At 35.3% G+C, this 115,343-nt stretch carries 117 protein-coding genes (1 of these 117 running past the window's edge); 62 read left to right on the plus strand and 55 right to left on the minus strand.

The window, feature by feature from the left end; all coding sequences use genetic code 11:
* The first annotated feature begins 101 nt into the window (after window positions 1–101).
* Window positions 102–224 carry a hypothetical protein gene (locus BUE24_RS24340; protein ID WP_280174014.1) on the plus strand — a complete coding sequence of 41 codons (123 nt, stop codon included), beginning with the start codon at window positions 102–104 and terminating at the stop codon, window positions 222–224.
* 11 nt (window positions 225–235) lie between these two features.
* Complete coding sequence (locus BUE24_RS23810; protein WP_170864535.1) at window positions 236–391, plus strand: hypothetical protein; 156 nt, start codon at window positions 236–238, stop codon at window positions 389–391.
* Between the two features lie 42 nt (window positions 392–433).
* Here BUE24_RS23810 and BUE24_RS02860 read toward each other — a convergent pair whose 3' ends face one another.
* Window positions 434–1,351 (minus strand): LysR substrate-binding domain-containing protein, encoded by a 918-nt coding sequence (locus BUE24_RS02860; protein WP_073313677.1) that lies wholly within the window; start codon window positions 1,349–1,351, stop codon window positions 434–436.
* 102 nt (window positions 1,352–1,453) lie between these two features.
* Between BUE24_RS02860 and BUE24_RS02865 the strand changes: the two genes are divergently transcribed.
* The 6 genes from BUE24_RS02865 (at window position 1,454) to BUE24_RS02885 (ending at window position 4,905) form a co-directional block, all read left to right on the plus strand.
* Window positions 1,454–1,726: a hypothetical protein gene (locus tag BUE24_RS02865; protein ID WP_073313679.1), complete on the plus strand. Its 273-nt coding sequence runs from the start codon at window positions 1,454–1,456 to the stop codon at window positions 1,724–1,726.
* Window positions 1,727–1,728: 2 nt separating this feature from the next.
* On the plus strand, window positions 1,729–2,019 hold the full coding sequence (locus BUE24_RS02870) for a hypothetical protein (protein ID WP_073313682.1): 291 nt from the start codon (window positions 1,729–1,731) through the stop codon (window positions 2,017–2,019).
* Window positions 2,020–2,042: 23 nt separating this feature from the next.
* A complete protein-coding gene (locus tag BUE24_RS02875) occupies window positions 2,043–3,005 on the plus strand; it encodes a sodium-dependent bicarbonate transport family permease (protein ID WP_073313685.1) in 963 nt (320 codons plus the stop codon).
* Window positions 3,006–3,032: 27 nt separating this feature from the next.
* Window positions 3,033–3,260 (plus strand): hypothetical protein, encoded by a 228-nt coding sequence (locus BUE24_RS23670; protein WP_139241898.1) that lies wholly within the window; start codon window positions 3,033–3,035, stop codon window positions 3,258–3,260.
* Window positions 3,261–3,375: 115 nt separating this feature from the next.
* Complete coding sequence (locus BUE24_RS02880; protein WP_073313687.1) at window positions 3,376–3,615, plus strand: hypothetical protein; 240 nt, start codon at window positions 3,376–3,378, stop codon at window positions 3,613–3,615.
* A 21-nt stretch (window positions 3,616–3,636) separates the two neighbouring features.
* A complete protein-coding gene (locus BUE24_RS02885) occupies window positions 3,637–4,905 on the plus strand; it encodes an NAD(P)/FAD-dependent oxidoreductase (protein ID WP_342039413.1) in 1,269 nt (422 codons plus the stop codon).
* Here the strand turns inward: BUE24_RS02885 and BUE24_RS02890 are convergent.
* Window positions 4,898–5,764, minus strand: coding sequence for a YitT family protein (locus tag BUE24_RS02890; protein WP_073313693.1), 867 nt, complete (start codon window positions 5,762–5,764; stop codon window positions 4,898–4,900). The two genes, BUE24_RS02885 and BUE24_RS02890, sit on opposite strands and share 8 nt — an antisense overlap.
* Window positions 5,765–5,845: 81 nt before the next feature.
* Complete coding sequence (locus BUE24_RS02895; RefSeq protein WP_170864536.1) at window positions 5,846–6,673, minus strand: DUF3298 and DUF4163 domain-containing protein; 828 nt, start codon at window positions 6,671–6,673, stop codon at window positions 5,846–5,848.
* Window positions 6,674–7,085: 412 nt separating this feature from the next.
* On the opposite strand from BUE24_RS02895, the gene BUE24_RS02900 reads away from it, so the two are divergent.
* Together BUE24_RS02900 and BUE24_RS02905 are read left to right on the plus strand one after the other, a co-directional pair.
* Window positions 7,086–7,865, plus strand: coding sequence for a prohibitin family protein (locus tag BUE24_RS02900; protein ID WP_170864537.1), 780 nt, complete (start codon window positions 7,086–7,088; stop codon window positions 7,863–7,865).
* Between the two features lie 20 nt (window positions 7,866–7,885).
* Entirely contained in the window at window positions 7,886–8,113 is a 228-nt protein-coding gene (locus tag BUE24_RS02905) for a hypothetical protein (protein WP_073313713.1), read from the plus strand.
* Between the two features lie 496 nt (window positions 8,114–8,609).
* On the opposite strand, the gene BUE24_RS02910 is transcribed toward BUE24_RS02905, so the two are convergent.
* Window positions 8,610–9,704 (minus strand): AraC family transcriptional regulator, encoded by a 1,095-nt coding sequence (locus tag BUE24_RS02910; protein ID WP_170864538.1) that lies wholly within the window; start codon window positions 9,702–9,704, stop codon window positions 8,610–8,612.
* Between the two features lie 253 nt (window positions 9,705–9,957).
* Between BUE24_RS02910 and BUE24_RS24345 the strand changes: the two genes are divergently transcribed.
* From BUE24_RS24345 to BUE24_RS02960, 10 genes are all read left to right on the plus strand, one after another.
* Entirely contained in the window at window positions 9,958–10,467 is a 510-nt protein-coding gene (locus tag BUE24_RS24345; protein ID WP_073313717.1) for a DUF5694 domain-containing protein, read from the plus strand.
* A 14-nt stretch (window positions 10,468–10,481) separates the two neighbouring features.
* Window positions 10,482–10,760, plus strand: a complete 279-nt coding sequence (locus BUE24_RS24350; protein WP_280174019.1) for a DUF5694 domain-containing protein — start codon at window positions 10,482–10,484, stop codon at window positions 10,758–10,760.
* Between the two features lie 219 nt (window positions 10,761–10,979).
* On the plus strand, window positions 10,980–11,411 hold the full coding sequence (locus BUE24_RS02925) for an ABA4-like family protein (protein ID WP_073313721.1): 432 nt from the start codon (window positions 10,980–10,982) through the stop codon (window positions 11,409–11,411).
* The gene (locus BUE24_RS02930) at window positions 11,398–12,198 is read left to right on the plus strand and encodes a hypothetical protein (RefSeq protein WP_073313723.1); all 801 of its coding nucleotides are present in this window, start codon (window positions 11,398–11,400) and stop codon (window positions 12,196–12,198) included. Before BUE24_RS02925 ends, BUE24_RS02930 begins: the two co-directional genes overlap by 14 nt.
* 9 nt (window positions 12,199–12,207) lie before the next feature.
* The gene (locus BUE24_RS02935; protein ID WP_073313725.1) at window positions 12,208–13,269 is read left to right on the plus strand and encodes a sensor histidine kinase; all 1,062 of its coding nucleotides are present in this window, start codon (window positions 12,208–12,210) and stop codon (window positions 13,267–13,269) included.
* 2 nt (window positions 13,270–13,271) lie between these two features.
* A complete protein-coding gene (locus BUE24_RS02940; RefSeq protein WP_073313727.1) occupies window positions 13,272–14,024 on the plus strand; it encodes a LytR/AlgR family response regulator transcription factor in 753 nt (250 codons plus the stop codon).
* 87 nt (window positions 14,025–14,111) lie between these two features.
* On the plus strand, window positions 14,112–14,711 hold the full coding sequence (locus BUE24_RS02945) for a TetR/AcrR family transcriptional regulator (RefSeq protein WP_073313729.1): 600 nt from the start codon (window positions 14,112–14,114) through the stop codon (window positions 14,709–14,711).
* Window positions 14,712–14,801: 90 nt separating this feature from the next.
* Window positions 14,802–15,377 carry a carboxymuconolactone decarboxylase family protein gene (locus tag BUE24_RS02950; RefSeq protein ID WP_073313731.1) on the plus strand — a complete coding sequence of 192 codons (576 nt, stop codon included), beginning with the start codon at window positions 14,802–14,804 and terminating at the stop codon, window positions 15,375–15,377.
* Window positions 15,378–15,458: 81 nt separating this feature from the next.
* Window positions 15,459–16,010 (plus strand): thioredoxin family protein, encoded by a 552-nt coding sequence (locus BUE24_RS02955; protein WP_073313733.1) that lies wholly within the window; start codon window positions 15,459–15,461, stop codon window positions 16,008–16,010.
* 38 nt (window positions 16,011–16,048) lie between these two features.
* Complete coding sequence (locus BUE24_RS02960) at window positions 16,049–16,819, plus strand: DUF6503 family protein (protein WP_073313735.1); 771 nt, start codon at window positions 16,049–16,051, stop codon at window positions 16,817–16,819.
* A 98-nt stretch (window positions 16,820–16,917) separates the two neighbouring features.
* Here BUE24_RS02960 and BUE24_RS02965 read toward each other — a convergent pair whose 3' ends face one another.
* The 4 genes from BUE24_RS02965 to BUE24_RS02980 form a co-directional block, all read right to left on the minus strand.
* Window positions 16,918–18,231: a M23/M56 family metallopeptidase gene (locus BUE24_RS02965; RefSeq protein ID WP_073313737.1), complete on the minus strand. Its 1,314-nt coding sequence runs from the start codon at window positions 18,229–18,231 to the stop codon at window positions 16,918–16,920.
* A complete protein-coding gene (locus tag BUE24_RS02970) occupies window positions 18,224–18,607 on the minus strand; it encodes a BlaI/MecI/CopY family transcriptional regulator (protein WP_073313739.1) in 384 nt (127 codons plus the stop codon). The genes BUE24_RS02965 and BUE24_RS02970 overlap by 8 nt, the downstream gene beginning before the upstream one ends.
* Before the next feature lie 146 nt (window positions 18,608–18,753).
* A complete protein-coding gene (locus BUE24_RS02975; RefSeq protein WP_073313740.1) occupies window positions 18,754–20,925 on the minus strand; it encodes an NAD(P)-binding protein in 2,172 nt (723 codons plus the stop codon).
* Between the two features lie 30 nt (window positions 20,926–20,955).
* Window positions 20,956–21,744: a hypothetical protein gene (locus BUE24_RS02980; RefSeq protein WP_139241899.1), complete on the minus strand. Its 789-nt coding sequence runs from the start codon at window positions 21,742–21,744 to the stop codon at window positions 20,956–20,958.
* Window positions 21,745–22,006: 262 nt separating this feature from the next.
* Between BUE24_RS02980 and BUE24_RS02985 the strand changes: the two genes are divergently transcribed.
* The 9 genes from BUE24_RS02985 (at window position 22,007) to BUE24_RS03025 (ending at window position 31,153) form a co-directional block, all read left to right on the plus strand.
* Window positions 22,007–23,041, plus strand: a complete 1,035-nt coding sequence (locus BUE24_RS02985; protein WP_073313744.1) for a bestrophin family protein — start codon at window positions 22,007–22,009, stop codon at window positions 23,039–23,041.
* A gap of 50 nt (window positions 23,042–23,091) precedes the next feature.
* The gene (locus tag BUE24_RS02990; protein WP_073313746.1) at window positions 23,092–24,006 is read left to right on the plus strand and encodes a helix-turn-helix domain-containing protein; all 915 of its coding nucleotides are present in this window, start codon (window positions 23,092–23,094) and stop codon (window positions 24,004–24,006) included.
* A 79-nt stretch (window positions 24,007–24,085) separates the two neighbouring features.
* Entirely contained in the window at window positions 24,086–24,613 is a 528-nt protein-coding gene (locus BUE24_RS02995; RefSeq protein WP_084549373.1) for a nuclear transport factor 2 family protein, read from the plus strand.
* The gene (locus tag BUE24_RS03000; protein WP_211483302.1) at window positions 24,597–25,139 is read left to right on the plus strand and encodes a nuclear transport factor 2 family protein; all 543 of its coding nucleotides are present in this window, start codon (window positions 24,597–24,599) and stop codon (window positions 25,137–25,139) included. The genes BUE24_RS02995 and BUE24_RS03000 overlap by 17 nt, the downstream gene beginning before the upstream one ends.
* A gap of 1 nt (window position 25,140) precedes the next feature.
* Complete coding sequence (locus BUE24_RS03005; RefSeq protein WP_211483303.1) at window positions 25,141–26,166, plus strand: alpha/beta hydrolase; 1,026 nt, start codon at window positions 25,141–25,143, stop codon at window positions 26,164–26,166.
* A 233-nt stretch (window positions 26,167–26,399) separates the two neighbouring features.
* On the plus strand, window positions 26,400–28,718 hold the full coding sequence (locus BUE24_RS03010; protein WP_073313748.1) for a TonB-dependent receptor: 2,319 nt from the start codon (window positions 26,400–26,402) through the stop codon (window positions 28,716–28,718).
* 21 nt (window positions 28,719–28,739) lie between these two features.
* Window positions 28,740–29,435 (plus strand): hypothetical protein, encoded by a 696-nt coding sequence (locus tag BUE24_RS03015; RefSeq protein ID WP_073313750.1) that lies wholly within the window; start codon window positions 28,740–28,742, stop codon window positions 29,433–29,435.
* A gap of 18 nt (window positions 29,436–29,453) precedes the next feature.
* A complete protein-coding gene (locus BUE24_RS03020; protein ID WP_139241900.1) occupies window positions 29,454–30,473 on the plus strand; it encodes a sensor histidine kinase in 1,020 nt (339 codons plus the stop codon).
* Window positions 30,470–31,153, plus strand: coding sequence for a LytR/AlgR family response regulator transcription factor (locus BUE24_RS03025; RefSeq protein WP_073313754.1), 684 nt, complete (start codon window positions 30,470–30,472; stop codon window positions 31,151–31,153). The genes BUE24_RS03020 and BUE24_RS03025 overlap by 4 nt, the downstream gene beginning before the upstream one ends.
* 22 nt (window positions 31,154–31,175) lie before the next feature.
* Here the strand turns inward: BUE24_RS03025 and BUE24_RS03030 are convergent, their stop codons facing one another.
* From BUE24_RS03030 to BUE24_RS03045, 4 genes are read right to left on the minus strand one after another with little or no spacing between them, the layout of a single operon-like run.
* Window positions 31,176–31,937 carry a LytR/AlgR family response regulator transcription factor gene (locus BUE24_RS03030; RefSeq protein ID WP_073313756.1) on the minus strand — a complete coding sequence of 254 codons (762 nt, stop codon included), beginning with the start codon at window positions 31,935–31,937 and terminating at the stop codon, window positions 31,176–31,178.
* Window positions 31,934–32,986, minus strand: coding sequence for a sensor histidine kinase (locus BUE24_RS03035; RefSeq protein ID WP_073313758.1), 1,053 nt, complete (start codon window positions 32,984–32,986; stop codon window positions 31,934–31,936). The genes BUE24_RS03030 and BUE24_RS03035 overlap by 4 nt, the downstream gene beginning before the upstream one ends.
* A 21-nt stretch (window positions 32,987–33,007) precedes the next feature.
* Window positions 33,008–33,862 carry a DUF4249 domain-containing protein gene (locus BUE24_RS03040; protein ID WP_073313760.1) on the minus strand — a complete coding sequence of 285 codons (855 nt, stop codon included), beginning with the start codon at window positions 33,860–33,862 and terminating at the stop codon, window positions 33,008–33,010.
* A gap of 23 nt (window positions 33,863–33,885) precedes the next feature.
* Window positions 33,886–36,270: a TonB-dependent receptor gene (locus BUE24_RS03045; protein WP_073313762.1), complete on the minus strand. Its 2,385-nt coding sequence runs from the start codon at window positions 36,268–36,270 to the stop codon at window positions 33,886–33,888.
* A gap of 248 nt (window positions 36,271–36,518) precedes the next feature.
* On the opposite strand from BUE24_RS03045, the gene BUE24_RS03050 reads away from it, so the two are divergent.
* Window positions 36,519–38,204, plus strand: coding sequence for a serine hydrolase domain-containing protein (locus BUE24_RS03050; RefSeq protein WP_073313764.1), 1,686 nt, complete (start codon window positions 36,519–36,521; stop codon window positions 38,202–38,204).
* A 24-nt stretch (window positions 38,205–38,228) separates the two neighbouring features.
* Here BUE24_RS03050 and BUE24_RS03055 read toward each other — a convergent pair whose 3' ends face one another.
* The 3 genes from BUE24_RS03055 to BUE24_RS03065 all read right to left on the minus strand — a co-directional run bounded on the left by BUE24_RS03055 (window position 38,229) and on the right by BUE24_RS03065 (window position 40,317).
* Complete coding sequence (locus BUE24_RS03055) at window positions 38,229–39,110, minus strand: sterol desaturase family protein (RefSeq protein ID WP_073313769.1); 882 nt, start codon at window positions 39,108–39,110, stop codon at window positions 38,229–38,231.
* 3 nt (window positions 39,111–39,113) lie between these two features.
* The gene (locus BUE24_RS03060) at window positions 39,114–39,644 is read right to left on the minus strand and encodes a hypothetical protein (RefSeq protein ID WP_073313770.1); all 531 of its coding nucleotides are present in this window, start codon (window positions 39,642–39,644) and stop codon (window positions 39,114–39,116) included.
* 118 nt (window positions 39,645–39,762) lie between these two features.
* Window positions 39,763–40,317 (minus strand): Crp/Fnr family transcriptional regulator, encoded by a 555-nt coding sequence (locus BUE24_RS03065; protein WP_073313772.1) that lies wholly within the window; start codon window positions 40,315–40,317, stop codon window positions 39,763–39,765.
* Window positions 40,318–40,471: 154 nt separating this feature from the next.
* Between BUE24_RS03065 and ggt the strand changes: the two genes are divergently transcribed.
* Window positions 40,472–42,169 (plus strand): gamma-glutamyltransferase, encoded by a 1,698-nt coding sequence (ggt, locus tag BUE24_RS03070; protein WP_073313774.1) that lies wholly within the window; start codon window positions 40,472–40,474, stop codon window positions 42,167–42,169.
* Window positions 42,170–42,254: 85 nt separating this feature from the next.
* Here ggt and BUE24_RS03075 read toward each other — a convergent pair whose 3' ends face one another.
* Window positions 42,255–43,586 (minus strand): alkaline phosphatase D family protein, encoded by a 1,332-nt coding sequence (locus tag BUE24_RS03075; protein WP_073313776.1) that lies wholly within the window; start codon window positions 43,584–43,586, stop codon window positions 42,255–42,257.
* A 146-nt stretch (window positions 43,587–43,732) separates the two neighbouring features.
* Window positions 43,733–44,848: a helix-turn-helix domain-containing protein gene (locus tag BUE24_RS03080; protein ID WP_073313778.1), complete on the minus strand. Its 1,116-nt coding sequence runs from the start codon at window positions 44,846–44,848 to the stop codon at window positions 43,733–43,735.
* Between the two features lie 173 nt (window positions 44,849–45,021).
* Between BUE24_RS03080 and BUE24_RS03085 the strand changes: the two genes are divergently transcribed.
* A complete protein-coding gene (locus BUE24_RS03085; RefSeq protein WP_073313780.1) occupies window positions 45,022–45,903 on the plus strand; it encodes a sterol desaturase family protein in 882 nt (293 codons plus the stop codon).
* 96 nt (window positions 45,904–45,999) lie between these two features.
* Entirely contained in the window at window positions 46,000–46,341 is a 342-nt protein-coding gene (locus tag BUE24_RS03090; RefSeq protein ID WP_073313782.1) for a hypothetical protein, read from the plus strand.
* Between the two features lie 24 nt (window positions 46,342–46,365).
* Here the strand turns inward: BUE24_RS03090 and BUE24_RS03095 are convergent, their stop codons facing one another.
* From BUE24_RS03095 to BUE24_RS03105, 3 genes are all read right to left on the minus strand, one after another.
* Entirely contained in the window at window positions 46,366–46,956 is a 591-nt protein-coding gene (locus BUE24_RS03095) for a DUF6134 family protein (RefSeq protein ID WP_139241901.1), read from the minus strand.
* Between the two features lie 14 nt (window positions 46,957–46,970).
* Window positions 46,971–47,369 (minus strand): hypothetical protein, encoded by a 399-nt coding sequence (locus BUE24_RS03100; protein ID WP_073313786.1) that lies wholly within the window; start codon window positions 47,367–47,369, stop codon window positions 46,971–46,973.
* Window positions 47,370–47,436: 67 nt separating this feature from the next.
* On the minus strand, window positions 47,437–47,811 hold the full coding sequence (locus BUE24_RS03105; protein WP_073313788.1) for a DUF2237 family protein: 375 nt from the start codon (window positions 47,809–47,811) through the stop codon (window positions 47,437–47,439).
* A 118-nt stretch (window positions 47,812–47,929) separates the two neighbouring features.
* Between BUE24_RS03105 and BUE24_RS03110 the strand changes: the two genes are divergently transcribed.
* Window positions 47,930–48,481 (plus strand): DUF427 domain-containing protein, encoded by a 552-nt coding sequence (locus BUE24_RS03110; RefSeq protein ID WP_170864539.1) that lies wholly within the window; start codon window positions 47,930–47,932, stop codon window positions 48,479–48,481.
* 30 nt (window positions 48,482–48,511) lie between these two features.
* Here the strand turns inward: BUE24_RS03110 and BUE24_RS03115 are convergent, their stop codons facing one another.
* From BUE24_RS03115 to BUE24_RS03125, 3 genes are all read right to left on the minus strand, one after another.
* Entirely contained in the window at window positions 48,512–49,627 is a 1,116-nt protein-coding gene (locus tag BUE24_RS03115; RefSeq protein WP_073313790.1) for an ABC transporter permease, read from the minus strand.
* A gap of 33 nt (window positions 49,628–49,660) precedes the next feature.
* The gene (locus BUE24_RS03120; RefSeq protein ID WP_073313792.1) at window positions 49,661–50,581 is read right to left on the minus strand and encodes an ABC transporter ATP-binding protein; all 921 of its coding nucleotides are present in this window, start codon (window positions 50,579–50,581) and stop codon (window positions 49,661–49,663) included.
* 121 nt (window positions 50,582–50,702) lie between these two features.
* Entirely contained in the window at window positions 50,703–51,593 is an 891-nt protein-coding gene (locus BUE24_RS03125) for a LysR family transcriptional regulator (protein WP_073313794.1), read from the minus strand.
* Window positions 51,594–51,749: 156 nt separating this feature from the next.
* Here BUE24_RS03125 and BUE24_RS03130 point away from each other — a divergent pair, with 156 nt between their 5' ends.
* Window positions 51,750–52,448, plus strand: coding sequence for an aspartate/glutamate racemase family protein (locus BUE24_RS03130; RefSeq protein ID WP_073313796.1), 699 nt, complete (start codon window positions 51,750–51,752; stop codon window positions 52,446–52,448).
* A 305-nt stretch (window positions 52,449–52,753) separates the two neighbouring features.
* Window positions 52,754–53,608, plus strand: a complete 855-nt coding sequence (locus tag BUE24_RS03135) for a LamG-like jellyroll fold domain-containing protein (protein ID WP_073313798.1) — start codon at window positions 52,754–52,756, stop codon at window positions 53,606–53,608.
* Between the two features lie 35 nt (window positions 53,609–53,643).
* Here BUE24_RS03135 and BUE24_RS03140 read toward each other — a convergent pair whose 3' ends face one another.
* Together BUE24_RS03140 and BUE24_RS03145 are read right to left on the minus strand one after the other, a co-directional pair.
* Window positions 53,644–54,342 (minus strand): LytR/AlgR family response regulator transcription factor, encoded by a 699-nt coding sequence (locus BUE24_RS03140; protein ID WP_073313800.1) that lies wholly within the window; start codon window positions 54,340–54,342, stop codon window positions 53,644–53,646.
* A 1-nt stretch (window position 54,343) separates the two neighbouring features.
* Window positions 54,344–55,420 carry a sensor histidine kinase gene (locus BUE24_RS03145; protein ID WP_084549374.1) on the minus strand — a complete coding sequence of 359 codons (1,077 nt, stop codon included), beginning with the start codon at window positions 55,418–55,420 and terminating at the stop codon, window positions 54,344–54,346.
* A gap of 221 nt (window positions 55,421–55,641) precedes the next feature.
* Here BUE24_RS03145 and BUE24_RS03150 point away from each other — a divergent pair, with 221 nt between their 5' ends.
* Both BUE24_RS03150 and BUE24_RS24130 read left to right on the plus strand, forming a co-directional pair.
* Window positions 55,642–56,613: a TolB-like translocation protein gene (locus BUE24_RS03150; protein ID WP_073313802.1), complete on the plus strand. Its 972-nt coding sequence runs from the start codon at window positions 55,642–55,644 to the stop codon at window positions 56,611–56,613.
* A 2-nt stretch (window positions 56,614–56,615) separates the two neighbouring features.
* Window positions 56,616–58,352 (plus strand): TolB-like translocation protein, encoded by a 1,737-nt coding sequence (locus BUE24_RS24130; RefSeq protein ID WP_211483304.1) that lies wholly within the window; start codon window positions 56,616–56,618, stop codon window positions 58,350–58,352.
* A 106-nt stretch (window positions 58,353–58,458) separates the two neighbouring features.
* On the opposite strand, the gene BUE24_RS03160 is transcribed toward BUE24_RS24130, so the two are convergent.
* Both BUE24_RS03160 and BUE24_RS03165 read right to left on the minus strand, forming a co-directional pair.
* Complete coding sequence (locus tag BUE24_RS03160; RefSeq protein WP_073313804.1) at window positions 58,459–59,160, minus strand: M23 family metallopeptidase; 702 nt, start codon at window positions 59,158–59,160, stop codon at window positions 58,459–58,461.
* Between the two features lie 6 nt (window positions 59,161–59,166).
* Window positions 59,167–59,880, minus strand: a complete 714-nt coding sequence (locus BUE24_RS03165; RefSeq protein ID WP_073313806.1) for a hypothetical protein — start codon at window positions 59,878–59,880, stop codon at window positions 59,167–59,169.
* Window positions 59,881–60,088: 208 nt separating this feature from the next.
* On the opposite strand from BUE24_RS03165, the gene BUE24_RS03170 reads away from it, so the two are divergent.
* Window positions 60,089–61,111, plus strand: a complete 1,023-nt coding sequence (locus BUE24_RS03170) for a sensor histidine kinase (protein ID WP_073313808.1) — start codon at window positions 60,089–60,091, stop codon at window positions 61,109–61,111.
* 8 nt (window positions 61,112–61,119) lie between these two features.
* Window positions 61,120–61,794 (plus strand): LytR/AlgR family response regulator transcription factor, encoded by a 675-nt coding sequence (locus tag BUE24_RS03175; protein WP_073313810.1) that lies wholly within the window; start codon window positions 61,120–61,122, stop codon window positions 61,792–61,794.
* On the opposite strand, the gene BUE24_RS03180 is transcribed toward BUE24_RS03175, so the two are convergent.
* Window positions 61,766–63,157, minus strand: coding sequence for a 2OG-Fe(II) oxygenase (locus tag BUE24_RS03180; RefSeq protein ID WP_073313812.1), 1,392 nt, complete (start codon window positions 63,155–63,157; stop codon window positions 61,766–61,768). The genes BUE24_RS03175 and BUE24_RS03180 overlap by 29 nt on opposite strands.
* Window positions 63,158–63,231: 74 nt before the next feature.
* A complete protein-coding gene (locus BUE24_RS03185; RefSeq protein ID WP_170864540.1) occupies window positions 63,232–63,828 on the minus strand; it encodes a Crp/Fnr family transcriptional regulator in 597 nt (198 codons plus the stop codon).
* 337 nt (window positions 63,829–64,165) lie between these two features.
* Here BUE24_RS03185 and BUE24_RS03190 point away from each other — a divergent pair, with 337 nt between their 5' ends.
* Window positions 64,166–67,195, plus strand: coding sequence for a WD40/YVTN/BNR-like repeat-containing protein (locus BUE24_RS03190; RefSeq protein ID WP_084549375.1), 3,030 nt, complete (start codon window positions 64,166–64,168; stop codon window positions 67,193–67,195).
* Here BUE24_RS03190 and BUE24_RS03195 read toward each other — a convergent pair whose 3' ends face one another.
* Together BUE24_RS03195 and BUE24_RS03200 are read right to left on the minus strand one after the other, a co-directional pair.
* The gene (locus tag BUE24_RS03195; RefSeq protein WP_073313816.1) at window positions 67,196–67,891 is read right to left on the minus strand and encodes a LytR/AlgR family response regulator transcription factor; all 696 of its coding nucleotides are present in this window, start codon (window positions 67,889–67,891) and stop codon (window positions 67,196–67,198) included.
* 14 nt (window positions 67,892–67,905) lie between these two features.
* On the minus strand, window positions 67,906–68,895 hold the full coding sequence (locus BUE24_RS03200) for a sensor histidine kinase (protein ID WP_073313818.1): 990 nt from the start codon (window positions 68,893–68,895) through the stop codon (window positions 67,906–67,908).
* 223 nt (window positions 68,896–69,118) lie between these two features.
* On the opposite strand from BUE24_RS03200, the gene BUE24_RS03205 reads away from it, so the two are divergent.
* From BUE24_RS03205 to BUE24_RS03225, 5 genes are all read left to right on the plus strand, one after another.
* The gene (locus tag BUE24_RS03205; RefSeq protein ID WP_073313820.1) at window positions 69,119–70,939 is read left to right on the plus strand and encodes a serine hydrolase domain-containing protein; all 1,821 of its coding nucleotides are present in this window, start codon (window positions 69,119–69,121) and stop codon (window positions 70,937–70,939) included.
* Window positions 70,940–71,144: 205 nt separating this feature from the next.
* The gene (locus BUE24_RS03210) at window positions 71,145–72,980 is read left to right on the plus strand and encodes a serine hydrolase domain-containing protein (protein WP_073313822.1); all 1,836 of its coding nucleotides are present in this window, start codon (window positions 71,145–71,147) and stop codon (window positions 72,978–72,980) included.
* Window positions 72,981–73,042: 62 nt separating this feature from the next.
* Complete coding sequence (locus BUE24_RS03215) at window positions 73,043–74,236, plus strand: serine hydrolase domain-containing protein (protein WP_073313824.1); 1,194 nt, start codon at window positions 73,043–73,045, stop codon at window positions 74,234–74,236.
* A gap of 8 nt (window positions 74,237–74,244) precedes the next feature.
* Window positions 74,245–75,171: a PD40 domain-containing protein gene (locus tag BUE24_RS03220; RefSeq protein WP_073313826.1), complete on the plus strand. Its 927-nt coding sequence runs from the start codon at window positions 74,245–74,247 to the stop codon at window positions 75,169–75,171.
* Window positions 75,172–75,490: 319 nt separating this feature from the next.
* Window positions 75,491–77,209: a pentapeptide repeat-containing protein gene (locus BUE24_RS03225; RefSeq protein ID WP_073313828.1), complete on the plus strand. Its 1,719-nt coding sequence runs from the start codon at window positions 75,491–75,493 to the stop codon at window positions 77,207–77,209.
* A gap of 59 nt (window positions 77,210–77,268) precedes the next feature.
* Here the strand turns inward: BUE24_RS03225 and BUE24_RS03230 are convergent, their stop codons facing one another.
* Window positions 77,269–78,462 carry an FG-GAP repeat domain-containing protein gene (locus BUE24_RS03230; RefSeq protein ID WP_084549376.1) on the minus strand — a complete coding sequence of 398 codons (1,194 nt, stop codon included), beginning with the start codon at window positions 78,460–78,462 and terminating at the stop codon, window positions 77,269–77,271.
* A gap of 141 nt (window positions 78,463–78,603) precedes the next feature.
* Here BUE24_RS03230 and BUE24_RS03235 point away from each other — a divergent pair, with 141 nt between their 5' ends.
* Together BUE24_RS03235 and argE are read left to right on the plus strand one after the other, a co-directional pair.
* Window positions 78,604–80,007 (plus strand): YfcC family protein, encoded by a 1,404-nt coding sequence (locus BUE24_RS03235; protein WP_073313832.1) that lies wholly within the window; start codon window positions 78,604–78,606, stop codon window positions 80,005–80,007.
* A gap of 2 nt (window positions 80,008–80,009) precedes the next feature.
* Window positions 80,010–81,176 (plus strand): acetylornithine deacetylase, encoded by a 1,167-nt coding sequence (argE, locus tag BUE24_RS03240; RefSeq protein ID WP_073313834.1) that lies wholly within the window; start codon window positions 80,010–80,012, stop codon window positions 81,174–81,176.
* On the opposite strand, the gene BUE24_RS23675 is transcribed toward argE, so the two are convergent.
* A complete protein-coding gene (locus BUE24_RS23675) occupies window positions 81,164–81,664 on the minus strand; it encodes a hypothetical protein (protein ID WP_139241903.1) in 501 nt (166 codons plus the stop codon). The genes argE and BUE24_RS23675 overlap by 13 nt on opposite strands.
* A gap of 295 nt (window positions 81,665–81,959) precedes the next feature.
* On the opposite strand from BUE24_RS23675, the gene BUE24_RS03255 reads away from it, so the two are divergent.
* The 8 genes from BUE24_RS03255 to BUE24_RS03290 all read left to right on the plus strand — a co-directional run bounded on the left by BUE24_RS03255 (window position 81,960) and on the right by BUE24_RS03290 (window position 88,930).
* A complete protein-coding gene (locus BUE24_RS03255; protein ID WP_073313840.1) occupies window positions 81,960–83,663 on the plus strand; it encodes a leucine-rich repeat domain-containing protein in 1,704 nt (567 codons plus the stop codon).
* A 512-nt stretch (window positions 83,664–84,175) separates the two neighbouring features.
* The gene (locus BUE24_RS03260) at window positions 84,176–84,607 is read left to right on the plus strand and encodes a DUF5675 family protein (RefSeq protein WP_073313842.1); all 432 of its coding nucleotides are present in this window, start codon (window positions 84,176–84,178) and stop codon (window positions 84,605–84,607) included.
* Window positions 84,608–84,620: 13 nt separating this feature from the next.
* Window positions 84,621–84,878, plus strand: coding sequence for a hypothetical protein (locus tag BUE24_RS03265; protein WP_073313844.1), 258 nt, complete (start codon window positions 84,621–84,623; stop codon window positions 84,876–84,878).
* Between the two features lie 15 nt (window positions 84,879–84,893).
* The gene (locus BUE24_RS03270) at window positions 84,894–85,229 is read left to right on the plus strand and encodes a hypothetical protein (protein WP_073313847.1); all 336 of its coding nucleotides are present in this window, start codon (window positions 84,894–84,896) and stop codon (window positions 85,227–85,229) included.
* Complete coding sequence (locus tag BUE24_RS03275; RefSeq protein ID WP_073313849.1) at window positions 85,230–85,478, plus strand: hypothetical protein; 249 nt, start codon at window positions 85,230–85,232, stop codon at window positions 85,476–85,478.
* Entirely contained in the window at window positions 85,471–87,219 is a 1,749-nt protein-coding gene (locus BUE24_RS03280) for a hypothetical protein (RefSeq protein WP_073313851.1), read from the plus strand. Before BUE24_RS03275 ends, BUE24_RS03280 begins: the two co-directional genes overlap by 8 nt.
* A gap of 17 nt (window positions 87,220–87,236) precedes the next feature.
* A complete protein-coding gene (locus BUE24_RS03285; RefSeq protein ID WP_073313853.1) occupies window positions 87,237–87,956 on the plus strand; it encodes a hypothetical protein in 720 nt (239 codons plus the stop codon).
* Window positions 87,957–87,976: 20 nt separating this feature from the next.
* Complete coding sequence (locus BUE24_RS03290; protein ID WP_073313855.1) at window positions 87,977–88,930, plus strand: DNA/RNA non-specific endonuclease; 954 nt, start codon at window positions 87,977–87,979, stop codon at window positions 88,928–88,930.
* Between the two features lie 6 nt (window positions 88,931–88,936).
* On the opposite strand, the gene BUE24_RS03295 is transcribed toward BUE24_RS03290, so the two are convergent.
* The 3 genes from BUE24_RS03295 to BUE24_RS03305 all read right to left on the minus strand — a co-directional run bounded on the left by BUE24_RS03295 (window position 88,937) and on the right by BUE24_RS03305 (window position 91,794).
* Window positions 88,937–90,472, minus strand: a complete 1,536-nt coding sequence (locus BUE24_RS03295; RefSeq protein WP_073313857.1) for a CRTAC1 family protein — start codon at window positions 90,470–90,472, stop codon at window positions 88,937–88,939.
* A gap of 11 nt (window positions 90,473–90,483) precedes the next feature.
* Window positions 90,484–91,368 carry a phosphatase PAP2 family protein gene (locus tag BUE24_RS03300; RefSeq protein WP_073313859.1) on the minus strand — a complete coding sequence of 295 codons (885 nt, stop codon included), beginning with the start codon at window positions 91,366–91,368 and terminating at the stop codon, window positions 90,484–90,486.
* A 108-nt stretch (window positions 91,369–91,476) separates the two neighbouring features.
* A complete protein-coding gene (locus tag BUE24_RS03305) occupies window positions 91,477–91,794 on the minus strand; it encodes an ArsR/SmtB family transcription factor (RefSeq protein WP_073313861.1) in 318 nt (105 codons plus the stop codon).
* A gap of 336 nt (window positions 91,795–92,130) precedes the next feature.
* Between BUE24_RS03305 and BUE24_RS03310 the strand changes: the two genes are divergently transcribed.
* From BUE24_RS03310 to BUE24_RS03330, 5 genes are all read left to right on the plus strand, one after another.
* The gene (locus tag BUE24_RS03310) at window positions 92,131–93,051 is read left to right on the plus strand and encodes a hypothetical protein (protein WP_073313863.1); all 921 of its coding nucleotides are present in this window, start codon (window positions 92,131–92,133) and stop codon (window positions 93,049–93,051) included.
* Window positions 93,052–93,080: 29 nt separating this feature from the next.
* Window positions 93,081–93,272: a hypothetical protein gene (locus tag BUE24_RS03315; RefSeq protein ID WP_073313865.1), complete on the plus strand. Its 192-nt coding sequence runs from the start codon at window positions 93,081–93,083 to the stop codon at window positions 93,270–93,272.
* Window positions 93,273–93,306: 34 nt separating this feature from the next.
* A complete protein-coding gene (locus BUE24_RS03320; RefSeq protein ID WP_073313867.1) occupies window positions 93,307–94,389 on the plus strand; it encodes an HNH endonuclease in 1,083 nt (360 codons plus the stop codon).
* Between the two features lie 64 nt (window positions 94,390–94,453).
* Complete coding sequence (locus BUE24_RS03325) at window positions 94,454–95,257, plus strand: competence protein CoiA (RefSeq protein WP_073313868.1); 804 nt, start codon at window positions 94,454–94,456, stop codon at window positions 95,255–95,257.
* A 62-nt stretch (window positions 95,258–95,319) separates the two neighbouring features.
* Window positions 95,320–97,923 carry a KAP family P-loop NTPase fold protein gene (locus BUE24_RS03330; RefSeq protein ID WP_073313870.1) on the plus strand — a complete coding sequence of 868 codons (2,604 nt, stop codon included), beginning with the start codon at window positions 95,320–95,322 and terminating at the stop codon, window positions 97,921–97,923.
* Between the two features lie 1,062 nt (window positions 97,924–98,985).
* Here BUE24_RS03330 and BUE24_RS03335 read toward each other — a convergent pair.
* The 5 genes from BUE24_RS03335 to BUE24_RS23815 form a co-directional block, all read right to left on the minus strand.
* Window positions 98,986–99,189: a YgaP family membrane protein gene (locus tag BUE24_RS03335; protein ID WP_073313872.1), complete on the minus strand. Its 204-nt coding sequence runs from the start codon at window positions 99,187–99,189 to the stop codon at window positions 98,986–98,988.
* Window positions 99,190–99,396: 207 nt separating this feature from the next.
* A complete protein-coding gene (locus tag BUE24_RS03340; RefSeq protein ID WP_073313874.1) occupies window positions 99,397–100,032 on the minus strand; it encodes a Crp/Fnr family transcriptional regulator in 636 nt (211 codons plus the stop codon).
* A gap of 45 nt (window positions 100,033–100,077) precedes the next feature.
* On the minus strand, window positions 100,078–100,590 hold the full coding sequence (locus tag BUE24_RS03345; RefSeq protein WP_073313876.1) for a hypothetical protein: 513 nt from the start codon (window positions 100,588–100,590) through the stop codon (window positions 100,078–100,080).
* 60 nt (window positions 100,591–100,650) lie between these two features.
* Entirely contained in the window at window positions 100,651–101,217 is a 567-nt protein-coding gene (locus BUE24_RS03350; protein WP_073313878.1) for a DUF4251 domain-containing protein, read from the minus strand.
* Between the two features lie 115 nt (window positions 101,218–101,332).
* On the minus strand, window positions 101,333–101,503 hold the full coding sequence (locus tag BUE24_RS23815; protein ID WP_170864541.1) for a hypothetical protein: 171 nt from the start codon (window positions 101,501–101,503) through the stop codon (window positions 101,333–101,335).
* 327 nt (window positions 101,504–101,830) lie between these two features.
* Here BUE24_RS23815 and BUE24_RS03355 point away from each other — a divergent pair, with 327 nt between their 5' ends.
* Window positions 101,831–102,415: a YceI family protein gene (locus BUE24_RS03355; RefSeq protein WP_084549378.1), complete on the plus strand. Its 585-nt coding sequence runs from the start codon at window positions 101,831–101,833 to the stop codon at window positions 102,413–102,415.
* A 65-nt stretch (window positions 102,416–102,480) separates the two neighbouring features.
* Here the strand turns inward: BUE24_RS03355 and BUE24_RS03360 are convergent, their stop codons facing one another.
* From BUE24_RS03360 to BUE24_RS03425, 14 genes are all read right to left on the minus strand, one after another.
* The gene (locus BUE24_RS03360) at window positions 102,481–105,279 is read right to left on the minus strand and encodes a M16 family metallopeptidase (RefSeq protein ID WP_244548108.1); all 2,799 of its coding nucleotides are present in this window, start codon (window positions 105,277–105,279) and stop codon (window positions 102,481–102,483) included.
* A gap of 110 nt (window positions 105,280–105,389) precedes the next feature.
* On the minus strand, window positions 105,390–105,935 hold the full coding sequence (locus BUE24_RS03365) for a 4'-phosphopantetheinyl transferase family protein (RefSeq protein ID WP_073313884.1): 546 nt from the start codon (window positions 105,933–105,935) through the stop codon (window positions 105,390–105,392).
* On the minus strand, window positions 105,932–106,186 hold the full coding sequence (locus BUE24_RS03370; protein WP_073314444.1) for an acyl carrier protein: 255 nt from the start codon (window positions 106,184–106,186) through the stop codon (window positions 105,932–105,934). The genes BUE24_RS03365 and BUE24_RS03370 overlap by 4 nt, the downstream gene beginning before the upstream one ends.
* 27 nt (window positions 106,187–106,213) lie before the next feature.
* On the minus strand, window positions 106,214–107,497 hold the full coding sequence (locus BUE24_RS03375; RefSeq protein ID WP_073313887.1) for a beta-ketoacyl-[acyl-carrier-protein] synthase family protein: 1,284 nt from the start codon (window positions 107,495–107,497) through the stop codon (window positions 106,214–106,216).
* Window positions 107,487–108,383, minus strand: coding sequence for an alpha/beta hydrolase fold domain-containing protein (locus BUE24_RS03380; protein WP_073313889.1), 897 nt, complete (start codon window positions 108,381–108,383; stop codon window positions 107,487–107,489). Before BUE24_RS03380 ends, BUE24_RS03375 begins: the two co-directional genes overlap by 11 nt.
* Window positions 108,380–108,826: a 3-hydroxyacyl-ACP dehydratase FabZ family protein gene (locus tag BUE24_RS03385; RefSeq protein WP_073313891.1), complete on the minus strand. Its 447-nt coding sequence runs from the start codon at window positions 108,824–108,826 to the stop codon at window positions 108,380–108,382. The genes BUE24_RS03380 and BUE24_RS03385 overlap by 4 nt, the downstream gene beginning before the upstream one ends.
* A gap of 10 nt (window positions 108,827–108,836) precedes the next feature.
* Window positions 108,837–109,322, minus strand: a complete 486-nt coding sequence (locus BUE24_RS03390; protein WP_073313893.1) for a hypothetical protein — start codon at window positions 109,320–109,322, stop codon at window positions 108,837–108,839.
* A 104-nt stretch (window positions 109,323–109,426) separates the two neighbouring features.
* Window positions 109,427–110,218 (minus strand): SDR family oxidoreductase, encoded by a 792-nt coding sequence (locus BUE24_RS03395; RefSeq protein WP_073313894.1) that lies wholly within the window; start codon window positions 110,216–110,218, stop codon window positions 109,427–109,429.
* Between the two features lie 30 nt (window positions 110,219–110,248).
* The gene (locus BUE24_RS03400; RefSeq protein ID WP_073313896.1) at window positions 110,249–111,301 is read right to left on the minus strand and encodes a type III polyketide synthase; all 1,053 of its coding nucleotides are present in this window, start codon (window positions 111,299–111,301) and stop codon (window positions 110,249–110,251) included.
* Between the two features lie 12 nt (window positions 111,302–111,313).
* On the minus strand, window positions 111,314–112,036 hold the full coding sequence (locus tag BUE24_RS03405) for a methyltransferase domain-containing protein (protein ID WP_073313898.1): 723 nt from the start codon (window positions 112,034–112,036) through the stop codon (window positions 111,314–111,316).
* Window positions 112,030–113,160 (minus strand): NAD(P)/FAD-dependent oxidoreductase, encoded by a 1,131-nt coding sequence (locus BUE24_RS03410; RefSeq protein WP_073314445.1) that lies wholly within the window; start codon window positions 113,158–113,160, stop codon window positions 112,030–112,032. Before BUE24_RS03410 ends, BUE24_RS03405 begins: the two co-directional genes overlap by 7 nt.
* 81 nt (window positions 113,161–113,241) lie before the next feature.
* Window positions 113,242–113,934, minus strand: coding sequence for a YiaD family glycine zipper/OmpA-like lipoprotein (locus tag BUE24_RS03415; protein WP_073313900.1), 693 nt, complete (start codon window positions 113,932–113,934; stop codon window positions 113,242–113,244).
* 16 nt (window positions 113,935–113,950) lie between these two features.
* The gene (locus tag BUE24_RS03420) at window positions 113,951–114,430 is read right to left on the minus strand and encodes a lipocalin family protein (RefSeq protein WP_073313902.1); all 480 of its coding nucleotides are present in this window, start codon (window positions 114,428–114,430) and stop codon (window positions 113,951–113,953) included.
* A 178-nt stretch (window positions 114,431–114,608) separates the two neighbouring features.
* A protein-coding gene (locus BUE24_RS03425; RefSeq protein ID WP_073313904.1) for an MFS transporter crosses the window boundary here: on the minus strand, window positions 114,609–115,343 show its 3' portion. The gene runs 588 nt beyond the window's last position; only the last 735 of its 1,323 coding nucleotides appear in the window; the start codon falls outside the window, past its right edge; it ends in the stop codon at window positions 114,609–114,611.

The raw sequence follows: 115,343 nt of genomic DNA on the forward strand, positions 1-115,343 counted from the left end.
AAAAACAGATTGTTTGAATCTGTAGGTATTATGATAGCGGCTTCAATGATTCTGTATGTTATCACCGTAGTCTTATTTTTAACCCTTTAAACAATTATCCAATGAAAAAGAACAATAAAATACAAAGGCCAGGATTGCAGAAGAAGTATTTCGGAAGCAAGAGCTTTTTAAGAAAACTAAAACGAAGAACAGTACAAAATCAAATAATAGATCGTCAAAAATAATAAGCAACATCATGTCTTACAAAAACGGAATAGCGCTAGAAACCAAAACCTCCAAAAAACTAAGAAACGAAATAGATCGTTGGAAAAATCAACAGAAGGCCAGAAAATGCACCGATTTTTCTGATATGTCGTATTGGGAAATTAAAACCACCAATACCGCTTTATAATGTGTCAAATCATTAGTCAAAAATAATGGACTAATGATTTTTTTATTTGATCCAATCAAAGTACTTCGAAGTAATATTTTCTTTTTCCAATTCCAAAAAATCTATAAATGCTTGTGCTACAGGGGATAGTTTTTTTCTTTTTAACCATACCAAATTCCATTGTGTACGTATGGGCAATCCTTTAAAAGGAATAATGGTTATATCTCCATTGTTTAAAGAATTTTTGATACCAATCATTGGCATGATAGAGTAACCAAGACCAGCAATTACAGATTGTTTTAAAGCTTCGTTGGATGTGAGTTCTATTTTCTTTTTCACAGGTAAATTTTTCCCTTCTATAAAAGCCTCCATAGCCTTACGTGTTGCAGATCCTCGTTCTCTATATAATAAGGGTTGTTCGGTAAAAATGAGTTCCTTTTTTCCAGTCCTTAATTTTTCTCGTTCTGCACCACCAACCAAATATAAACTGTTGATTACCAATGGAAGTTTTACCAAATCGAGATGTTCTGGTAAAACGGATACCAAAGCAAAATCAACCTTATTCTCTTCCAAATCTTCAACTACTTTTAATTTGTTGGTAACATCCATTTTAAAATCAATTCCTGGATGCGCATTTACAAAATCGGATAGATAATAAGGCATCACGTATTTTCCTGTCGAAACTACCGATATCGATAGTTTACCGGCTAACTTTCCCTGGAACTGATTAATCTTATGATCAATTGTAGATACTTCTTCCAGTATTTTTTGAGCAGCTTCGGCAATTTCTTTTCCAAAATCAGTGACATATAGCTTACGACCAATAATTTCTGTGAGCGGTAATGGGAATTGATCTTGAAACTTTTTTAGCTGAATAGACACCGCAGGTTGTGTTAGAAACAAGGACTCTGAAGCCTTAGTAACACTACCTTTTTCAACGATTTCCAGGAAAATTTGGAGTTGGTGCAAAGTATAATTCATAAATAAACCTTATGATTTTTATTACAAATATAAATAAAAATATATGGTTTATACTCCATAATTTTACACCGAAAAATAAAATCAATTATCAAAACAAACATTATGGAAACCGATATCAAATTAGCTTCAAAAGCGATACAGGTGCAAAATGAAAAATCCATATTCACCTTAAAAGTTAATAAGGTAAGGCTATACGAACGGGTAAAGAATTTGAGTTTGATCGCATTCTCCTTGATTTACGCTACAGCAATTTTTGCAAGTTATACGTCCCAAAGTGAGCTCACTGGTGAACTTTTGATAGTAGGAGTTATCCTTTGTCTTATTGCTTTTATAGCTTTTCATCCTAAAAATCAATTTAAATCAAAAACTAAATAATTATGGTAAAAACAGAAGTTTTACACAAGGTACAATTAGTAGATGGAGTATTTACTCCTTCAGAAGCTGCAGATGTGATCAATAGTTTGATCAGAGAAAAAATCAATTTCCACAAGTTACACAGACTTTCTTTGTGCGAGGGTAATATCAATAGTGACACTCAGTACGATGACAGTAGGGTACAAGAATTGCTTCAGGAAAAAGAAGATTTTAAAACGATTCATAAAGAAGCCTTAATCGCTGGCAAAAGAGTAAAAATTAGCGGTGTACTAGAAATAGAAGTTATCGATTAATAAACACAAAGCATTGAATTTCAATGAATTTACATCTTTTGGTCGATAATTTAACGAATCCGGCCTTATTATTTTTCGTGTTAGGAATTATGGCATCTCAAGTTAAGAGTGACCTCAAAATTCCACAAAATTCCTCTAAATTTATTTCATTATATCTCTTGCTCTCCATTGGTTTTAAAGGGGGGCAAGAGTTAGCCCATAGTGAGTACAGCGCGGATATTACGTATGCTATCATCGCTGGAATGTTGATGGCATTACTAGTGCCCCTGTATACATTCTTTATTTTAAGACTGAAATTTACTGCCGATAATGCAGGAGCTATTGCAGCAGCGTACGGATCTGTAAGTGCAGTGACTTTTGTAACTGCAGTTAGTTTTTTGGAAATGGAGCAAATTGATTTTGGAGGGCACATGGTTGCGGTAATGGCATTAATGGAAGCTCCTTCGATCATTATTGGAGTATTTCTTCTGCGTATATACTCAAATGGTAAAAAATCTACCAAGGAACTATTAGACTTGGTAAAACATGCGGTTACTAATGGTAGTGTACTATTAATACTGGGTAGTTTGGTCATTGGATTTATTGCTAGCGACGCCCAGGCCGAAGGAATTAAACCTTTTACTACAGATATTTTTAAAGGATTCCTGGCTGTTTTCCTATTAGATATGGGGATAACCAGCGGACGGCAAATAGGAGCATTGCTTAAAAAAGGGTGGTTTGCGTTCCTGTTTTCTATCGTAATTCCGTTAATCAACGGGGTATTGGTAGCCAAAGTATCTGGATTGTTTTTAGAAAATGTAGGAGATCGTTTCTTGTTAGCGATTCTAGCAGCAAGTGCATCTTACATAGCAGTACCAGCAGCCATGCGTATTGCGGCGCCAAAAGCCAACCCAAGTTTATATTTACCTATGGCATTGGCGATTACATTTCCGTTCAATATTACATTGGGAATGCCCATTTATATGTATCTGATTCAGAGCTTTTGACACAGCATACAATACTACTTAAAATCAATGAAAGGACTGGTAAAAAAATATACGCTACGTGGTCTGGATCCTTTGTATCGGGATATTATCCTGCATCAAAGTTTATCAGAACGACTAGAATATTGCCAGTCCTTATTGTATCGCACTCAAGAAGATATTTGTCTGCTCAATTTCTTGGGGAATCATAGAAAACAAAAGCGTTTACTGAAAGCAATTAAGGCAGAAATACACCTAATTTACAAGCTCTTAGAATAAGATAATTAACAAAATATTATCGATTTATTTTTAATCTTCTCTTTTAATTAAAGCTTTAATATTGTAAATTTGTTTAACAATATTCTATAATAGTTAAACAAAAAAGTAAAGGATTATGAATGAACTTTGTACCATTAGTGTGGGTAGAGATCGTCTTGAAGACAAGTACACTTTTTTTAAAAATGGTAGGATACAACACAGTTATGATGAGAGTATCCTTAATTATGGGTTGATGGAATGGGTAAAACCCGGAGAAATTGACAATATCATTAAGCGTAGAATATTAAAAAATTGTCCAAAACCACATAAAAAGGAAGTCAGACAAATACTTGCATTTAACCTTAGACTAAATTGATTCCCCACGCTTTAATATGCTATGATGGACAAAGAGAATTACAAAATACATATTGTTGGTGCTGGCATTAGCGGTCTTATTGCTGCAAAAGTTTTAGAAAATCATGGGTATCACCCTGTCATTATTGAAGCTTCAGACAGGGCAGGAGGTAGGGTAAAAACGGATCAAGTCGGGCAACATCGATTAGATCATGGTTTCCAGGTGTTGCTTACTGCATACCCCGCAGTTCAAAAATATTTAAATATTGATAGTTTAAGCTTGGAATCCTTTCTACCAGGTGCACAAATTTTTAATAACGGAAAAACTACGATTATCGGAGATCCTGGAAGGGATATCTCGCTACTTTTACCCACGATAACTTCTACTGTGGGTACCTTTTCAGATAAACTGAAGGTATTACGACTAAATCGGATATTAAAGAGAACGGCTATCAGTGATTTGTTTGAAGAAGAAGAACAATCCACCTATAATTTTTTAGTAGAATTTGGATTCTCTAAGACAATGATTGAGCAATTTTTTAGACCTTTTTTTAGTGGAATCTTTTTAGAGCCGAATTTACAAACATCGTCCAGAATGTTTAAGTTCATCTATAAGATGTTTGGAGAAGGAAATGCTGCAATTCCTAAAAATGGAATAGAGGATATCGCAAAGCAGCTTGTAGTACAATTAAGAGCAACTTCTTTTATGTACAATACTTTTGTAAAACAAGTAGAAGAAGGTAAAATTTATTTGACGGATGGTGATGACTTAGAAAGTCATTTTACCATTATCGCTACGGATCCTAGCCCTATTGTAAAAAATCTCAGAAACCAAAATACAGTATGGAAGAGTTGTGATACCTTATATTTTGAAACTGATAACAAAGCAATCCATAAACCGTTAATTGGATTAATTGCAGATACAGAGAGTTTAATTAATAATATTCATTATCAAAGTAATACCGATAGCAAATCAGTACTGTCGGTAACCGTAGTAAAAGATCATCATCTCCAGAAAGAAGAATTGATTACCCAGGTAAAAACGGAATTGAAGAAGTTTTGTAATATAGAAACAACCCGTTTCTTGAAAAGGTATCAAATTAAACAGGCACTGCCTGACTTAAGTAATGTACAATACGAGATGCTACCTTCTGAAACCAAACTAAACTCAAGAGTCTTTTTGGCAGGAGATCAGCAACTCAATGGATCTCTGAATGCAGCAATGATTGCAGGCGAAAGAGCAGCTATGGGAATCATCGATACTCTAGAAAAAGGTTTGATCGTAGAAGAGTTTACTTCAGAATTTAATTAGTATCTGTTTTGGGGCCCAGGTATCGTTTTAAAATACCGCCTTTGATTCGATTTACATCATATTCCATAATAAATGCATTGGGGTCAATATGATTAATGAGCCGATTGATTTTACTGATTTCCATACGGTTGATTACTGTGTGGATGACTTCAAAATCCTCAATTTTTCCACTATTTCCAAATCCATTGACTCCTTTATAGATGGTCATACCAGCTCCTATTTGCTCTACAATTTCTTGTTTGATCATAGTACTCTTACTAGATACGATCATTACACCTATAAAATCCTCAAAACCTTCTATGGTAAGGTCCGTAATCTTTGCAGTTACCAGAAAGGTCAAAATCGAATACATGGCCACTTCTTTTGAAGCTATAATTGCAGTAATAGAAAACAGCACAAAATTGAAGAGTAGAATCACTCTTCCGATACTGATCCCAAACCTATTGTTAATGTAAATGGCTAAAATTTCGGTTCCATCTAGAACTGCTCCATTTTTTACCGTTATTCCTATACCCAATCCAAGAAATAACCCTCCAAATATGGAGATCAGAAGTTTATCATCAGTAATGGTTTCAAAGGTTTCAAATTCTATCATAATAGCCAGAGTAACAATAGCTATGATGGATTTTATCACCATAGTTTTTGATATAGAGAAAAATGCCAAAACCAAAAAGGGAACACTTAAGGCAATCAATACCCAGGAAATGTTGATATCAAAATTAGAGTTAATGAGAATCGCGATACCAGTAACTCCACCATCTAAAAAGCCATTGGGGAGAAGAAACGCTTTTAATCCAATACTAGCGAGTAAGATCCCTATAAAAATTTGTATATACTCAGATATTAATGATTTAAACATAAGTGATGGTTTAAAGATGAAAAAAACAGGTTCAAACTTTTATGCTTGAACCTGTCTTCAGGGTGTAGACTAGAATTCAAACTAAAAATCTGTATTGAGAATATCCAAAGTGGAGGATCGAGAAATTTCGACAAAATAATTTCCCGAATATACCGGACAAATTACACAATCATCGAAGTAAAACTTAATGGTATTCTTATCAATAACGAAATTATCTTTATACGTTAAAAAAGTATCATACTTCAATTCTTGACATTGTTGGTAATTATCATCATTTTCTATCTTTTCTTTCAGGGCTTTACTAACCAGTTTAAAAACCTCTTTTTCTGCACCAGGGCGAAACATGGATTCAAAAGATATAAAAGCTCCCTTTATAGGATCAAAATTGAGTGTTTTGAATAAGTAAGAATATTGATTCTCTTTGGTATAGTGATTTGCTTTATACAAAAGTACGCTTAGTACTTTGGGATTGTTGGCATATACTTTATAATCAACCAAGCGTTTAAATCGTTCTGTGTTATCGTATCCAATCTGGCAAGAAAGTTTTTGTTTATTAATGATATCTTTTACCGAAAGCTTGTAATCCAAGTATTGATCAGTAATAAAATCATTAAAAACTTTATAGGATGGGTTTTGTTTCGTATCCAAAACTGGATATCGGTAATCGATAACATAATTATCTTCGTTTTTGTAAAAGGACTTTGTGGTTACCTTGTTTTCTAAAACTTTGTTATCAGAGTTAACGGTACTGTTGACAAGTGTAGTCGTTGCTTTGGCTTCTAATTGCTTCTTTTCTTTGATTTCCAAAAGATGATCCGCCAGGAGTGCAGATTTCTCTTTTTTACAAGATCCAAGGGTAAAAACGACTGAAATTAATAAAGTAACGAGTAAGTTGGATTTATTTCTCATATGTATAGGTTTTAGGCTTATCTTTTTGATCATTTCCTCATGCAAATGACCCATTTTTCTGGTGCAAAATTCTACATTCTTTACCATATATTTTTATTTATATTTTTAATTTAAAACATAAACATATTTTATATATAAGCCAAGACTTTGTTAAATCCGTAGGCCATTCATATTCTTAAAATGGACATTTTTACTTCGTTATTTTCGCTCACGCCAGTGGGGAAGAAGGTTTCGATAGTAATACTTTTAAAAAACATCTTACACCATTGTTTTTCAACATGTTAAATCAATCATAAAATTCATTATTCATAAATAAAGATTATATTAATCATAATAAATATAAATGAAAACTTATGCGTTTTGTTTCCTAACTTTAGAGTATAATTCTAAAACTCACATAGAAATCATGAAGATGAATAGATGTTTTTTGTTGTTATCAATATCCTTATTAATATGTACTAATTGTGCAGTGATTCGCCCGGGTGAAGCAGGAGTAAAGCAAACTCTTGGGAAGTTTTCTGATAAAGTAGCTACCCAGGGTACAGTATTTTATAATCCTTTTACTAGCAAAGTAATCAAAGAATCTACACAGACGAACAACATTAAGTTGATTTTGAGTCTCCCCAGTAAAGAAGGATTGAGCGTCAATTCAGAGATTTCTATTCTATATCGATTAGAGCAGCACAAAATTCCGAGTGTATTAGAAAATTTGGGACAAGATTACGAATCTATCATTACTAGTGTCTTTAGATCAGCATCCTCGGATGTTTGCGCAAAGTTTTATGCCAAAGATATGCACTCAGGAATGAGAGCTACTATAGAGGAAGAAATCAAAGCTAAAATGAAAGGAAATCTGGAAAAACAAGCAGATGGAATTGAGCTCATTGCCGTATTGATGAAGAGTATTCAATTGCCTTCGGGATTAGCGAGATCTATAGAACGCAAACTGCAGGCAGAACAGGATGCCATGCGTATGAAATTTGTAATCGAACAAGCCAAGTTAGAAGCGGATAGAAAGATTATAAATGCAAAGGGAGAAAGAGATGCCCAGAAAATATTATCTGAAGGACTAACTCAGGAAATCATCAAAATACGAAGTATAGAAGCTTTTAATAAGCTTTCCGAATCCCCAAACAGTAAAATTATACTTACCGATGGGAAAACACCATTTCTTATTGATACAGAAGATTAATATACATAAAAACTACGATCATGATATTATTACAAAAAGCAATAGAATTTGAAAAAAGAAGTATGGCTAGGATGACAACCAGTGATAGAGTTTTAGCTTCACGAGAAGCAAAATCATTGGTACTCAAAATCAATGAGATTTACAAAAAAACAAAGGACCCCAAATTAATGGATATCATGAAACTAGTGACTATAAAGAAGAAAAAAATAGATAAAAGATTAAAAGGTCTCGCCCCTGGGATTATTTGAAATTACAATGACAAAGTATAAGTCAAAGCTTACAAAGAAAACCCTATACAAGCGTAAATATAATTAGAGAGTGATTTGTTTATTGATTTAGATGCAATGAAAAGACTATTTATCCCCCCGGTAAATAGTCTTTTCTCTTTGTTGACCAAAGTAAAGTTTGTATGCCAAAAATGTACTGATAGCATCGTTAAAAGCTGTTAAAACCATAGGGAAAAAGGAGGATTATTGCTATATTTAAGTACATGCTCCTAATCTAAAATAAACAAATCAAAGGTGTTTAAAATTGATGGTTTAACAGTTAAAAAATTAGGATATGAGAAAGCTATTTTTTGGAATTCTGATTGTAGATATTCAGAAGTTGAGAGATCTTATAATTAATTTACCTTCAGCATGTAGATATGTGATGAGTAAATAAAATGATAAATTACTGCTAAGAATAAAAGGCCTGGATGTAAAACAAACATCTGGGCTTTTTATACTATGCTACGCTTTTTAGTCAAAGCTGTTTCTTAAACTCATTGGGAGTTATCCCTTCTTGTTTTTTAAAAACCCTAAAAAAGGTAGACTTGGAAGTAAACCCACATTCTAAGGCCAATCCCACCAGATCATAATTTTTATGTTTTTCATCTTTTAACAACCTTTTAAATTCTTCTATTCTTAACCGATTGATATACTCAATAAAAGAACCTTTTTTTGTTACTCTTAAATAATCTACAATATCTTTTTTCTGAAGGTTAAAACGTTTAGCAAAAGAAACCGCATTAATAGTAGGGTCTTGATATAGTTTTTGAGCGATCAGCTTGTGATTAAGTAAGTTGCTTATTTCTTCTGTGTTCATTAATAAGTTTTCACTTAACAAAGGGTCATTAGGAAACAATAACCTGCGAATAAAGTTCAGTTCGGTAAGTGCATACAAAGAAAAAACGTAGGTAATAAAAAAGAAATGTAAATACACGATATCTTCTGCGTACTCCAGAATCAATGCATATAAGGTTGTTGTTGAATCATTGGTAGTATAGAGTGCATCCCAGAAAGATTTCAACATGTCAAATGCTGGTGTAAGCAACATAAAAGAGTATAACGAATAGAATAAAAACAGAAAACGCCTATAGACCTTTGGTTGAAGATATGATTTGAGGTTAAGTTTTAATGCTTTCCGGGTTAAAAAGAAGTAATACCAGAAAATAGCAATCCCAGCAATGAAAAATATGGGGACTTGTTGTTTGTCGAATGACGGCCAGTATTCTGGAAAAAAATGTCGTATCACCAATGAAGCTAGATAGACAATTGAAGGGATAGTCAAGTGCTTGACGATGTAATTTGTCTTCAAATCTTCAGTTATGCTTTTAAAATAAAACAATAGAAGAGCCGGAATAAAAAGCATCTTATCTGGTCCTAACAAAATTCCCAGTAAGAAATGTTGCCTCCATGTTTGATGAAATACGAAGTAGCAATACCAAAGGCCAAAAATTGCACAAATACTTGCCAGATAAATGGTGTTCTGATTTGATCTCTCGTAAAAGTGTAACATAGAAACACCTATCAATTGAATGCCTAAAAAGCACAACATTCCATCAAAAAATAACTCCATATAGCTGTGATATTTATTACTAGAACCGTTCTTAAATATATAAAATACAATAGTAAGATCCATGCAGCCATAACTCACCATTAATCGCATTCAAAAGTTGTCCCATTATTAGTTTTGGGACCTTTTTGAACAGATGCCCAATAAAAAATGGGCTACTTTGGTGCCAATCAAAAATTAACGTATGACCAATATGATGAGATCCTTTATCAAGATGATGAATACCCTGTATTGCTTTATAATCGTATTATGTCTCATGAGTTGCACAAAAACTGAAACCATTGAAAAAGAAAACTCTGTGTACAAAGCATTACATTTTAAAGATCAAATAGAGGTATTGATCATTGGCACTTTTCATTTTGATCAGGAAACGAATTATGATGAATTGTCTGAAAAAAATCAACTTGAAATAGATCAGTTACTAACTGGCTTAGAAAAGTTTGGTGCCACAAAGGTATTCATAGAAAAGTCTCCTCTTTATGATTCTGTTTATAATGCAAGATATCAGGAATACTTAACATCAGAAGAGTCTATTGACTCTCTGAGAAATGAGATTTATCAATTAGGATTCAAAATGGCAAAAAGATTACAGCACAATGCTATTTATCTTTTTGATAACAAACCTGATTTTATAGGGTCCCTAGAAGATTTTAGTTTTAGTTCTTTCGCCAAATATGCAGATTCTGTAGATACCCAATTCAATAAAAAGCATCATCAGCAAATCTCGGAAGTATACACCTATATGATAGTGTACGAAATTCTCTAGGGCTATACAATGATATTAAATCACTAAATAGTGCAGAAGCCGCTCAGTATGATATTGCAAGAATGCATGCCATAGAAATTAGAGTAGGAGTGGATCACAATTGGATTGGTGCAGATTGGTTAGGACGATGGTATCAAAGAAATATTCGAATGATGATGCACGTGCTTCGACAATCAGATCCAGGAGACAAAGTAATCCTTTTTGTGGGCTCTAATCACAAATGGGTGTTGGAGCAATTAATGAAAAACACACCAGAGCTTCAAATTGTAGATCCTTTACTCTTCATTAAATAAAAGATAAAGACAGTACGAATAGGTGTTGTCCTTTTTGAAATTGTAGAAAGAGATACTGACTTAAGTGTTGGTTGCTTTCTGAATTTTATACCGTTAATTATTATTCTGATGGTTCAAAGTCGTTTTACGACGATTGAACAGAATTTCATTTCTTTTTTCTCATACCCTATCTAGATTTGAAACTATAAAATAACCTAAGTGTAATCAAATCAGAATAGTATGAGTCCAGAACAAATGTTTTCAATCGCCAATATGATGGCTATGCCCATGTGGATCATAATGATCATTTTACCTAACTGGAGGGCAACCCGATTTTTAGTTGACTACAAAGTAATTCCTTTGCTGCTCTCAGTAGTTTATGTTATCTACATCTTTCTTTCTATCCAAGGTGGGGGTGGGTTAGATTTTGGGAGTCTAGGATCAGTAATGCAGCTTTTTACCGTAAAAAACGCAGTGATTGCTGGTTGGGTCCACTATTTAGCTTTTGATCTATTAATCGGAATGTGGATGATCAATCAAAATCGTAAACTGAAAATTCATCCTGTACTTATGGCACCATGTCTATTTGCCACATTTATGTTAGGCCCTGTAGGCTTCTTACTTTTTACTATCATCAAATCAATCAAAAATCAAAAAAATGAACAGGTTTAAGAATATATTACGAGAAGTAATGGCAAGCAGCCCTATTTTGTACGGTATTGTCATGTTACATCTAATTCTGGCTATGGGATGTGTTATAGGACTTATTGTTGATGATCGTACCCTTATTGGAGTCAACATATGGATCAAACCCTTGAAGTTCTGTCTCTCTGGAGGGATCTATATATTCACCGTTGGTTATCTGAATACACTGTACCCATATTCAACCAGAAGAAAAAATATCATTAATAATATCGTTTCCTGGACATTGGCCATAGAAATCGGTATTATCGTGATGCAAGCCGCTAGAGGAGTGCAATCTCATTACAACCAAAGCTCTTTACTTGATGGATTATTATTTGCTGCCATGGGAATACTAATTGCCATAAACGTACTGATTATGTTTATGTATGTCATCGATACGTTACGTTTAAAAATGAAGGTAGAAAGACCCGTACAATGGGCTATCTTGATGGGATGGATTGTGGTGATTGCTGGTAGTTGGGTAGGAGGGCAGATGATTGGGCAATTGTCTCATAATGTGGGAGTGCCTGATGGAGGAGCAGGCTTACCACTAGTAAATTGGAGTACAGTGGGAGGTGATCTTCGTGTAGCACATTTCTTCGGATTGCATGGTATACAAATAATTCCGTTATTCGCAGTATGGGTGGCTTCCAAAAAGAAATTACGTCTCAATAAACAATTTCTGGCGGTACTTGTTTTTGGAGTATTGTATGCCAGTTGGATAGGGTTTACTTTTTATCAGGCATCACAGGCTATTCCATTACTTAAATTATAGATATCAATAATGCCCAATACCAAAAAAGAGCGCATAGAAATTCTAGGTTTTGATGATCGTTGGTTTATGATTATCGGTATTTTCGTACTTAGCTTTATTACGGATTATTTGTTTAGTAATTCGTTTAGTAGATACCCATTACCGCAGGCGATCATTAACTGGGGAGTATCCTTGTTTTTCTCTACTTTTGACTGGATTATCATGCGTAAGCTGTTGATCTTTTTAAGAAAAACATATCCTTCGTTAAAAGATAATTTGAAACGCATTCTTATCTTTTTCTTAGGTATTGTAACTACAGTAATTGTATTGGACACTCTGGGAGGAATTCTACTCTCTTGGATATTTGGAGTGCATTATAACCCAATGGGGAGATCAAAAATTATCTTACCGGTAATTTTGATTAGTACTATGACCATGGCTATCTACGAGGCAGTTTATTTTTTGATTCGACTTAAAAAATCGATTCGTGAAGAAGAGCAAGCCAAACAGATTGCAGTGCAAGCACAACTGGATACACTAAGAAATCAAGCACAGCCACATTTCTTATTTAATAGTTTGAATACGCTACGCGATATCATCGACCAAAATTCTAAAGAAGAAGCAAAAGACTTTGTGGATAAACTGGCGGATATCTATCGCTTTATTTTAGAATCGGGATCGGTTAATCTGGTTACACTACATGATGAGTTAAAATTTGCAGAGGCGTATATTCATATTCAAAAAGAACGTTTTGGCACTAATTTGCAAGTGCATTGGGATGTGCCCCATACTGTAAAAAATACTATGATTATACCGATGAGTTTGCAATTATTATTAGAAAATGCTATCAAACACAATGTAATATCCAAAGCAAAACCCCTAGAAATTATTGTTGCAGCTGATCATAATCATTTAGTGGTGTCCAATACTATCCAAACAAGATCTACAAAGATAGCATCTACCAAATTAGGGCTAAAAAACATCGAAAAAAGATATGGGCTTATTTCTGAACAATCCCTGACTGTAGATCAATCAAATGGAAAATTTAAAGTAAGTTTACCATTACTATCTTCTGCAGAACAAAAAAAGTAATCATGCAAATACTAATCATTGAAGATGAACCTAGAGCGGCAAGGCAATTGCAGTCATTATTGCAAGCATGCAATTTTCAATATCAGTTGCTAGAGGTTATTGATAGTGTAGAAGAAGCTGTGTTGTGGTTTCAAAAACAAATCATCCCAGATTTAGTATTTATGGATATACAATTGGCAGATGGCTTGAGTTTTGAAATATTTCAACAGGTAAGGGTAGAAGCACCGATTATTTTTACCACCGCTTTTGATCAGTATGCGATTCAAGCTTTTAAGGTTAACAGTATCGATTATTTACTTAAACCAATTCAGAAAAATGACCTCACTCAGGCATTAGATAAGTTCACGAGTTCAAATACTTCAAACACTATCGATCCATCTATAGTACACCAATTGTTGCAAAATATGCAACAAGGTAGTGGTAGGGAAGGAATATTGGTTAAAGACGGTAAAAGTTTTGTACAACTCAAAATAAAAGATGTATTGTTTTTTTATTCTGAAAACAGCATCACCTTTGGAGTAACTGCTACGAAACAATACATTGTAGACGAAACCATTGACCAATTGTATGAAACCTTGGATCCAGAAATGTTTTTTAAGATTAATCGAGGGCAATTAGTGGTCAAAAATGCTATAGAGCGGATAGATCCTTATTTTAATCATCGTGTAAAACTTACCGTTACCAAAGCTGAGGAACAGGAGTTTGTGGTAAGCAGACAACGTACTCAGCATTTTAAGGACTGGATGAATCGATAAAATCACTTTAATAAAAGTTTAACGAAATTCACTTTGAAACGATCGGTCTATTATTATACATTTGCAAAGTAAACGAACGGTCTAATCATGGCAAAACACGATATCAATAATATTTTAGAGAAGGGGATAGAGCTATTTCGCCTCAATGGGTATCACAATACGGGAATACGAGATATTCTTAAAGCATGTGATATGCCAAAGGGTTCGTTCTATCATTCTTTTGAAAGTAAAGAGGATTTTGTGGTAAAGGCCATTTTGCATTTTGAAGAGATCATAGGTAAAGACTTTGAAAAAAACTTATCAGACGAATCCTTATCCTATTATGATCGAATCAGAAATCACTTCAATATTCATATTGACTGGTATACAGAAAAGGACTTTAAAGTAGGTTGTTTATTAGGAAATTTAAGTACAGAAGTAGCCGGAACCATAGATCCAGTTTCCGATACAATATCTGCGGTGTATGAGAGATGGAGCAGGGGATTAGCAGGTTTTATTGCAAAAGGACAGGAGGAAGGAGAGATTATTAAACATATAGAAGCTTTGGATTTGGCCAATTATCTTTTCGATAGCTTTAACGGTGCTTTAGGTAGAATGAAGGTAGAACGAAGTAGGGAACCGCTAAATCACTTTTTGAATATTAATATGACATTAATAAAGAATAAGGATAAAATTACGGCAAATTAGGTTTGCTATTTTTTTTATCTCAAAAATAAACGAACGGTCTATTATTTTTTGATCTTCGAAATTAAATAACATAAATAAAAACGTATACAAATGACAACAATTGAAAATTTAAACTACGATGTAAAGACTATTGAAAACGCACCTGAAACTTCTAAAGAGGTGCTAGAGCAAGCAAAGAAAGCCTACGGTTTTGTTCCCAACTTATTAGGAACCATGGCTAATCATCCGGCTTTGTTAAAAAACTATTGGGAGGGAAGCGCCAATCTTGGAGCAAACAGTACTCTTAGTGCCAAAGAACAACAAGTAGCATATTTGGCGGCCAGTTATGAGAACAACTGTCACTATTGTATGGCAGCCCATACTTCTATTGGTCAGATGCATAAGATTGATCAATCCATTTTGGATGCCTTGCGTACTGGAACTCCAATTCCAGATGCACGGCTAGAAGCTCTTAGTCAATATGTAAAAGCTACTACGATCAGTAGAGGTCGTGTTTCTCAAGAAGATATCAATGCGTTTCTTGAAGCTGGCTTTACGCAAGAAAATGTATTAGAAGTAATTACCATTGTGAGCTTAAAAGTAATGACCAATTACATCAATTACGTAGCACAAACCAAGGTAGATTCAGCATTTGAACCAAATGCCTGGGAAAAATTAATGGTATAGTAACAACAAAGGGTGTAAGAATAACTTGTGGGATGTCTAATTTCATACAAGTTATTCTTACCCTCATAATATCCAAAAAAAATGGCATTAGTACAATCAAATATGATGGAGTTGGGCACAAAAGCCCCATCATTTACATTACCAGACACCGTATCAGGGAAAACAATTTCCTTGTCAGACATAAAATCAGATATCGCTACAGTGGTAGTATTTATATGCAATCATTGTCCCTTTGTACATCATATCAATGACAAATTGGTAGAAATAGCTAACGAATTTCAAGCCAAAGGAGTGCAGTTTATAGCAATTAGCAGTAATGATGTACAATATTATCCACAAGACGGCCCAGAAATTATGAAACAGGTGGCAGTAAAAGAGGGGTATTCATTTCCTTATTTATATGATGAAACGCAAGATGTAGCAAAAGCGTATCAGGCAGAATGCACACCCGATTTCTTCGTGTTTGATGGAGATTTATACCTTGCATATAGAGGGCGATTTGACGAAACCCGCCCAGGAATGGGAAAAGCCACAGGTAACGAATTAGCGAGTGCACTAACCTCACTAGTAAACCATACCGAAATCGTATTGGACCAGAAACCCAGTATGGGATGTAGCATTAAATGGAAATAAAATAACGGATAACAATCATAATCAAAACTATTAAAACGATGAAAAGAATAATTGTAACACTAGTATTTGTAGTAGCTTCAACATTAGCTACTGCACAAAGCGCAAAAGAAATTATTGCGCAATCTGTAGAGGCTATTGGCGGAGCCCAAAACTTCTACAACAAAGGAACTGTATCCTACGACTACGAATATCGTGCTCCAAAAGGAGAAAATGCAATTACCTTGGTAGGAAAAGAAACGTATATGTTTGATGGCGAACGTTCTTACGCCACCTATACAACACACAGTCTTACAGGAGCAAACGGTAAAGTAGTAGAAGGATATAATGGAACAGACGCATGGGTAACTTTTGATGGAAAAGTATCTGATGATCAACAAGCTAATGGTGTAGCCCGATTTTTAAGAAAAACGAATTACTATTGGTTCGCCATGTTCTTTAAATTGGCGGATAATGGAGTAAATCATGAGTTATTAAGTGATCAAAAGGTAAACGGTAAAGACTACAAGCGAATTAAAATTACTTTTGGTGATCAGGTGGGAGATGCTCAAGACACCTACATCATATATGTAAATAAAGAAACAAAGTTAATTGATCAGTTCTTATTTACTGTGGTTGGGTTTGGTATCTCAGATCCGTATTTGATGACTTTTGATTACGAAACCATCGATGGAATCAAAATACCGACAAAAAGAAAATATATTGAAGCAGATTGGGATGGTAACGTAAAAGGAAAAGCGCACTATATTACAAATTGGACCAATATTCAATTTGGTGTTGATGTGGAGAAATCCCTTTTTGAAAAACCCTAATTTTTTAAAACCAACTAAAGACAAAACCAAAAAAAAATCAAAAGTCTAAACAAGGCTTTTGATTTTTTTATTTGTAGTCATTTCAAAGATAACGACTGCTATTTCAAGTAATCTATTGGATCCAGGTATTTTCCTTCATGTCGTACTTCATAATGCAAATGGGGGCCAGTGGATTTTCCGGTATTTCCTAAATACCCAATCACATCACCTTTTTTAACGGTTTGTTTTTCTTCGGTATTAAAGCCGTCAAGATGTGCATACCAGGTTTCATACCCATTTGCGTGTTGGATGACAATTAAATTTCCCCAATTACCCTCTAATGATGCTTTGGCGACCACTCCATCTGCAGTAGCCAAAACAGGTGTTCCAATACTACCTCTTATGTCTATCCCTCTATGAATGATGCCTTCACCAATTTTGAGATTATTTCGTTTATGACCATAGTGGGAGGTAATGTCCTTTTCAGTCCCATTTTGTACTGGAAATAGGGAAGGAGGAGTGTTATCATTTAATTCTACAGCTATTGTTTTGGTAATAGGCACTTCGTTTACAATAGGTTTCGAAAATGCGGAAACTAAAAATACACATACCAGTACTAAGAAAACATATTTTAGTTTAGTAAAAGGGCTTGATTTGGTTTTTGTAATCATATCTATTCGTTGTTTTAAGATTGGATGTTTGAAATAATTATAAGTGTGATTTGGATTCGAAATGTCAATTGTACGCAACAATAGCTCCAGATACTCAGATGGTTTCCCTTGTTGATGAATTACCTTTTCGTCGGCCTGATATTCATGAATGGCTTTTAAAGACTTTCTAAACAAATAGGATAAAGGATTAAACCAAAATATCGCAATAAACAATTCAAGAAAGATCAAGTCAACAGAATGTCTAAAATGGATATGAGCTTTTTCATGAGCAATAATCAAGGGGTCACAACTATTTTTGGGTAGGTAAATTGTATTAAAAAAAGAAAATACCTGGGATACATTTCCCACTACTAGTTCATATCCAGTTTTTTGCTGCTTCATGGATGTCCTTTTTAGTACCACTAACTTTCGTATACTTATATATACTCTTAGCAAACACGCTAGAAGTCCTAAACCGTATAAGAAACCTACGATCAACATATAATTGACGGATTGTGTTGTTGGAGAAGGTTCGATAACGGTAACATCCTGAGGCATGTAGTGATGTACCTCTTCAAAGACAGGAATTTCAATTAATGAATTTGTAAAAGAAGGAACTGCATCGTTGATCAACGGTAACAGAAAGGAGATAGGAATCATCCCTAATAGTATAGCCCGATTCAATGCATAAAAAGTCAGTTTTCTTAAGGTAAGAAGATAGCATATGTACAGTACAGAAAAGACTGCGGTTACTTGTAATATATATAAAATCAAACTATTCATTCTTATCCTTTAGTTGTTCTATTTTTTCCTCTATCATTTTTTTCATCTTTTCTAATTCAGTAAGGTTAAGATCCTCATCCGAAGCAAAAAAAGAGGTAAACTTACTAGCAGATCCACTAAAAAAATTACCAACCAATCCTTTCATATGCTTTCTGAAATACACCTCCTTGGAAATAGCGGGGTAGTACTGTCTTATCTTACCATAAGTGTCAAATTTTAGGAATCCTTTTTTTACTAAAACTCTTACTACAGTGGATATAGTCGTATATGCGGGTTTTGGTTCAGGAAACTGATCTACAATATCTTTTAGGAATACTTTTTCAAGTTTCCATACGTATTTCATCACCTGTTCTTCGGCTTTTGTTAATTCATTCATGGGACAAATATAGAATTATTTTTCAATATAACTATATTTATAGTCGTAAAACTATAATTATAGTAATTAAACTATTTTTATAGTAACGATTATATCTTCAAATAGAGTATGCCAAAAGAGTAGAGGTATATAAAAAATGATTACTACTATAAGATATTTCTGGGTGTGAACATATCCCGATAGTATCGTTTTTTGATACTGTTGGCACATAAAATCCCGGATTGTACGGTTCCTTCCATGTATCCAACATTTAATCCGAAGTCTGTCCAATCTCCAGCAAAGAAGAGATTATCATATTCGGTTTCATCAGTCTTGATTCGATATTTATTAGTACCTGGACGCCCTAATACATATTGTTTATCGGGATCAACATTAACCTGAAAAAACTGATCTTCAAACTTTTGTTGTGGTGTTTTGGCATCAGAACAAAGCAGATCAAAATTAAAAGAACCCTCTTGTACAGCATTAGGCCAGAACCATTCCATATGTTTGTCCATCCATTCATTAGCATGGGTTTTTAATTCTTCCAGAGTTTCTGTTTTTGATGATTTTGAAAAGTTTTCTGGCCATACACCACACCAATATGAAATTTGTTTAGGTGCGTGATCTTTCCAATTTTCCATCTTGTCGAGATAGGACATCGATGTCCAACTATATAAATAATCTTCGTAGATCACGGTATTCGCATATTGTCCTTTTTCCATTCCCCATTGTCCGTGATCAAACCCTAATTCTGTATCGTTTTGATTCAACCAAAACTGAACATTAAGCGTAGGAGTAGTGGCAATGTTTGTAACCATTTTATTCCATCGCTCTTTTTTGGCAACAATATCTTTTGCTATGTACTTGATGGGTTGTATAGAAGTCGCCAAGATAGCAATATCAAAATCTACACCTAGGGATAAGGTTTTGGTCACTACGGGTTTCCAGTTATGGGTGCTGGATTCTAAATTGATATGCTGTTTCTTTATTTGTTCCGCTTGTATAGGATCGATCTGTTCAAAATCTGGAGTAGCTGTCCATTGGTGTACTCCTTTTTGAATCACAAAAGGATTGTATTGACCAATGCCCTCCTTTAAATCTACCTGTACATCGATTTTTATTTTTTGAATGTTTTCGTTTTCAGAATAAGCAATATCTCTTACCTGATGGAAATATTCAAATCGCACTCCCCGGTGTTGTAATACTAGTGCCAATGGAGCCAAAAATGTACCACCAGTTCCAGCGGCAAGATACCACACAAAACATCCTTTGTAGCTTTGAATTCTAGTAATCATTTTAATACCGATATCGGCACCTATTTTCCCTTGATCTACCGTTCCATTACCGCCATAAACATTACCAAAGGTTCCATAATAAATAAAACGTACCATAGAGAACTCCAGCAAATCTTTTGATGCTCCGTGTCTTGTCAACCATTCTCTAAAATCATATTCATTGATTGCATCCCAGGTATACAATTTTGTTTTGGGATCATATACATCACCATATATTCCTTCAATACAAACCATACTCAATTCTATCATCATCAAAACCCGTCGTAAACGCTTTCTTTTACCTTCACAACGTTTTGATGCTCGTTGCACATATTTCTTTATTGAACGAAACATGCCCACTAATAAACTAACAGATACCGAGGAAGGTTTTCGTTTCTTGTAACTTACCATTTTGGTGATGATACCTTCCAGAATTTGAATGACTTTCCCAAAAAAACGATGCATGAACCGATTACTCTTTTTATTGTCATCTGTAGTATCTTCTTTTGATATGGAAGTACTAAAGAACAGTTTCTGTAATAGTTGGTACCGTAGTTTTTTCTTTCCATTCTTTTTTTCCTGAAATGGAGAACCCAATAAGGTCTGTAGTAAAATCCCAAGTCCTTCAACCAGTAAGGTTAAGAAATCAGTTTCGGTCGTTGTGCCTGGAGTATACTCATTATTAGGGAAAACCATGGTCCAATTATCCCAGGACTCATTTTGAGGATTATATTCGGTATTGAAGGTATAGGGATTAGGAATAAAAGCATCTTTCCAGGAAGTGTAAGGGCTATCTGGCGCTAAATTGTATTCCTGAATCTCTTCATAAACTTCTTTAACCATCCGAAAAGCATTGTGATACCAACCCTGAAAGATATGGACTCCTACTTCTTCAATACGTCCATGTTTGCCAACACCGGTTGCTGCCTTTCCGCCACATCGCCAACCCATTTGATAAATGGTAATATCATATTTGTCTTTCCAGTTTTCTTCCCGTGTCAATTCGAAAGCAGTGGTTAATCCTGCAATACCTCCTCCTAAAATCCTTATTTTCTTTTTCATAATACGTTGAAATAAAACGTTTATTGACGATTAATTAATGTGATTGATTAGCTGGTAAATTTTTTCTATCTCTTCATGACCAATGGCCTCTGAGGCAAATTGAAAGAGTTCTTTCTCGTTTTTATCCAATACATATTTATGCACCATGTTTTTTAAATAACTCTCAATAAAAAAACCGTTTGCTTTTGCCTGAGTTTCCTGTTCCAAAGGATAGTTTTTGGGATACAATTTTGGTCTACCTGTAATAATTTTGACCGCAGGAAAAATTGGATTTGCTAATAATTTACCCATTTTACCAAAAGCGAACTCCTTACCTTCAACCATTGCCTGTGCAAAGAGTACACGTATCAATACATCTTTGATGAATTTCTTTTCATAAACAGATTCGATTGCTACTTCTTTACTGAATTTTATACAGGCAGCTATTACGCTTCCATTATGGGCTTGATACCAGGTTTGCGGGCTAGGGTGTTGTATGTAATTGAGCCATTTTTTTACAGAATTACAACAAGGAGATCGGTAAGCCTTTGATTCTGTGAGGACACGGGCAAACTCACTATCATAGATAAGTTGCATATTCATATTACGCCACCAGATGCTACCTTGCCTATTAGCATCATCTATCGTATTGAGGACACCTCGTTTGATTTCCCACTCGATAAAATTAATTTCAGATTGACCATATCCATACTTAGCGAGTTTGGAAAATCCATATTTTTCATAAAAAGCTTTTCGTAAGCTCAGTCTCCCTTCGGGACAATTTTCTACTTTTTGACAACGTTCATCTACTTGTTTTTTGAGTAGTGATAAAGAATTCATACGATGATTTATAATTATCATTAAAGATCTATACGTTGTATTCCAATCGACCCTTTTTTCTTGAATTCTTCTTTAAAGTTACACGCTTTACTAATGAATAAGCATGTTTTTTGGATTATTTTTTTACTAATTCGCGTATCCGTAAAAGTAATACGCTGTGATTGAGGATATAGTATTTTTGCACTTGAAATATTTAGAAAATCAAAGAAGTGCAAATTAGCTTATATTAGAGCTGAAAATATAACCACAACTGTACAAAAATATGATCGTTACCAAAGGAATTAGTGTATTTAAATTATTGAAGTGGACAGCACACCACATTATTTGGTTAACCCTATTTATGGGCTCGATTGCTGCCTTATATTATTATGAGATTATTACATTTAGCATTCCCTGGCTACCGGTATCTGTAATAGGTACTGCAGTTGCCTTTTATGTAGGTTTTAAAAACAATCAGGCCTATGATCGTATGTGGGAAGCAAGAAAGATATGGGGAGGTATTGTAAATGATAGTCGTACCTGGGGGATGATGGTTGACGGTTTTATATCCAATTTTTTTACAGATAACCAACTTACAAAAGAAGAGATTCATAAGATCAAACAACGTCTTATATATCGACATATCGGGTGGTTATATGCGCATAGAAGCCAACTATTGGTAGCTACTCCCTGGGAGCATATTAGTCAGGGAGGTTTTACAGCTAGGACAGCTAGAAAATACCAAAAGAAATTTGGGATTGGACTGGTCGATGATGAAGTTACTCGTAGTGAATTGAAGCAATTTTTGCCAGAAGAGGAACACGATCGGTTAGTGGATTACAATAATACAGCCACGCAAATCATCAATGAACAATCCAGAGATTTACAAACATTACGAGAACAAGGGTATATTGAGGATTTCAGACATATGGAAATGGCCAATATTTTGAAAAGCTTTTATACTTTACAGGGTAAAAATGAACGTATCAAAAAGTTTCCTTTACCTCGTCAGTATGCAAATATGAGCTGGTATTTTGTGGCTATTTTTGTGATTCTACTTCCGTTTAGCATGATGCCTGAGTTAGATAAAATAGGAGAGTGGGGAATCGGTTTATCTATTCCGATCACTGTACTTTTGGGATGGGTATATGTAATGATGGAGGTAACCGGAGATTACTCCGAAAATCCTTTTCAAGGGATGGCTAATGACATTCCTATGCTATCCTTATGCCGTACCATCGAAATTGATTTAAGAGAAATGCTGGGCGAGACCGATTTACCCCCTGGTATTGAGGCCAAGAATGGAATTTTGATGTAAAAATATCTCAAAGATTATGTCACTTGAGCAAGGAACGGTACTTTTGAATCATGCAGCACTTCAAAACGATCTCTTCTTATTGTAAGGCGATACAAATTTCGCCGCCAAAGCAATCGTATTTTGATATTAGAAGTTTTGAAGAAAACATGCCTACTGTTATCGCCAAAATAGAGCCTTTTAAACATGAGTTCTATGCTATTGCTATAAAAGTAGAAGGTTCTGGCAAGGCAATATCAGGACATCATATCAATTTTCCTGAAGGAGCAACGGTATTTTTTAATTCTCCATTTCAAATCATCTCCTGGGACATTGTACCGGACTGGAAAGGGTATTATCTCATGTTTTCTAAAGAGTTTATTACCAAATCCAAGCACTTACAGGAACTACTAGCAGATTTTCCTTTTTTAAAAATAGATAAATCAATACCCTTTGAAGTTCAACCCGACGAAGTTTCAAAGTTATTAGCTATTTACGAAGCTATTTACGAAGAGCAACAGCATTTACAACAGGATTCTTCACAAATCATAGAAACACAGGTGCTGGTTCTGCTCAGTTTTGTAAAACGTTTCTTTACGCAACAGGTAACCAAAGAAGATGCTGCCAGGGCATTTAGAAAGGCAGATGTTCATTTGCTATCCAGATTTCAGACCTTAATCGAAACCAGTTTTTACGAAACTAGTTTAGGAACCAAAAAAACGCATTCTACCAGTTTTTATGCAGATTTGTTGGCTATCCACCCCAATCACCTAAATGCTACCGTAAAAAGTATCACGGGTCATACAGCCAAACAACATATCAATCAGCACATCCTACAATTGGCCAAATCACGTTTATTGCAAACACAAATGAGTGTCAAAGAAATTGCCTATTCCCTTTACTTTGATTCTCCTAATAACTTCAGTAGTTTTTTTAAGAAACTGACGGATCAAACTCCAAATACATTCAGAAAAAGTCAAGCTCTTTGATTTTTATACTTCTTGATTTGATTCTATAAATCTTTCCAAGGGAATCTCCAGCACCTTTGTATCATCAAAACAAAATGATATGAAAAAGGTATTAATTATGATATTGACTTGTTATGCTTTTGCTGGTCAATCTCAAGAAAAATCAAGTATAGTTATGAACGATCAACAAAACATTACAACTACCATTACCAAAGTATTTGTACGTACAGATCAGAAAGATTGGAGCGGAGTAGAAGCACAATTTAATAACCAGGTTCTTTTGGATTATTCATCTATGACAGGAGCGGACGCTGTAACGATGTCTCCTAATGAAATCACTACAGGTTGGAAAACAGTTTTACCCGGTTTTACACATATTCATCATCAAATTGGAAACTTTATCATTACAATTAATGATAATACAGCCCATGCCTTTTGTTATGGAACCGCCACTCATTATCTGGAAGATGAAGATGGAAACATCTGGACTGTAGTAGGAAGTTATGATTTTGATTTGGAAAAGATCCAGGATACCTGGAAAATTACCACTATGAAGTTTAATTACAAGTACCAAAACGGGAACACCAAACTTATCCAAAAAGCTATTGAAAATGCAAAGAACAAGTAAATCAATAATCCCTTTGTTACTATTGGCAATACTCTGGTCTTGTAACAATCAGGAAAGTCAAAATGAAGTTAAATCCATTACAAAACATCTAGCTATGACCAAAGAAATTGCAATCCTAAACAAGGCTTCAGTAAAAGCATTCTTTACTGCTTTGGAAAACGAAAATGTAGAAGCATTGGTAGCCCTTTTTGCAGATCAAGGGAAACAAATCAATCCATATCACTCTGGTTTATTCCCAACGGGGGCTAATGGTAAAGAAGAAATTAGAGCGTATTGGACTCCCGTTTTTCCAAATTTTGCAGGTATGACTTTCCCTATCGATGAAATCTATGCGATGGAAAATCCAAAAATGGTATTTGTAAAATACACAGGTAACATCCAATTGAAGAATGATGCAGGTGTATACAGTAATCAATATTATTCAACCTTCAAGTTTAATGATGAAGGTAAAATAGAGGAGTATGTAGAGATTTTTAACCCTATCGTGGCTGCCCGAGGTTTTGGGTTGCTAGATAAAATCAAGTAGTATGATGAAAAAAAGAATAATCCTTTTAACGGTAATCTCGGTGGTGATACTGGGATGTAAACAAGAAACAAAAGTTATACAAAAAGAAGAGACCAAAACAACCATAAAACAAAAAGATATGAAAAAGATACAATTCAAAAGTGAAGGTTTAGCTATAGTTGGGAACTTATTTTACCCACCTAATTATGAAGAAGGAAAACAATACCCAACCATTGTATGTTCAGGAAGTTGGACAACCGTAAAAGAACAAATGGCAGGTTTGTATGCAAAACGTTTTGCTGAGGCTGGTTTTATCACTTTAGCATTCGATTTTAGAAATTATGGAGAGAGCGAAGGAGTGCCAAGATCCTGGGAAAATCCCGAGATGAAGATTCAGGATATTCATAATGCCATTACATATTTGAAAACCTTACCAGAAGTAGATGCCAACAAAATTGGTGCTTTTGGAGTATGTGCCGGCTCTATGTATACCCTTATGGCGGCAGCAGAAGATGAGAACATAAAGGCTGTGGCTACTACAGCGTCCTGGTTACACGATGCCGAAGCCGTAAAACTGTTTTATGGAGGAGAAGAAGGAGTACAGGCTAAAATTCAATTGGCACAAGATGCAAAAAAGAAATATGCAGAAACAGGAGAGTTTACCTATATCAAAGCCATTTCTACAACAGATCCAGGTGCTGCTATGTATGGAGAGTTTGATTACTACCTTAATCCGGAACGCGGAGCAATTCCTGAGTGGAGTGCAGATCAATTTGCAGTAGCTACCTGGGAAGATTGGTTAACTTTGGATCCATTTCCTTCAGCAGCAAAACTAGATAAACCGCTATTTATGGTGCATAGTGATGGTTGTGTATTGCCCGATTATACCAAAAAGTATTTTGAAGCTGTGCCTTCTAAAAACAAGGAGTTAGTATGGGTAGATACAGATTTAGCGTCCCCAATGCATCAGTTTGCGTTTTATGATCAAGAAAAAGAGGTACATCTCGCTGTAAATAAAACCAGTGATTTTTTTCATAAGAATCTCTAGAATAACTAGGGTACTTGTATATAAAAGCGGAAACATATGGATATGTTTCCGCTTTTTCTTTTAATAAAGATGAATTGACAATAACTGCTTTTGTTTTGATCTAATAATTATCAAGAAAATATCCGTTTACAGAATAATGTGATAGGTTGACAGAACAAAATTAGTTTTCGTAATGCAAAAGCTCATATTTGAGTCGTACTGCCTTTTATATAGAAGGCTAAAAACTTAAATTAATGCGATTCATTCTGCTTTTATTGTTTCTTATTCCTTTTTCTAACTATACTTTCTGTCAAAAAAGAGTAACTACTTATACTGGAACAATAACAGATGCTACAACAGCAGAATTTATACCATTTGCGACCATTGCTTTATACAATGATACGTTATTAGTAGATGGTACATCCTCTGATAATCAAGGAAAATTCCGAGTAACAACAACTAAAGAATGGACACATTTGGAAGTTAGTTTTATAGGCTATGAAACGATCAAAGTCGAGTTAAGCACAATTGAATTATCCAATGAAATACAGGTCATCCTACATCCTGTGTATAACACTCTAGATGAAGTTATCATTCAATCTGAAAAGACAACAACAGAACTAAAAATAGATCGAAAGATCATCAACCTCGGAGCAGATCTACAGCAATCAGGAAATTCTGCATTAGAGGCTTTTGATCAAATACCAGAAATAGAAACAGATCTAGGCACGGGTGTCATTTCATTACGGGGGGCTGGTAATGTTCGTATATTGGTGAATGGGAAACCATCTCCTCTGAATGCTTCTGAACTCCTGGAGCAAATACCAGCTTCTAGTATTGACAAAATAGAAATCATTACATCCCCTTCTGCGCAGCATCAAGCCAATGGACTATCTGGGATTATCAATATTAGTTTAAAAAAAAATATAAACTTCGGATTTAACCTCAACCTAAATTCTTCGGTAGGTACCAAACGTTATCGATATGGCATTGACGGCAACTACAATTTCTCCAGAATGAATATTAGGCTGAGTGCTTCTGATGGTAGGAGAAACATGGATAGTGAACAATGGGTTTTTCAGCGGTATACCAATGGGAACACTAGAGATCTTTATGCTCCTCACGATTTTAACGGGAAAGTCTCAAGAATTTCCTCAGGAATAGATTTCTTTTTAAGCGAAAATATGGTATTATCATTTCAGGTCGATCACACAAATGATTTTCATAGTTTCTATAACGATACATTTTATACAAATATCACTAATTCGCCAGATTTTGTATATACCAGAAACTCTTCACACACACATAAGACTACCGATTATAACTTGAATTATAGAGCAAGTTTTGATAATGAAAGTCACTTCTTGGAAATAGACTACAATGTAACCAACAATAAAAATATTCTACCTGCTGTAGACATTCAAGAAAATGTGTTTTTATCTAGAGAAAAACAAACAAACATAAATAGGTTACATGCATTTGCCTTTGATTACGAATTACCCTTAAACTCATTTTCTATAGCTTCAGGATTTTCCTGGAATTATAGAGAATTAGATAGCTCAAGAGAGCTGGAACTTACAGAGGCCAGTGCTACCAATGATAGTTTTGACTATAACGAGTATGAACTAGGAGGATATATACAAACAAAATTCAGTACCCCAAAATGGAACTGGCAAGCCGGACTTCGTTATGAATGCTTTAGTTCTAAGAGTAATAATACCGATACCAATCAAGAAATCAATTTAAATTTTTCGAATGTATTTCCATCTGTTCATTTATCCTATAACCTAAATGATCAAAATACATTTGCAGCAGGGTATAGTAAACGAATTTCCCGGCCTAACTTCAGAAATATAAACCCTTTTCAGATCGGAAATCAATACTTTCAATGGAATGCAAATCCAAACTTAACTCCCGAATTCTCTGATAATTTGGAAATAAACTATCAATTTAACAGAAATACCATAAAAGCTTTTTTATCAGCTTTTTACAGATATCGAAAAGATGTTATTCAATGGATTGATCGCATCGATGCAAATGGTGTAAGAATTGTTAGTTTCGAAAATTTGGGAAGTCGAAACTCTTACGGGATCGAAAGCACATTTCAATATGACATTGCGAACTTCTGGAATACCCAACTCTCAATAAATTACTATTACACCAAAGCAAATCAACCAAATGTAACCTGGGATGATTTATATAGTTCTAATCTAATGTTTAAAAACACTTTTAAACTTTCCAAAACGATTAGTACAGATTTCACCTATCGATACAATCCAAAAAACCAAAGCATTTTCAATTTTACCGAACCCAGAAATCGTTTGGATGCAGCTATACGAGCAAAATTTTTGGAAAATAGACTTATCGCTAACCTTAGAATTGTAGATGTTTTTGATCAAAACTTACGATTTAGAACACTAGTATTACCCAATATAGTGCAAAGAGAAACCTGGCGGTTTCAATCCCAAACTTTTGGCTGGTTATTTGGCCTTACCTACAAACTCTTTCAGAACACAGAAAAAACAAGAAACAGAAAAAAAAGAAATTACTCGCATGACGGATCCGTCGATTAATCAAAAAACAAAAAAACAGTTATGAAATCACCTTTTTTACTTAGAATTATAGGTTTGAGTCTACTGATTGGACTAAATAGTTGTAACAATAACAAACTCATACAAAGAGCAATAACACCACAGGAGCTAAGCACCTGGAAAACCCTTGATAAGGGCAAGACCACAGTAATCGGAGACGAATTAATTATGGAAGAAATAGAAGGATCTGATGGCTTTTTCTTGATTAGCCCAGAAAGCTATATAGGAGATTTACAATTAAATTATAAGATAAAAGCCCTATCGGATTCTTCTGTTCTTATTGTTCTTTTTTCTGCTTCAGACAATGGTGCTTCAGAAAAACTAACCTTACCGCCGCCAGAGACAAAAGGAAGTGAATTCTGGACCTGGAGAACACACCTAGAGCATTACAATCTTACTTTCAACAATCGATCACATGGAAATAAACCTTTCTTCTTCAAGAACGAATCTCCAAACAAAAGAGGCTTTTATCAAAATACAAAAGAAAACATTGTAGAAGTAGGGAAATGGTATACCATAGAAATAGGTAAGGTTGGAAATAGATTGTGGTTTAAATTGGATGGTAATATCATTTTTGAACAAGAAGACTGCAAACCATTTCCTAATGGACATTTAATGTTTCGTATTAGTGGAACTACAGGAGAGCAAGTAATTTTTGCGAAGGCGGCGATAAAGGATTTAGTAATTTCACATGAATAAAATTGTACCTTGTCATCAGTGAGAACAACTAAAAACACATATCAACAATTTATAACTATAGAGCCCTTGTTGCACGTTTTTATCTGGAGTATGGTCTTTTTATATCCATATATAAAATATGCTGGAAGAGAAGGAGGTTATATGATGTCTTTTCTTCATGAGATAAATGCATTGGTTTTTAAAATGACTATCTCATATTTGCTGTATTTCTGGTATTTCCCGATTAAAAACAAACTAAAAAACGCACCCATTTTGTTGTTCTTTTTAGTATCGAATATCATGTTGTATGAATTCTTTGATAATTTTTTTCATCCACAGCACACTGATTTTTGGGTTCATTTTTTCACTAATTTGCTTACTTATATCAGTTTTGGTGTTGTTTTTTATGCCATATATTCGGTAAAAAATAATTATAAAAAACAAGTGACTTTTGAGGTATTATCCAAAGAGAAGCAACAAGCAGAACTCATGGCTCTAAAAGCGCAAATAAATCCTCATTTTCTATTCAATACACTAAACACTATATATGCCAATGCATTACGAAAGGATGATAATACTCCTGAATTACTTTTGAAACTGTCAGATAGTTTTCGTTATGTGCTGCATAAAAGTCAACATGATCTAGTAACTTTACGAGAAGAAATACAGCATATTCGAGATTATATCCATTTACAAGAAGAACGTTTATCTAACAAAGTTGTCGTTCAATTTTCTTCAGACCTGGATCAGGAAGAGATAGAAATAGCACCTCTGTTGCTAATTGGTTTTATTGAAAATGCTTTTAAATATGCTAGTGTATTAAAAGGGAGTAATCATATTATCAAAATTCACATTGAACTAAACACAAATAATTTGTTGTTTACCTGCGAAAATCCGTATGCAAAAATTGCAAACAACATTGATGAAACCTGGAAAAAAAGTGGAGTAGGGATCGAAAGCACGCAAAAACGATTGCAATTATTATATCCCGAAAAGCACGAATTGCAAATTCAAACTGAAAACAACCAATACAAGGTGCTATTGAAAATTGAATTATGATACAATGTTTACTGATAGAAGATGAATTATCTGCTCAAGAGGTATTACAAGGCTATATTGACAAAACTCCTTTTATAGATTGTTTGGGAGTTTATGAGAGTGGTCTCGATATTCCTGCAGAACTATTGTATAAGACAGACATTTTATTTTTGGATATTCAACTACCTGAACTCAATGGACTTTCATTTTTACGGACTCTACAAAATCCGCCTAAAGTAATAGTAACTACCGCTTTCCCTAACTATGCCGTAGAAGCTTTTGAAGAGGCTGTATTAGATTATTTGGTTAAACCTTTTTCGTATGAACGTTTTTTTAAAGCAATAACCCGTTTTAGAGATCAACATTTAACACCAAAAGCACCAGATAATCAATTGTTTTTATATGCTGACAAGACTATTTACAAGGTAAATGTAGATGACATTTTATATATTAAAGCCGAAGTTGATTATGTAAAAATAGTAACTAAAGAACAGCAAATTCTAATTTTAGATAGTTTGCGAAACTGGGCCGAAAAATTAAGGAATTTCAATTTTGTACAAATACACAGATCATATGTGATCAATCTAAATAGATTTACAAAAGTGTATGGAAACATGGTATACTTTGGAGACATTTCGCTTCCCATTGGAAAAACATATAAAGAAAAATTTCTTAATAGAATAGACCCCACTCATCAATAAGCTATATTCGGTATTCGCAAAATTAAGTATCTCCGCCCAACCATTTTTTAAATTTTCCTATCTTCTCAATAGCTACAGCAACTTGTGCATCATCTGGTGTAGGGATTAAATGTAAAATGATCTTGGATTTTGAAGAGTAATACATTTTAGCAATAGAAGAGGTATGTACGATATATTTACGGTTGATTCTATAAAAATCCCTTGGATTCACCACATTTTCAATGCTTTTTAATGAGGATTCTATGGGTAATCTTTCTCCTTTTTTCAACTTGATAAAAGTAATTTTATCTTCAGAATAGAAATAAGCTACTTCTTCAATATTTACAGTTTTTAATTGATTTCCGGTTTTGACCAAAAACCTTTTTTTATAAGAATCTTCGATATTACCTAAGAGTTGCGCATAATCCAATTGTATTTGATGATGATCTTCGTATTGTTTCAATTTGTTCAGACTACGCTGTAATTTTTCTTTTGCAATCGGTTTCAATAGGTAATCAATACTATTTTGTTCAAAAGCTTTGATCGCATATTCTGAATAGGCGGTCGTGAAAATAATCTTTGAAGTAATCGATCCCACTTGATTGAATATTTCAAAAGAGTTGTCATCAGATAAATTGATGTCCAAAAAGATCAGGTCCGGTATGTTTGCTTTGAGGTAGCTCACGGACTCCTTAACAGAAGGCAAAATACGTGCTATTCGGATGTTTGTATCCAATTCTTGTATCATGTTTTGCAGTTTGATGGCCGCAATCTCTTCATCTTCTATTATTATAGCCTGAATCATAAGTTGGGAGCGATTAAAGGAATTCTTGCAATATATTTTTGGTTTTCTATAGTAAATGTTGGAATCTCTTTATGAATCAAATCATATTGGTTTTTCAGGTTTTTTAATCCAATTCCTAAAGAAGAGTCCTTACCAATTGGTGTTTTTCGAGGTTGGAAGTTATTTTCGGCAATGATATAATCTCCTTGAGTTACAATATTGATTAGTAGTGGATTTTCGTTTTCGACAACATTGTGTTTGATTGCATTTTCGACCAGTAACTCCAGAGTCATAGGAGGAATCAGATACTTCATCTTGGGAGCATCGATTTGATAATTAATAACAATTGCCTCTTTAAAACGAATACGCTGTAGTTCCATGTACGACTTAATAAACACCAATTCTTTTTCTACAGGGACTACGAGCTCCTCACTATAATCCAAATTGTATCGATATACATTCGATAACTCTTGTAGAAACGTATCAGCCTTATGTGTGTCAGTATGGATTAATGCCGATAAACTATTGAAGCTATTAAACAGGAAATGTGGATTCAGTTGTTTTTTTAGGGAAAGGTATTTTGAAATGATCTTTTCACTTTCATGTTTCGAAAGTTCCATTTTCATTTTATGTCTGTTTTCTATTACAGTAAGGTAATTTTCAAAGAAGTAAACAAACAAAGTAACAATAAGTACGCTTACCAGTACGACAAGAAACAAAGAACCTTCTGAAAGGCCAGAATCCACGGTATCATCATCATCTATAAACAAATAGGAAGTCATCACTTCCCACAAAACACTTATAAATAATGTTTTGAATACAATCATAGAGATCATGCCCACTTTATTCAATGGATCAATGAGTCGTTTTTTGAAGAACTTATTTTTTGTAGTTAAAATAGCTCTGACTTTATAAATGATCCATATAAATAAAAATGTGGTTGGAAGAATGACAATCGTCTCTTGTATTGCCTCTTGTATTGAAGTGTGCTCTAACTCGTATACGAAATTAAAGAACACAATCAAGAGAACGAATGTCCCATAAATATATACTCTTCCGTTTTTTAGCATGTACTTCTATCGTTTATTCTATTATTCTGAAATAATCAAAGATTCTTCTTCCACATCAGCAGCATAAAAATAGCCTAAAACTCGATTACTTGGGGTATCCAAATTAAAAACATTACTTCTAATGGATGCTGGAGGAGGATTACCAACAAATGATAGACCCTGATTTCCGGTTTGCACAAAGAGTTCTAATAGGTATTCATAATACGCTTCAGAAATCCCTAATTGCTGGATAATAGCAGCATCTCCCAATTCAAATATTACTTCTTCATTGGGATTCACTTCTATACGTTGTAGTCCATCAAAAAACTCATCGCTCTCCACCAGTGTCCTGCTGTTTCCGGGATCTGGAACAATAACAAACTCTCCATTTCGAAATACTCTATAGTAATAAAAATTAGCGATATCTGCCGGGTCTGTACTATCAAACTTTACAAAATACCCTTCGTCTGTAAACAAGGTTTCTTCTTCAAAAACGGCATAAACATTATCAAAATTGGTTACTTCGTTAAGGGTATCACTACCTTGATATGTTTCTCCCTGCCATTGGATAGTGATGGTATAGCTTGTATTTAAGCTAGCGGTGATACCAGAATTTGTATAGATTCCATTTTCGGTATGCAAAAACTCAAAATCCTGATTCCCATCATTTACTATGATGGTTGCATTGGTAACGGGTAGGGGATCCGTATCATCCAAAAATCCTGTTGTGGTCGTTAACCGTATGCGTTGTTCTGTTAATGGAGTAGTAGTATTTCTTTCTATCCCACCATTAATCACTAATCTAGGGGCACTACCTGCTAGGGTAATATCGCTGGTTACATCAGTTTCACAACTGTAAATAAAGATCAGTGAGCATATTAAAACTAGTTTTTTCATCTTGCTTGTTTTTTGAAGGTTTTTTAAAATCTAAATTGGTAAGTAATACTGGGAACAATTCCGAAGTAAGAAAGCTTGGTAGCCTGGGTTTCTCCCGTAGCTACATCCATATCATTTACTTCACTAATTTCTCTGAAGAAAATTGAAGCGGCATTCTGGCGATTGTACAGATTAGCAATACTAAATATCCAACTGCCTCGCTTCCCTTTTTTGGGATTGAGAGTAGCTGATACATCTAGTCGGTGATAAGCTGGTAAACGATCGCCATTTCTGTTTTGATAATCGGCAACTACAAGTCCGTTTTGCTCATATTGCCCAGTTGGATAGGTTACTGGTTTTCCCGAACCAAAAACAAAGTTGGCTCCAAAATCCCATCGATCATTTAGTTTATAAATCCCAACGAGGTTGAGTTCATGTAATTGATCATTATTGGCTGGATAGTATTCGTTATTGTTTATTCCGAGTACATTTCTCTCTGTCCTGGCCAAGGTATAACTCAACCAACCGGTAAGCTTTCCTTTATTTTTATTGACTTGAAGTTCCAGTCCGTAAGCTCTACCATCTCCTTGAGCGACTTGTGTTTCAATGTTTTCGGTGAATAACAAATCCGCACCGTCGATAAAATCAGTAACATCCTGTAAACTTTTGTAATAGGTTTCTATATTAAAATCATATGCTCCATCAGCAAAAGATCTGAAATAGCCCAGAGCGATTTGATCAGAGTACTGTGGTTTTAAAAATGGACCACTTGGTGCCCATACATCTAATGGAGTAGCAGAAGTGGTGTTGGAGATCAAATGTAGATATTGATAATTCCTGTTGTAACTTAATTTTAAAGAATTTTGATCATTAATCAAATATCGAGCAGAAAACCGAGGTTCAAAACCATAGAAGTTTTCGATACTTTTACCAGAACCAAACTCAGTTTCTCCGACAACATCATTTTCTTCATAAATATCTTGCACAGCATTATAGGTAAGAGGGTTACCCGTTTCATATTGCAATATGACATCTTTTCCAATACGATTAAAATTGGATAATCGAATTCCATATTGAAGACTTAGTTTATCAGAAATCCGTTGCTCAAAATCCACATAAGCAGCGGATTCGAGCGCGAACTTCTCTCTGAATTTCTCCGGATTAACCGAAGAACCTTCCAAAGGTTTGATTTCTCCTGGTTGAAAGTTGTAATACGTAACATCTAATCCTGTACGTATTGTATTTTTATCATTGATGTACCAGGTTAATCTGGGCTTAAGGTTATAATTTAGGATATTGGAATTCCATCTAAACTCGGTTCCAGAACGTAAATTATCCAAATTGTAATCATAGTTGCTAAATATGGCAGAAGTTTGCAAAAATAACTTGTCATTGAGCTCACTTGTCCAGCGTAAAGTACCAGATGCATTACCCCAAACAGTTCCCAGTAGACTTCCGAGTTCAAAGACATCTCTGCCGAAATATCCAGACAAAAACAATCGGTTATTCTCATTAATGGTATAGTTTGTTTTTAAGTTAATATCATAGAAAGAAAGCTTAGTATCCTGAAAGTCATCGCCTCCCAATGGAGCAAACAGATCGATATAAGAGCGTCTACCAGCTAGCATAAAACTACCTTTACCTTCATCATTACTACCCTTACCAATGGGGCCCTCGATCATTGCTTTGCTTGCAATAAGCCCTAGACCCAAGGTTCCTCCAAATTTCTTGATATTCCCTTCCTTCTGTTTTACATCTAATACAGAAGATAAGCGTCCACCGTAAATGGAAGGAATACCTCCCTTGTATAGCTTCAAATCTTTTACAGCATCGGTATTAAAAACCGAGAAAAAACCAAATAGGTGAGAAGCGTTATAAATAGTAGCATCATCTAACAAAACCAGATTCTGATCTGCTGATCCCCCGCGTACATTGAACCCTGAAGAAGCATCATTTACACTTGATACTCCTGGCAAAAGTTGTATGGATCTTAAGATATCAGGCTCTCCCAAAACAACCGGTAACTTTTTTATCGTTTTTGAAGAAAGCTGAATCACACTCATTTCTGTGGATTTTACTGAAGCAGTACGTTTGGCTCCAGAAGAGGTGATGGTGACCTCACTGAGTTGCGCAATATCTTCTTCCAATTCAAAATCTAATTTTGTGTCTTTATCAATATAAATTTCCTGAGCACTTGTTTTATATCCCATTAAAGAAAGTTGGACATTGTAGGTTCCTTCGGGTAGTGTAATAGAATAAAATCCGTAATCATTGGTCACGGTTCCCTGATTTGAGCCAGTAATTATAGTAACGGCCCATAGACTTTCTCCTGAGGCTGCATCTTTTACATAACCACTCAAGGTATATTTTTCTTGAGCTTGTAATGTGATCAAAAAGAATCCTAAGACGATATTCACAAAGATTTTCATAAGCATTTTGGTTTTACATTTACAACCAAAGCTATCTGTATAGGTCTCGACTGCACTCCAAAAAAAGATAAGACTGGATTTTTACCGATGAATACAGGAAAATAGATCCCGAAAGATCTTGAAAAAGATGGATTCATTTTTATCTTAAAAAACTTTAGAATTATTGCGATCTAATTGCAATAATTTTTAGGATTTAAGACGAATTAATTATATTCTCACCCAAATTAGACCTTAAAACCAATTTCAAAATGCAAAGCGCAAAAAGGATAGCGTCCTTTATAGTATTCATTCATTGTGTTTTAGCTACCTCTCAAGTGGATACCAAGACTATAAACGCTCTATTTTATGAATATTCTATTCCTAATACCCCAGGAGCTGTAGTAACTGTTGTAAAAAATGGTGAATTAATTTTTAGTCACGGATTTGGAAATGCAAACCTAGAATATAACATTCCTTTTACCCCACAAACACCCTTTAATATTGCTTCATTAACCAAGCAATTTGTATGTTTTGGCTTACTATTATTACAGAACGAAGAAAAACTAACATTAGAAGATGATGTCAGAACATTTATTCCAGAACTGCACGACTTCGGAAATGTGATTACCCTCAGGCATCTTATGTCGCATACTAGCGGACTTAATGATCAATGGCATTTATTGTCTTTGGCAGGATGGAAGTTAGATGATGTCATTACCCATCAAATGGTACTGGAATTTCTATACAAGCAACGCACTCTTGGGTTTTTACCCGGAGAACGCTATTCTTACAGCAACTCTTCATACACCTTGCTATCAGAGGTAATCGCCCGAGTTTCTGGGATGAAACTCCCTGAGTTTCTCAAAAAATATATTTTCGAACCCTTGGGAATGAACAACAGTAGGGTACAAGACAATTATAGAGGTGTTATCAAAAACCGAGCGTATTCCTATCAAAAGACAAATAGAGGATATGTAAAAAGTATATTTTCGACAGATACTTATGGCCCTGGAGGAATTATTACAACTGGCGAGGATATTGCAAAATGGATGATTAATTTTTATGACACCAAATTAGGATCTAGAGAATTGATTCAATTGTTAGACAATCAGCAAACACTAAATGACGGAACCAAGTTTGGAGGAGCTTTGGGACAGTTCCACAGTACACATATGAATAGAAAAATTATTCAGCATACGGGTTCAGAAGCTGGATACCGATCTTATTTGGTACGTATCCCAGAAGAAAAACTTTCGATTTGTGTTTTTAGTAATAGAAATAATGCCGATACCAAAAGGTTGGCATTACAAACTGCAGATATCTTCTTGAAGTCAGATAAAAAACCACTAATCCCTGAAGAAAAGGAAATAAGCAAACCGTTTACACCGGTTAAACTCACAAATAGAAAATTAAAATCTTTTGAGGGGAAGTATTGGGATTTTGAAAAGGATTATTCTCGAACCATCAAATTGAAGAATGATACGTTACGATATATTATTCATGAAAACAGACAGTTTCCTCTTGTTCCGATAAGTAAACAAAAGTTTGTGATGTATGGAATTAAGGACTACTATGAAATTGATTTTAATTCGAACAATGCAATATCTAAAATGGAAATATTGCCAGAAAAGGGAAGAGGTAGTATTTTGGAAAAATATGAAGATATCTCTTACACAGAAAATCAATTGCAATCTTTTAAAGGGCTTTATTTCAGTGAAGAACTCAATACTTTTATCATGCTATCAGTAAAAGAAGGAAAATTAATCTTAAGCCATCAACGGCAAGAGGATACAGAGTTACATCCTGTGCTCAAAGATTTTTTTGTTAGTAATACCTGGTACATCAAAAGTGTCCGATTTATTCGTAAAAAAGAAACTATATCTGGATTATTGGTATCTTCTAATCGAATGAAAAATGTGAAGTTCACAAAAACCAATGGGGTGTTTTCGAATTAGATGTATAGTCCTAAGGCTCTTGATTTACTCCTTAGGCATCCAATCAGGTGGTTTAATCAATACCAAAAACTTGTTTTTAAATCCTTCTACACTTCCTATTTTTTTGGCCAAACGGGTGATCCCATGAAAAAACACTTTTACTGGATTTGTGCTATGCAATGGTTCTGAAATTCCGTAGCGTACAGTTTCAATCTCTGGTTCGAATGTACCAAACATTCTATCCCAAATGATCAAAATACCCCCGTAATTTTTATCCCAGTACTGTCTATTCGATCCATGATGTACCCGATGATGAGAAGGCGTATTGAATATAAACTCTACTGGTTTGATAAACTTACCAATGATTTCTGTATGCAATAAGGTTTGAAATACCTGTACAAAAACTTCTGACAACAATACCAAAATGGGATCATAACCCAACATTACTATAGGTAAAGAAAAAATGATAGGCATAATTGCATCCAAGGGTCCAAAACGATACGCTACAGACATATTAAAATGAGGAGAGCTGTGATGTACTGTATGGGTTGCCCAACCAATACCAATACGATGCATCATTCGATGTTCCCAATAATAAGCAAAATCAGCCAATAGAACACAAGTAATGATTGTTATCCAATTCAGTTCCAAATGGGGCAGACTAATGTGGTTGTACACCCAGAAATAAAGCTTGGTTACCGCCAACAAGCCCAATAAAAATTCAATAGTTAGAAATGCACCAAAGGTGATAATATTAGCAAGACTATCTAGAACTAAGTTCGTATTCAAGCGTTTTTGCCAGGCATACCGAATAAGTTCTAATACAAAAAAAGGAACAATAATATAAATAAGGCTTAAATCATTGAATACATAAAACCAATAGTCTACATCTATCCAACTTAGTTCTTTTGATAAAAATTCAATCATAAATTATTGTCTTTTCCAGGTTTCAACATCACTATACCCGTAATAGTCATAGCTTAATTTAAAAGTGTTTTCATCTACCATATCGATCTCGCATTCGATATCGTACGTTTGCTTTTCATAAGTAACCTTATAGATTCCTTTTCCTTTATAGCCATCAAAAGACTTTATCATTAGGATTTTATGGCCTTTGGCCTTTTCACTATCTCCATTTTCATCTTCGTAGGCATGGGTATACGCATTAAATACACCTTTTTCTTTTTTAATGATAAATACAATAGCTCCTTTAAAGTCTTTTGAATTATACATCGTTTTCCAGTTACCAATAATATAATCGGTCTCCTCATTGTAATCAGAGGTGTCCTTTAACAGCAAAGTATTTTCTTCACTTTTTGAAGTTTGAAGTTCTATGCTCTCATCAACGGGAGAGATAGTATTATCAACTGTTTGTTCAGAAGCATAACTCACCAGGTGGGCACTTCCACCTAGCAAAAGGATTACAGCTAAACTTCTAAATAGTAGGGTAGAATTTTTCATCTCTTAAACTATAATACAAGGTTTTTATCATAAAGCTATTGTCAAACTTTAGCGTTTGAATAAACATTGGTCAAAATTAACCACTGCTTTTGAAGTAAATTTTGACATAAATCAAAATCTACTTTCTGACCCTACTTAAAGTTTCTTGACTAATTCCAAGCATAGAGGCTATATGTCCAAGATTTGCAATTTGTGTGATATTAGGAATTGCATTGATGAGCAGTTCATATTTTTCTTTAGCAGAAAGAAAATAATATCCTTTATAAAAATCATCTATTGCTGCCATTTGTTCTTCTACGAGTAAACGCCCAAAACGTTCTAATTCGGGAAAGGATGTATATAACTCCTGCCATTCTGGGTATGTTAGAGATACTACATTACTAGTTATGGTAGTTTCTATATAATCCTTTGCTGGAGTTTGAGCGAGATAACTATACCAGGAAGTCACCATAGTATTTGCTGGATATATCCAATGAGTAATATCTTTCCCATTTTGATAAAAATAGGTGCGAACAGCTCCTTTTTTCACAAAATAAAGACGCTTACAAGTTTTTTCAGCGGTATTCAAAACCTCTCCTTTTTGTAATGTTTGATCCAAAACTAATGAAGTAATTGTGTGTTCTGCTTCGGCAGAAAGGGAAATATATTGTTGAATAAAGCTGATCAACTCCATGGTTAGTATGCTACTAAAAGTTCGTACTGTAAACTGGTGATTATATATAAACAAATATACATAAAGCTTATATGTTAATATTACCCTAAGATCTGGAAAGAACTATTTTTATATTCCAATTTTTGTACTTTAGAACGATCAAACACACACGCTCATGCAACATCTTGTTAAACTCACACTTTGCCTATTTTTATTCATACAATTTTCTAAAGCACAAGATCGAATTACCGGAGAATCTTTTGCTACTCGATCCGTGGTGCTAGGTCAAAATGGAATGGTCGCTACCAGTCATCCTTTAGCAACACAAATTGGTCTTGACATCCTAAAAGATGGAGGGAATGCCATTGATGCTGCTATTGCTGCCAATGCAGCTCTTGGTCTTATGGAGCCAACGGGTTGCGGTATCGGAGGAGATCTATTTGCCATTGTCTGGGATGGGAAAACAAAAAAACTATATGGACTAAATGCCAGTGGTCGTTCTCCCAAAAAACTGACTTTGGATTATTTTAAGAAACAAAACATGGAAAAAATCCCATCCCATGGTGCCTTACCCGTAAGTGTTCCTGGTGCTGTAGATGGATGGTTTGAGCTCCACACAAAATTCGGGTCCAAACCCATATCCACGATTTTGGCTCCAGCGATAGACTATGCCGAAAAAGGATTTCCTTTGACCGAGCTTATCGCTTGGTATATGCAACGTAGTATTCCATTCTTTCAGTCCAAAGGATTCCCTAATATTGAAGATACCTATATTGCACAAAACGGAGGTAAACTTCCTAACGAGGGTGAAATTTACAAGAACCCATACTTAGCTAATACTTATAAAAAGATTGCTGAAGGTGGGCGAGATGCGTTCTACAAAGGAGACATTGCCAAGACTATTGGAACGTTTATCAAAGAACAAGGCGGATTTCTTTCTGCTCAGGATCTGGCAGCACACAAATCGCAATGGGTAGAACCTGTTTCTATTAATTATAGAGGATATAATGTTTGGGAATTACCACCTAACGGACAGGGAATTGCTGCACTTCAAATGCTAAAGATTTTGGAAGGCTATGATTTTTCTAATATTGAATTTGGTAGTGCAGAGCATCTTCATCTGTTTACAGAAGCCAAGAAACTCGCTTTTGAAGATCGTTCAAAATATTATGCAGATATGGATTTTTTTGATGTCCCTGTTACAGAATTACTATCCGATGGATACGCCAAAGAAAGAAGATCACAAATTGGCAAACGAGCTGGCACCTATAGTGCTGGAGAGATTTCTGCTGGTGAAACGATCTATATGACCGTTGCTGATAAAGATGGAACGATGATCTCATTAATTCAAAGTAATTATAGAGGTATGGGTTCTGGTATGGCACCTCCAAAACTCGGTTTTATGTTACAAGACAGGGGAGAGCTATTTAGTTTAACTCCAGGGCAAGCCAATACCTATGAACCTGGTAAAAGGCCATTTCATACCATAATTCCGGCATTTATGACCAAAGATGGGAAACCATTTTTGAGCTTCGGAGTGATGGGAGGAGATTTTCAACCTATGGGACATACACAAATTGTGATGAATCTTGTTGATTTTGGGATGAACATTCAGGAAGCTGGTGATGCTCCTAGATGGGATCATACCGGTGGAGCAAGCCCTATGGGAGCTACTACAGTAAATTCGGGCACTATACGAACAGAGTCTGGAATTCCATACACCACCATTAGAGGACTTATGGACAAAGGGCACAGAATTGGAACTGCCAGAGGAATTTATGGGGGTTACCAAGCGATTCTTTGGGATGACGAAAACAAAGTTTACCATGGAGCTTCAGAAAGTCGAAAAGACGGACAAGCAGCTGGTTATTAAGTCTATTAGAAATTTATTATATAGAAAAAGGGCGATTTGATCGCCCTTTTTTTATTTGAAAATATATCGAATGCCGAGTGCTTCTCTATTTATAGGTTAGATCTGTTGCTTTTATGTCTTTGCTCCACAGCTCTTTTCCGTTTTTATCAAATATTTTGATGTTAAGTACTCTATATTTTCTAGGTCCGCTTACGTTCAATATTCCAAAATTATGTTGACCCACAATAGTCTCTTCCAGCTTATATACATTCAGTTTTTCTCTATTGTTATTAGACCCTGCGGTCAAAGAAGAACAGGTAAGATCATATAATGGATATACTGAAGTACTTTCTTGCAAGCGACTTAATGCTGTATGATGTCTATCTCCATCCAAAAAGATAACCCCTTCAATTTTGGCTTCTCTGATTTTATCTAAGAAGTATTGTTTTTCTTCTGGAAAAATTGAATAGTTCTCATACATCGCCTCCGAGTTTAGTACCTGTCCGCCAACAGCAACAAACTTAAACGGAGCATTACTGGATGCCAGGGCATTGATTAGCCAATCAATTTGTGCTTTACCTAACATTTCCCGTTTCCCGGTAAAATTATTGTTTGATGTTCTGAAATAACGATTATCCAATAAGAAAAATTGCAAATCTGCCCATTGGAAAGTGCCTGTAATTCCTCCTTGGTTGATAACATCATAATTAGGATTCCCCCAAAAGAGTTTAAATATTTCTGAAGCTGTTTCCTTACCCCAAAAACCGTTATCTGCATTGTTAGGCCCATAATCATGATCATCCCAAATAGCATAGTGATGTGTCGAAGCCAATAATGGTTGTAGTTCTGGTAAAGAACGAGTATGAGTATATCGGTGTAAAAAACCTGTGCGAGAATTCCAATCTACTTCTCTTAGATAAGTATTATCGCCTAACCAAAGCATAAAATCAGGTCTCTTTTTATGGATGGATTTAAAAATATCAAAATCACTTCCATATGGTTTTCCAGGACGATCAAACTGTTCTTCATTTACATAGTTACAGCTTCCAATTGCAAAACTTACTTCTGGCGGATCGGTTCTCCACTGCCAAAGTGTTTGCGACTCGAATTCCATAGGGTAATCCCTCTCTATTTTGGTCCCATCAACAAATACTTCATAAGTATACTTCTTGCCAGGTAATACCTGATTGGCAATTAACTTTGCTACAAAGCCATTTTGCATTTCTGTGGTGTATTTTTCGGTTTTGAAACGCTGATTTGTATTTTCTTTTTCAAAATATTCAAAATGTACTTCGGCTGCTTTGATGGTTTGAACCCAAAGTAATACTTCACGCATTGTAGAATAGCCCACCATAGGTCCGGATTGTACCATATCTTGTGCTGATGTGATATAACCAGTAATCAAAAACAAACTAACAAAAAGGAGTTTCTTTTTCATAAAAATTAAGAGATTAAATAAGGAGGGTAAATATACAAGTACTTGATGAGTATATGTTTCTAAACCCTAAAGAAACTATTACTTTTTGTTTACCATAAAAAGGCAAATAAGTTTAACACCGTTGAAAAATTATCCTAAACCAAGAACTATCTTACTCCATGCTTCTTTTTAAATTCGGTAGGAGTCATGTTGGTGTTTTTTCGAAAAGCAGTATAGAATGCTGCTTTACTGTTGAATCCTACATCCAAAGCAATAGCAAAAATAGTATTAGGTTTAGGGACAAGTAACATAGGTTTAGCAGCTTCGATACGATAATTATTGATGTAATCAGAAAATCCTGAATTAGCATTCTCATTAATCGCCTGTGAGATATGGTGTATCGATGTATCTAATCGAGTCGCCAGGGTATTGAGCTTGATATCATAATCAAGGTATAGTTCTTCACTGCTAACCAAAGTTTCGATATTTTGGAAAAGTACAGAAGAATCGGTTAACGAAGATTTGGCGTATTTTTTCTTTACTCCCTCAGTTAGATCATTAAATGCTCCGGTAAATACAAAAACAGGGAAATGCATGATAGAATACGCCAAAACGAAAAAGAAAATTGCCAACAACAATGTTTCGGTCTTCACATAAAACTCTAGAGTATCAAGACTTTCAGTTTGTAGTAAAGTATTTATTGCACTTATAATTTGTAGAAGAACACATAACCAGATCAACAATTTCACCCATTTGTAATTGAGTTCATCAGACTTCTCTAAATCTACAAAAATTGGGGTATGATGAAGTCGAATATACGCTAGAACCAATAAGGCAATATTAACTACAGTAGCAATCACATATTCAATTTGTATCCAAAACCAAATACCATATGTACTACTATTAGCAATGATATCATTTACCGAAGTATATTCTAGAGTAGGGAGGAAGAGTGCCCATCGAATCAGGCTGTATCCCAATACAAAAAAGACCATCTTTTTTATAGGAAAAACCGATTTGGTAAATAGTAAAATGAAAACATAGAATAGCGGACCAGTAAGATGATACAACATGTAAGCGCCTCCTGTATACATGTTATCAATACCGATTTTCAATATCAAATAATAATCAAAAGAAGTATACGCATACAGAAACACCAAAACACTCAAAATATACCGTATGCGTTTGTCGCTACCCAAACTCGATTTACGGGATAAGATAAAAATCCCCAAAAGCACCCCTAAGATGAAGCTTAATAATGGTGATATATCTAAAAGATTCATGGATTTTATGTATTACTATCCTATTAAGACAAAAGTATTTCTTTTCATGATTTTGTATAAATCATCTGCATAAAAAAAGCCGAAAAACTTTGTCCAGATTTATCGGGAGCAACACTATAACTGATCTCGCCAAGTAATTTTGCACAAATCATCAATACAAAAATCTGGACTTTATGAGTTTTGCAAAATTAATATCATTATTTGAGGAAGCAGGCATCATGACCTTTATCGGTTATTTTTTCTTGTTTAATCTTGTACTAATTACTTCTGAAATTATTTGGGACTTGATCACTGCCAAAAAACGACGATGGAACGACACACTAGCCAATATTTCAATTTTTGTGATGAATCAACTTCTGGAAAAGACCATCTTGGGATCATTGGGGGTGATCTTTTTGATACCAATTTCAATGTTATCATTTTATCAAATCCCGTTAAATATATATACCTGGATAGTCGCTTTTTTTGTAGCAGATTTTACTTATTATTGGATGCACCGTTTAGAACACGAACATCGAATTTTGTGGGCTAGTCATAGCGTACACCACTCTTCGCAGGATTACAATCTTACTATTTCTATGCGATTGAGTATTGTAGAAGGATTGTTTGAGTGGATGTTTTTGATCCCTATGGTATTGGTTGGGTTTTCTCCGTTTCAAGCAATTATTGGGCTTGTATTGGTAGCTCAGTTTCAAACCTGGATTCATACCAAAAAGATTGGTAAGCTGGGATGGTTGGATGAAATTTTTAACACGCCTTCTGTACATCGTGTACATCATGGATCCAATAACAAGTATCTGGACAAAAACTATGGTGGTTTTTTGATCATTTGGGACAAGCTGTTTGGTACTTATCAACGAGAAGAAGAGAAAGTAGTCTACGGTTTAACCAAAAATATAGAAACCAATAATCCTATTACAATCAATTTTATCGAATATAAAAACATCTGGAAAGAAGTAAAACGTTGCAAAACTCTAAAAGATAAACTAAAGATCATTTTTGGGAATTTGATATGGAAACCAGAGTATTTTGGGAAAGAGGAACAGGAGCAATAAGACAGTAAATCATTAAAAATAAATATGATATGTGTTTTTAAAATTTTATCTTCCATTGTATATGGATTTTGAGAGATATTAACTTTCGATAGAAAAATGAATCAAATTTCGATCATAGAAGGAATTATCATAGGTGCCGTTGGTGGTGCTATAGCTGGTGCTTTTCTATGGGTCTTGAATGAAATCAAAATATGGATTGTAAGAAATAGAGATACGAAAAAAGTAGTACACTGGTTAACACAAAATACAGCTCCAAATTCCAAAACAAATCAAAAATGGAGATCTACAAGAGCTATTGCAAGTCATAACAATCTTACCGAAGAACGAGTTCGATATATTGCCAGCTATTCCAACAGTATAGTACTAGATACCTCAGAAGCGAATCGAAATGAAGAAATGTGGGGGATTAAAAGCAGAGTACGGCTTAATACTGATTAAACACATTCTCATTAATTTTTGCTCTTATTTTCTTAGTATAAGGTCAAACTTAATCAGTGAATTATTAATTGTTGCTTTTACCAATTCTTCATTTTTATAGAAATACCTGTTTTTCTTACCATTATGTAGGGTAAGTTCGTAAATGCTCTTATCAATTTTGGTTAGCTGTCCATTTTTTGTGGTGTATTCTGAAAACACTTTGTTAACTCCTAAAGGTTCGTCAAAGAAAAGTCGTATTCCGCTATATGTTATCTCAGTTTCTAATTTTTGTGGCTTTTTATTTTTGATCGTCAATATATAAGAAGAATTCTGCCATTTCATTTGAGAGGAATGATGAGATCTTTCATTGATAACATTGTTGACATCGGCAGATAATAATCGACTATTATCATAAGTTGCTTTGATAGTATATTTCATATGAACATTCATCAACAATTTTACTTTCATATCTACATGATAATAGTATACCAAATGTTCTCCTTGCTTCGATTTTGATACCTGGAGTGTACCTAACGTATCTTTTTTAGATATGATATCGTAAGTGTGGTTTTGTGCAACAATAGACCAACTAAGTAATACGGCAAATAGGAAAGGATACATTCTTTGGGACATCATATAGAACTAAGTTACTAATCGACTGACTTAAATAATAACTGATGAAGTTTTGTGAGTAAGATTAATTCTGATTTATTTCTTTTTGAAAAAGAAGTAGCAATGCCATCTGCAGCTTCCATTATTTTAAGGCATAAATCTTTTGAAAAACCCTCTGATTGAGACTGATAGTATGTCGTAAAAACGGCAAAAGCATTATCTGATGTTTCTTGTTTTTGGATGAGCTCACGCATGGTCTCATATATCACTTCTTTACCATCGTTTTTATCAAACGAATGTGACCAATATTTCTTTACATACGCTACTATTTGTCGCTTTTCTTCAATCACCATTTTTCTATCTGCCATAGCTACAGCATAGAAGAGATGAGCCAACTTTTTATGAAAAGTATTCGATTGAATTCCTTGAGTTTCCATAATGCCAATTTACGATTAAAAAGTGGGTTATGGGCTGATATTCTTTGCTCAATGTCAAATAAGAAACCTATTTCGGTATAACAAATTCATACTTTCTCAAAACCTCTAAACTTACATATTGCAGTGCCTTTGCGTGAGTAGCTTCCAGAAGTATATTAGGAGCTTTACCAACTCTTTCTACCTCTAACCATCTTGAAACGCATAAACACCATTTATCCCCAGGAGATAGTCCTGGAAAATTCCAATAAGGAAGTGGTGTAGAAAGATCATTTCCTTTGGACTTCGTATATTCCAAAAAATCTTCAGTAACTATTGCGCAAACCACATGAGTTCCAGTATCTTCTTGTATTGTTCTACAAAATCCATCTCTAAAATATCCTGTCATTGGTGCATAACAACAGGGTTCTAAGGGTGTTCCCAAAACATTAAGTTCGTGATCCATTGATGGTCTTTTTGTTTTCTGAAATTTAAATAATATCTAAGTCCTTGAATAAATATTAGATAATATTTAACCCTTGTTATACCAAATAACAAGGGTTAAATGATGTAAATTGTACTGTATGAAGAATATGAAACCAGATTGGTTACAAAAAGCACGTGAAAAATGGGACCATACCGGTACCAAAAGACCTCCATTTGCGATAGCTCCGAAAAAAGGGCAACGTTCTGTTTGGGATTTTCCGAGACCTCCGATAATTGAAAAAGTTAATAAGTCCATATTGATTCATCATGATGATATCAAAATTGCCAATACTAATAACGCTTTAGCTGTTTTGGAAACAGCAAGCCCTCCAACATACTATATCCCAAAGATTGATGTTAACATGCAAATGCTTGCCGAAATGCCTAATAAAAACTCCCTGTGCGAATGGAAGGGTAGTGCAGCTTATTACTCTTTGAAATCCAATAGTAGACCCATAGCATGGTCCTATCCTAATCCCTTTCCTGAGTTCTCTGCATTAAAAGATCATATCGCTTTCTACCCCCAGCACTTAGAATGTTATGTGGATGCACAACGAGTAAAACCTCAATCGAGCTCATTTTATGCGGGATGGATTACTCCAGATTTGGTGGGGCCATTTAAAGGAGATCCAGGAACTGGCCATTGGTAGTTATCAAAAGGAGTGAGGAACTACATTATATTATCCAATAGCAATGATATTCTTCTTGAATAACATCGTGGATCCCAATGTCATCCCCAGTCCTATGGCTAACAAAATCCCCATTTTTGGAAGAATATTAATTAGTGGTAATTGTCTCCAAAAAATATCAAAGAATCCTTCCATGCCCCAATAATTCACGCTAATTACAGCTACTTTCTGCATAAATGATGGCATCATAGTAATAGGAATCATACTGCCTCCGATGGCTGACATCAGGATGATAATAATAGTACTCATGCCTTGTAATTGCTGCCGTGTTTTTACGGTAGAGACTAATAAAACTCCAAAACTAGAAACCGCAAACGAGATACATAGAATCAATAATAGCAACGAGAGCGTATCCATAAATATGGGTAGTCCAAAGGCTAGCCAAGCAAAGACAAACATGGTGGTTAATTGTAATATGGAAACCACCATGGCAGTACCCATCTTGGACAATAGAATATGAAGTGGTTTTACTGGAGCGATCAATAAACGGTTTAAGGTTCCTGCTTCTTTTTCATCTAACATTCCACCACCGATTGCCGCGATACTAAACAACAACATCATAATCGCTGTTCCTCCAACGGCTTGTACAAGTCCTGGATGAGCCTTGGTAGTACTCTCTTTGATCAAGGAGGTCGTTTTAAGTTGTACAGTATTGGTTGGATCTACTTTACCAAGATGATACTTTAAACCTTCTGTCAAAACAGAAAGTACAATTCGCATCTGTAAATCTCTGGCCGCGTCATATTTCAATTCTACAGGTAGACTTTTACCTTTAGTAACTGCTTCAGAAAATCCTTTTTCAAAAACTAAAGCGCCTACATTCTTTCCTTTCTTTACCAAATCCAAAGCTTCCTGTTCTTGTGACGGGATCAAACGAATAGTAGGCATGGCATCAAGCTTTGTGATCAATTCCTGAGAAGTGGTAGTACTATCTTTATCTACCACTAAAACACCCAAAGGCTTTGGTGCACTCTTCTTTTTGGCCACTCCACCAAATGCAAAAGCAAAAAGTGTTATCATAATAATGGGTAGTAGAAAAGTAATCAGAATTCCTTTTTTGTCTGAAAAGTATAGTCTTAAGTCTTTTTTGAGAAGTGTAAGGATCATAATTGTGGTTTTTGTAATTGATGGATGCAGTGGTTAATCTCTTAGTTGTTTTCCGGTTAGGTGTAAAAAGATAGCTTCCAAGTTTACTTTGTTCAGCTGTATATCTTTAATTGATAATTGCAATTCATTGCTCACCGTAATCACGTTAGAAAGCTCTTGTACTGAACCCTCTATGCATATCTTATTTTTATCAGCGTTTATAGAGTAGGGAAGCAGCTTTTGCAATTCCTGCAAGTTGTTTTCTGAAAGCAAACTATATTCTAACTGAATACTTTCCTTAGTGGGCACCAATTCTTTTAGTTCTGTTTGTGTGCCTTGGGCAATGATTTTTCCAGAATCTATAATCGCAATTCGATCGCATAAACGTTCTACTTCTTCCATATAGTGAGTAGTATAGACAATTGTCATCCCTTGTTCATTTAAGGTTTCTATAACTTCAAAAATATGGTTCCTACTTTGTGGATCAATCCCTACCGTGGGTTCGTCCATAAACAACACTTTCGGTTGATGTAAGAGAGCAGCAGCAATATTAATTCTTCGTTTCATCCCTCCAGAATAGGTTTTGATCAAATCCTTCTTTCGGTCTAACAATCCTATCAATTCTAAAGTAGTATGGATTCTTTCTTTTAATACATCTTTTTGAATACCATATAGGTTGCCCCAAAACATCAGGTTTTGGTATGCAGAAAGCTCTTCGTACAATGATATCTCCTGGGGTACCACACCAATCAACTGCTTACAAGCCGAAGGATGATCATTTGTAGCTATCCCATCAATATAAATGCTTCCTTCATCACTTTTTATGATGGTACTCATCATATGAAGAGTCGTGGATTTTCCAGCTCCATTCGGTCCTAAAAATCCAAAGATTTCTCCTTTGTTGATCGTAAAACTAATATCATTTACTGCCTGTATGTTTTGAAAGGATTTGGATAAGTTTTGTACTTGAATCATGGTTAGTTGTTCGTTACTATTGATGATTCAAATATCGCAACGACAACGGTATTCAAATAAAGAATGTTACCGAATTGTAGGTTTTAAAAGATGAATTGTAAAATGTCCTTAGACAACGTAATTAAATCTCCAGAAAATCTTCTTCGAAGCTGGAAATAAAGTCGGATATATACTTTTTATTACGTTGTTCCTTTCTGACCACCAGATAATGTGTGCGTCGTAATCCATTTTTACTGATACGTTTAAATATCAATTCTTTGGATAATTTAAAAGGTGTTAATTGCCATTTTGGAGCACACATAATTCCCATATTCGCCTGTATCATCGATAAAGTAATTTCAGTAAACGGAATTGCAGAAATTTTGATGGGATGTATTTTGTTGGGTTTCAAAAAAAGTTCATACACAGCTACACCTTCAATGGGAAAAGAATTAATTAATAAATGAACATCACTAAAGTAACCTGCTTCCAAATATTCTAAATCAGATAATGCATGCTCTCTATGCATAATGGCGAAAATCTCATCTTTAAAAACAGGAATACTCGAAAGTCCGTCAGATTCTGGTTTTGAAGTTACAATAGCAATATCAATATCATTTGATAGTACTTGTGATATGGTCTGATGGGTAGCACCAAGGGTAATGTCAATGTCAATTTCAGGATAGAGTATGCCCATTTTTTGAATAAATGAAGGAATCGCATGAAAAAATGATTGACATTCGGCACTCAATTTGATCGTGCCTTTAGAACCTTCTTTAATATGTTTTATGGCTGTAAAACCTTCATCAATGTTACTGAATATTTTATTGGCTAATTTATAGAGCTCGATACCTTCTTGGGTTAACTCCCATTTATTTCTGGTTCTATGAAAAACCTTAAACCCCAACTGTTCTTCAAGATCTCTTAATTGATGACTTAGTGCAGATTGCGTTAAAAACAAACGCTCGGAAGAGTTTGCAAGATTGCCTTCTTCTTCAATGGTTTTGATCAATCTGAAATATTTTAACTCCATATCATCAAAGATACGATACTTTATGCCTGGTCGTGGTTGAAAAAATTTCAACTAGTACCTCATGAGCCTTCAACCTAATTCTTTTAGAAACAGTAATTCTACCCATAATTTTGACATAAACAAGAAATAACGAAGCATAACTTAAACCAGATAAAAATGAAAACGATTGGACTTATTGGAGGAATGGGATGGGAGTCTTCTAAACTCTACTATGAACGTTTGAATAAAAAAGTGAATGAAGTTTTGGGAGGGTCACATTCTGCTAAAATCATTATGGTTTCAGTAGATTTTGATGAAATCGAAAAGCTAACCCATGCTCATCATTGGGAAGCTATAGCACAAATTGTGAAGAACAGTGCAAATCAATTAGAACAGGCAGGAGCGGATATGATCCTCCTGTGCACTAACCTAATTCATATTGTTAGTGATACTATTGTCGAGAATATCTCTGTACCGTTTCTGCACATTGCGGATGCCACAGGTCAACTCATACAGGAACATAAAGCTAAAAAAATACTGCTATTGGGTACTAAGTACACCATGGAAAAAGATTTTTATACCAAAACATTAGAAAATGATTATGGATTAGAAATTATAGTACCAGAAGCAAGAGAAAGAGCTGAGATTCATACTATCATTTACAAGGAATTATTAAAGGGCCTGTTTACACAAGCCTCAAAAAAAACAATTCTAGAAATTATTCATAAAGCACTGAAGCAGGGGGTAGAAGGTGTGATACTAGGGTGTACAGAACTGCCGATGCTGATTAAAGAAACCGATATAGATGTACCTACCTATGATACCGGAGCCATTCACGTAGACAAAGCCATATCAATGGCAATAAACACTCATTAAAACTATAATTATGGAAGCATGTAAACTAGAATACAATTGCGAGATACAAGTGCACAAAAGATCAAAAGTGAATCACATTTTTATAAAAGCTTTTACATATTACATCAACACGATGAGTACATTGTTTTTTAGTGATGTTGATTGCCATTGCGGATATAATACAGTTGCCAGAGGCATAATGATCCATAAATAAGAAAGAAGTAGTAATTGAATTTATTTCAATCCTACTTTTATTTATCTCAATTTCAAGATTATTTAAACTCCATATATGGCTTTAGATTAGCCAAAACCAATATAGCTAGATTATGAAAACAACTTCTCTCTTATCTATATCAGGAGTATTCTTTATGCTCTTTACCGGTATTACCTTTTCTCAAAACCAACCGTTAAAAAACCATCTGCTTTTTTATAGTTCTTTTGATGGAAAACCTACCGCTGATATATCCTCAGGAGATGTAATGATCTATACTGCTAAGAACTATAAAGAATCAGCGAATGCTATACCTGGTATTCATGACCCAAATGTTGTTTTAGCCAAAGATGAGGGGCTGTTTGGGGATGCTTTGCACTTCAAACAGGCCAAAACCTCTGCTGTTTTTTATAAAGCCTATAAAAATGTGGAGTACAGTACTACCTCATGGAATGGTACGGTATCTTTTTGGTTGCGATTGGATCCTAACAAAGATTTAGCACCTGGTTATTGTGATCCTATATGCATAACGGATGTAAGATATAACGATGCAGCCTTATGGGTAGATTTTACAGATCATGACCCAAGGAAATTCAGATTAGGAGCTATGGGAGATCTAAACATTTGGAACCCAAACAACGAAAACAATGAAGTAGAGTGGAATAAACGTACAGTTACAGTCAACCAACCTCCCTTCTTAACTAAAAAATGGACATATGTCGCTATTACTTTTTCAAAAGTAAATACAAATGCCTCTGAGTTTAAGCTTTATATCAATGGTAATTACCAAGGAATGATAAAAGATATTAATGATCCGTTTACATGGGAAGCGGAAAAGGCAAAAATCATGTTAGGCTTGGGGTACATTGGCTTCATGGATGAACTTGCTATTTTTGATAAACCACTAAATGCGCAAGAAGTACAATTGGTCTTTGAATTAAAAGATGGGCTGAAAACTATATTGAACTAAACTCTATAAAACACTTTGTCAAATGCCGATAATTTTTACTTCAATAATTTAATAATGTCTTTATATGAATTACCAATGGGAATCTCCATACCTCCTAATAAGATTACATCTTTTGAGGTTAATGCGGCTATCTTCTTGGTATTAATGATGTACGACCTATGTACTCTCAAAAAATGATTAGGTAGTCGTAATACAAAAGCGCTTATTTTATCTTTGGTGGTAATAATATCTTTAGTGGTATGTATGCGAACATAATCTTTTATGCTGTCGACAAACAAAATAGTAGCAAACTCGATTCTTATCATTTTTTTATTCGAGTTTACGTAAATGTGATCTACTATGGCTTCTGAAGAGGAATTGGATAAAGGTAGCATATTTGCTTGCAAAGCCCTGTATTTATTGATCGTTTTATAGAATCGAATAAAAGATATTGGCTTTAATAAATAATCAATGATATCTAATTCATAACCTTCCAAAGCATATTGTCTGTAGGCCGTTGTTAATACTACTTTGGGTTGTATGATAGTATTTTTTATAAAATCAATTCCTGTTACTACAGGCATTTGTATATCTAAAAACAAAAGATCTATACCGTTACTTTGCAGAAAATGCCCTGCATCTATTGGGTTATCAAATGTAGCAACTAGCTCAAGATCCGGTACTTTTTGGATATGATTTTCTAGTACCTTTATGGCTAACGGCTCATCATCTACAACCATACATTTTATAATCATATTATTGCAAATTAATCTTTAGTTCTACTTGAAAATCATGATCTGTTTTGATGCTTTCCAAATCGTAGTTATTTTTATAATTAAGCTCTAACTGTCTTTCCGAATTCAAAAATCCAATTCCTTGCCGTGATTGATCAGTGACCATATTTTGTTCGTTATAAGATAATGTATTATAGACGGTAAAGCAAAGTTGGTCTTTGTTGGTGGTCAGTTCAATTTTAATAACTGAATCTTTCAAGGTAGTACTCGCTCCATGTTTAAATGCATTTTCTACAAAGGATATCAGGATCAAAGGAGCGATCATCACATTGGGATCATGTAGATGATAGGTAAAATCCAAACTTAACTTATCTCCATAACGTAGGGACTCGAGATCTATATAATCCTGTATCAAGGAAATTTCGTTGAGTACAGGAACTTCAGGATCTTTACATTGGTACAGCATATAATCAAGTATATCTGATAATTTGAGAACAACTTCTGGCGCTTTTTCAGATTTTTCCAGGGTTAGTGAATACAAATTATTCAAGGTATTAAATAGAAAGTGCGGATTGGTTTGTGCTTTCAGAAATTTAAGTTCAGTATTCGCTTTTTCCTTTTGTAATACTTCAAATTGATGTCGTTCTTCAAAGCGATCTTTAAAGGCTTTTGTCATTAGCATTAAAAACACAAAGACATATACAGATGGAAAATACACTACTGCCAAATGAAACGGAGCAGTAATGATATCCAACAAACTAGTATATTTATAGTATTGGGGAACAAAAATTTTGGTCAAATGATCACCGAGAACCTTTGACATGAATAAAAGCATATATGCCGATACCAAAAAGGACACTCCAAAGCTGAAATATTTCTTTTTAAACAACAATTTGGGTACCTGGTAATAGATCAATAAATAACTGGCAATTAACTGTGCTGGTAAAAAACTAAATCCACTAATCAAGGTCTTTTTAACACTAGCATCGTTTAATGCTGCCAATATGGGTAAACTGATAAATAATAAAAACCAAAATATAAGGTGAGAAACGACTCTATTTTGAATGACCCAATCGATCAAGTGCTTTCTTTTAACCATAGTGCCTAAATATATAAAATAAGACTCGAGCTTTTCTTCAAAAAAGATGAATCTTGATCATCTATGGCTCAATATTCTTTTTTGACGGACAAAACCCGTTTTCTGTTGATAATAAGTATATATCTTAAAGAAACCTTTTTTCGTCTATTTTTTATTTTTTCAAGGGATTCGCTCTATATGTTTGTCATCAATAGTGCATAACAACATACTATTCTAAAAACATGAAATTCATCAAGACTTTAACTATTTTCACTATTCTGCTCATTCTCATTGTTGCTTGTAAGAGTAATGAACAATCAAATCTAGCCTTACTAAGCAATCAAATTCCAACAGATACTCCATTGGTTTTTGCGCCAGATATAATTTCAATTGACGATCACGCTTCCGCTTCGATAACATTTAATCCAGATATGACCGAACTGTTTCTCAATCATAGAAAACAAGGAAAAAACTATAACATCTATACCATGAAATTCCTTGATGGCAAATGGTCAAAACTAGAACTAGCGCCCTTTTCAACCAATTTGGAGTATTTGGATTTTCATCCTCGATTTACAACCAAAGGAGACCGCCTTTATTTTGGAAGTACAAGACCCGTCCCTGATACACTTTCAGAATCAATTAAGAGTAAAAGGCTGCATCAATGGTACGTTGAAAGAACTGAGAATGGGAATTGGAGTGATCCCATTCTGATGGGAGAACCGTTTATAGATCGCTACATCATGGGTGCGGCACCTTCTGAAAATGGTAATTTGTATTTTACTTCTGGCACGAGAACTGAAGAAGAGGGCATCTATTATACCATCAATCAGCATGGTGAATATGATTCTATTAAGAGAATGGACGATGTAATCAATACGAACGGTAAATTTATTGCACACCCATACATTGCTCCAGACGAAAGCTACCTTATTTACGATTCTGAAAAGGCTTCAGAACCTAATAATACCAATCTGTTCATCAGTTTTAAAATCAATGGTACTTGGACAAAATCTTATAGTTTAGGCCCCAAAATAAACACGGAACTAGCTGATGGAACTGGTACAGTCTCCCCTGATGGTAAATATTTATTTTTCTCCAGGAGTGAAAAAAAAACAAAGGAGGATGGAAGCACTTATTGGGTATCAACGATGTATTGGATGGACTTTATCATGTTAAAAAAAGAAATTCTTAAGAATATAAACAGCAACTAATAATGAAAAAAAACAATTTCATACTTATACTCATTGGGATATTAAACTTAACGGTTTACAACATTTGGAGTCAGCAATCGAATAGTAATCAAATATCTACTTCAGAGAATGCTTATTTAGGTCAACAACCACCAGGACTGACCCCAGAATTGTTTGCACCAGATATGATTTCTACAAAAGAACACCTCGAGATCGAAGGGGTATTTGCACCTGGGATGAAAGAGTTTTATTTTACAAGACAGGTGCAGGGAGAAAAGCCTAAAACACATGTATTTCAATTAAAAAATAACACCTGGCAAGAATCTTATGCTATACCACGTACAGGCGAAGTTGCAATTTCTACTGATGGAAATACAATGTATTTGGGTAATGAATACAAAACTCGAAAAAACTCAGGGTGGTCTAACCAAAAAAGTCTGGGATCCTCTTTCAAAAAATACCCTATCATGCGGCTTACAGCTTCGTCAAAAAGCACTTATGTTTTTGATGAACGAGATACTATTGGTACTATCCGATACTCTAGATTGGTCAATGGTAAGCGAGAAACCCCCAGGACATTTACAAAGGAAATTAATACCGGAACTTGGGTAGCACATCCCTTTATTGCACCTGATGAAAGCTACATCATCTGGGATGCCGAGCGCAAAGGAGGATATGGCGATTCTGACCTATATATCAGTTTTCGTAAAAAAGATGGTGCATGGGGCCCTGCGATCAATATGGGTAAAGAGATTAACTCCAAATATGAAGATGCCTTTGGTAGTGTAACCCCAGATGGAAAATATTTCTTCTTTCATAGAGTACACATAAGTGAAGAAGGGTTTGCAAAAAGTCATGCCAATATCTATTGGGTAGATGCCAAGGTTATCGAAAATCTAAAAACCAAAGCTAAGGAACAACAACCTTCGAATAAGGGTACTGCAGCTATCCAAAACCCATATCTAGGTCAAAAACCACCAGGTAGAACTCCAGAACGTTTTGCTCCAGGAATCGTTGCTAAATTGAATTGGGAGTATGGAGGAACATTTACTCCCGATATGAAGGAGTTTTACTTTTTACGGGAAGTAGGGGAGAAAGAAGAGGATAAAAAAATGGAATTTGTGGTGTTTCAGTATAAAGACAATCAATGGGAAGAGTCTGTAATATCTCCCAGAGTTGGGCAACCTTTTATTGCTCCAGATGGCAGAACCATGCATTTAGGAAGAAGATATAAAGAGCGCACCGAGACTGGTGAATGGTCTGAGATTAAAAAACTGGGATCTCTCTTTGAAGAGATTAGAATCATGCGGCTCACGGCATCCTCAAAAGGCACCTATGTTTTTGATGAGGTAGGAATGCCAGGCGGAAATGGCATTATTAGATATTCCCGGTTAATTGATGGAAAACGCGAAGCTCCAAAACCATTTGAAAAACAGATTAATACCGGTAAGATGAATGCACATCCCTTTATCGCTCCAGACGAATCCTATATCCTTTGGGACGGAAGAAGAGAAAGTGGTTTTGGTAATTCTGACATCTATGTAAGTTTTAAACAACCTGATGGCTCATGGGGAGAAGCAATTAACCTGGGTGAAACCATCAACACTGAAGCTTGGGAAGCGGCGGCCAGTGTAACCCCAGATGGTAAATATTTGTTCTTTAATCGAAATGTGGGTAAAGTGAAAGCAACCGACAAATATGATAATATTGACATCTTCTGGGTAGATGCTCAGATTATCGAAAAACTAAGACCTAAATAGTATCTTTTGAATTGAAATAGTCTGTAGATGCACTTTCTACCGTAATATCCAGAACAGTTTAATGTGTGTTCTGGATATTACATGATACTTTTGATTTCTAAGAAGTTTAATTTTTTCTAACTCTTTGACCTTTTACCGGTTCAGAACGTTCTACAAATACATCATCTTCATAATAATTCAAAAATTGCGCAGGAAGCCCTAACCCTTCACGTAAAGGTTCTGAGGTTTGTTGCAAGTGATAATGCAAATGCGGTTCTGTAGAGGCACCGCTATTTCCTGCTTGCCCAATTTCTTGTCCTCTAGTTACCATATCTCCAACAGCAACGATAATTGACCCTTTTTTTAAATGTGCAAGTATAGAAGTCTCTCCGTTTAAATGATCGATAATAACATAATTCCCAACCTGAGTACGATTTACCGTGCCAGGTTCATTGTCTTCAACAGAGCTTTCAATCGCTACTACCTTGCCATCTCCCGGAGCGTTCAAACGCTTTCCAAAGCAAAAATAATCTTCATTTTTACTACCATCTCCTGAATAGCTTCTACGATTTTGTACAATCAATAGATCATAAGCATACCGCTCACTACGTGAAACAAAATGGTGGGCTCCATCGCCATGCGTTCTTCCGGCATTGACCGCAAACCATTCTTCTTCAAAAGGCAATTCTAATGTTGTAAGGGTTTGATAGTTAAGATAAACATCTTCATCCAGAGCCCCTTCATCTCCAATTAGGGTATCAGCACAAGATATAGGTGATACGATCAGAACGACAAATAAAGTATATGTAAGTAACTTCAAAAATTTCATAATGAATTAAAATTTAAAGTGAATACCAAGGTTAATTTGATGTTGTAGTTCTCTATATGCATTAAAAACCTGAAGCCTATCATAATTAAAAGTATAACCCGCTTTCAGATCAAAATGAGTAGAGATACTGTATTTATATTCGGTGACCCATAAGGCGCTTTGATATTTGTTTAATGAATAAAAGCTTTCTTCGAACGTAGAAGTTCTCCAAAGGATAACTGGGATCACTACTTTGGATGAAATGGACTGGTTATCATTTATCTGATAGGCAAATCGTCCTGCAACGCCCAATTTTTGCTGAACATCATATTGCCGCCAGTCGAAATAAGAAGCTATATTGGTTTGTGTTTGTAACCCCACATGTGCTTTAAACTTCTCATTTTTATAAACTTGTTTCAACGTACTTATATTCAACACTAGTTTAGCATATTGAGGGTTCGCCTCTGGAATGATATTCGTTTCTAATTCAGAATTTAAATAATCGAGTTGTACTTCAAACAGCTTTTCCTTTTTGGTAATACGGGTATATTTAAGTTGATAATTCAAAGCATTATATTCATAACGTTGAACCGGGGCAAAGGCCAGATTTGTTAAGTATCCAAGAGTATATCCCGTAGCGAGTTCTAGTGTATTCTTTAGAGCGTTATTTTCTTCCTGAGAGAAAACAGTGGAGATAGAAAACGTAACCATCAAAATCAAGAAGACGATTCTTTTATTCATAAATTAAAGGTTGAATGCGTATAGAGAAAGATCGCTGTACCTATATTACAGTTCTTTGCAGATCAAAACACGCTACTTTTGAAAACAAAGCAATTGAAAAAATACCATTGAAAAATAAGTATTTGATCATCGTCGCATATTCGATGATCAACGTTGAAATCATCAATTCAACAAATAAATTTTGTCGTTCTTTGTTGAAAACAATACAATGAATGCTTCAAGAATAAGACTATACATCGGGCATATTGCATTCTGGTCACTCAACTATTGGTTTGTTATTTTTGGGTCAGCATTCAACTGGAACGGTTTTAGCTATAGTGATGGTAGCTTAGCTTACGCATACGCCTATGGACTTTTCTTTAATGCGTTATTGTTTTATGCTCAAGCTTTTTTATTCCTCAGCATATATAAACACCACAAAAAAATAATATTTTATCTGGCAAGCTTTGCTATCATAAGCTTAGTTACGGTAATCGAAACGTATTTAGATTTTTTGGTCTATGACCTGTATCACATTACTGGCGAAGTAATATCAGGAAGTTTGACTACCAATTTTATTGTACATGCTTTATACAGCGCAGCAGGTTTTTACTACATCATAAAGTTTGAATACCGAAAATCAGAAAAGGTCAAACAAAAGCTGATCGAGGAGACCTACAAGTCAGAATTAAAATATCTAAAAGCACAGCTAAACCCTCATTTTTTATTTAATGGCATCAATAGTGTTTACCATCTGATAGGTAAAGATGATACTTTGGCAAAAGAAACTCTGCTACAATTTTCGGGCTTATTACGGTATCAACTATACGAAAGTAACGCACATATTCCTTTAGAAAAAGAACTAGATTATATACAGAAGTATATAAAAATAGAAGAGACTCGTAAAGGCGGAGACATCAACTTAATTTATGATATTCAATTCGAAAACGCCGAACTAAAAATTGCACCTCTATTATTAATCCCTTTTATTGAAAACGCTTTTAAACATTGCAGCAATCATATTGACAGCAATGCCAATAGTATTGAGATTCAAATTAAAGAGCAGGAAAAGCGGCTTAGTATGAAAGTGATCAATAGTTATGATGATATATCTATAACCAAAAATGGGGTAGGAGGTATAGGGTTACAAAATGTGCAAAAACGTTTATCTTTAGTATATCCGGATCAACATCATTTAAGTATTCAAAAAGAGAATGCTCAACATATGGTTAATCTTTCTATTCGATTATAACAAGTAAAATGAAACCTCTTAATTGCATAATTATAGATGATGAACCTATTGCCAGAGAAGGCATTGCCGAGTATTGTAATCAGATTGAATCGGTACATGTGATTGCACTATGCAAGAATGTATTGCAAGCCAATCACTACTTAGAACAACATAAAATTGATGTAATATTTCTGGATATCAATATGCCTTTGGTTTCGGGTATGGATTGGTTAAAAGGGTTACAAAATTCTCCTTCGGTCATCATGACTACTGCATATGAAGAATATGCGCTGGAAAGTTTCTCATATAATGTCTTGGACTATCTGGTAAAGCCCATTTCTTTCGAACGATTTTTGCAGGCAGTAAACAAAGTATATCACTATCTCGGAGATACCTCTATGGATAATGTGCTTTTTGTAAAAAGTGACAAACAGCTTAAAAAGATTGCCCTAGCAGACATTCAATTTGTAGAAGCCATGCAAAACTACATCAAAGTTATAACAACAAAAGAAACTGTAGTTACCAATACTTCTCTAAAAGCTTTTAAAGAACTACTTCCTGAAGAAGCCTTTATACAAACACATAAATCATTTATTGTGTCTAAATATAAGGTAGACAAAATTGCAGATAACCAAATTTGTATTGGAACGTATCACATTCCCATTAGTGTACGACTCAAAAAGGCGGTTTTGGATCAATTTTAAGCTTAGTAATAATACCATCATATCCAGCAACATATACGAAACCATTGATGAGTTTTATATCCTGTAGAAAGTTTTTTGCGCCAAATACCTCTGTTGTTTCTTTAGTTTTTTCATCAAATGAAATGATCTTATTACTCTCACCACAACTAATGATGTGCTGATTGTAATAAACAATTGAACGTATAATATCACTATGTACCTTTGTTTTGATAATCTTTTTGGTTTCCAAAGATAATTCTATCAAAGTACCATCTTTTGCCCCAGCAAGAATAACATTTCTTTTTTCGGTATTGATACAAAATAAGGGTTGATCATGTGTATATAAGCATTTGGTTTTCCTGGAATATATATTAGTGATACAAATATTCCCGTTTTCGCAACAACTTATAGCATTATTTCCGACAATAGAAAGCCCCCAAACCCAATGATGATGTACTGGTATGGTTTCAATAATCTGCAAATTAGTATCCAAAACATACATTTTTCCACTAGTCCCAACTGCTATAATTAATTCATCCTTGAAGTTTGTTATATTCAGAATCATCTCGTCAAGATGAGTAACAGCCAATACTTCACCGGATAAGTGCCATTTTTTAACAGTAAAATCCCTGGAACAAGATACGAACTCATGCATTTGGCAAAGTGATATCATCTTGATCACCGATTTTGAATGAATCTCAATAGTGTTTAAAAGCTCAAGATTAGTATTCCAGTGTTTTATTTTTGTATCTCTACCACCACTTAAGAACTGGTTGTCATTCAGCTGTAGTAAATTCCAAATATACCCTTGATGATTAGTACTAGCTGCATTACTTTGAACCATAACATCTGATCGCAAAATGTATTTGTTGCCCTTAATAACTCTAGCTCCTGTATGCCATATTTGATGATCGAAAATCACTAATTTACCTTTTTTAGGAACAATAGTTTTTACTGGAAACTGTGCATTTTTTGATGTGTAAAACTCGGTTGCTCCAGCTTTAAAACAGCTATTATCATTAAGATACAACAGAAATGTAAACTTGGACTCATGGTTTGAATTTGGATAGTACACCCCGTCCTGATGTCGTGAAAACAGTTGATCTTTTTGGTATCTGCAGAATCTGATTTTTTCATTAACACCAGTAATTTGTCCTTTCAAATCAAGAATTTGACGCTGTGTTAACTTTTCAAATAGATAATCAGATAACACATTATTATTCTCTACCAAACGATCATTATTTCTGTAATAATTTGGATAGTGACTTATAGCTTTTTCAAATTTCTGTATTCTTGAATTCAAGATGTTATCCACATCTATATCAGACAAAAAATCTTCAATCTCTATAAGTGTTAAATCATTTATTTTGGTGGTTGCATGCATATAAAGGATCTATACGTTTTCCTTAAACAAAGGTCATAGAACTAAAACAGATATGCATTGATGTATGGTAAGATCTACTTATTAACGACAGTTTTTCGGATTCTACTCAGAGATTCTGGTGTAACTCCCAAGTACGAAGCAATATAGTGATGTGGAATTCTATTGAGTAAATCGGGGTATAATTTTATAAAACTTTCGTAACGATTTGAAGCATTTTGATGTTGTAAGGATTCTATTCGTTCTATAGCTAGGAGATAATTGAACTCTGCCATTAGTCGTCCAAAAGTATTGAAGGCTTCGCTTTGAGTATACAACCATTTCCAATAGGAATATTTGACAGAGATCAACCTACCAGGTACAATACATTCTATAATTTCTTTACTAGGATGTCCTTTTAGTAAGCTGGCAAATGAAGCTACCAACAAATTTCGTGAATCGTAATTAAAATAACTTGTAATCTCTTTACCGTCTTTTATTTGGTATACGCGATAAACACCCGAAATAACAAATTTTAAGGATGTACATATTTGTTCTTGTTTCAGGATAAGATCACCTTTGTCATACTTTTCAACAGATAGTTCAGACTGTAAAAGATTGATATCTGTTTCCGATAGTGGTACCCAATTGCTAATAAAAGCTATTAATTTTTGATATTCTTCTGGTTGCTTCATAAACATCATAAAGCTACAAAGTTTATATCAATTTTATAACAGTTGCGAATTATTCACAATCCCAAATTTTTCCTAAAGCTAGAGGAGTTCATTTCATTATTCCTATATTTAAAACCATAAACAATACCGAAACACACCATCATATTGTTTCAAACACTTTGGCTTACAAATTAGGAGGATATTCCACAAAAATGAAATTGAAACTTTTATTTTTCATGAGTGCATTGATTAACTTCAGACAGCCGATCAATTCTAAAGGTCTTCAAACATGCTTCCAAAATTTGTTTCTAAGTCAGCTACCTAAAACATCCATTATTTTCTAATCCATTGTATTGATATGAATTTCAGTCTAAATTCACAATTACTGTTTTTATCATTTTTTATCTCAACAATACCCCTATTATCACAAGATTTTGGAGCCCTGCAGTATCGAACCGTAGGCCCTGCCCGTGGGGGTCGTGTAACCACAGTAACGGGAGTAGCCATGCAACCCGGTACTTTTTACCTGGGAGCTTCTGGTGGGGGAGTTTGGAAATCTGAAGATTATGGAACGACCTGGAACAATGTCTCTGATGGGTTCTTTGACACACCATCAATAGGAGCGATTCAAGTAGCCGAAAACGATCCAAACATTGTATATGTGGGAACAGGTTCTGACGGATTACGAAGTAATGTCATAAGTGGAAAAGGAGTCTACAAATCTATCGATGCTGGTAAAACCTGGGAACATATCGGACTTAAAAATGTAGGACAAATTGGCGCTGTAGAAATTGATCCTACGAATAGTAATGTGGTTTGGGTGGCTGCTATAGGAAATACGTTCAAAAGCAACCCAGAACGAGGCGTCTTTAAAACTACTGATGGAGGAAAAAACTGGGAAAAAGTATTATCTATTTCCGATAAGGTGGGCTTTTCGGATATTGAATTGCTACCGGGAAACCCCAATGTTATTTATGCTGCCGCATGGAAGGCTGAGCGTAAGCCATGGACCATTATATCAGGTGGGTCTGCAGATGAAGGGGGTATATACAAATCCATTAACGGAGGAAAAGATTGGATCAAACTGAAAAACGGATTGCCAAAGGGCACCATAGGTAAGATTGATCTCGCCGTTTCTGCTGCCAATTCGAGTATGCTTTATGCCATTATTGAAGCTCCCAAAGGCGAGCAAGGATTGTATAAATCTATTGATCAAGGAAAGTCGTTTGCGCATGTTTCGAAAGACAAGCGCTTGGTGAATCGACCATTTTATTACACCAATGTAGAATTAGACCCTACAAACCCTGATGTTATATATTCTAACGCCAATCCATTGATCAAATCAGAAGATGGCGGTAAAACCTGGAAGGAAATGAAAGTACCTCATGGGGACAATCATGACATTTGGTTAAATCCCAATAACCCGCAACTCCTAATCCAGGCTAATGATGGTGGGGCCAATGTTAGTTTTAATGGAGGTAAGAGCTGGTCCACTCAGTTCAACCAACCTACGGCAGAACTTTATCAAGTAGAAGTAGATGACCAATATCCCTATTGGTTGTATGCGGGTCAACAAGACAATTATACTACCATTGCCATACCTAGTTTTCCACCAAGTGCGGTGCAAAGCGTTGGGTCTGCATGGGTGATCAATACAGGTGGTTGCGAAACTGGACCGGCCGTTCCAAAACCAGGTAATCACAATATTGTATATGCCAATTGCAAAGGACGATTCGGTGTTTTCAACAAGCTTACTGGGGTAGAGAAAAGCCATTATGTAGGAGCAAGTAATATATACGGGCATAACCCCAAGGATTTGAAATATCGTTTTCAAAGAGTGGCACCAATACATGTTTCACCACATAATCCAGATGTCGTCTATCACGGATCCCAATTCTTGCACAAAACGGATTCTGATGGATATTCCTGGGAAACCATTTCTCCAGATTTAACAGCTTTCGAACAGGATAAACAGGTCATTTCAGGAAGTCCTATAACCCGAGATATCACCGGAGAAGAATATTACAGTACATTATACTCGATAAGAGAGTCGACTCTACAAGAAGGTTTGATTTGGACGGGATCTAATGATGGAGTGGTTTTCATCACCAAAGATGGAGGCAAAACATGGAAAAATGTAACTCCAAAAAAACTACCGAAAGGGGGCAGGGTAGAATCTATTGCACCCTCGCATCATGATGTAGCCACTGCTTATATTGCTGTAGACAGGCATTTATTGGGAGATTCTCGACCTTATCTTTATAAAACCACAGATTATGGTGCTAATTGGACCTTATTGAGTACGGCTTCCAACGGAATCCCAAGTGATTATACCACTCGTGTCTTGCGGGAAGATCCTATACAACAAGGATTATTGTATGCGGGTACAGAATATGGGATGTTTGTTTCATTCAATGATGGGACTACTTGGCAATCGTTTCAACAAAATCTACCGGTTACTCCAATCACCGATATAAAAATATTTAGAGGGGATTTGGTGTTAAGCACTATGGGACGTGGATTTTGGATATTGGATAATATTACCACTTTACGAGATAAAGCCATACAAAATCTAGCGTCGTCGCCCCATCTTTTTAAACCGGACACAACAATACGCTATCGTTATCCAAAAATTCGTGCCGGCAACAGCTTTCCTAAATATCCGAGAACTACGGTCTATATGGATTATTATTTACCTGAGGCCACCAAAGGTTTGAAGCTAGAGATCTTTAATGATAAAAACGAACCGCTTATTACCATGTTAAGTGATAGTACTCAATTAAAATCTTCAGTTAAAGAGGTTGAGGATATGAATTTGAGTACCACTTTTCGATACGTTAATCAAAAACTAAAAGCCAAGAAAGGTCTAAATCGTTTTGAATGGGGCCTGCATAAAAAAGGACCCTGGCATAAAGACCAAAAGAAACGCTACAAAAACGGACCAATGGTGCTCCCGGGAAACTATACGGTTAAACTTACCGTAGGAGATAAGACCATGGAACAAGATTTTGTAGTGTTGGTGGATCCTCGCGTAAAAGCAGATGGAATAACCAAAGAGATACTTCAAAAACAACACGAAATGCAAGAAAAAGTGATCGCGTTGCTCACTGAAGCCCGTCTGCTACAAGATCGCTTAGAAAAAGAAGTCAAAAAGCTAGAAACCAAAGATCAAAAAACAGATAGGAATCAATTGGAAAGCCTAAAAAAAGCTTTACAACAGCTTAAGAATGAAAAAGGAGCCTATCCACAACAAATGTTAGTATCACAGATATCCTATATCTACAACATGGTAAATGGCGCTGATCAAATTATCGGAAAAGATGTGGTGGAGCGTTATCAAGAATTGATGACAGATTTTACAGCTATTAAAAACAGGGTGCAGCTATAGTTACAACTTCGCCAAATCCTCCAACTTTTCTGAAACAATAACTTTGTACATGGCGCTCACGGGAACTTTGGTATCCTCAATTAATAAATGGGTGCGGGTGGCTTTGGTTACCCGTTCCAAATTGGCAATATAGGATTTATGAGTACGCTGAAAATTCTCTGATAATAGGGTAGTGATATTGATTAAGGTTTCTGAAATCAGGTACATTCTGGTATCCGTAAAGATCTTCAAGTAATTTCCAAAACTTTGGATATACAAAATAGAAGTAAAAGGAATATTTACAGGCATCCCATCATGTTTGATCTGTAACTCTTCTTTTGTGCTATGTTGTTTCGGTGCCGAAATGGTTGACACTGTGACCTTGTTAATGGCTTTCAAAAAACGTTCGATCTTTATAGGTTTTAATAAATAATCTACCACACCATAATTATAACTTTCCAGCGCATATTCAGAATAAGCTGTCGTTAAGATCACCTTAGGCGGACGTACCATGGCATTCAATATTTCCATCCCATTCAACTCTGGCATTTCAATATCCAAAAAAATAAGATCTACTTCATTATGCTGGGCAAAGTTGATAAACTCCAAGGGATTACCTGTGCTGAGTACAATTTCAAAATTGTTGATTTTAGAACAATACTCTTCCAACACTTTGCGCGCTAGTATTTCGTCATCTATGATCCCTATTTTCATCATAAAGCAGTTTTTGGTTAAGGAGCTTTTAAATCGATAGCTAAATTTACACGATATTTTTTTTCTTGATCCTCAATATCTAATGTATGATCGGGATACAATAGCTGTAAACGCCGTTTTACATTCTCAAGTCCAGTTCCTTCTCTTTTGGATGCCGTAACCGTAGTAGGTTTTGAATTGACCACACAAAAATTAAGTGTAGTACCCTTAATCGTAGTAGTAATATCGATAGTACTCTGGTCGTTTGTGCTTTGGGCACCATGTTTGACTGCGTTTTCTACAAAAGGAATCAATAACATGGGGGCTATGGTAAAGTCTGACACTTGCCCCTCGATGACAAACTCTATCTTACAACGGGTGCTCAATCGCTTTTCTTCCAGTAACAAGTAGTTTTCTATAAATTCTAGTTCTTCTTTTAGTAAAACGGTGTCCTTTTTAGCACTCTCTAACTGATACCGCATCAATTCCGATAGCTGTATCACCACTTCAGGAGTTTCTGGGGATTGCTGACGAGATAGTGCATAAATACTGTTCAAGGAATTAAACAGAAAATGAGGATTGACCTGCTGTTTCAAATAATTGAGTTCGATCTCTTTTTGTAGTTTTTCCTTTTCACTTTTCTCTTTTTGAATGATGATACTTCTTCTTAAAAAGAAAGCCGCCATACCCGTTCCCGTAGTATAAATCAAAAAGAAAAACATCTTGTTAACGGTATGCCAACTGTATGCATGTCCTCGTATATATGCGCCTACAAATATGATCCCAATTACTAGAATAACGTATAACACATAGCGCCGCTTATCTAATAGAAAAGGGATAAAAATAAAATGGTTGATCCAGATAATCACCATAATGTACAAGGTATAGTTAAACCCATGCATATAAAAAGAATAGACGGTTTCAAAATTATCCCGGGATGCCCAGATACTTAATATTTCAAGGATACCCACCAGCAAAAAGGCGCCTGCATTAAGGAATATGGTATTCTTTATGGACCTGTTGAACATATGTGTTTTATTGAAAGGGTATAAAGATACTATCTATACGCAGCAGTTGCTATAATTTCTTACAAAAGCCATATATCAATGACAAAATGAGGTCATCACTTAATCCCTATGCTCATCCTATTTATGATATTACACATGGATTATGCTATACTTTTATTTCAACATTTAACTGAAACAAAACCTCCTGGGTTAGTAATTAATCGTTCCATAAAAAAATTAGTATATGAAAAATGTTTTCTCAGTTCTTTTAACCTTAATTCTTTTTCAATCATCTGCTCAAGAATCGAATACAGATACTACCATTGATATGATTAAAAAGGTAGAAACTGGACTCACAAATCAAGTACACATAGAGGGAGATTCCACCTGGTCTATAGAAGAGCGTATGAAACATTATGGTATTCTGGGTGTAAGTATAGCGGTTATTCATAATGGTGAAGTCGCATGGGCAAAAGGATACGGTGTACTAGATAAAGAAAGTAAAGTTCCTGTGACCGATAAAACGCTTTTTCAAGTATCAACCATTGGCATGTCTTTAACAGCTTATGCTGCATTACGTCTTGTCGACCAAGATAAAGTGACTTTAAATAAAGACATCAACAGTTATTTAAAATCCTGGAAATTGCCCGATAGTGAATTTACCAAAGAAAAGAAAGTGACCCTAAAAAACCTTTTGAGCCATTCTGCCGGAATAAATGTGCACGCTTTCCAGGGATATAGCACAGGTGAACCTGTACCCACACTTTTAGAGATATTAAATGGAACTTCCCCAGCCAATTCAAATCCTGTTATTGTAGACAAAGCAATTAATGAAAACCTTTGGATTTCAGCTGGTGGTTATACGATTATTCAACAAATGATGATGGACGTTGAAGGTAAAAAATTCCCAGACCTAATGAACGAATTAGTGCTCCAACCTTTAGAAATGAACAATAGCAGGTTTGATCAATCACTTAGCACAGCGCAATTAAAGACAGCAGCAACGGGTTATTTACGAGATGGTTCTATGGTAAAAGGTAAAAGGCATATCTACCCAGAATTAGCTTCAAACGGATTATGGACGACTGCAGAGGATCTTGCAAAATTTGTAATCAACATACAACAAACCCTAAAAGATAAGAGTAACAAAGGGTTATCAAAAGATATGGCAGAATTAATGCTTACCCCATCTTCAAAAAATCGTTATGGAAAATATGGATTGGGCTTTTTACTTTATGATAAGAAAGATGAACTCTACTTTGAGCACCACGGATGGAGTACAGGGTTTTATAGTAGGATGACTGCTCATAAAGACAATGGATATGGTGTAGTGGTGTTAACCAATACTCCGCTTCCTGCTTTTGTTTTTGAAGTGTTTCGTTCTGTCGCTCTTGCTTATAAATGGGATAATTATTTCCCAGTGTATAAAAAAATGGAAATTGAACAGTCTTTAGCTGATAAAATTACTGGGAGATATAGTAATAATGGTAGGGTTGTTCAAGTTTTTCAAAAAGAAAATCAACTGCTTTATAAAAATATAGTTGACTCGAAGGCAGAAGAACTTGTTAAAGTCTCAGATAGTAGTTTTGCGAGAAGAAATTCTAGTCGCATTATACAATTCAAACCAAATTCTGAAAATGAAATCCTCAATTTACTCTATATCAACAGTAACGATGGAACTATAGTATCAACTTTTGATAAGGCAGATGCCAATAAAAAAGAACCTGTAGAATTCCTTCTTGAAGGGAACTTTGACGAAGCCCTTAATGCATATAGGGCTTTAAAAAAACAAGATTCGACCTATCTTACTGTTACTGAAGATTATTTGAATGATCTAGGGCATCGTTTTTTGCGTGAGAATAGAATAAAGTTAGCACAAGATGCTTTCAAAGTGAATATAGTGCTTTATCCCTATAGTTTCGAAGTATATGAAAGTTATGCAGAAGCCTGCGCAAAAAATGGAGAAATTGATCTGGCTATTTTAAATTATACCAAATCATTGGAATTGAATCCTCAAAACAACAATACCCGACATAAAATTAAGGAGTTACAAAAAAGTGAATAAAACTAATTTTCATCTAAATTATATACACACTTACAAATCCCCTTAATTTCTTTACAAAAGCTATATATCAATGACGAAATGCTGTCATCATTTAATCGTTGCACTTATCCTGTTTATAGTGTGAAAGGTGAATTATGCTATACTTTTATTCAACCTCCAACTAAAACAAAGCCTCTTGGTAATTAATCCTTTAAAAAATTAGTATATGAAAAATGTAATCCCAGTTCTTTTAACCATAATTCTTTTTCAATCATGTGCACAACAATCGAATACAGATATTGATACTACCGTTGATATGATCAAAAAAGTAGAAACTGGTCTTACAACTCGGGTACATATAGAAGGAGATTCTACATGGACTATAGAAGAACGCATGAGCCACTATGGTATTCCGGGTGTGAGTATCGCAGTCATACATAATGGTGAAATTGCATGGACAAAAGGGTATGGTGTTGTGGATAAAGAAAGTCAAACCCCAGTAACCACACAAACGCTTTTCCAGGCAGCGGCAACGAGTATGCCGGTAACAGCCTATGGCGCATTATGTCTTGTAGAACAAAATAAATTAGATCTGGATGAAAACATTAATAGCTATTTAAAATCCTGGAAAGTCCCAGAAAATGAATTTACCAAAGAAAAGAAAGTCACCATAAAAAATCTTTTGAATCATTCTGCCGGAATACATCCTCGAGGGACAGGATCATATCATATGAATGACAAAATCCCAACACTTGTAGAAATCCTAAACGGAACTTCTCCAGCCAAAAACGAGCCACTAACCGTAAATAAAGAACCTGACGAAAGTGTTCGTTTTGCATATGCTAGCTATGTACCTATTCAACAAATGATGTTGGATGTTGGAGAGAAAACGTTTCCGGGGATCATGCATGAACTCGTGTTACAACCCTTAGAAATGAACAATAGCACGTTTAATCAATCGCTTACCACAGAACAATTAACGAAGGTAGCAACAGGTTATTTAAAAGACGGTTCGATAGTAAAAGATGGAAGAAAGATTCATCCATCAATGGCTTCAGACGGATTATGGACAACTGCTGAAGACTATGCCAAATTTATAACCAACGTACAGCAAACCCTAAATGGAAAGCCTACTAAAGGATTATCAAAAAATCTAACAACATTAATGGGTACACCTTATGGAGTGAGTAATCCTGGTTGGTCATTTACATTGGGGTTAGGGTTTCAACTCATTAATAGAAACGAAGAGATCTACTTAAGGCATCACGGATGGAACACAGGTTTTTATGCCGAGATTATAGCGCATAGAGACAAAGGCTATGGTGTGGTAGTGTTCACTAATTCTACTTTTCCCGAATTTAATGCTGAAGTGATTCGGGCTGTAGCCCTGGCTTATGATTGGGACAAGCTTGTTCCCGTGCATAAAAAAATAGAAGTTGAACAATCTCTAGTAAATAAAATCACAGGAAGATACATCAACAATGGTAGGATTATTCAGGTTTTTCAAAAGGATAATCAACTATTCTATAAAAATATCCTGGACGTGGAGGCTGAAGAACTAGTCAAAATCTCAGATAGCAGTTTTGTGAGAAGAAACTCTAGTCGATGGATACAATTCAAACCAAATCCTGAAAATAAAACCCTGAATTTACAGTATTTAAATAGAAACGATGGAACGATAGCTTTAGCTTTTGATAAAGTAGATACGAATAAAAAAGAACCTGTAGAATTCCTTCTAGAAGGGGACTTTGATAGCGCACTTAATGCCTATAAGGCCTTAAAAGAACAAGACTCAACCTATCTTACCGTTACCGAAGACTATTTAAATGATCTTGGTTATGATTTTTTTCATGAAGATAGGATGAAATTATCACAAGATGTTTTCAAGGTGAATATTGTGCTCTATCCAGATAGCTTCAGAGTGTATGATAGTTACGCAGAAGCCTGTGCGAAAATAGGTGAAACTGATCTGGCTATTTTAAATTATACCAAATCATTAGAATTGAATCCTCAAAACAACGGTACCCGACATAAACTTGAGGAGTTACAACAAAGTAAATGAAACTAACTTTCATTTTTTCCTGTACCTACGCCACGGTCAAACATTGATAAACAATTAAAAACATGAAAAACAAAACAGGATTACTACTCATACTACTTCTTATAGTAATACATAAGAGTTTTGCCCAACAAAAAGATCATGCCCCAGAGGCCACAGCAGCACAGATCGAAGGCTCGTTTCGGGATATTCCATATCTGGAAAATGCCTTTATCGATGCTACACCCAAGGCAAAAAAGGACAAGATACCTGTGGGGAAACTAGGTGTTGATGGCGGTAATAAAAAGATGATCCTAACCCTTACCAAAGAGATTGCCGATAGTCTATATGGCAGATATGACAGTTTTCTTATTGCTCACAAAGGAAAACTGATCTTTGAATCGTATTACAACCGCGGTCGTATAAACCTACCACATCCACAAGCCTCAGCCACCAAAGGATATACTAGTTTAGCGCTAGGTCGTGCGATACAGTTGGGACATCTCACCATGGAAGACCTACACAAACCCATAATCAGTTTTTTAAAAGACGTAGATGCTACCAAATTAGTAATGGGTGCCGAAAAAATCACCTTACATAAGGCATTGACTATGCGTTCTGGTATACGTTTGACCGACGAGCAACGAGAAACCTTTGATAAAAACCCAGATATGATCAAAGGACAGCAGCAAGTACAAACCTGGTTGAGCCTTAGTACCCCAATTACCTCTGCTACCCAAACTTTTAAATATAGTAGGGATGCCACTTTGGTGATGCAAGTGATCGATGCCGTGGTGCCAGGATCTGCCAAAGATTTTATCCAAAAGGAATTGCTAAACAAAATGGGCATTACTAATTATGGTTGGCCTACTGCAGATAATGGGTTACCACAATCCGGAAGCCGAGCCAGAATTACCTCTCGAGATATGGTGAAAATTGGAACACTCGCCAAAAACAAAGGAAAATGGAATGGTGAACAGTTGATCCCGGAAGCGTATATCAAAAAAGCCACAAGTAGAATTTTGTATACCGGGGATGAAGAGGTACATTACGGTGGTAAAGATGTATCCCGACAAGGTTATGGGTATTTCTGGTGGAGTGCCAACCTAAAATGCGGAGATAAAAGTTACTTTGCCAGATCAGCACAAGGAGGGTATGGCCAGTTTGTCGTATTGATCGACGAATTAGATTTGATGGTGGTGCATACGGCACATGATAACGATACCAACTATATGCAAATCATCGCAGAGCGAGTGTTACCTGCATTTATAAATGAATAACATAAACCATGAAAAAACCGTATTTCACTATATGCTTCCTTGTTGGAATTCTACTCGTATTGGCCTGCAACACAAACAAAAAGCAACAAAGTAGTGATGCTAATCATGAAATAACAAAAAGCCGCTATTTTGGACAAGAACCTCCCGGATTAATACCTGAAATTTTTGCCCCAGGAATTATTTCCTTAGAAGGAAGATATGAGCATGGTATTTCATTTTCTCCTGATTTCAAAGAGGTCTATTTTAGTGCTAATTATGAAGATGGAGAACCCAGTATTTATTATGCCAAACTCGAAGACCAGAAGTGGATCACCCCACAAAAAGCAAACTTTACTAAGGGTAAAAAAGTAGGAGAGATGCATCCTATGGTAAGCCCTAATGGTAAAATGATTCATTTTGCTGCTCATGATTCTTTTTCTTTACCACATCATAAAGAGTCTGTAAAAACTTGGTATGTACAACGTTTAAAAAATTCCTGGAGCCAAGCAAAACAATTGGACTCCCCTGTAAATGACGATTTTGTTTTCTATGCCAACGAAGCGAAAAACGGCGACCTTTTTTATACCAATGTATCCAAACGCAAGATGTATGTTGCCTCAAAGAAAGAGAATGCATATCCAGAAGTACAAGAAGTAGGAATTGGAGGTTTTCATGGATTCATTGCTCCATCTCAAGATTACATAGTAACCAATGCTAGAAACAGAGAAGATACGTTACGAAAAAGTGATATATACGTCTATTTTAAACAGAAAGATGGGGGATGGTCTAAACCTTTTAATCTTGGAAGTGAAGTAAATTCTAACTTTTCAGAAACTTGCCCAAGCATCACTCCAGATGGTAAATATCTGTTTTTTGGTAGGTATAATGAAGAAGGAGGATTATCCAATTTTTATTGGGTAAGTACAAAAGTTATTGATCAAGTAAGACCTAAATAACAGTAATAAAAAAGCTACAAAAACAAGTCCTTTGGGCGAATCTCTAGAATTCCCTGTTTTCTTGGTAATCACCCTTTCTTCCCAAAAAGCAAAAAATGCAGTGAGCCTTAATTACTAGAAAGAATAATTTTTTCACACTAAAATTCAATTATAAAAAAAACAAATAATTGATAATAAATATGTTACCTTTTTTTGTACTTTAGGAGTGATAAATTTTATAGAAATAACCCCGTATTCAAACTATTTGAATATGGGGTTTTTGTATTAATCATTGAAGCTTAAAAAGAGTAGCAATATATCTAATAACGAGTATTTATAAATGAACAAGGATAAAAGAAGCTCTGAAGCCATAGAACTTGAAGCAAAACTTATTAGACAAGAACATAGATTAATTGCTTTACTAAGAAATTTCTTTATTCATAGGAATCGGACATGGAAAAAGGGAGATCCAAGAAATAAAGCGGCTAGGAATGCATTCTTTTGGGGGTTGTTTTTTTCTCCAACGACAGTATCCATTGTATTTACGGGAGGCATATTAAGTTTATTTACTGTATATCTTATGAATAAACAAAATAAGCTGTTGCAGTCTCAAAATAAACTTATCCAATATCAAAACATGCGGATATCTCAACAAACTCATTTATTTGAAGCAGAAAGGGTAAGTTCTTTAGTTTTTTTATTCAATAATATAATGGACAAAATTGATGAAGAATTGAAAAATCCAGAAAATATTTCTAGGCAATTATCCGATCAATTATGTGCAAGGATTATTTCTTTAAGTAGGCGGTTAAAACCTTATAAACAATTAAATATAGAAAAAGGAATACTTGACAAAAAAATGTATAGCCCAGAAAGAGGACAATTGTTAATTAATTTGATCGAAGCAAAACTAAATCAAGAAACCTACATTAAGATCTTTAAAAAATCAGATTTTTCGTATTCTCATCTTCCGAATTACAATTTTGGTGATTACACATTTATCAAAGGAATTAATCTATCTAATTCTAATTTACAATCAATCGTTATTGATAACTCAGATCTTTCAGAAGGAAATTTTAGCTATTCTAATATGTCAAATGCAAAAATAAAAAATTGTGATCTTTCCTTAACTAGTTTCAAAGGAACCAATTTATTTGGCTCAACAATAGATCAAATAAATTTTGATTACTTAAATAAAAAATATAAGAATGATTCTGTAAGTGATAGTTTTGATAGGATGGTTTATATACTAGAAAAAAATGTCAACACTCCAGACAAAAGACAGTTTATTTCAATTGTGTTGGACGATGCTAATTTGATCAATGCACAATTCAATAATATCAAGTTTGATGATGCTAGTTTCATATGTACAAATTTGAATGGCGCTATATTACAAAAGGTTAATTTTGATGAATGCCAAATGTCAAATGCTAACTTTTTAAATGCTAAGCTAGAAAGAGTTAACTTCATTGAATCAAACCTATCGAATTCCAGTTTTGGTGACATTGCTTATAACAACATAGTGCGCTTTAAAAATTCTGACTTAAGAAATGCAGTTTTTGAACCTGGTAAAATAAAATTTAGTGCACAGTTATTTATTAATAGAAGAGGTTTTATAAACTATAATTTGTTTTCTGGTAAAAAAACAAATTTAACTGATACAAAACTCCCTAAAACTATTCCATTGGCATTATATCAAACCGATTTTGATGCTAAAAAAATAAATTACCGATTAGAAAGAGAAAACTTTATTACTACTAAACCTATTTTTGAATTAATGGACAAGGATACAACAAAGAAAAGAGGAGTATACATCCAATTAACAAGAAAATTAGGGGATTCAACGATATCGTATTGGGATGATCATTACTTTAACTATGAAAAAGATACGTTCGGCCATAAATTATCTAATTATTTTAATGATTTAACTCCTGAGAACATTAAAAAGATAAAAGCACAGTATAAAGTTAAATCCAACGATATCCCATTTAAAAATAAAGCCTTTAAAGATAAGAAAGTTGGTGTTAAAATGGTTTGGTTAGTAGAAAAGAACGAATAAAAACAAAGTCATTAGTCTACTCGCAGATCTAGAAGATTTCCTATCTTTCTGCTCAATTATCACCCTTTCTTCCCAAAAAGCAAAAAATCTTGGGAACCGCGATTGCTTAAGAACAAGTCCTGGATACCATCACCGTTTACATCCACAAAATCAATATCAAATCCTCTACCTTTAATAGAGGCAGGCATAAAGGTACCTGTAGTATCAGAAAATGATCCTTTACCATTATTGATATATACACTAAATGGACTATCCCCATCAAATCGAGCGCCGCTGGTGTTCCCCGTCATGATATCAACATCCCCATCACGGTCTATATCCAAAAACGCCACCCCAAAACATCGGTGTTCATCTTTGGGGAGGTGAGTAGTGGTAATGTCTGAGAAAAAACCCTTTCCATCATTCAATAACAATCGATTCTGTCGCAGTGCATTGGGTACAAAAGCTTGCACATTTCCGTATAAAATATCCAGATCTCCGTCTCCATCAATATCCGCGGTAACCACTTCTCTGGTTTCTTCGGGTTCGCTGCGATAAGGGAGTCGATCTGCAGATTGATCTTTAAAAAAGCCTTTCCCGTCATTTACCAATATGCGATTAGCATCTTCGTTGGCCACTAGTATATCCTGATCCCCATCTTTATCGATATCGCATAGCGTAAGATCCTGGGTTACATCTACAAATGCTCCAAAACGTGCGAGGGTTTCATCTTTAAAATGTCCTTTACCATCATTAATCAATACATTGTTCTGGCCGTTGTTGCCAATGAGTATATCTGGAGCTCCGTCATTATTCACATCGTAAACTACCACAGAATTAGAAGTTCCAGTTACAGGAATTCGATCGCCACCATCAGTAAAGGTCCCATCACCGTTATTAATGTACAGTTCGTTGGTTTTATCATCCTCACTCACCACAATGATATCTGGATCTCCATCCCCGTCAAAATCGGCAATACCAATATCCTCGCTATCATGAGCAACTTGAGGAATACGTTTACTTTCGTTGGTAAATTTTCCTTTCCCATCATTAATGAGTAAGATATTAGGTTTATGCTCATTGGCGATCAAAATATCAGGATCTCCATCTCCATCCAGGTCAGCAATTCCCGCATCCATAGAAAGGGCTTGCAGATCTTGATATGGCAGGTGAGTTAGGGTAGCATCGGTATACAAAGCGGTTGCTTTTTGTTCTTGACTATGCCCATGGAGCATAATCCCAAACATTAGCAAGAATATAGGACTCTTTTTCATCGATTTGTGCGGTTTTTCGCTAATGTAAGCTATTTTGAAACATGGGAATCGGCATGCGCTTTACATTAACATGACATTAGCAAACCAGCGATAACAACGAATAACTTTTTTTAGCTATTTTTATGTCCTTTAATCACATAAATGACTACTCAACCGAAGTTACCACGCTCTTTTTTTAAACGTATTCCTCATGCCATAACCATGCTGTTTGGTATTATCATCTTTGTTGCCCTGTTAACGTATGTACTTCCCGCCGGAATGTATGAACGCATACAGGTCAATGGCAGAAGCGCTGTAGTTCCTAATTCATATAAGGTGATCACGTCTACACCCATTGGGCTATTGGATATGTTTAAAGCGATTCCTTTGGGTTTTAAAGCAGCTTCTGAAATCATTTTTATCGTACTGGCTGGAGGGATTATGTTTGGCTTTATGGATAGAACAAAAGCAGTAGAAAATGGAGTAGGGACCTTGGTTAGGAAATTGGGGCAAAAGAACAAAGTACTGATCATCATCATCATGACATTTATCTATGGTATGCTAGGCGTGGCTATAGGCTATGAAAATAATATCGCCATGGTACCAATTGCGGCAGTACTCAGTCTGGCGTTAGGGGGGGATCTAATTTTGGCTGCAGGGATTTCTGTGGGAGCCATGACTATTGGTTTTGGTTTGTCTCCTATCAATGCGTATACCGTAGGGACCGGACATAAACTCGCAGAACTCCCTATGTTCTCTGGAGCTTTATTGCGCAGCATACTTTGTTTTGCGGCCTTAAGTTTAATGGCTTTTTATAATGTGCGCTATTTTAAAAGGATTACCGCAAATCCAAACAAAAGCCTTGGGAAAAACCTTGATCTTAGTGAATTATCCCTATCAAAACCCATTAGTGATTATCGGTTAAGTGGTAACAATATCATGGTGATTGCCATTTTTACGATTGGACTTTTAGTCATTCTATACGGAGTCTTCAATTTCAATTGGTACATTAACGAGCTATCGGCCGTTTTTCTAATGATTGCCCTTCTTTGTGGATTGGTATCCAAGATGGGCGCTACGCAAATGAGCGAAACGGTATTAAAATCAGTAAGTATTGCTGCTCCAGGTGCTTTTATGGTAGGTTTTGCTACTTCTATAAAGGTATTGATGGAAATGGGAAATATTGGAGATACGATTTCTTATGAACTCTCCAGCATTTTACAAGGTTTGCCACTACACGTAGCCGCTATTTGTATGACCATTTCGCAATCAGTAATTAACTTTTTTATCCCTTCGGGAAGTGGGCAGGCATTGGCTACATTACCCGTAATGCTCCCTTTGGGGGAATCCCTTGGTCTTACCAAACAAGTCACTATTTTAGCTTTTCAGATGGGGGATGGGTTATCCAACTTAATTAACCCTACCTTAGGTGGATTAATTGCCATGTTGAGCATGTGTCGTGTACCCATTGATCGATGGATTCGTTTTATATTTCCGGTATTACTCAGTTTAATAGGTATTGCCTTTTTAACCTTAATTATAGCAGTAGCAACAAATTATAGCTAATTATGAATGCAGCAGATATTCTCTCAAAACTCGTTTCATTTCCAGTCCTTGGGGGCGAAAGTAATTTAAGTATTATTCATTGGATCAAAGAATATATCGAATCCTATGATATCGAAGTACAGTTAGTCCCAAACACAGAAGGAAACAAAGCTTCTTTACATTGCAGAATAGGCCCTGCAGTGGATGGAGGGGTCATTCTTTCAGGTCATACCGATGTAGTACCTGTAAAAGGACAAAAATGGGACACCGATCCGTTTGTATTGACCGACAAAGGAGATGGAAAGCTATACGGAAGAGGTTCATGCGATATGAAAGGGTTTATTGCTTGCTGCTTAGCAGTATTGCCGCAAATGGCCAAAGCTGATCTGAAAAAGCCTATTTATTTTGCCTTTTCATATGATGAAGAAATAGGATGTTTGGCAGGACCTGAGCTAGCACGTGCAATAAATGATTTTTATACAGAAACTCCTAAATATGCGATTATCGGAGAACCTTCTTTGATGGAACCTATCGTAGGGCAAAAAGGAATTTATATTCTAGAAACCTATGTCACTGGTTCTGAAGGGCACAGCAGTCGTATTAAACAAGAGGTGAGTGCCATACACGAATCTATGCGTCTTATCCTTTGGCTAGAGAATAAAATGAATCAATTGATTGAAAGTAAACAGTTTGACAATCGTTTTCATCCGCCGCATTCAACCATCCATATTGGGTTAGTAAATGGAGGGATTGCTCCTAATATCATAGCTGATAAGGCTTATTTTTACTGGGACCTACGGACTATCCCTATGGATGATGTCAATACCATTATCGCTGAGTTTGAAGCCTATTGCAAAGAACGAGTAGGAGAGTTACAAAAGATATTTCCAGACTTTTCTATAAAAACGATTGAAAATCATCCCGCAGTACCACATTTGGATACCAAAGATGATGCAGATGTCGTGCATTTGGTAAAAAAGATCTGTGGCAAATCTGAATTAAACACCGTAGCATATGCCTCTGAAGCTGGTCAATTTGCGGATGAAGGGTTTCAATCGATTATTTGCGGACCAGGATCTATTGCCCAGGCGCATCGCGCTAATGAATTTATAGCCAAAGAACAACTGGATAAAGGGGTGGAGATGATAGACAAACTCATTGAGGAGTTGTCATCAGATCATTTTGTGTAGAAGAGTGCCTTGCTTATTTTAATACTATCCCGTATTCCCAAAATCACAACGCTACAACCTATAATCATTTCTAGTATCCATAGAAAATCAATAGGTCTAAAAAGAAGCATAAGTACTCTAATAGCAACATAAGCCATGAGCATATGATTGAGTATCGTCTTATTTTTTTCTTTAATAGCAAAAAGTATAAGGACACTCAATAAAAGTACAGTGCTGATTACCATGATTTCTGTAGCATAAGGCCAGCGCAATACCCGCATGGTCATGGCGATTATTAATACAGCACTCAATATCCAACCCAAAATCCCTGGGTATTGTCTTTTGATCAATGTGCTTTCCATAAAACAGACCAATACCAATACTACCATTTTGATATCAGCTTTGGGGATGATACTGAAATTTATGGGATCGGTTTTAAGAATGCTAAAGAGTATCTTATTGATCAAAGGTGGGATATAGACCAAACTAAACAGTAGGGTAATAACCAATAATAGGTGTTTCTGGACAAGGATGATACTTTTGAGGTTAAATATAGCATTATTATTAGGGTTTAAAGTGCCGATTTAGGATTGAAACTGCCCTAGAATTCACTAGATACGTACTAGGGCAAGATCTATTGGGTGTGGTATTATAGTACCATACTCAATATTTTTCATGTCAGATGAAATTTGCCTCGAAATCTTCTTCCAAAATAAATTAATAAACTTGGGTAACATTTTACCATCCGTCAACACTTATAAACAACATTTATCATTTTAAAACATTTTTTACAAAACACTTTTCATGAAAAACACACTCTTTTTACTGTTCTTTTCAATTCTTTTTGTTTCCTGTTCTTCTGATGATACAGAGATATTGCAACAACAACAAGAAGAAGAGGATGATCCTATAGAAGTAATTGCAGAAGGGAAGCAATCATTCAGTATTGATTTTAAAGAAATAATAGCAAAGAGTTTATCCAATAAAACCGTTGATCTTGTTCCAGACTATGCTTTGATTAGTATTAATGATAGTGACGGAAACGAAATATTATCCAGAGAAAAAATTTCAATTGTTGAAGTAGATGAAAAATACGTAACAGAAGAAATTACTTTGGATGCGGGAACCTATAGTTTAACCGAATTTATAGTGGTGGATGCAAATGATGTAGTCATCTCATTAGCTCCAAAGGTAAATTCTGCGTTATCTCAATTTATAGAAAATTCAATCCCTTTCGATTTTACCGTAGAAACCGATGAATCTGCCATTGCTGATGTAGAAAACATTGATGCTGCAGGCTATGTAGCTTTTGATTTTGGGTATGATGATTTGGATGTAATGATACCAAACGCTACAGATTCTTTCAGTTTAACTATCGACGAATCTTCTGATTTTACGCCAAAAACTATTGTTCTAAAATCGATTACAGCATCAAATTATGTTGTAGACTGGGGAGATGGTACTGTTGAAGATTACGTATCTACAGCTACCGATACTACCGAAGAAAACGAATTAACCCACACATATACAGCTGTAGATGTTTATGAAGTTACGATAAGCGGGCCTTTAGAAGTAATCGAAGAGTTTAGTTTCTACAGTAATACGGAAGAAGGAAATCCTTATCAAAGTAATATCACTTCAGCAGATATAGAAAAGTTAATACTGCTTAAAAAATGTCATATTTATAGTGGTAGACTTTCAGGACTCAACACCTCTAATAATACGGTTTTAGAAATATTAGAATTAGGCTATAACGAAATAACTAGCCTTGATGTTAACAATAACAAAAATTTAAAAAGAGCCTGGCTAAGACACAATCAGCTCACTGAATTTGATGTTTCCCAAAATTTAGAACTAGAATTCTTATGGGTAAATGGAAATCAAATTTCAAACCTCGATGTCTCCAACAATATCGCTTTAAAGAAGTTATTTGCTCGGGATAATGGAATCAGCAATTTTGATGTTTCGAATAGTTTAGAATTAGATGATATTGACCTTAGCGGGAATTCAATCAGTAGTATAGATCTTACCAAAAACACAAAATTAGTGGAGATCAATATAGGAGCTAATCAGCTTACTGAAATTGACCTTTCTCAAAACACAGAGTTAAAACGTGTTGATTTGTATGAAAATCAAATCACCAACATTGATTTTTCTTTTAATACAAAATTACGGGATATTTACATTCATGATAACTTACTCAATACGTTGGATGTATCCAATAACCCTGAGTTAGAACGCTTAATTATTAGAAACAATACCATAAGCACTTTGGATATATCGAATAATCTTAAAATTTTCAATTTAGAGATAACAGGGAATCAATTTGATGCCATTGAGATCGATCAGATGATCGCACAGATATACGATCAAGCAATTCTAAACGAAACTATGAACGGGTATGTAGATTTTAAAAACAATCCTGGGTTTAATGCTATTGCTCAATCTACTATTGATCAGATGAATGAACTGCAAGCTGATTATATGTGGATTTTTAATAATAACTAAGGCTACATTTAAAGATTCGACTATGATATAAACTCTTCAGTAGACGTACTACATCCATATAGCATATCTACTGAAGAGCTTTAATTTAGATTTTTCCCAATCCACAACTGTATAATACTACTTTCAGAAAACAACACAATACATCGGCTAGCATATCTTATTTCAGCATCAAAACCGCTATGGTAAGGCCACTTTATAAATCCTACATCCAAAATTTTCTTCACGGATAAGGATTCCCGTAAAAAACTCATAGCAAAAGCTGTTAATTTTAATCCATATAACAACGATCATAAGGCTTTGTTCCTTTTTTTAAAAGTGACATAAGCTAACTTAAAAAAACAGTTTTTTGTTGTATTTCCCCAATTCTATTTCCTGAAAAACTCAAAAGTATACCCTGTATTGGGTATTTACTTTAGTGCTATCGTGATGTATACTTGTATCGTCAAAAGCCCTCTATCTATTCCTATAGAAAACCTATGTAAGACCTATGGTGTTTTAAACTGAAGAAGTGTATGAAAAAAGTAGTAGTAATAAGAGATACGATAGGTCGAAAATTAAGCTTGGGAGTGTGTATGGTTATCGATGAGCAAAACGCCATCGCGTTTACCTCTCAAAGTTTAGAACGGGGATGGCTCAATAATGCACGTAACATTTCTTGTATTCCTGCAGGGATATACAAGCTGCATCTAGAATGGTCTCCTAAGTTTCAACAAAAACTCTGGGAAATATATGATGTACCCAATCGTAGGGAATGTAAATTCCATGCTGCGAACTTTTGGAGACAACTCAATGGTTGTATTGCACTCGGAAAAAAACGTGCAGATATCGATAATGACGGATTTATGGATATCACCGATAGCAGAAATACCATGAAACGATTTCATAAAGCATTAGAAGGCGAAACTACTGCTGTACTGCATATTATCAATTCACAATTAACGTAACAACAAGGTAGGTATGTCATTTTTTGAAGATCTAAAAGAACGACTAGAGACTACATTGGTAGACTTGACCACCATAGAGCATGTTTTAATAATTGAAGAGTCAGACAACTTATTATATCGTTTTCAACAAACTGCAGGAGATAGCCTTAGTTATATCGGTGCGGCTGATGACGTAGATGAAGAGTTATTTGAACTGTTTAATGAAGCTTTTTCGGCATCTGTAGAAGCACGAACAGGTATAGGACAATTTATCATTGAATGTTTAACATAAATAAATACATAAAAAATGGGATTACAACAATTAAAAACAAAAATTGAAGGAGCAGTTGAAGATTTAGCTACACTAGAAGTAGCCTCTTTTACAGGAAACCAGATCAATCTTGATGGTGTTGATCCAGGAGATGTTTTTGATACTATTAAAAGTGGATTAACCAGTTCTACATTGGTTGGGTACTCTAGGTTTGAGGTAGAAGGGGATGCAATGAATTACGTGAACAGTGATCTTGGGGAAGATAAAAAGTACTTGATTGATGGGCACAATTCTATGGTAGAAGGAGCGCAAAAATCCAGGAAGGATTTCTTCGAATTTGTTCTTAAAGTATTAGGTGTAGACGTGGATTAAATGCGAAAGATTCGTTTTTATAGATTCAAACCCAGTACACAACCACCAGACACCATGGATGGAATGAACGATTGGATGAATGGTGAAATTTCAGATGCTGCCATTGAACCGATAGATGTTTATACCTATACTAATCAGGGGGTAACGGGCGAAGCAAATGATCATTATCCAATGGCCTTACGAATTTTTAAGTATGTCATCAACTTGAAAAGTGCCTACAATTGGTTAAAAAAGAAATTACATGGATAAGCCAAATACATTTGAACTCATTGAGGATACAGAAGTAAGAACGCAATTAACCAAAGCGTATGAAAAGATTGATCAATTGGAAATCATCCAACTATTATCAGACTTAAAATACTTGCCTCAAAAAACGTTCGAATACGGTATTTATGATAATAGTAAGGTAGAGAATGCTATCAAAAAGTTTAGACATGAACTTTCAGAGGCATTGGCAAAGACAGCGTTTAGTAATCTAAACTTTGTCTACAATAGCATCTCAAAGCTATTTGAAGAAGGAGAGGAGCTGCCCAACGAATTATCTCATCAAGAATTCACCTTACTAAAAGAATTGACAGGTCTTGACAAAGAATTGGAGATCTATAAGGTGGAGGAGGAGCAGACCTCTTTGTTATCTAGAGTGTTGATTTATAGATTCCATGTATATGATTTGGCCAAAACCATTCAGCCCAATCATAAAATGACCACAAATGCAGTAGCTGTACTACAACAGTCGGCAGAAAAACTTGGCTTTGATGGTGACATCTATAGCTTCGGAAACCTGCTAGCTGATCAGGAAAATTTATCAAAGTTTTGTTTGAGCTCTCCAATTTTAACCAACAATATTTTTCTGGATTGTATTTTTATTTCAACATCTACAGATCAGGGGCGTGAAGTGCTGAACGAACTTGGAAATACAATCAAAAGGAAGCTTCGTTTCCAAAGAAAAATTGCTTCTCAGCCTTCAAAAACCATTATATCCAAGCTCATCAATTTTCCTGATCGCGAAGCCGTAAAAAATGAAGTCAAAAAGTACATCAGGCAAGATCAAAATCGGTTTTTGAGCCGTGTTTTGCAGGTAAAACTATGGACGATGGGTTTGTATTATGGGCGTTTGGATCATGATTTTGGTCCTTTGTCTATTACCGCTTTAAGTCAATTTTTAATGACTATCGTGCAAAAAGATGAAGATGGCGAAAAAGAGCTGGGTCGCATCATGTATAACCTCAAGAAGGATCAGTGCATTATAAATATTAGATATCTACTCAAAGAACATTTTATCCCTACCGAGGTATCCGATATCCCGGTAGAACAGTCGTCGGTGTCTCAGATTTTTGATTTTGTGTTAGAAGATAAATCCGATGTAAATGTTTTCAGTGTAAATGAGCATACAGAATTTACGCAACAAAGAGAAGAGCTTACCCAAAAACTAAAAACCGAACTAAATCAAGAAGCAAAACTAGTGAATGAGGGGTATCGTACCAATATACGTCAATACAAAGCGCATAAAGGAATTATGCGGTTTTTCTCCAAGATTTTCAAGTTTGTTAGAAATGCGATTCGAAAACTGAGAGAACTCTTTAAAAAACTGTTTAGGATTATTAAAAAAGTATCCAAAATCATATTTAATGAGATCAAGGATGCCTTTCAAAGTTTTAGCAGAGGGATCGAATTTCTTTTTGGAGACCGAATTGTACAACCCACTGCAGCAATAAGCTCTGATTATGATTTTGATTTTGATGGGGTGACTAGAATTCACTCCAAACCCAGTAAAAAAGAGTACGAAATCCATATCAAAACTATTAGGGAGTATGCATCTGCTATCTATTCCACGCTAAACTTTACCAGGATCGTTATAAAATGGGGAATACGAGTGGCCACCGGACCTATTAGCTGGGTACAAATACTCGTGGGTATAGCAAAATTGTTTAGAGAGATGATTCGAAAGAGAGGCATGATCCAAGGGCAGAGCTTGGCTATTGTTTATTAATACATTAAAAAATTATTATGGAAAGACTTATTACTATTCTGAACGCTCTCGAATATGGAATCGTAGCAACAGAAAATTATAGTTTTGATCAAATTGCGAACGCCTTTAAACAAGGACGAGTAAAATTACCGTTATTAAGAAGAATGGGCGGCGGAGGCAACTGTGCATCCATAGCATTAATAAAATCGGCTATAGGATCATTAGGTTTTTCGGGTATTTTTCAATCTGTGATTATTGATACAAATAAAAAACGGTTTTTAATTGATCTTATTGATGATGAAGAACGGACTTACAGTCTTTCTTTTCGAAATTATAAGTACGCCAAAAGAAAGTCGTCTTTCGAATTGAACCGCAATGATGAAACATCGCTAGACATTTTTGAGTTTTCTAATTTTTGTTATGCGGTTTTAGCCGAAATAAAACGGACGAACTACCGAAGAGATCGAAGATACAAAAGAGCTATTACTGATCTGAACAAGGGAGAAGCAACAAAATACATCTATGGGAACCTGGGAGTAGACAAACAGAAAATAGGGGACGTATCCATAGAAAATTTAGGCTCCTACAAACATATTGTAGTTTGGAATAGTAAACATGCCGTTTATGCCAGTGAAGGTATGTATGACGAGTTTTTTAACGGGCATAATGATACAGAGCCTTTAGAAAAACTCAAAGAAATTCATGGTAATGGTACCGACAAGCACAATCCAAAAGGTGCTTATGTGGTCATTCAATAACTAAATCAAAACATAGTATTATGCCATATAATCCAGATTTTATTGCAGGTCAAAATATCCCGCTTCCCACACCCAATAGTCGAGTACTGTCTTCGGCATTTGGAGGAGGATATATTCATCATTCGCGTCATTCTATATTGTTCAACCAGAAACGCGGTTTCGCTTTTGTGGCTGCCCATAATGTAGATGGAGCAACACTATCTTCATCTCAGTTTACGAGTCGCAATTTCCGAGAGGATCCAAATATTCAACCCGGAACCCTTCAGGTAGACAACAATCGTGGCTATCGGCAAAGTCAGAATGGGGTGTTTGGGCCCAATCCTTGGGATAGGGGACACTTAGCACGACGCAAAAGCCTATCATGGGGCAATGAAGAGGAAGCTTCAAAAGCAGAACTCGAAAGCGATTTCTGGTCAAATATCGCTCCACAACACAAGAACTTGCATGATGATGCCTGGGGAAATATTGAAGATTGGATGTTGAAACGTGTAGAAAATAGCAACCAACGAGCGTGTGTCTTTACCGGTCCTGTATTTACCGAAGATGATCCAAAACATAACAATGGACCCAACGAAATACCTATTCGAATTCCTGCAGGATTTTGGAAAGTGATTACCGTCGAGTTGAACGGTGTAATGCGTTCGGCTGGTTTTCTGGTTTGGCAACGTGATTATGATAGTGAAACTCCATTACCTTTTGAACCGGTATTGGAGCAAGTTCGATTAACAACGATTGAAGTGTTGACCGGATTGACTTTTCCATCGTTACGTTCATTTGATCCTTTATTGTTTAACCAACAGGGACAAAGACGTGACAAATCCATCTCCTTGGCTCGAAAAACCTTACGCAAGGAAATGGCCAAATCCTTTGATATTGCATTAGAAACAGGCACGGAGCTTGCGGAAGACTTGTTGTTTAAAGCCACTTCTCCTGGTACATTCATAATTACAGACATGAGAGATATTGTGCTTTAAAACCTATCAAATCTCAGACAGTTCTCCTTGTTCCTCTACCAAGTAGTGTTTATTTACAGAGATGTTATTAAGCGTATCCACAATACCCGATGGCCATTGCAAAACAATACTATTGATTTTGGCGGAATGGCCCAGACCAAAATGCATTTCATAATCATTCTGGCTTCCATATCCGGTTACAGGGTACATCCATCTATGGATACGTTTTTCTTTTTGATCCACAGTAAAAGTAAGGATCGCTAGAGTGCCTATACCTTGGCGATTAGATTGTACGCCTCGTAGTCTAATGGTTATCCAATTGTTGTCTGTGGTATTATTTTTATAAAACCTATTGATTTGATCATTACTTCCCCAGTTGGCTACAAAAATATCCAGGTCTCCATCCCGATCAAAATCCGCATAAGCAGTACCGGCAGAGGTGTCGGCATGTTTTGTAATTTGATCCGTTAAATCTTGAATAAAGGTTCCGTCCCCTTTATTTAGGTATAAAAAATTATGCATATCTGGTCTATAGGTACCATTTGCGATAAAAAGATCAATATCACCATCATTATCATAATCTCCCCAGGTATGTCCTTTAGAGGCTCCTCCTTGTTGCTGGGTTAATATACTTTGTTGGACAACCGTTAAATTACCCTGGCCATCATTTTTGTATAAAAAGTTCTGTTTGTCAAAGTTTGCCAGAAACAGATCCAAATCCCCATCTTCATCATAATCCGCCATAGATACACCGTAGGAGTACCCTATATCTTCAACCACATGTCCGGTGTTAACTTTTTCAAATTCCCAATTCCCTAAGTTTTTAAAATAGAGATTTGGTGTTCGGGCATTGGCGACATAAAAATCGGGGAGACCGTCATTATTTAAATCTCCACATCCACATGCACGGCCTCTGCCGTTACCACTCGTAAGTGGGCTGTCTTTCATCTTTTCAAATACTCCATTCCCTTGGTTTTTGAACACCAGATTGGTTCCACTTCCTGAGGCAACTATAAATACATCCAAATCCCCATCATTTTCGATATCTACCCAGCAGGCCATAGAGGCTGCTATATCATCTGCCGTTAAAGGATGATCAGCAATTCTTTTAAACCCCATATTTTCGATATTTTCAAAGAGAAAATTGCCTTCTTGACCTCTGCTCACCACATATAGATCCAGGTCTCCATCATTATCATAATCTACCCAGTTTACGCCTTGCGAATTACCCCCGTGTTTCACGACTTCAGAATACACGTCTGCTCCCGAGGCATCACTGGTCATTTTTTTAAAGGTACCATCTCCATTATTTCTGTATAAAAAATTCCATTGCCCATTAGAATTGGCAACATACAGATCCGGATCTCCATCCTGATCATAATCGCCCCAGGCCACTCCGCGTGATAAATTACCATCTGTGGCTATTCTTCCAGTAACTATAGGTTCGAATATCCCGGTTGGTATACTTTCCTTTTTGATGGTGTCTTGGTTAGCAGTTTGATTACAAGCTAGTACAGACAGGAAGGGAAGGAGCGCGATGAAAACTTTGGTTTTGAATTGCATAGCCTAATGTTTTATTTCCACTCTTTTTTTGCTTCTTCCAGGTCTTTTAGAAATTCCGGGTTTTTGGTCATCGCTACTAACATCTGGTGCGCTAACACCCGTGCTGCTTCTTCATCACTGGGATAATGAATCCCCATAATTTCTCGTGACTCTCCAACTTCGTAGGCTACCTCTAGAAATTCCTTTCTTTTGGTTGGTATCAATTCACTCCAGGCAAAGGCTTGGATATAGGCCCAAAGGGTATGACCGCTGGCAAAAGAAGGAGAAGATATTCTGGCCAAAGGTTCTAATTTAGGTTCAAGATGATAGGGGCGGGCTCTTAACAAATGGTATTTTACCGTAAACTCCATCAAACGCATATCTTTGGTGATGCCTCGTAGTAATTTGGTAGTAGCAGGATAGTTTTGATAGGTAACCTGATCCCCCATAACCGCTTTACCTTCGTAGAGTAAGTTCTCCAAATTTTGCTCATATCGATTATGTGTAGGTAAGATATCAGCATGTGGCCAATAGCCTATAGGGGCAAGTACCTGGGATGCTCGATTGGATTCTGCTTGAGTACGTTTTGCTTGCCATGCTAATAAGTACTCTAGTTCGGCTTTGGTTTGGTCTGAACTATTGGCAGGAAAATGAATACTGTGTTTTAACCGTTGGACTTGTTCTTTGGTTAAATAATGTGGGGTAATCATGGTGTAAATCAATGTCCCACTACTATACTTGGACGCAGGAAAAACAACCTTGTCCAGATCAGCTCTTGTTGCGTTGGGTTTGCTATCTAATTGCTGTAAAGAAGCATAATGGTTTTTGGCAGGCTCAAGGGGATGAAGGGTTTGAGCTGCGCTATACAAATGAACGATACTAATAACTAGTAGCAAGAGGTACTTTTTTTGGATCATAACTTTTGGTTTTGAATAGTTAGATTGATTTAAACGTATATCGCTTATAAACGATTTAAAAGTACATCTTTTTGAATATGAAAGTAGTAAAGTAATGTTAAAATAAGTTTAGAGTAGGGTAGTGAACTCTTTGAGCAGCTCTTTGTTGAGGGTGTAGAAAACGAATTTATCTTTATTTTCGGTTAGAAACAAACCGCTTTCCTTAAGGATTTTTACATGCTGAGAAATGGTGGATTGAGAATAGGTAAACATCTGTACCAAATCCTTATTGCAAGTCACATTATCGATACCCTTACCATCGTTTTTGGTACTTAGGTATCTTATCAAAGCAACACGCAAAGGATGTGCTAATGCATTGGCTATGGTTGCAATTTGATGATCCTTTTGGGTGATATAATCATTGGATTTATCTGTTCTTATTCTCATTAAGCAAAACGATTTATGACAAATATAAGAACTATTATAGCAACATAATGGTCAAGCAATAACCGTTGCTGGTCCAATTTGGTTGTTAATAATTCTGAATAAGTATATTTTATTGACATAATTTTTAAATATATATTTAGATAGTAAAATATACCCCACTATGTGATTTAGGTATGCACGTATGAATTATGTCATATCAAAATTTCAATTTACAAGTAAACACATTATTAAAAGTAAGAGTACCAGAAAAGAATATCTAATAAAGATATTTCTTCTGCGGCTAAAGCTAATCGTAAATTCTTAAGTGACAAATTAATTTATTTTCGGATATCCTTAATGGAAGAAACTAATAGAGACCTAGTAAATTCAATAAAATCTAATTCATTAGATCTTTTATCAGAGTATGGAGAAATTACTTTAGATGCAACCTTAGAGTCAGGAGTATTAAAGGATATTCCAATATTTGGAAGTATTGTGAAATTATCCAAGATTGGGGTTACAATACGAGATTATCTATTCATCAATAAATTAAAAACCTTTTTAACTAATATCAGTAACATTCCTTTAAATGTTAGAAAGAATTTTGTTGATGAATACTATAAAAATGAAAATAAGTCTTATAGTCTCGGCGAAAAACTCATACATACTATTGAAAACATTGACAGTACAAAAAAAGCTGCTTATGTCGGGAAAGCTTTTAAGTTATACGCTTTAAAGAAAATTGATAACATTGAGTTTTTCGATTTAGTATATGCTATTGAAAATTTCAAATTGCATTATACAGATATATTTCTCAGTTCATGCTTATCAATTAAAAGTCACGATGTGAAAAAAGAAATTCTTGAACACTTTTCTACTTGTGGTCTTTCACTAATTCCAGCTAACGGCTTGATTTTAAAGCATGAGAGACATAGAATTAATTATTCATTAAAAGGTATCACAGATTTAGGAAGATTATTCTTAGAACATATTATAGAGTACAATAAACAGGAAATTAAGACTGAATTTTATCAAACAATTTTAAATATAAAAATTACTAATAAATATAAGGACGAAGATTACAAGGAGAGTGAAGTTATAACTAAAGAGGAATTGAGCGAAATACTAAGCAAAAAAACTTTGAAGGAACTGTTTTATTACTCTGTTCATTCTGATAATACAATTAGCAATTTCCATAATAGTAGATTTAGGATAATTTCACGTAGAGAAGAAGATGTCTTTGTCTTGTACAAGGATAAACTAAAAAAGAAAAAATAGGTTCAATAAAATGATAAAAAACAATAATAATGAAACAACCAGTCAAAATAGTCAATTTTGTGATAGAACATCCTTTTAATATTAATTCACAAGAAGGAAGTAGTATGCTTGAATTCCATATACTTCAATGTTTAGCAGATCACGAAGAATATGAATTGCAATCAGTAAATGTAAGTGAGATCAAAGAAGGATACTTAGTAGTACTCCTTTTAAAAGTTTAATGAAACGATTTAATAATTATGGAAAAATGAATCTATGGTTCCTAATTTTAACCAGAAAACGATTAATACTTTGGCTAAAAGAGCAGCGTATTTATGCTCAAATCCAGATTGCAGAACGCAAACTGTCGGTCCGAATGAAGATCCAAATAAATCTACAGTAATTGGAGAAGCTGCTCATATTTTTGGAGCCCGACCAGGATCAAAGCGTTATGTCTCAAGCATGACTGATTTTGCTAGAAGCAACATTACGAATGGAATATGGTTGTGTAGAAATTGCCACAAAATGATTGACACGGATTATCAGCGATTTTCAAGTGATATTCTATTTATATGGAGAGAGAAACATGAAAATTTTGTTAGTTCAGAGCTAGGTAATACAACGGATAAAATTAGACAAGAACAACTAAGTTTACAGCTAAATGAGTTCAAGGATTACCCACCTTTAATTAGGCGAATTATTATTGATAAACCCATTGGATGGGAGTATAAATTAACGGTTGAACTAATGAGATACTTGAATAATCCCTTTCTTCGAAAAATAGAAGATTTAAAAGCAGGGCTTTATATCAAGTCTCAACAGCATGTTAAGGATGAAGAAATGGCCGATTGGATAAGTAAAAGGTTGAATGAATCTGGGAAGCTTGTCCCTCCAATGGTTGGACTTATAGATAGATTAAATAAAAGTTGGGGAGCTCTTGGGGAAGAAGGTGACTTTAAGGAAATTCATCACATTTGTTGTTTAATTAGAAATAACTTAGAGCTAATTGTTTTTCATGAGGAGAAAATCTTTTCAACCAATGTTCCCGAACGATACGAACGAGTTTTGGGTTTGTTAAAAAATTTACTGGGGTCTCAAGCAGAAAAATTAAAGATTATTCCTGATAGACTAGAGGAAATCATATCATATATTGACAAAGATGATAAAAAGGCGCTTGAAGCTTTGGAAGGGAAAGAAGAAATGATAGTTTTTGAAGTTTCAGAAAATTGGGAGAAAGATTTCAATAAGGAACTAAATGAATTAAACATAAATTTAGAGCATCAATATAGTCAAAGAGGTTGTCTTATGATGATTCCTTTAGGAGGAATTATTTTAGGGGCTTTAATTTTTCTTTGTTAAAAGAAAAAATTAAAAATAACACTTTTACTTTCAGTAATTTAAAAAAAAGCTCAATAGTACGATAATGAAATTTGCATTAGTTGATGATATTAAAACTGAAGCTGTTAAAGGGGCTAAAGGAATATGCCCTAGTTGTGGCTCAGAGATGATTGCTAGATGTGGTAATTTCAAAATCAATCATTGGGCTCATAAGGGGAGACGTAAATGTGATCCATGGTGGGAAAACGAAACAATATGGCATCGTTCCTGGAAAAACAATTACCCCATTGAATGGCAAGAAATTTCCTTGCTTGATGAAAAAACAGGCGAAAAGCACATAGCAGATATTCAAGCAAATGATGGTTTGGTCATAGAATTTCAACATTCATATATCAACCCTGAGGAGAGATTCAGTCGTGAAAAATTCTATAAAAAGATGGTTTGGGTTGTTGATGGAACACGTTTAAAAAAGGATTATCCGCGTTTTATGAAAGGTAAATCTGATTTTATAACTACGAATAAACCTGGTATTTTTAAAGTTGATTTTCCTGACGAATGTTTCCCTTATGCCTGGCTGGAAAGCTCCGTGCCGGTAGTTTTTGATTTTGGCAAATTATTTGAATCAATATCCGGTATATCTAATCCAATGTATTGTTTGTTTCCTAAACATGAAAATTATTATGCTCTAATAGCAGAGATAAATCGTAAAACATTTATAAAAACTACTCTTAATGGTGAATGGTTATCCAGAACGGAAGAATTTCTGAAACAAAGTAAAAAGACAAAACTAAATCGGACTTTTATTCAACCAATTGAAAATACTATTAGAAGAAAACCTTCTAAATATGTCTTAGAAAGAGGCAAGTGGAAAAAAAGACGACGATTCTAACAAAGGCAAAACAAACTAAAACGATTGGGACGCAATTTAAAAATCAACTATAAAGTTATTAAATGAATAAATATTATAAAATAACCTGGCTTTTTATTGGTTTAACAATCTTATTTTATGACACTCTCAAAAGCGTTTATGAAAAACAAATTGTTGAGCCTATATTGAGCAATACAAAGTCAAATATTCTTGTCGATATAGTATTTATAGTAATCGTTTTTATATTTATATGGAAGCTCTACAAAAATTTTATAAACAAAACATTCATCTCAAAACATCAACTTTTTTTTAGTTGTGCAGTTCTAATTCTTTATGGATTTATTAGAATATTCGAAAACTATAGCTTTTTGGGTTCATCATTATTTAATGAAATAAAGTATTTCGATATTCTTTTTTTATATTTTTTATTATCTCCAATTACTTTTCTGTTAGCGTTTCTCCATAAAAAAAAATCACCTGATTTAACCTTAGAAAACTTATATACTGATTCCCCAATTGTACAAGATGATGAAGATATTTTGGATAGAAATTATAAAGCAAAAAGAATTGCAGAAGAAATCTATGAGACCAAATCGAAAGAAGCTATAGGGTTTGGTATAACAGGTGAGTGGGGAAGCGGTAAGACTTCTTTTCTTAATCTTCTGAAAAAAGAAATAAAGAGTCGTAATAATGAAGATTTTGTTTTGATAGATTTTAATCCTTGGCTGAATTTAGGAGTAGAATCCATTATCCAAGATTATTTTGATACTATTCAAACTGCCTTAAGGCCTTATGGTGAAGATATTTATAGAGAAATTAAACATTATTCAGATTCGTTGTTGAATATAAGTAAATCAAGTATTTCTGATACTTTAAAGAAAGTTATAGGTGTAACATTAAAAAAAAATGTTACGGCTGAGTTTTCTGACCTGAATAGATTGTTAAAAAAAATAAATAAACGGGTAATAGTTTTTATTGATGATTTTGATAGACTACAACCAAGTGAAATTTTCGAAATTTTAAAATTAATTAGAAATACTGCGGGGTTTGATAATTTCATTTATATAGTGGCATATGATAAATCTTACGTAAAAGAATCATTAGAAAACTTCAACATACCTAACTCTGAAAAATTCTCAGAAAAAATATTTCTCAAAGAGGAACATTTGATTCCGGCTACTCAAGGACAAATATGTACATTCATTAAAGATTCTTTAATAGAAAACATTGAAGATGAAGATGGTCAAATAGCGAATTATTTCAATGTAGGCTCATTATTTCGTAGTTCTGAGATAATAATTTCTTTAAAACATTTAAGAGATGCAAAAAGGTTTTTGAATTCATTTATAAATGATTATAAAATAATAAAAAATGAAATTTTATTTACGGATTATTTCAACTTGAAATTATTAAAATTTAAATTTTATGATGTTTATATTTTGCTCTTTTTGAACAGATCCAAATTTTTGAATGAAAGAGGACAATATTTTGGTAAAGGAGGGAGTAAATATTGTTTACAAAACAAATATGAGAATGATGGAAATAACAACTTTGGATTTAGACCTAAGGATCATAGTAAATCAATACTAGGTAAGTTTATAGTTGATCACCTTAATTATTCAGAACAAGAAAGGTCCGAAATTTCAAAGTTGATGTTAAAACTATTTGAAACTGAAAAATACAATAACAAACATCATTCGTCAATAATATTCCATCAAAATTATCATAAATACTTTAAAGATAATTTAAACATTAATGACTTATCAGAAGCGGATTTTAATGAAGCTATAAATGAAGATTATGTAATTCTACATGAAAAAATAGATAAATGGCATTCGGAAAACAAACTAGACCTAGTAAGGTATAGATTTTATGAGATAAGTATAAACGATATTGATAGTAGCGAAAAATATGAATTAATTATTGAATCAATATTTTATTTGGCAAATTTAAAAGTAAAAAATTCAAATTTTAAAAGTCATATTTTTGGTTATGATCATTCAGTTCTCTTGAATTTAATTGATAATCGAGATAGTAAAATTTCAAATAAGTTGTACCAAGGAGAAGAAGAGCCTCTAAGAAAATTTATAGAGGAAAGGTTTTCTAGCGCTTCCAGTCCTTTTGCTTTTGAGTCCGATTTATTAAACTATATAATAAACAATAATCATAAAAAGGATAGTTTTACATTAAATGATGAAAGAATAATTGAGCTGTTAATATTTTATTTAGAAAATTACTTAAATTCTAAAGACTCTTTAACCAATAATGTATGGTTATTGTTTCACAATTGTAAAACTATTTGGCAAAGAATAGATGATGGTAATTACATCAAACAGCCAAAGTATTTCCCTCGTGCACAAGAATTACTTATTAATTTTATAAAAAAAGATTTAGATAGTTTTTTAGTTACATTTATTGAGCCTCAAAGTTTTTATGGAAATGAAAGAGCAGGAGGTAACCACATAGGTGTTTCTACTGGAGTGAAAAATAACATATTTGGATCGTATGAAGCTTTTGAGAAATTCTTGACAGAATTGGATGCAGATAAACTTGAAAAACCAACATATTTTAAAGATGAATTTTTAAGTTTTCTGAAAAAATTTAAAGAGAACGAGTATCAAATGATCGAATTTGAATTTACATATCCACTGGCAATTGAAAGATTAGAGTCTTTTAAAAGAGGCTGAATTGTATAATATTACGTAAAATAGAAATTGGATTTTGGTAATGGCCTCAGAAAACTTTGGCACAAACAATAGGCAAAGGAGCGTCAATATTTTAGAATTTTAGTACTGAAGTTTAATCAGAGTCGTACATATTCATTCGGGTTCTAAACGATCTTATAAGTTAGAATGTTTTCTAAAATATAGCGACTGCGCCGTACATTGTTTCCAAAGTTTTATGCAGCCTTGATTTTTTTGTTTCTTTTTGTATCAAGACAAAAAGATATGCAAGCCCTTAGAATGTTTAATCTGTTGTTCTGCAGTGAGCATGTGCATAGAAATTATCTCGTTAGAGTAATTTTATGCTTATGCGGCAACTTCACGAGAATCGCATAAAAACTTTTTTTATGTATATTTTATCAAATACCCGATTTATAATGCACCTAAAAGTTTTGCTTTTTTTGGTGTGGCCAAGCGATGGCAAATTGTGTGTAGAAAAAAATGCATTAAGCATTTTTATTTACAAAACAATAAAGCGGTTGGGCGCGGCAATTTTACATAACGGCAAATTATAGCTACAAATGTCAAACGTGAGGTTTAAACATAAACGTCTTAAAAGAAATATTAATGACCCCAGTAGCTACGATTACTATGAAATAGAATTATCCTGGGATATTTTACATAGTATTACATTATAGCTACGGATGTAACAGGCGTGTTGCAAATTGACTTTTACATAATTACTATCGATATAAAACACGGGCGTGTCATTATATCTGCAATTATGTAAAATACTACGTATGCGCCAATTTACTTCTATAAATACATTTGTACTATAATTTATATTATGTAAAATAGAATATTTTGTTACCTACACTGCATTCGGTTTTGAGCACAAAAAAACAGCCTACCTATCGACAGGCTGTTTTCGCAAATTGACGTGTGTATATCTAATCATTCAGTACCCCAAACGATTGGTTCCCGAATCGATAACTAGATATCTTGTGCAAGGTAGCACTTTCAGCTATATTCTAAAACTACCTTTTAACCAATTTGATTGAGAGATATCAATTAGTTCGGTTTTAATTACTTAACCTTACACGTCTTAAGGCCTACCAAAGTATACAGCGGACAAAAACTGATAAAACTGGTAATCAAAAACACCGCAGATAATGCGATAAGTACATATCCTAGCGTTCCGCTAATGGTTTCGGTATAAAACAGAACTCCCACCAAAATGGCAATAGCAAATCTCACTAAACGATCTAGTTGACCCATATTCTTTTTCATAGTATTATATTTTAAATAGCAAATTGAATAAGTTGAACAATCATAGCCACCAGGCTTATACATAAAACACAAACCAGCAGTAATTTCAACGCTTTTTTAGTTTTCATGAATAATCCTGTTGCTTTTACACAAAACTATTCATCTCAACTACCAAAAGCTGTGACAATTGTTACATCAGATCTCTATAAAATATATTGGTAATACTGATTATAGCAGTTCTACGATACCTTGTTGTAGTTTAAGCACGCCATCGTGCTCTAGTTTTTTCAGCAATCGGGAGATTACTTCTCGAGACGAACCCAAATCATAAGCGATATCCTTATGTGTGGTATGTAGTGTATTACTATTTTTGAGCTCTGCCTCTTTCTTCAAATACTCCATCAAACGGGTTTCTTTTTTAGAAAAAGTCAAAATCTCAATTACATTGAGCAATTCATCAAACTTAAGATTAAACAGATCATAGACAAACTCATTCCATTGTGGATAAGATTTGGCGATATTCATCATTTTATCTGCAGGGATAATCACCACCTCTGCCTCCTCCTCTATGATCGCCTTTACCCTACTGGTTTGATTACGTATCAAGGTGGTAACCGACATCACACAGCTTTCCCCTGGTTTGATATAATACAACAACACTTCATTACCTTGTATGGGCTCGGTTTTAAAGACTTTGGCAAGCCCGGATACGATTAATGGAATGGCTTTTACATAAGCTCCTTCATTTAAAATGATCGTTCCAGTTTCAAAAGTTTGGAGGCTACAAACGGCAAGTAATTCTTCTTTAAGCCCCGGCATCTGGGCCAATTTGGGGAAATAGGTATCTAAAGCTTCTGCAATCAAGGTGTTTACTTTTCTCCCTTAAAGGTATCAAAAATTTGATCCATCTTAGAATTTAAATTTCCCTCGTACCGAAAAGTCGTTTTGGTTACTAAAACCACCAAAATTTTGCTTTACATTGATCAAATTTTCTACTTCTATGGTAAAATTCTTATTCAAATCATATCCCATACCGTTGGCCATATTAAATTGGGATAGCTTAACAGATATTGACTCATCTGGAAAAACGCCACCCATAAACTCTGCGCTAAGCCCAGAATACATATAAAATCGTTTGGTCACATATTTTTTGGCAAAAAACGAACCCCCAAAGAGATCCTGACTTGCATTTTTGTCGCGATACCCTCGTATTTGAAAAAAGAGATTAGAATTTACCCGATAATTCACCTCAAAATTGGCGTTAAAGTCATGACTAGAGTCATCGGTATATTTGGCCCCACTGGTGGTTACTCTTGGGCCTAATGAATCCGTGGGACGTTCTTGTTGTGCATGCATATGCGTATGCAGCATTACTACAGAAATAACAATAAAAATTGGATAAGTTGTGGTGTTGAAGTGCATGGCTTTTGATTAGAGAGTACTTCTAAAAGACTGCCAGCCCATACACCTGTTACAAAATTTCTAGTCTACCCCAGTTACTTTGTCCTCTTTTAAAGCTTCGATAGTCCCTCGATAACTAATTGGTGTTCTATGGCTACTATTGACATTGATACTTACCACCTGATTCGGGAAAAAGGTTAAGACTACCTTATTCGATTCTTTGTTGTTATCGATATAAAAAGTCATCACATGACGTTGTTTCTTCTCGTTTTTTACGATTTTAAAACGTGTAGGTACTCCTTTAAATTCAATTCCACCTTTGTTCGCATTATATTCCCCTGCCAACTGACGTTCTCCGTAGTATGGTAAATACATTTCTACTTCACCGCCTTTCATTCGTACAAAACTTGGGTTGTTGATCAGATTGACACTCCCCACAGAGCTCCCCGGAGGAAAAAATCCACTATTGGCAAAGCTATTCAATGCTGATGTAGTTAAAGGATAGGCCCATTCTACATCTACCTGGAAGTTTTTTTGGTTCACCCACTCCTCTACTGCCATGCTCTCTGCTGTTGGTGCAATGACCTTGTCGGCACTCCCACAGCTCAACATCAAGATACTGCTTACTAAGATGATTATAACTCTCATTTTCCTTCTTCTTTTTGTTGATATAATACAATACAAAAACCGTGCAGTTCTCGAATAATTTTCGAGACTACCTTTCATAAAGGGGTATCAACTGCTTTTGACCAAGAATGTACTTTTAGCTCTCACGCTCTTCATTATCATCTTTCTCTGGCATCTGCAACTCACCGTTTCCGGCAATGGCAAAACGATCTCTTTTGGATCCATATCCAAAATTCAACGATCTGCGATACTTGGTTTGAAAGTCAGCGAAGCGTCTTTTTTTGGAAGATTTTTTCTTTTCGCTCATAACTCTAAGTTTTGTATTACGAATTCATTTGATAGAATTTCTCTAACTAAGTTATTACTTTTTTAATTATAAAATACTAGTTGGTAATACTTTATGTTTATTTTATGATAAAATTAATCCATAGTTTATTTGGTAGTTTTAGTACGACTTACTTTTTTACACCCAAGTGTATGATTCCCAAATGATATTTTGAAACTTATCAATTTTTTAAAGTACTCACTAGTCTCTTGGAATGATTATTGTTTATTTTTGTTCTGAAATGAGCTATCAACGATGATTGGTAAAATCATCGAATGCTATGTATTAATTGATTTTAATATCTGAAAAATGAAAATCACATTACCCCTATTCTTGTTTGTATTTGCGATTAGCGCGGTTTGTCAAGTTCCGAACATCAATGATATTCCTATCACAGATCGTGGTACGGATTATACCTTGATCAACGATTATAAGAATTTGGTGTTTGATCAAAAGAATGCCAAGATTACTTTTGATTTTATCTCCGAAGATACCTCGGGTACTATTGAAGGCTTAGATTTTAAAATCAACTTTAATCCCAACGATACCGATAATGCTTCTTTTAGTGGCACTGCAAAGGTGAGTACGTTGAGTACGGGGAACTTTTTAAGAGACGGACATTTGATGTGGGAGAAGTTTTTTCATAAGCGCAAATACCCTACTATCGCTTTTAAAAGTTCGCAAGTCGTAGATTTTGAAGGAAATACCTTCAAGGTAATTGGAGATGTTACCATCAAAGGGGTAACCAAAGAATTGATCATTACCTTCAAACTAGACGACGAGAAACTATCAGGTACCGCTTCACTGTACACCAGCGATTATGGAGTAAACATTCATGATGAAAGAGAAAAGAACAAATTGAATATTCAATTTCACTTTCCGATAGAACGGTAATATAAAAAACAAAGCTGTTGATCCACAAACCAACAGCTTTATATAATCCATTAGAACGTATCTTTTTAGATCTTGTTTCCGTGGATATCGATCTCGGTAGTGACCTTATTTAATTTTTTCACTTCTTCAAATTGGGTAGCCTTATCCCCTACAACCACATAGATCATTTTATTCTCTTGGATATATTGATCAATAATGGTTTTAAAATCTGCTTCATTCATATTCACAAGCTCTTTCTGATCTTCCTCAATAAATGACGCCGGTTTATCATACTTGCTCATTTGTCTCAAAATAAAGAGTTTATCTCCCAAACCTTCATAATCTCTTGTACTACCTTTCAGTAGTTTAGTTTTTGTAGTTTCCGCATCTTGCTCGTTAAAGTCTTTACTATAATTGGCCAACATCCCTTCTATAATCTGCAACGAAGGTAACGTAGCATTAGACCGTACACTGGTTACCACAATAAATGGCGCAATATTCTTCAAAGGTCTTATTAAGGACTGTGCCCCATAAGTATATCCTTTTTCAATGCGTAAGGTTTGAAACAGTCTACCGCTGGAGCCTCCGCCTAATATTTCATTAGCATAATTCAGATTGTTAAAATTCGCATCTGTGGCTGGTATCGCTAACTGGCCAGCAAAAATTACAGACTGTTTAGCCCCTGGAACATCAATAAAATACAATTGATTTTCAGTATCTTTTGCAGTAATTTGAATTTCTGGAATCGCTACTCCTTCAGTATTCCAATTGCTAGCTATTGAGGATAATGCTTGCTCTACTCTATTTTGAGGAACATTTCCTGCGATATGAAATCTACTTCCTTTAGAAGAAAGTTTGTTATAGTGCTCTTTGATATCATCTAGTGTAATTTGAGATACTGTTTCTTGCGTACCTGAGTTTGGTAACCCTAATATATTCTGATCTCCATACATCAACTTATTAAAATTGATAGAGGCAATAGCTTGTGGACTAGCTTCTCTACCTTTTAACTGTGTTTCCAGAGCTTGTTTAAGTCTTGTATATTCCTTTTCATCCCAACGCGGTTGTAATAAAATTTCTTCCACGAGAGCTAGAGTAGCTTCAAAATTCTTTGATAAGCAAGAGGCAGAAATCACGATTTCCTCGGTAACACTGGACACATTGATATTAGCTCCTAGCAACCCAATAGCTTCTTCCAATTCAGCAGCCGTCTTGTTTGCTGTTCCTTGCATCATCATACTTGCCATAAAATTGGATATTCCTGCTTTATCCATAGGATCCAATAAATGACCTCCTGGTATGGTAATATCAAAACGTACTAATGGTAATTCATTATTTTCTATACCATATAGCTTGATCCCATTAGCCAACTCACCAGTCCATACGTCTGGCGATTTAATAAGTGGCAACTCACCAAACGGAGGTTCACTTCGGTCATGTTTTGATGGGGTTTTCTCATACACGGCTTCTTCTCCCTGACCTACTTCTTCATTGGCTACACCAATTTTTACTTCTTCGATCCATACTTTAGCTTCTGCTGCTTCTGCTATTGCCAAGTCAGGCTGAGTTTTTGGCACTATACTCGTCATTACGTAATGCTTGTCTTTTATGTATTTATTATAGACACGCATAATGTCTTCTCTGGTAACCGCATTCGTCAATTTTGCGGCTTCCGTTATAAAACTAGGATCTCCTTTGAACTCATTATCACTAACCAATTGAAACGCCTTATTTAGCACCGTACTTACCCCTTGATATAAATCAGTTTCTAGTTCTGCCTTAATGCGTTTCAATTCGTTATCTGAAAAACCATCTTTTTCAAAACGAACAAGAGCATCATCTATTCCTGTTTTTACACTATCCAGATCAACGCCAGCGTTAGCTCGAACTCTAAATTGAAATTCCCCTGCTAATTCACTAGAATTTTGAAAAGTAACCGCGTTTGGCGCCAATTTCTTTTCTTCTACAAGTACCTTATACAAAGGTGATTTTTTACTTCTACTTAATAACTCACCCAAAATATCTAAAGCATAGCTATCTTCATGATACTGTTCAACAGTTGGAAACACCATCCTAAGCTCCGGTAGTTTGGCAAAATTATCCAAGAAATATAGCGACTTTGTTTCTTGAAGGGTAACGGGTTTCGGATCTATTGGTGCTACATCTGGTCCTTTCCTAATCTCTCCAAACCATTTCTCCACCAACTTTTTCGTTTCTTCTACGTCTATATCTCCTGCAATTACTAAAGAAGCATTGCTAGCTCCATAAAACTTTTCATAAAATTCTTTTACATCATCTAAGGTGGCAGATTGTAAATCCGGTAGTGACCCTATAACTGTCCAACTGTAAGGGTGACCTTCTGGGTATAGGTTTTTACGAATGATTTCATCGGTATATCCATAAGGTGCATTATCAACACGCTGTCGTTTTTCATTTTTCACTACTTGTTTTTCTCTTTCTAAAGCAGCTTCGGTAACGGTATTGATCATATATCCAAAACGATCAGAATCAATCCATAAGATCTTTTCAAAAGCATCTTTTGGTACTACTTCATAATAGATGGTACCATCTGTCCAGGTACCTCCATTTCGGCTTCCTCCCCACTCTGGGATCAATTTACGATTGGCTCCTACCGGCGCATTTTCAGAATCATTAAAGGACATATGCTCAAAGAAATGGGCAAAACCTGTTTTACCTGTTTTTTCTCTATTCGAACCTACATGCATTAAAGTAGCAACTGCAATAATGGGATCACTATGATCCTCGTGGAGAATCACTTCTAAACCATTATCAAGAACGAACTTTTCGTAATCGATCTTAAATTCTGCACTAGTTTCTTTTGCTTGATCTGTACTTTTCTCATTTTGAGAACATGAGACTAGCATAATACATATAATGAAGTATGTTATGCTTTGTGTTTTAAAAGACATTTGTATAAAGTTTAATTGACTAATGAAATATTGTTGATACCTCCAAAAATAGGAAAACCATGCATTTATTTTCTTAAAGCAATTATAAAGGCAGAAAAATTACCGTGGTGTGTTAACGAAAAAGGAATGTCGTCTAACTGATCCTTGATCTTGACATACGGAATCCCATTGTCTTTTTTGATCAGGATAATATCATTAGACGTAACGGAACATATTTGTGAGATATAATTTTTTAGTTCCTCCTTCACCGAAACACCTTGATTCACGATTTGAGTAAAGTAAGCTTGCTGATCTGTGGTAGCTATAGAATATACTGCACCTCGTGATACTGATGTGTTCGTATGATATATATACCCATTAATTCCAACAGTTTCTCCCTGACATTGATACCACCTAGGGTTAAATCTTGGTGCTAAAGAAAAGCGTCTTTGATGTGCTTTATATGCAGCCTCTTTTTTACTCCATAATTTCCAGACTTCCAGTTCCGAGTCAGCAGTATTCAAAATGTGATATTGCTCATCCTCGGTGAATAGCTTTTCTAGCCATCCTTTGCGTAGCCAATTGCTTTGTGTTTTGGCCAAATGGAGATCAACAATATCGTTTCCTATCATTTACTGGCTAGTTTACTTTCTATTACCGCAATGGAGTCCTTTACCGTAATCATTTTCTCCATAGCTTCATTATCTATTTCGATGTCAAACTCATCTTCGACATCCAAAACTACATCCACCAGATTTGCCGAATTGATCTCTAAATCTTTAATAAAATCGGTATCCTCATGTAGTGCTTCCAAACCTTCCTGATTTTGAACGTATGGGGTAATAATGGTCTTCAGTTTAGCTAATAATTCTTCTTTTGTCATAAAATTGTATTTGGGTAATGAACCCATTTAAGTACTATATTTTTTAAAGATAACACATGCATTGACATCTCCAAATCCAAAACTGGCTTTGGCAACAATATTTGGTGTTATTTTGAGGGTTTTGGTAGGAACAGATTGATGATCAATAAGCTCAGCAATCTCCGGATGCAAATCATCACAATTTAAATTACCAAAAACATATCCATGATGCAATTGAAGGACCGTGGCCACACTTTCTATACTCCCTGATGCGGCCAGACAATGCCCAACCATGCTTTTTAACGAGTTGATATAGGGAAAGTTCTTTCCAGACCTATCCAAAGCCTTAGTCCAATTATAGATTTCGGTAACATCTTTGGTGGTAGCCGTGAGGTGGCCATTAATGGCATCTATTTCTCCCGGATTTACTCCAGATTGCTCTAAAGCTTTACCAATACAATGCTGTACGGCTTCACTATTGGGTGCGGTCATACTCCCCTCCTTGCGTTGTCCACCACTGTTAACATGACCTCCCAAAATCTCGGCATAAATCTTAGCGCCTCTTTTTTGAGCACTTTCCAAACTCTCTATCACCAATGCTCCTGCTCCACTTCCTGGCACAAAACCACTTGCGGTAGCGCTCATTGGTCGTGAGGCTTGCGTAGGATCATCGTTGTATTTGTAGGGTAAGATGCGCATCGCATCAAAACCGCCCCATACATAAGGTCCACTATCGCTGGTACTCCCGGCAAGAATGATATCGGCTTTGCCCATCATTATTCGATCATAGGCCATCAAAATAGCCTCCGTTCCTGTACTACAAGCCGAAGAATTGGTAGTGACCACATTACCACAGCCTAACATCCCTCCTAACCAAGCACTTATTCCACTCGCCATGGTTTGTATCACGGTGGTACTCCCCAAGCGTCTTACTTTGCCTTCATCAACCTTGTAGATGGCATCTCGAAATTTATCTACGCCCAGAATTCCTGTTCCAAAAATTACACCCATATTCCATCGGGGTGCATCATCGGCATCGGGTAAGGATAATTTGGCATCTTTCCACGCATCCAGCCCGGCAATCACTCCGTATTCCATACCAGAAGCTTCTAATCCCTTTTGTTGTAATTGACTAAAGTAATTATTTAAATAATCATCGCTATAATTCGGTCTTCCAGCAATTTGACAAGAAAATCTTAATTGATTTAATTCTTCGTGATGTGCAATACCACTTGTGCCATTTTGTATGGCAGTATCAAATTCTGAAACGTTCATTCCATTTGGAGCAACAACTCCTAATCCGGTAATTACAACACGTTTTTTATTCGACATGGGCTCCTTGGATTATGGAAACGATTTTTTGTATTCCTTGTTTCGCTTCGGGCATTACAGGTAATATCGGCCATACATGTGGCATTCCCTTTCCCTCAATAACTTCTATTTGGGTGTTCGTTTCTTTTACTTTTTCGATAAATATTAACTGATCTGGAGTCAATATGTCATCCGTAGCACTAAACACATGTATTGGAGGTAAACCTGACAGTTCTCCATACAAAGGAGAAATTAGAGGATCTTCAAGTGATAAGTGCCCTACGCACATTTCGTTGGCTGATCGTACTCCGTTGATGCTTAAAATAGGGTCTATTAAATCGATCTTTACAATATCAGGATTAGTGACGCCTGCATCTACTACTGGAGTAATCGGTATGATTCGATTAGGTAAAGGCTTACTTTCTTTTACTAGACGCTGCGCCAAGGTAATGATCAAACTCCCCCCTGCAGAATCTCCTAGAAGAATGATTTTGGAAGGATCATAGAGCTTAGTAGCTTCTTGATAAACTTGATATACATTTTCTGTAATCAAATCAATGGTATGTTCTGGTGCTTTAGGATAATCAATCATCCAGGCTTCAGAATGCGTTTGCTTGGAGAGTTTATTTAAAAACACCCAATTTTCTCGGGTAGGTCCATAAACAAAGGCTCCCCCATGGCAATAGATCAGTAAAACTCCAGAATTCTTCTTCTTAGGATGGAGCTTGGTAACTTTACCTCTATCGATTTGTTTACTTTCCGAAGAAGACCCTGACAGTAGTAATTTACCAGGTGCATGAATATCTTTTTTGCGTTTTGCGATATAATCTATGGGATCTTTGGACCAGGATTTCTTTTCCCCTGTTAGTTTTAAGAATAATTTTACCAATCGATATCCTAAACTCATACGCTATCTTTTTTGAATGAAACTCCCGAAATCACTCCTTTAGCTATCACCTGATTATCCAGATTATACATAGCCACATTGCATTTTAGCTTTTGAAATCGGAAATACACCTTTTCTGAAACCACAATCACTTTTTCTCCAGGGAAAACAGGTTTATAGAAGTTCATTTCATTACTCGTCATGGCCACGGCGATTTCATCTTTGCTCCAATTATCACCCAACAAATGAATCCCGAAACAGGCCATCCCGATCTGCGCCATGCATTCGGTAAGAATTACCCCAGGGGTAACAGGATTGTCTTTAAAATGGCCTTCGTAGAAATATTCATCCTTCTTAAAGGTATACGCTCCTTTGATATGATCATCATCGAGCTCTAAAATCTCGTCGACAAACATAAAAGGTTTGTCATAAGGCAATTCTTTAATAATTTCTTCTCTAATCACTAATTTTCTTTTAAAATGCGCATTCCGTTGGCAAAGGCTCCTGGTTTTCTACAGCACTAGCAAATTCTTTATCCAAATTGGCTTTTTCAAAACCACCGGTAACGGTCCCTTTGTACACTAAGCTACCATAACCACTGGTATTCATATGCGCTCGTACATAAACAGATTGATCCTTGCTAATATTCACTGCACCTCCAGATCGAACAAAAGGTTGTTCATTCACATGACTATGCGCCAAAACCCTACGATATATCAAGGTTTCATCTTCAGAAATCACCTCCCACCAATCTGCATACTGATTACAACCCGTATCTGGACTCTTGATCCCTACACTAAAAGTATATTGATTTTCTTGTCCACTCACAGCAACGCTTACAATCTCTGCCAAAGCGTTTTCATCTATAACTGGATTATCAGTTTGTGTCGTTTCGTTATCATCATTACATGCCATCAGGTAGATCAATAAAGGAAATCCTAAAATGAATATCTTTTTCATAAGTGTGATTTTTAGTCCCATAGTCCAAAATCATATTAGTGATTTAAAGTACTAGTTTTTGTAGCGCTAGCGTTGCTATTTAACTTATTTTTAGTCTTTGTTGTTTAGGATAGATGTTCTCCTCCATTAACGGGAATTATACATCCATTAATCCAGGACGCCTCATCACGACATAGTAAATACACCGCATTGGCCACATCGTCGGGCTGTGTTAATCGATCAAAGGGATTACGTTGTATACTGTGAGAAATAATATCTTCGTGCCCAGGTATCATACGTAAGGATTTGGTATCTACCGCTCCGGGTTGTAGACAGTTGGCCCGAATCCCGTAAGGAGCAAATTCTAGCGCGATACTTCGCGTAATAGCCTCTAGTGTTACTTTGGCTGCAGAAACGGCCGCATAATTCTTCCAAGCTTTGGTATTCCCCTCACTGGTAAAGGAAATAATTCGAGTATCCTCTGCAAAAATTTGAACATCAAAACAAGCTTTCACCCAATCGTAAAGGCTGATTCCCATGGCATTGATCGTTAATCTGAAATCATCGTTCTGTAAAGTATATTCGGCAGCATTCATAGGTTTCAAGTTCCCTTTGGCAATACTATGAATCAGTGTTTTTATTTTGCCATTTTGGATACGTTCTTTGATCTTAACAACAACTTCCTCTCGCTTTTCTGGTTTTAATAGATCTACATTAAAAGCCTTAAACTGCACATTTTCTTTCTGAATCGTCTCAAAACCAGCCTCAATTTGCTGCTGTTCGCTTCGGCTATTACGATGCACGATAATGATATTCATCCCATGCCGGGCTAATTTTTGTGCTGTAGCCAATCCGAGCCCAGTACTTCCGCCCAAAATAAGCGCCCAATATCCTTTGTCTTCAAAATCTTTATGCATTTGTAATCTTTGAAGTTATATTAACTGCTATTACCATTCTAATAAAATACGTTGTGCCGAAAATCCAGGACCAAAACTGAGCATCAGTCCTGTCTCTCCTTGTTTTGGATTTCGTTCCATAAAACGCTCCAACACATATAACACCGTGGCGCTACTCATATTTCCGTATTCCTTCAAGACATGTTTGGTATCATCTATATTTTTACCCAAATGCCCAAAAAGCTCTTCTACCGTTTGTACAATCTTCTTTCCGCCCGGATGAAAAATTAAATGATCAACTTCTTCTATAGTAGTGTTGTACTTTTTTAAGAAAGGATGAATGATATCTGGGAAATGCGTAGCAATTTTTGCTGGCACCTCTGGATCCAAGACCATCTGTAATCCACCATTGGTCAGTTTAAATCCCATCATCTTAGAAGCATCATAAAAATGATACATCTCATCGCCAATAATTTTTGGTCCGTTTGCGTCGTCCTCTGAAGAAAGTAAAGCACAAGCAGCTCCATCTCCAAAAATGGCAGCACTTACCATATTGGTCATGCTAAAATCGTTTAATTGAAAGGTAGCCGTAGGCGATTCGATAGCGATTACCGCTGCTCGTTTCCCCGGATTGGCTCTCAAAAAGTTTCTGGCATAGATAATCCCTGACACCCCGGCAGCACATCCCATTTCGGTAACCGGTAAACGAATGATGTCTTGGCGTAGTTTCAGATCATTTATAATATAGGCATCCAGAGACGGAATCATAATCCCTGTGCAACTCACCGTAATGATATAATCCAAAGAGGTAGGATCCCATTCGGCTTGAGTCAATGCCTTTTGCAATACTTCTTTCCCTAACTTCTTTACTTCTCGAACATAGATATCGTTTTTCTCTTCAAAAGAAGTGGCTTGAAACACTTCGTCGATACTCATAATACCATAGCGTCTATCCACGGCAGCATTCTCGAAGATTTTAATCACTTTACGTCTGAAACGATCTTCTTGCCCTGATAACCATTGAGAGACAAAGGGAACAATATCTTTGGTCTCTCTCATAAACTGTGGCAATTGCTTGGTAACTGTTGTAATCCTTACACTCAACTTTCCTTACTTTTAATTATTATTTTGGGTGTTTACTATCCATTTATATCGAAATGCCCATTTCCAACCGATATCAGAATTAGATGTCGATAGTTGTTTTGCATATTCATTTAATTCTAATTTGGTAAATCCTCTTTTTATGGATACCAATCCATCATTTTTGGCAATATGACCTTTGATAAAGAAAAAACTAAATACCTTAAAAAGGTAATATGCCAATGCACTTCGATGCAGATCATTGATCACAACGCCAATAGCAGCTAACGCGATACTATTCTCCATACATTTTACGATCTCATCACAAGAAAGATGATGTAATGTAAGGGTACAGATCACAATATCGCACGAAAAATCAGTAGCATCCAAAGTGATGATGTCCTTTTTAGCAAATTGTATTTCAGGATACGCTGTACTTAACGCTTTGGCTTGGTCCAAGCCCATCTCATTAAGATCAACACCAATAAACTTCCCTTTCCATCCTTTTTTTCTGAAATCATCTGCCAGTTGTCTCAGCATATCTCCATTACCACACCCCAAATCCAAAATGGTATACTCCTGTTCTTTATCTCGGTCTTTTAACAGATTTCTAACTGCTTTTATGGTGATCTCATTGCCTCCCAACCAACGATTTACCCTAGCAATATCCGCTAAAGCTACTTGTAGATCTGTTTCCTTAACATCAGGCTGATCCATCAATTCTTCTTCATTGCTTCTATGTGTTAAGTCCACTAACATATTATCGGAGATCCATGAGTTTGTTTTATGATTCGAGGCACGATAGAAGGGATTACAGAAGCTATTCCATACGAAACCTGCTGTAAATTTGAATTGAGTAACACCCGCTGTAGCATTCTACCCATATACAATCTACGGGAAAATAGAGATTGCCATTGTTGCTCGTATTGTTTTTCTAGTAATAATCGGGTATTATTAGAGCGTTTATGATCACTTTTGATCAATAATTCTGCTAATATTCGTGCACTTTGTATGGCCATTGCCATCCCGTTACCACATAACGGATGAATAAGCCCTGCAGCATCTCCTGCCATAAAAATATGCTGCTCTACAGGTTTTTTCTTGGCAAAATTAACCTGAGCTATCGTAATAGGCTTTTCAAACATAGGTGTTGCCTCTGCAAAAAAAGCTCGTAAATATGGATTCTTGTTTAGGACTTTTTCCTGAAAGGCTTCTACATCTCGATACTTTTTAAAACTCTGATAGGATGCCAAATAACATGCATTAACTGTTTCATTTTCTACCATAGATAGCCCGCAATAGCCTCCGTCAAAATTATGTAAAGCTACGGTTTGCGGATCAAACGAAGCTTTGTAATGCATTTTTACGGCTAGCCAAGAAGATTCATTGGTGCTCCATTTTCTATCCAATGTACCATCCAGTGATGAGCGTTTCCCGTAGGCTCCAATAACAAAATCGGATGTAAATACTGCTCCATTTTGGGTAAACACTTCAAACAGATGCTCTGTAAATTGTACATTGGTTACTATATCGGTAACCAAAGTAACTCCTAACTGTTCTGCTTTTTGCCATAAATAATGATCCAAAGTATATCGGCTAATCCCAAAACCACCTAGCGGTAATTGACTACGGATAAGGTTCCCTTTTTGAGTAGAAATGACAAATTTCGAAATATCGACGGGATGCAAATGAGCTAATTCGAGGTCTAACTCTTTAAAATAAGGAACAACTTCGTTGGAGATGTATTCCCCGCATACTTTATGTCTGGGATAGGTATCTTTCTCTATTAAAAGCACTTGCACTTTTTGTTTTGCAAGATGAATAGCACTAACTAGTCCAGCTAACCCTCCCCCTATAATAAGTACGCGTGAATGCTTATTCATCACATCAAGATACATAAAATTTAAGCATAAAAAAACCCCGACTTGATAGTCGGGGTGATTGTGATTTTATTACAATAATGCTTATTGTTTTACTTGTTGCTGAGCATCTCTCTTCATCTTCTCGTTGGCGACAATACCCAACTCTACTCTTCTGTTCTTTGCTCTACCTTCTGCAGTTGCATTGTCATACTTTGGCAAGGTTTCTCCGTGTGCATAGGTAGTCAAACGACTTGCACTAATTCCTTGAGCAACCAAGTAGTTGGTTACCGCATCAGCTCTGTTTTTAGACAGTGTCATGTTATAGCTATCATTACCTGTACTATCGGTATGACCTTCAACAATAATATTCGTATCCGGATATTCTTTAAAGATTCCAGCTAACTTATTAAGGTTTGTTTTGGACTTGGCATTTAGGTCGTACTTGTTTGTAGCAAAATACACCCCACTATTTTCATCAAATACAACATCGATCCCTTCACCAACTCGGGTTACTTCTGCCCCTGGAATTTCAGATTCAATTTTCTGTGCTTGTTTATCCATTTGCTTACCGATCACACCTCCGGCTACACCTCCTACTACACCACCGATTACTGCTCCTAGTGCAGAGTTTTTCTTCTTCACATTGTTACCAATGATTCCACCAATAACGGCTCCCGCAGCAGTACCAATAACTGCTCCTTTTTGTGTGTTATTTGCATTTTGCACAGCTTCACAACTTACAAGCATGGTTGCTGCAGTTAGAATAACACCTATTTTTTTAAGATTTGTCTTCATCATTTAATGATTTGAGTTATTGAAGTTTATTAAAGTTCATCGTAATTACAAAAGGCTTTCCTTCTAGACTTACTGTCATTGCCCAAGACATAGTTGCATCATCCAAATGCTGTAAAGCCATTCTATATCCTGCATTGTTATTGGTACTTTTCTTTTTCTCATTAATAGGTTTGAATAAGAAATAATATGTACCATCCGCCTCAGGCTTCGGAATAGTAAACCTAAAGTTTCTTGCTCCTGTAGAAGTACAACTACTTTGATTCACTTCGTACTTACCTGTGTTATTATTTGGAATAAATTTCCAGGTACTTCCGGTAAAACATTCTGCAGAGGCATCGTTATAAAGGGTAACATCAAAGATTCCATCTCTATCGTAAGAGATTTTATCCAATGACCATTCTCCTTTAAGAGTTTTTTTAGCAGAGATAACGGTTTTTTGCGTTGGGCTACAAGACGCAAAAATTACTACTGCCACTAATAAGATAAGTTTTTTCATTATGTTAGATTTTATTAATATAAAAGTAGCTATAAACGATAACGTTTCCAATATTATTATATTTCAAAATGACATAGGCTCTTCTTCTATCATTTAATAGTACAATTTAGACAAAGGACACAAAAAAAGGATAAACGTAGCACTACTTTATCCCTTTATAAAATATTTAACTTTTCCTTTATACCTCTTGTTTCGGAACTCTAAATAATAAGATAAGTCCAACGGCAAAAAACAGAATCAAAAACAAGATAGAATATCTGATACTCCCTGTTAATTGCGCTATCAATCCATACGAAAACATACCGATTACAATCCCAATCTTTTCTGAAACGTCATAAAAACTAAAATAAGAAGTGGTATCTACAGCATCTTTTGGCAAGAACTTAGAATAGGTAGATCTAGAAAGTGCTTGTATCCCTCCCATCACCATACCAACAATTGCTGCTGCTATGTAAAATTGCATAGGAGTAGTAATTGTATACGCATAAATACAAATTGCGATCCAGATAAAATTAATCACTATAATGGTCTTGATATTTCCAAACTTTGCTGAAGCTTTGGAAGTTAAGAACGCTCCCAATACCGCTACCAATTGAATGAGTAGAATACTTATGATAAGTCCGGTTGTTGCATTTTGCTCTCCCCAGTCCAATTCTTCAATACCAAAATAGGTAGCAATCAGCATGATTGTTTGTACAGCCATACTGTACACAAAAAAGGCAGTGAGATATCTTCTAAGTCTCAAATCACTCTTAAGAGCATTCCAGATCATTTTTAATTCTTTAAATCCATTAAAAACAACCGATTTTGTAAGTTCAGCTTTCTTGTTTCCTTTTGGCAAATAATAGTAAGTGTACTGACTAAAAACAATCCACCACACTCCTACCATAACAAAGGATAGTCTTGTTGGGAA

It is taken from the genome of Aquimarina spongiae (assembly GCF_900141785.1).
GTDB lineage: Bacteria > Bacteroidota > Bacteroidia > Flavobacteriales > Flavobacteriaceae > Aquimarina > Aquimarina spongiae.

Excerpts from the sequence above, each read along its gene's own strand:
- BUE24_RS03120 (WP_073313792.1), bottom strand. The coding sequence starts at position 50,581 with ATGATTCAAGTACAAAACTTATCCAAATCCTTTCAAAACATACAGGCA.
- BUE24_RS02985 (WP_073313744.1), top strand. The coding sequence starts at position 22,007 with ATGATCGTTACCAAAGGAATTAGTGTATTTAAATTATTGAAGTGGACA.
- BUE24_RS02970 (WP_073313739.1), bottom strand. The coding sequence starts at position 18,607 with ATGAATGAATTAACAAAAGCCGAAGAACAGGTGATGAAATACGTATGG.
- BUE24_RS02870 (WP_073313682.1), top strand. The coding sequence starts at position 1,729 with ATGGTAAAAACAGAAGTTTTACACAAGGTACAATTAGTAGATGGAGTA.
- BUE24_RS03310 (WP_073313863.1), top strand. The coding sequence starts at position 92,131 with ATGGAAGAAACTAATAGAGACCTAGTAAATTCAATAAAATCTAATTCA.
- BUE24_RS03110 (WP_170864539.1), top strand. The coding sequence starts at position 47,930 with ATGAAGAATATGAAACCAGATTGGTTACAAAAAGCACGTGAAAAATGG.
- BUE24_RS03375 (WP_073313887.1), bottom strand. The coding sequence starts at position 107,497 with ATGTCGAATAAAAAACGTGTTGTAATTACCGGATTAGGAGTTGTTGCT.
- BUE24_RS03270 (WP_073313847.1), top strand. The coding sequence starts at position 84,894 with ATGGGATTACAACAATTAAAAACAAAAATTGAAGGAGCAGTTGAAGAT.
- BUE24_RS02900 (WP_170864537.1), top strand. The coding sequence starts at position 7,086 with ATGAATAGATGTTTTTTGTTGTTATCAATATCCTTATTAATATGTACT.
- BUE24_RS03325 (WP_073313868.1), top strand. The coding sequence starts at position 94,454 with ATGAAATTTGCATTAGTTGATGATATTAAAACTGAAGCTGTTAAAGGG.
- BUE24_RS03050 (WP_073313764.1), top strand. The coding sequence starts at position 36,519 with ATGCAAAGCGCAAAAAGGATAGCGTCCTTTATAGTATTCATTCATTGT.
- BUE24_RS02875 (WP_073313685.1), top strand. The coding sequence starts at position 2,043 with ATGAATTTACATCTTTTGGTCGATAATTTAACGAATCCGGCCTTATTA.
- BUE24_RS03370 (WP_073314444.1), bottom strand. The coding sequence starts at position 106,186 with ATGACAAAAGAAGAATTATTAGCTAAACTGAAGACCATTATTACCCCA.
- BUE24_RS03090 (WP_073313782.1), top strand. The coding sequence starts at position 46,000 with ATGAATCAAATTTCGATCATAGAAGGAATTATCATAGGTGCCGTTGGT.
- BUE24_RS03080 (WP_073313778.1), bottom strand. The coding sequence starts at position 44,848 with ATGAATCTTTTAGATATATCACCATTATTAAGCTTCATCTTAGGGGTG.
- BUE24_RS02950 (WP_073313731.1), top strand. The coding sequence starts at position 14,802 with ATGACAACAATTGAAAATTTAAACTACGATGTAAAGACTATTGAAAAC.
- BUE24_RS03140 (WP_073313800.1), bottom strand. The coding sequence starts at position 54,342 with ATGATTATAAAATGTATGGTTGTAGATGATGAGCCGTTAGCCATAAAG.
- BUE24_RS03345 (WP_073313876.1), bottom strand. The coding sequence starts at position 100,590 with ATGCACTTCAACACCACAACTTATCCAATTTTTATTGTTATTTCTGTA.
- BUE24_RS02905 (WP_073313713.1), top strand. The coding sequence starts at position 7,886 with ATGATATTATTACAAAAAGCAATAGAATTTGAAAAAAGAAGTATGGCT.
- BUE24_RS03275 (WP_073313849.1), top strand. The coding sequence starts at position 85,230 with ATGCGAAAGATTCGTTTTTATAGATTCAAACCCAGTACACAACCACCA.
- BUE24_RS03150 (WP_073313802.1), top strand. The coding sequence starts at position 55,642 with ATGAAATTCATCAAGACTTTAACTATTTTCACTATTCTGCTCATTCTC.
- BUE24_RS03330 (WP_073313870.1), top strand. The coding sequence starts at position 95,320 with ATGAATAAATATTATAAAATAACCTGGCTTTTTATTGGTTTAACAATC.
- BUE24_RS24340 (WP_280174014.1), top strand. The coding sequence starts at position 102 with ATGAAAAAGAACAATAAAATACAAAGGCCAGGATTGCAGAAGAAGTAT.
- BUE24_RS03200 (WP_073313818.1), bottom strand. The coding sequence starts at position 68,895 with ATGTTCAACAGGTCCATAAAGAATACCATATTCCTTAATGCAGGCGCC.
- BUE24_RS03160 (WP_073313804.1), bottom strand. The coding sequence starts at position 59,160 with ATGAAATTTTTGAAGTTACTTACATATACTTTATTTGTCGTTCTGATC.
- BUE24_RS03215 (WP_073313824.1), top strand. The coding sequence starts at position 73,043 with ATGAAAAACAAAACAGGATTACTACTCATACTACTTCTTATAGTAATA.
- BUE24_RS03055 (WP_073313769.1), bottom strand. The coding sequence starts at position 39,110 with ATGATTGAATTTTTATCAAAAGAACTAAGTTGGATAGATGTAGACTAT.
- BUE24_RS23670 (WP_139241898.1), top strand. The coding sequence starts at position 3,033 with ATGAAAGGACTGGTAAAAAAATATACGCTACGTGGTCTGGATCCTTTG.
- BUE24_RS03015 (WP_073313750.1), top strand. The coding sequence starts at position 28,740 with ATGAAATCACCTTTTTTACTTAGAATTATAGGTTTGAGTCTACTGATT.
- BUE24_RS03025 (WP_073313754.1), top strand. The coding sequence starts at position 30,470 with ATGATACAATGTTTACTGATAGAAGATGAATTATCTGCTCAAGAGGTA.
- BUE24_RS03100 (WP_073313786.1), bottom strand. The coding sequence starts at position 47,369 with ATGGAAACTCAAGGAATTCAATCGAATACTTTTCATAAAAAGTTGGCT.
- BUE24_RS02885 (WP_342039413.1), top strand. The coding sequence starts at position 3,637 with ATGATGGACAAAGAGAATTACAAAATACATATTGTTGGTGCTGGCATT.
- BUE24_RS03255 (WP_073313840.1), top strand. The coding sequence starts at position 81,960 with ATGAAAAACACACTCTTTTTACTGTTCTTTTCAATTCTTTTTGTTTCC.
- BUE24_RS03065 (WP_073313772.1), bottom strand. The coding sequence starts at position 40,317 with ATGGAGTTGATCAGCTTTATTCAACAATATATTTCCCTTTCTGCCGAA.
- BUE24_RS24130 (WP_211483304.1), top strand. The coding sequence starts at position 56,616 with ATGAAAAAAAACAATTTCATACTTATACTCATTGGGATATTAAACTTA.
- BUE24_RS03355 (WP_084549378.1), top strand. The coding sequence starts at position 101,831 with ATGAAAATCACATTACCCCTATTCTTGTTTGTATTTGCGATTAGCGCG.
- BUE24_RS03165 (WP_073313806.1), bottom strand. The coding sequence starts at position 59,880 with ATGAATAAAAGAATCGTCTTCTTGATTTTGATGGTTACGTTTTCTATC.
- ggt (WP_073313774.1), top strand. The coding sequence starts at position 40,472 with ATGCAACATCTTGTTAAACTCACACTTTGCCTATTTTTATTCATACAA.
- BUE24_RS03315 (WP_073313865.1), top strand. The coding sequence starts at position 93,081 with ATGAAACAACCAGTCAAAATAGTCAATTTTGTGATAGAACATCCTTTT.
- BUE24_RS03205 (WP_073313820.1), top strand. The coding sequence starts at position 69,119 with ATGAAAAATGTTTTCTCAGTTCTTTTAACCTTAATTCTTTTTCAATCA.
- BUE24_RS03225 (WP_073313828.1), top strand. The coding sequence starts at position 75,491 with ATGAACAAGGATAAAAGAAGCTCTGAAGCCATAGAACTTGAAGCAAAA.
- BUE24_RS03115 (WP_073313790.1), bottom strand. The coding sequence starts at position 49,627 with ATGATCCTTACACTTCTCAAAAAAGACTTAAGACTATACTTTTCAGAC.
- BUE24_RS03260 (WP_073313842.1), top strand. The coding sequence starts at position 84,176 with ATGAAAAAAGTAGTAGTAATAAGAGATACGATAGGTCGAAAATTAAGC.
- BUE24_RS02880 (WP_073313687.1), top strand. The coding sequence starts at position 3,376 with ATGAATGAACTTTGTACCATTAGTGTGGGTAGAGATCGTCTTGAAGAC.
- BUE24_RS03380 (WP_073313889.1), bottom strand. The coding sequence starts at position 108,383 with ATGAGTTTAGGATATCGATTGGTAAAATTATTCTTAAAACTAACAGGG.
- BUE24_RS03415 (WP_073313900.1), bottom strand. The coding sequence starts at position 113,934 with ATGAAGACAAATCTTAAAAAAATAGGTGTTATTCTAACTGCAGCAACC.
- BUE24_RS03265 (WP_073313844.1), top strand. The coding sequence starts at position 84,621 with ATGTCATTTTTTGAAGATCTAAAAGAACGACTAGAGACTACATTGGTA.
- BUE24_RS02960 (WP_073313735.1), top strand. The coding sequence starts at position 16,049 with ATGAAAAGAATAATTGTAACACTAGTATTTGTAGTAGCTTCAACATTA.
- BUE24_RS02980 (WP_139241899.1), bottom strand. The coding sequence starts at position 21,744 with ATGAATTCTTTATCACTACTCAAAAAACAAGTAGATGAACGTTGTCAA.
- BUE24_RS03000 (WP_211483302.1), top strand. The coding sequence starts at position 24,597 with ATGCAAAGAACAAGTAAATCAATAATCCCTTTGTTACTATTGGCAATA.
- BUE24_RS03280 (WP_073313851.1), top strand. The coding sequence starts at position 85,471 with ATGGATAAGCCAAATACATTTGAACTCATTGAGGATACAGAAGTAAGA.
- BUE24_RS03390 (WP_073313893.1), bottom strand. The coding sequence starts at position 109,322 with ATGAAAAAGATATTCATTTTAGGATTTCCTTTATTGATCTACCTGATG.
- BUE24_RS03405 (WP_073313898.1), bottom strand. The coding sequence starts at position 112,036 with ATGTTAGTGGACTTAACACATAGAAGCAATGAAGAAGAATTGATGGAT.
- BUE24_RS03410 (WP_073314445.1), bottom strand. The coding sequence starts at position 113,160 with ATGAATAAGCATTCACGCGTACTTATTATAGGGGGAGGGTTAGCTGGA.
- BUE24_RS03290 (WP_073313855.1), top strand. The coding sequence starts at position 87,977 with ATGCCATATAATCCAGATTTTATTGCAGGTCAAAATATCCCGCTTCCC.
- BUE24_RS23815 (WP_170864541.1), bottom strand. The coding sequence starts at position 101,503 with ATGAGCGAAAAGAAAAAATCTTCCAAAAAAAGACGCTTCGCTGACTTT.
- BUE24_RS03135 (WP_073313798.1), top strand. The coding sequence starts at position 52,754 with ATGAAAACAACTTCTCTCTTATCTATATCAGGAGTATTCTTTATGCTC.
- BUE24_RS02890 (WP_073313693.1), bottom strand. The coding sequence starts at position 5,764 with ATGTTTAAATCATTAATATCTGAGTATATACAAATTTTTATAGGGATC.
- BUE24_RS03395 (WP_073313894.1), bottom strand. The coding sequence starts at position 110,218 with ATGCATAAAGATTTTGAAGACAAAGGATATTGGGCGCTTATTTTGGGC.
- BUE24_RS03335 (WP_073313872.1), bottom strand. The coding sequence starts at position 99,189 with ATGAAAAAGAATATGGGTCAACTAGATCGTTTAGTGAGATTTGCTATT.
- argE (WP_073313834.1), top strand. The coding sequence starts at position 80,010 with ATGAATGCAGCAGATATTCTCTCAAAACTCGTTTCATTTCCAGTCCTT.
- BUE24_RS03125 (WP_073313794.1), bottom strand. The coding sequence starts at position 51,593 with ATGGAGTTAAAATATTTCAGATTGATCAAAACCATTGAAGAAGAAGGC.
- BUE24_RS03170 (WP_073313808.1), top strand. The coding sequence starts at position 60,089 with ATGAATGCTTCAAGAATAAGACTATACATCGGGCATATTGCATTCTGG.
- BUE24_RS03075 (WP_073313776.1), bottom strand. The coding sequence starts at position 43,586 with ATGAAAAAGAAACTCCTTTTTGTTAGTTTGTTTTTGATTACTGGTTAT.
- BUE24_RS03105 (WP_073313788.1), bottom strand. The coding sequence starts at position 47,811 with ATGGATCACGAACTTAATGTTTTGGGAACACCCTTAGAACCCTGTTGT.
- BUE24_RS03230 (WP_084549376.1), bottom strand. The coding sequence starts at position 78,462 with ATGAAAAAGAGTCCTATATTCTTGCTAATGTTTGGGATTATGCTCCAT.
- BUE24_RS03040 (WP_073313760.1), bottom strand. The coding sequence starts at position 33,862 with ATGAAAAAACTAGTTTTAATATGCTCACTGATCTTTATTTACAGTTGT.
- BUE24_RS03295 (WP_073313857.1), bottom strand. The coding sequence starts at position 90,472 with ATGCAATTCAAAACCAAAGTTTTCATCGCGCTCCTTCCCTTCCTGTCT.
- BUE24_RS02975 (WP_073313740.1), bottom strand. The coding sequence starts at position 20,925 with ATGAAAAAGAAAATAAGGATTTTAGGAGGAGGTATTGCAGGATTAACC.
- BUE24_RS03085 (WP_073313780.1), top strand. The coding sequence starts at position 45,022 with ATGAGTTTTGCAAAATTAATATCATTATTTGAGGAAGCAGGCATCATG.
- BUE24_RS03360 (WP_244548108.1), bottom strand. The coding sequence starts at position 105,279 with ATGCTAGTCTCATGTTCTCAAAATGAGAAAAGTACAGATCAAGCAAAA.
- BUE24_RS02940 (WP_073313727.1), top strand. The coding sequence starts at position 13,272 with ATGCAAATACTAATCATTGAAGATGAACCTAGAGCGGCAAGGCAATTG.
- BUE24_RS03320 (WP_073313867.1), top strand. The coding sequence starts at position 93,307 with ATGGTTCCTAATTTTAACCAGAAAACGATTAATACTTTGGCTAAAAGA.
- BUE24_RS03190 (WP_084549375.1), top strand. The coding sequence starts at position 64,166 with ATGAATTTCAGTCTAAATTCACAATTACTGTTTTTATCATTTTTTATC.
- BUE24_RS03005 (WP_211483303.1), top strand. The coding sequence starts at position 25,141 with ATGATGAAAAAAAGAATAATCCTTTTAACGGTAATCTCGGTGGTGATA.
- BUE24_RS02930 (WP_073313723.1), top strand. The coding sequence starts at position 11,398 with ATGAACAGGTTTAAGAATATATTACGAGAAGTAATGGCAAGCAGCCCT.
- BUE24_RS03285 (WP_073313853.1), top strand. The coding sequence starts at position 87,237 with ATGGAAAGACTTATTACTATTCTGAACGCTCTCGAATATGGAATCGTA.
- BUE24_RS03365 (WP_073313884.1), bottom strand. The coding sequence starts at position 105,935 with ATGATAGGAAACGATATTGTTGATCTCCATTTGGCCAAAACACAAAGC.
- BUE24_RS03220 (WP_073313826.1), top strand. The coding sequence starts at position 74,245 with ATGAAAAAACCGTATTTCACTATATGCTTCCTTGTTGGAATTCTACTC.
- BUE24_RS02925 (WP_073313721.1), top strand. The coding sequence starts at position 10,980 with ATGAGTCCAGAACAAATGTTTTCAATCGCCAATATGATGGCTATGCCC.
- BUE24_RS03210 (WP_073313822.1), top strand. The coding sequence starts at position 71,145 with ATGAAAAATGTAATCCCAGTTCTTTTAACCATAATTCTTTTTCAATCA.
- BUE24_RS02935 (WP_073313725.1), top strand. The coding sequence starts at position 12,208 with ATGCCCAATACCAAAAAAGAGCGCATAGAAATTCTAGGTTTTGATGAT.
- BUE24_RS03095 (WP_139241901.1), bottom strand. The coding sequence starts at position 46,956 with ATGATGTCCCAAAGAATGTATCCTTTCCTATTTGCCGTATTACTTAGT.
- BUE24_RS02895 (WP_170864536.1), bottom strand. The coding sequence starts at position 6,673 with ATGAGAAATAAATCCAACTTACTCGTTACTTTATTAATTTCAGTCGTT.
- BUE24_RS02995 (WP_084549373.1), top strand. The coding sequence starts at position 24,086 with ATGAAAAAGGTATTAATTATGATATTGACTTGTTATGCTTTTGCTGGT.
- BUE24_RS03145 (WP_084549374.1), bottom strand. The coding sequence starts at position 55,420 with ATGGTTAAAAGAAAGCACTTGATCGATTGGGTCATTCAAAATAGAGTC.
- BUE24_RS03350 (WP_073313878.1), bottom strand. The coding sequence starts at position 101,217 with ATGAGAGTTATAATCATCTTAGTAAGCAGTATCTTGATGTTGAGCTGT.
- BUE24_RS03235 (WP_073313832.1), top strand. The coding sequence starts at position 78,604 with ATGACTACTCAACCGAAGTTACCACGCTCTTTTTTTAAACGTATTCCT.
- BUE24_RS03180 (WP_073313812.1), bottom strand. The coding sequence starts at position 63,157 with ATGCATGCAACCACCAAAATAAATGATTTAACACTTATAGAGATTGAA.
- BUE24_RS03175 (WP_073313810.1), top strand. The coding sequence starts at position 61,120 with ATGAAACCTCTTAATTGCATAATTATAGATGATGAACCTATTGCCAGA.
- BUE24_RS02860 (WP_073313677.1), bottom strand. The coding sequence starts at position 1,351 with ATGAATTATACTTTGCACCAACTCCAAATTTTCCTGGAAATCGTTGAA.
- BUE24_RS03010 (WP_073313748.1), top strand. The coding sequence starts at position 26,400 with ATGCGATTCATTCTGCTTTTATTGTTTCTTATTCCTTTTTCTAACTAT.
- BUE24_RS03035 (WP_073313758.1), bottom strand. The coding sequence starts at position 32,986 with ATGCTAAAAAACGGAAGAGTATATATTTATGGGACATTCGTTCTCTTG.
- BUE24_RS03130 (WP_073313796.1), top strand. The coding sequence starts at position 51,750 with ATGAAAACGATTGGACTTATTGGAGGAATGGGATGGGAGTCTTCTAAA.
- BUE24_RS03185 (WP_170864540.1), bottom strand. The coding sequence starts at position 63,828 with ATGAAGCAACCAGAAGAATATCAAAAATTAATAGCTTTTATTAGCAAT.
- BUE24_RS02910 (WP_170864538.1), bottom strand. The coding sequence starts at position 9,704 with ATGGAGTTATTTTTTGATGGAATGTTGTGCTTTTTAGGCATTCAATTG.
- BUE24_RS03420 (WP_073313902.1), bottom strand. The coding sequence starts at position 114,430 with ATGAAAAAACTTATCTTATTAGTGGCAGTAGTAATTTTTGCGTCTTGT.
- BUE24_RS24345 (WP_073313717.1), top strand. The coding sequence starts at position 9,958 with ATGAGTTGCACAAAAACTGAAACCATTGAAAAAGAAAACTCTGTGTAC.
- BUE24_RS03060 (WP_073313770.1), bottom strand. The coding sequence starts at position 39,644 with ATGAAAAATTCTACCCTACTATTTAGAAGTTTAGCTGTAATCCTTTTG.
- BUE24_RS02945 (WP_073313729.1), top strand. The coding sequence starts at position 14,112 with ATGGCAAAACACGATATCAATAATATTTTAGAGAAGGGGATAGAGCTA.
- BUE24_RS02865 (WP_073313679.1), top strand. The coding sequence starts at position 1,454 with ATGGAAACCGATATCAAATTAGCTTCAAAAGCGATACAGGTGCAAAAT.
- BUE24_RS03195 (WP_073313816.1), bottom strand. The coding sequence starts at position 67,891 with ATGATGAAAATAGGGATCATAGATGACGAAATACTAGCGCGCAAAGTG.
- BUE24_RS03030 (WP_073313756.1), bottom strand. The coding sequence starts at position 31,937 with ATGATTCAGGCTATAATAATAGAAGATGAAGAGATTGCGGCCATCAAA.
- BUE24_RS23810 (WP_170864535.1), top strand. The coding sequence starts at position 236 with ATGTCTTACAAAAACGGAATAGCGCTAGAAACCAAAACCTCCAAAAAA.
- BUE24_RS03300 (WP_073313859.1), bottom strand. The coding sequence starts at position 91,368 with ATGATCCAAAAAAAGTACCTCTTGCTACTAGTTATTAGTATCGTTCAT.
- BUE24_RS03045 (WP_073313762.1), bottom strand. The coding sequence starts at position 36,270 with ATGAAAATCTTTGTGAATATCGTCTTAGGATTCTTTTTGATCACATTA.
- BUE24_RS02990 (WP_073313746.1), top strand. The coding sequence starts at position 23,092 with ATGCAGCACTTCAAAACGATCTCTTCTTATTGTAAGGCGATACAAATT.
- BUE24_RS02965 (WP_073313737.1), bottom strand. The coding sequence starts at position 18,231 with ATGAATAGTTTGATTTTATATATATTACAAGTAACCGCAGTCTTTTCT.
- BUE24_RS02955 (WP_073313733.1), top strand. The coding sequence starts at position 15,459 with ATGGCATTAGTACAATCAAATATGATGGAGTTGGGCACAAAAGCCCCA.
- BUE24_RS03305 (WP_073313861.1), bottom strand. The coding sequence starts at position 91,794 with ATGAGAATAAGAACAGATAAATCCAATGATTATATCACCCAAAAGGAT.